The organism is Neorhodopirellula pilleata (assembly GCF_007859915.1).
Classification (GTDB): Bacteria; Planctomycetota; Planctomycetia; order Pirellulales; family Pirellulaceae; genus Rhodopirellula; species Rhodopirellula pilleata.
Genome location: NZ_SJPM01000001.1, coordinates 27728 through 113491 on the forward strand (window position 1 = coordinate 27728; position 85764 = coordinate 113491).

At 55.9% G+C, this 85764-nt stretch carries 58 protein-coding genes and 2 pseudogenes; 28 read left to right on the forward strand and 32 right to left on the reverse strand.

What is annotated here, in order from left to right; all coding sequences use genetic code 11:
- Positions 1–326, forward strand: a 326-nt coding sequence (locus Pla100_RS31405; protein ID WP_231602485.1) for a hypothetical protein, incomplete at its 5' end; no start/stop codon positions are given.
- A gap of 88 nt (positions 327–414) precedes the next feature.
- Here Pla100_RS31405 and Pla100_RS00080 read toward each other — a convergent pair.
- Genes Pla100_RS00080 through Pla100_RS00090 form a run of 3 tightly spaced genes read right to left on the reverse strand, consistent with a single transcriptional unit; the run spans position 415 to position 6365 of the window.
- A complete protein-coding gene (locus Pla100_RS00080; RefSeq protein WP_146575683.1) occupies positions 415–3786 on the reverse strand; it encodes a glycosyl hydrolase in 3372 nt (1123 codons plus the stop codon).
- Complete coding sequence (locus Pla100_RS00085) at positions 3783–5303, reverse strand: L-fucose/L-arabinose isomerase family protein (protein ID WP_146575684.1); 1521 nt, start codon at positions 5301–5303, stop codon at positions 3783–3785. Before Pla100_RS00085 ends, Pla100_RS00080 begins: the two co-directional genes overlap by 4 nt.
- A 12-nt stretch (positions 5304–5315) precedes the next feature.
- Entirely contained in the window at positions 5316–6365 is a 1050-nt protein-coding gene (locus Pla100_RS00090) for an L-rhamnose/proton symporter RhaT (RefSeq protein ID WP_146575685.1), read from the reverse strand.
- A 187-nt stretch (positions 6366–6552) separates the two neighbouring features.
- Here Pla100_RS00090 and Pla100_RS00095 point away from each other — a divergent pair, with 187 nt between their 5' ends.
- The gene (locus tag Pla100_RS00095; RefSeq protein ID WP_146575686.1) at positions 6553–7455 is read left to right on the forward strand and encodes an AraC family transcriptional regulator; all 903 of its coding nucleotides are present in this window, start codon (positions 6553–6555) and stop codon (positions 7453–7455) included.
- 248 nt (positions 7456–7703) lie between these two features.
- Positions 7704–8969, forward strand: coding sequence for a DUF1559 domain-containing protein (locus Pla100_RS00100; RefSeq protein WP_146575687.1), 1266 nt, complete (start codon positions 7704–7706; stop codon positions 8967–8969).
- Positions 8970–9530: 561 nt separating this feature from the next.
- Here the strand turns inward: Pla100_RS00100 and Pla100_RS00105 are convergent.
- The 8 genes and pseudogenes from Pla100_RS00105 to Pla100_RS00140 all read right to left on the reverse strand — a co-directional run bounded on the left by Pla100_RS00105 (position 9531) and on the right by Pla100_RS00140 (position 22157).
- Complete coding sequence (locus Pla100_RS00105; protein WP_146575688.1) at positions 9531–10889, reverse strand: sulfatase-like hydrolase/transferase; 1359 nt, start codon at positions 10887–10889, stop codon at positions 9531–9533.
- A gap of 715 nt (positions 10890–11604) precedes the next feature.
- Positions 11605–12711 carry a lactonase family protein gene (locus tag Pla100_RS00110; RefSeq protein WP_197167600.1) on the reverse strand — a complete coding sequence of 369 codons (1107 nt, stop codon included), beginning with the start codon at positions 12709–12711 and terminating at the stop codon, positions 11605–11607.
- Positions 12712–12942: 231 nt separating this feature from the next.
- Positions 12943–14328 carry a TIGR03000 domain-containing protein gene (locus Pla100_RS00115; protein WP_146576512.1) on the reverse strand — a complete coding sequence of 462 codons (1386 nt, stop codon included), beginning with the start codon at positions 14326–14328 and terminating at the stop codon, positions 12943–12945.
- Positions 14329–14576: 248 nt separating this feature from the next.
- Positions 14577–16019: a protein-L-isoaspartate(D-aspartate) O-methyltransferase gene (locus tag Pla100_RS00120; RefSeq protein ID WP_146575690.1), complete on the reverse strand. Its 1443-nt coding sequence runs from the start codon at positions 16017–16019 to the stop codon at positions 14577–14579.
- Positions 16016–17653, reverse strand: a complete 1638-nt coding sequence (locus Pla100_RS00125) for a Ppx/GppA phosphatase family protein (RefSeq protein WP_146575691.1) — start codon at positions 17651–17653, stop codon at positions 16016–16018. The genes Pla100_RS00120 and Pla100_RS00125 overlap by 4 nt, the downstream gene beginning before the upstream one ends.
- Positions 17650–18348 (reverse strand): HAD family hydrolase, encoded by a 699-nt coding sequence (locus Pla100_RS00130; protein WP_146575692.1) that lies wholly within the window; start codon positions 18346–18348, stop codon positions 17650–17652. The genes Pla100_RS00125 and Pla100_RS00130 overlap by 4 nt, the downstream gene beginning before the upstream one ends.
- An 83-nt stretch (positions 18349–18431) precedes the next feature.
- Complete coding sequence (locus Pla100_RS00135; protein ID WP_146575693.1) at positions 18432–20360, reverse strand: sulfatase-like hydrolase/transferase; 1929 nt, start codon at positions 20358–20360, stop codon at positions 18432–18434.
- 545 nt (positions 20361–20905) lie between these two features.
- Positions 20906–22157: pseudogene (locus tag Pla100_RS00140) on the reverse strand (hypothetical protein).
- Between the two features lie 152 nt (positions 22158–22309).
- Here Pla100_RS00140 and Pla100_RS00145 point away from each other — a divergent pair.
- Both Pla100_RS00145 and Pla100_RS00150 read left to right on the forward strand, forming a co-directional pair.
- Positions 22310–23491 carry an aldose 1-epimerase family protein gene (locus tag Pla100_RS00145; RefSeq protein WP_146575694.1) on the forward strand — a complete coding sequence of 394 codons (1182 nt, stop codon included), beginning with the start codon at positions 22310–22312 and terminating at the stop codon, positions 23489–23491.
- A gap of 3 nt (positions 23492–23494) precedes the next feature.
- Positions 23495–25516, forward strand: coding sequence for a serine/threonine-protein kinase (locus Pla100_RS00150; RefSeq protein ID WP_146575695.1), 2022 nt, complete (start codon positions 23495–23497; stop codon positions 25514–25516).
- Between the two features lie 384 nt (positions 25517–25900).
- Here Pla100_RS00150 and Pla100_RS00155 read toward each other — a convergent pair whose 3' ends face one another.
- Positions 25901–26323: a DUF2780 domain-containing protein gene (locus Pla100_RS00155; RefSeq protein WP_146575696.1), complete on the reverse strand. Its 423-nt coding sequence runs from the start codon at positions 26321–26323 to the stop codon at positions 25901–25903.
- Between the two features lie 267 nt (positions 26324–26590).
- Here Pla100_RS00155 and Pla100_RS00160 point away from each other — a divergent pair, with 267 nt between their 5' ends.
- From Pla100_RS00160 to Pla100_RS00190, 7 genes are all read left to right on the forward strand, one after another.
- On the forward strand, positions 26591–27013 hold the full coding sequence (locus tag Pla100_RS00160) for an RNA recognition motif domain-containing protein (protein ID WP_146575697.1): 423 nt from the start codon (positions 26591–26593) through the stop codon (positions 27011–27013).
- A 271-nt stretch (positions 27014–27284) separates the two neighbouring features.
- Entirely contained in the window at positions 27285–28769 is a 1485-nt protein-coding gene (locus Pla100_RS00165) for a DUF1501 domain-containing protein (RefSeq protein ID WP_146575698.1), read from the forward strand.
- A gap of 109 nt (positions 28770–28878) precedes the next feature.
- Entirely contained in the window at positions 28879–29262 is a 384-nt protein-coding gene (locus Pla100_RS00170) for a TerB family tellurite resistance protein (protein ID WP_146575699.1), read from the forward strand.
- 14 nt (positions 29263–29276) lie between these two features.
- Positions 29277–29915: a phosphopantothenoylcysteine decarboxylase domain-containing protein gene (locus Pla100_RS00175; RefSeq protein WP_146576513.1), complete on the forward strand. Its 639-nt coding sequence runs from the start codon at positions 29277–29279 to the stop codon at positions 29913–29915.
- A 30-nt stretch (positions 29916–29945) separates the two neighbouring features.
- A complete protein-coding gene (locus tag Pla100_RS00180) occupies positions 29946–30866 on the forward strand; it encodes a dihydroorotate dehydrogenase (RefSeq protein ID WP_146575700.1) in 921 nt (306 codons plus the stop codon).
- 89 nt (positions 30867–30955) lie between these two features.
- Complete coding sequence (locus Pla100_RS00185) at positions 30956–33100, forward strand: DUF5722 domain-containing protein (protein WP_146575701.1); 2145 nt, start codon at positions 30956–30958, stop codon at positions 33098–33100.
- Positions 33101–33483: 383 nt separating this feature from the next.
- Positions 33484–34902, forward strand: a complete 1419-nt coding sequence (locus tag Pla100_RS00190; protein WP_146575702.1) for a putative sugar nucleotidyl transferase — start codon at positions 33484–33486, stop codon at positions 34900–34902.
- Between the two features lie 220 nt (positions 34903–35122).
- On the opposite strand, the gene Pla100_RS00200 is transcribed toward Pla100_RS00190, so the two are convergent.
- Complete coding sequence (locus Pla100_RS00200) at positions 35123–35878, reverse strand: pyridoxine 5'-phosphate synthase (RefSeq protein ID WP_146575704.1); 756 nt, start codon at positions 35876–35878, stop codon at positions 35123–35125.
- Between the two features lie 12 nt (positions 35879–35890).
- Positions 35891–37198, reverse strand: coding sequence for a metabolite traffic protein EboE (gene eboE, locus Pla100_RS00205; protein WP_146575705.1), 1308 nt, complete (start codon positions 37196–37198; stop codon positions 35891–35893).
- A 156-nt stretch (positions 37199–37354) separates the two neighbouring features.
- Here eboE and Pla100_RS00210 point away from each other — a divergent pair, with 156 nt between their 5' ends.
- The gene (locus Pla100_RS00210; RefSeq protein ID WP_146575706.1) at positions 37355–38608 is read left to right on the forward strand and encodes a competence/damage-inducible protein A; all 1254 of its coding nucleotides are present in this window, start codon (positions 37355–37357) and stop codon (positions 38606–38608) included.
- A 12-nt stretch (positions 38609–38620) separates the two neighbouring features.
- Here the strand turns inward: Pla100_RS00210 and Pla100_RS00215 are convergent, their stop codons facing one another.
- From Pla100_RS00215 to Pla100_RS00240, 6 genes are all read right to left on the reverse strand, one after another.
- A complete protein-coding gene (locus tag Pla100_RS00215) occupies positions 38621–38818 on the reverse strand; it encodes a hypothetical protein (protein ID WP_146575707.1) in 198 nt (65 codons plus the stop codon).
- A gap of 801 nt (positions 38819–39619) precedes the next feature.
- Positions 39620–40726, reverse strand: coding sequence for a DUF1571 domain-containing protein (locus Pla100_RS00220; RefSeq protein ID WP_146575708.1), 1107 nt, complete (start codon positions 40724–40726; stop codon positions 39620–39622).
- Positions 40727–40862: 136 nt separating this feature from the next.
- Positions 40863–41519: a dTMP kinase gene (gene tmk, locus Pla100_RS00225; protein ID WP_146575709.1), complete on the reverse strand. Its 657-nt coding sequence runs from the start codon at positions 41517–41519 to the stop codon at positions 40863–40865.
- 13 nt (positions 41520–41532) lie between these two features.
- On the reverse strand, positions 41533–42111 hold the full coding sequence (locus Pla100_RS00230; RefSeq protein WP_146575710.1) for a hypothetical protein: 579 nt from the start codon (positions 42109–42111) through the stop codon (positions 41533–41535).
- Positions 42108–43505, reverse strand: a complete 1398-nt coding sequence (locus Pla100_RS00235; RefSeq protein ID WP_146575711.1) for a POT family MFS transporter — start codon at positions 43503–43505, stop codon at positions 42108–42110. Before Pla100_RS00235 ends, Pla100_RS00230 begins: the two co-directional genes overlap by 4 nt.
- Positions 43505–46672, reverse strand: coding sequence for a hypothetical protein (locus tag Pla100_RS00240; RefSeq protein ID WP_146575712.1), 3168 nt, complete (start codon positions 46670–46672; stop codon positions 43505–43507). The genes Pla100_RS00235 and Pla100_RS00240 overlap by 1 nt, the downstream gene beginning before the upstream one ends.
- A 360-nt stretch (positions 46673–47032) precedes the next feature.
- Between Pla100_RS00240 and Pla100_RS00245 the strand changes: the two genes are divergently transcribed.
- On the forward strand, positions 47033–47983 hold the full coding sequence (locus Pla100_RS00245) for a sulfite exporter TauE/SafE family protein (protein WP_146575713.1): 951 nt from the start codon (positions 47033–47035) through the stop codon (positions 47981–47983).
- Complete coding sequence (locus tag Pla100_RS00250) at positions 47980–49002, forward strand: glutamate--tRNA ligase family protein (RefSeq protein WP_146575714.1); 1023 nt, start codon at positions 47980–47982, stop codon at positions 49000–49002. Before Pla100_RS00245 ends, Pla100_RS00250 begins: the two co-directional genes overlap by 4 nt.
- 115 nt (positions 49003–49117) lie before the next feature.
- Here the strand turns inward: Pla100_RS00250 and Pla100_RS00255 are convergent, their stop codons facing one another.
- Complete coding sequence (locus tag Pla100_RS00255; RefSeq protein ID WP_231602489.1) at positions 49118–50194, reverse strand: tRNA dihydrouridine synthase; 1077 nt, start codon at positions 50192–50194, stop codon at positions 49118–49120.
- A 656-nt stretch (positions 50195–50850) separates the two neighbouring features.
- Between Pla100_RS00255 and arfB the strand changes: the two are divergent.
- The 3 genes and pseudogenes from arfB to Pla100_RS00270 form a co-directional block, all read left to right on the forward strand.
- Positions 50851–51231, forward strand: a pseudogene (arfB, locus tag Pla100_RS00260) (alternative ribosome rescue aminoacyl-tRNA hydrolase ArfB); the annotation flags it as partial.
- A gap of 86 nt (positions 51232–51317) precedes the next feature.
- On the forward strand, positions 51318–52052 hold the full coding sequence (locus Pla100_RS00265; protein WP_146575717.1) for a UvrB/UvrC motif-containing protein: 735 nt from the start codon (positions 51318–51320) through the stop codon (positions 52050–52052).
- A 269-nt stretch (positions 52053–52321) separates the two neighbouring features.
- Positions 52322–53770: a sensor histidine kinase gene (locus Pla100_RS00270; RefSeq protein WP_146575718.1), complete on the forward strand. Its 1449-nt coding sequence runs from the start codon at positions 52322–52324 to the stop codon at positions 53768–53770.
- Between the two features lie 32 nt (positions 53771–53802).
- Here Pla100_RS00270 and Pla100_RS00275 read toward each other — a convergent pair whose 3' ends face one another.
- Positions 53803–54498, reverse strand: coding sequence for a sigma-70 family RNA polymerase sigma factor (locus Pla100_RS00275; RefSeq protein ID WP_146575719.1), 696 nt, complete (start codon positions 54496–54498; stop codon positions 53803–53805).
- 97 nt (positions 54499–54595) lie between these two features.
- On the opposite strand from Pla100_RS00275, the gene Pla100_RS00280 reads away from it, so the two are divergent.
- Positions 54596–56965: a serine/threonine-protein kinase gene (locus tag Pla100_RS00280; RefSeq protein ID WP_146575720.1), complete on the forward strand. Its 2370-nt coding sequence runs from the start codon at positions 54596–54598 to the stop codon at positions 56963–56965.
- 73 nt (positions 56966–57038) lie between these two features.
- Here Pla100_RS00280 and Pla100_RS00285 read toward each other — a convergent pair whose 3' ends face one another.
- Both Pla100_RS00285 and Pla100_RS00290 read right to left on the reverse strand, forming a co-directional pair.
- Positions 57039–57557, reverse strand: coding sequence for a hypothetical protein (locus Pla100_RS00285; protein ID WP_146575721.1), 519 nt, complete (start codon positions 57555–57557; stop codon positions 57039–57041).
- Between the two features lie 158 nt (positions 57558–57715).
- On the reverse strand, positions 57716–58729 hold the full coding sequence (locus Pla100_RS00290; protein ID WP_146576514.1) for an SAM-dependent methyltransferase: 1014 nt from the start codon (positions 58727–58729) through the stop codon (positions 57716–57718).
- Between the two features lie 473 nt (positions 58730–59202).
- On the opposite strand from Pla100_RS00290, the gene Pla100_RS00295 reads away from it, so the two are divergent.
- The 4 genes from Pla100_RS00295 to Pla100_RS00310 all read left to right on the forward strand — a co-directional run bounded on the left by Pla100_RS00295 (position 59203) and on the right by Pla100_RS00310 (position 66145).
- Entirely contained in the window at positions 59203–59730 is a 528-nt protein-coding gene (locus tag Pla100_RS00295) for a sigma-70 family RNA polymerase sigma factor (protein ID WP_146575722.1), read from the forward strand.
- Positions 59727–61406: a FecR domain-containing protein gene (locus tag Pla100_RS00300; RefSeq protein ID WP_146575723.1), complete on the forward strand. Its 1680-nt coding sequence runs from the start codon at positions 59727–59729 to the stop codon at positions 61404–61406. Before Pla100_RS00295 ends, Pla100_RS00300 begins: the two co-directional genes overlap by 4 nt.
- Positions 61403–64621, forward strand: a complete 3219-nt coding sequence (locus Pla100_RS00305) for a DUF1553 domain-containing protein (protein ID WP_146575724.1) — start codon at positions 61403–61405, stop codon at positions 64619–64621. Before Pla100_RS00300 ends, Pla100_RS00305 begins: the two co-directional genes overlap by 4 nt.
- Positions 64622–64696: 75 nt before the next feature.
- Entirely contained in the window at positions 64697–66145 is a 1449-nt protein-coding gene (locus Pla100_RS00310) for a DUF1501 domain-containing protein (protein ID WP_146575725.1), read from the forward strand.
- 2 nt (positions 66146–66147) lie between these two features.
- Here the strand turns inward: Pla100_RS00310 and Pla100_RS00315 are convergent, their stop codons facing one another.
- Positions 66148–67623 (reverse strand): Gfo/Idh/MocA family protein, encoded by a 1476-nt coding sequence (locus Pla100_RS00315; protein ID WP_146575726.1) that lies wholly within the window; start codon positions 67621–67623, stop codon positions 66148–66150.
- Between the two features lie 291 nt (positions 67624–67914).
- On the opposite strand from Pla100_RS00315, the gene Pla100_RS00320 reads away from it, so the two are divergent.
- Positions 67915–70308, forward strand: a complete 2394-nt coding sequence (locus Pla100_RS00320) for a heavy metal translocating P-type ATPase (RefSeq protein ID WP_146575727.1) — start codon at positions 67915–67917, stop codon at positions 70306–70308.
- A 217-nt stretch (positions 70309–70525) separates the two neighbouring features.
- Here the strand turns inward: Pla100_RS00320 and Pla100_RS00325 are convergent, their stop codons facing one another.
- On the reverse strand, positions 70526–71965 hold the full coding sequence (locus tag Pla100_RS00325; RefSeq protein WP_197167602.1) for a pectate lyase: 1440 nt from the start codon (positions 71963–71965) through the stop codon (positions 70526–70528).
- Positions 71966–72639: 674 nt separating this feature from the next.
- Here Pla100_RS00325 and Pla100_RS00330 point away from each other — a divergent pair.
- A complete protein-coding gene (locus tag Pla100_RS00330) occupies positions 72640–74034 on the forward strand; it encodes a multiheme c-type cytochrome (RefSeq protein ID WP_146575729.1) in 1395 nt (464 codons plus the stop codon).
- Between the two features lie 24 nt (positions 74035–74058).
- Entirely contained in the window at positions 74059–75153 is a 1095-nt protein-coding gene (locus tag Pla100_RS00335) for an SGNH/GDSL hydrolase family protein (RefSeq protein ID WP_146575730.1), read from the forward strand.
- A 32-nt stretch (positions 75154–75185) separates the two neighbouring features.
- On the opposite strand, the gene Pla100_RS00340 is transcribed toward Pla100_RS00335, so the two are convergent.
- From Pla100_RS00340 to Pla100_RS00355, 4 genes are all read right to left on the reverse strand, one after another.
- Positions 75186–76418: a DUF1559 domain-containing protein gene (locus Pla100_RS00340; protein WP_146575731.1), complete on the reverse strand. Its 1233-nt coding sequence runs from the start codon at positions 76416–76418 to the stop codon at positions 75186–75188.
- Between the two features lie 207 nt (positions 76419–76625).
- Entirely contained in the window at positions 76626–76811 is a 186-nt protein-coding gene (locus Pla100_RS00345; RefSeq protein WP_146575732.1) for a hypothetical protein, read from the reverse strand.
- Positions 76812–76999: 188 nt separating this feature from the next.
- The gene (locus tag Pla100_RS00350; protein ID WP_231602491.1) at positions 77000–78874 is read right to left on the reverse strand and encodes a tetratricopeptide repeat protein; all 1875 of its coding nucleotides are present in this window, start codon (positions 78872–78874) and stop codon (positions 77000–77002) included.
- Positions 78875–79067: 193 nt separating this feature from the next.
- The gene (locus Pla100_RS00355; protein WP_146575733.1) at positions 79068–80090 is read right to left on the reverse strand and encodes an NADP-dependent oxidoreductase; all 1023 of its coding nucleotides are present in this window, start codon (positions 80088–80090) and stop codon (positions 79068–79070) included.
- Positions 80091–80604: 514 nt separating this feature from the next.
- Here Pla100_RS00355 and Pla100_RS00360 point away from each other — a divergent pair.
- Entirely contained in the window at positions 80605–82470 is a 1866-nt protein-coding gene (locus Pla100_RS00360; RefSeq protein WP_146575734.1) for a transketolase, read from the forward strand.
- A 204-nt stretch (positions 82471–82674) separates the two neighbouring features.
- Here Pla100_RS00360 and Pla100_RS00365 read toward each other — a convergent pair whose 3' ends face one another.
- On the reverse strand, positions 82675–83370 hold the full coding sequence (locus Pla100_RS00365) for a hypothetical protein (protein ID WP_231602492.1): 696 nt from the start codon (positions 83368–83370) through the stop codon (positions 82675–82677).
- Between the two features lie 35 nt (positions 83371–83405).
- Positions 83406–84560 carry a prenyltransferase/squalene oxidase repeat-containing protein gene (locus Pla100_RS00370; RefSeq protein WP_146575735.1) on the reverse strand — a complete coding sequence of 385 codons (1155 nt, stop codon included), beginning with the start codon at positions 84558–84560 and terminating at the stop codon, positions 83406–83408.
- A 39-nt stretch (positions 84561–84599) separates the two neighbouring features.
- Here Pla100_RS00370 and Pla100_RS00375 point away from each other — a divergent pair, with 39 nt between their 5' ends.
- Positions 84600–85592, forward strand: coding sequence for a protein-glutamate methylesterase/protein-glutamine glutaminase (locus tag Pla100_RS00375; RefSeq protein WP_315853423.1), 993 nt, complete (start codon positions 84600–84602; stop codon positions 85590–85592).
- Positions 85593–85764 lie beyond the last annotated feature (172 nt).

Below are 85764 nucleotides of genomic sequence, written 5' to 3' on the forward strand. Positions count from 1 at the left end.
CGATTCTGGGGGAGGGGGGCGTTGTGCGCGGTCGGTCAAAATCAGACTCGCAATCCGCTTCGCTGCGTTTCGCAATGGCCAAACCTCAAAACGCAGAACCGATTTCGTCCTTGGTGAATAATGCGGGATTAGTCACCCAATCAATGTGGGTTTTTGGTGGATTGAGCGGAATAGTTTGGCTGTTAGTACTGATATTGCCTTTTTGTTTCAGAAGTAAATCAATTCACCCGAAATTTCATATTCACATAGTCTTGGTTTGCCAATCGCTTTTTTCCGCAATCCAGTCTGGTGTTGGTTTTCTAATGATTTTGGGAAAACAAGTTTGAGTGTTTGATTCAAGAGTGGGCTAACTGGCCGCAAAAGCGGTTGCCCGCTCAACCGGATCAATAACCGCGAGCGCTGTTAGTCTGCTCGTTATTCTGTGCTCGAAGTGGTTATTTGAACCGGACCGAGGAGACCCGAGGGTTCAAGACGCCAATTCTTATGAACGTGGATATTGGTTCTCGTCACTCGCTCGTTCGGCGGCAAGGTGCGATCACCTATCAATCGATTGCGCCAACTGTTGACGACTTCAATTTGAAGTTGGTTTTCTCCTTGCTTGACCGCATCACGGACACGAACCTGGAAGGGTGGTCGCCAGACAATGCCGAGGTCGGTTCCATTTAAGTGGACGCGGGCGATTCCTACATCCTTGACAGAGCCTAGTTCGATCGCCAGATCCTTGTCTGCAAAATGTTCGTTTACAAAGAAGTTGGTTTGGTAAACCGCCTTGCCGCTGTAGTATTTTACACGCGGGTCTTGATGATCGGTCCAGCTTGTTAACTCATCAAATCGGATCGGTTGCGATGGGCCTCCCCAGCGATCTTCAAAGCTAACGAACCAGGGACCCTTAATCGATTGTAATGGCTGCCTGGCAGGAAAATTCGGATGGTCTGTCTTAATACTCGTGGTTTGTCGGTTCTTGAATAATTGACGGAAGACAACAAACAAGCTTCCGAACGGATCAAGTTTCATCGGCACTTCTGTGCCACCCGCCACCGATCGAAACTCGCTTGCTTGTCGAATCGATCCGTCCACCGCATCCCAAAATTCGGGTATCTTTCCTTCACATCGAAATGTCGCTTGCCCCTGTACTTCTTTCCCATTCGGCTCGGAGACAAAATAAATATCCACATCGCCAATCCGGTAATGAATCCAATTGAACTTGTCACTTTTTGTCGTTTCGGTTCCGCAGGAGGGGGCAAACTTCACATCCGAGCTGATTCCGTTCTGATGCAGCCAATCACGAGCCGTGATACCCCAGGCAACCCGTCCGTCACCCACGTTACGTGAACCACTAGACTGGTCGGCTTGATGATGATTTCCCCACAGATCACTGGCGAGTTCCTGGAACCGTGCGCGTCCGACCTCGCCGCCCTCCAGGCTAACCGCCCGCTCGGGGCGAGGCCCGATCACTGTCCCGCCGGCACGTACGAGTTTATCGATCGCGATGAGTGCACCCAACGAGAGTACACGATGATCGGGTAAAACAAGAACGCGATACTGCATACCAGAAGGTAGCGAAAGCATGCCGGATTCGTTGACCGTCAGCGACGATGTAAGCAACTCTTCGCTGAGAGTGTCGTAGTCGAAGTCGGGCAACGCACCAGCCGGGTCGGATTCTTTTAGCGTAGCGATGTTTGGAATGTGATCGCCGTAGTAGTAGACTACGTCGGCGACGAAATCGCCCTGTTGGGCGAGATACTGACAACGGCGAAAGTAGTCGATGATGGCAAACGATTCGTTCCACCAAGTCACTTGAGGATTGAAGTGTGTGCCAGCGAAATATTCTTGGCCTGGCAAGCCCATTTCCCTTGGCGAGCACGTGAAGGTGTGATTGAACAACAGATTCAGGCCTGAGCAGAATTCGTGATCGAAACTTGGTTTCATGGACGACCAAGGCACATCATTCCAATGAGGACCAATCGTAGTGAAGCCTTCAGCACCCACCAATCGTTTGCCGTACGTATGAGCAGCCGACGCCGCTTGCTTGACAAAAAAACGCTCTGTCGCATCAGGGCGGTGTGGTGATGGCGACCAAAATTCGCTCATCATTATTTCGCTACGACCGTAGTTCTTCAAACCGTCTAGTGGTCCTGCATGCGGACCAGAGCACTCGGGGTGAGTGGCCATGCCGCAGCGTTCAGCCAATCGAGACAATTGTCCGTAGTGGTCACCAATGCGATCGCCGATCGTTTTGCGAAAGTCAGCCAGGAACGCATTGGAAGAGACTCGGCTATCAACAACATATCCTGCCAAAACGGCCAACCATGGTTTCGGATCGTAACCGCGACGTTGATAGAACGTTCGATCGAATCCCGGTGACCAGTTCATACCGCCTCCTTCCCAACTATCCGTGTGAACATAGCGCAGCGTCTTGCCCGCCAACGGCCCGATCGCCGCGAGCAGCGGTTCGACTTGACGATCCCAATAAGCGTCAAGGGAAGCCGGGTTCATGTAGTCCAGCACTCGGCCATCCCAGCCCTCACTGTGAGTTGAGACTTGTGCGCCCGTGTTGGTATGTCCGATTCTCAGGACCACCCAATCTCCTTGAGGGGCTTGCCATCGGAGCATTCCGTTGGCTGCCATTTTCGCGGAAAGCTCGACAATCTCCGCAGGCCGAATCACCGACTCCTCTGGAATCACGGGAACGTTTTCCAACAGAAATCGGCAATCCGGTGCAGACTTCCCTAGCTCTTGCGTGGCACTCTTGAGTGCTAGGTCGGAGATTGGACGCTTTAACACATCGTCACCAACCGCTATGTCGGGAAGAGAGACTTCGACAACCTGCACATTGCGAGCGAATCCATTGATCGGTTTGGGATCGTACGCCTCTGTAAAAAGCAGGCGAATAAATCTCGCGTTACGAGGCTTGAAGTTCGCCTCAAGCCGCTGGCCATCCTTCAGCGTTGCCTCGTGTACGGTGACATAAGTTTGATTGTCATCGGACAGTTCGATGAAGCAGCAACGCGGTCCAAAACGTTTTCGACCCTGTAGCGATAACTTAGAAACTTTCGTCTTCTCGGAAAGCTTAAGGAGTAGCGATTGTGGCGACTCAGGTCGGGGTGAGCCATCGGATACCCAGTACGTATTGAAATCTCCGTCCATGGCATACTCCGCGTCAGAATTCTCGCTGGTCGAAGTAGCTTCCAGCTCGCAAAGGATTCGATCCGATGGTGCCCCCTCTTCGTTGGCGAATTGTGGCTTGGGAAAGGCCAACACGGTGACGTCTTGATAGAACTCACGCTTCTTCGGTTGCGGAAGCACCTGTTGAACCTCGCTTGGTCCCCGAACCACGATTTCGGACCAAACCAATGTCTGGGTCGCTTCTTCTGCGGTGACGTCAGGACCGCCGAGGTTCCAACCGCTCTGGATATTAAGGCTCAGTTCAAGGTCCAGCCGATTCGCCTCGCGGCACGCATGGCCAAACAATTCTGTCCAAGGCTGAGATCCGAATGTGGGTCCAGCGGGAACTCTGGAATTCTTTCCTTGGCTGCTGCCATCGGCGTCAAAAATGAGAGCTCCGTTAAACCCTTTCGCCTTCATCTGCTCTAAATCACGAGTGATCGATTCTTTGTTGACGTTTCCATTTAACCACCACCAGAACGCTCGAATTCCAGCGTCGTGTGGGGGACGACGAAATCCGTCGGCTAATTCATCCGCCCGGGCTGGCGGTAGGACGAACCAACACGTGATAAGTACGATCGAACAAAGAACTTCTCGATCCGCACGGAGAGAATGAGTCATGGATCCGATACCACCTTGAGGTCGATGCCCATCAACGTGGCGACTTTTTGCATTTGCGATGTATTGTGACCGACACTCATCGCCGCATGATGCGTCGGCGACAGCGAATACCATCGATTCATCATTTCACTCGGGCCGCGATCAAACTTGACGTGTGTCATTGTGTTCCCGATTTTTAGAATCGGTGCCTGGATCGCTTGACCCTGATTGCTCAGGAATCGAAGGCGTCCGTCGCCGATTTGCGTCAAATTGAGCGTCGTCACCGGACCTTTTCGTACGGTTGCTTCAACACTCACACCGGTGCCCCATTTTCCATGGTACAAACCCATTCCCCGGAGGATCGGCTTTTTATCCGCAATTCCGATGTGGAACGGACCGTCGTGTCCGAGAATGATTGTTCCATAGTGGTAATCACAGGCGACCAGTTCGATATAACTCCCCCCGACGCCGAGAATGTCGCAGATCTTCATCGCGATCGCTGTTTTCATGTCTCCCTCGCCGCTGCAGGGGATCCCCTGGGCGGTCAGCAGTGAGTGGCCCAAAATAAACGCTTCCTGCAATTGTTCGAATGCATTGCCTTCGCTTCCGCGATAATAGTAAGTCAGGGCATCCAGATCGAAGTCGCGGACGAGTTTCTCTTGCGCAACTGCGACTTGACAGGCAACATCGAGTTGCTCTGGACGCGGCTTTCTCGCGAGCGGATCGGTAGGCGAATCTTCGCTAACTTCAAACATCTCATAGACCTGTTCGAGTTTAGCTTTTTTCTCTGATTCCGTCACACTCTTGAGGCGTCTCTCTAGATCGCACATTTCCAACACTTCCACATGCATTCCGGTTTGTGCAGTCAGCATGGTGAAATCGCTGTACATGTCTAACATTCCTGGATAGGTGTGTCCCAGGAACCCCATTCTCCCTTTCGCAATCGTCCGCTTCACATTGGCCGCCCGCACCCACTGATCGATCTCTCGCCATGCTGCAATCGATTCAGGATGCTCCGCAGTATCTTCGTCTGCCACCGAGATGGCGGGCGTCTCACTTTGGCCGAGCAATCCTGAAATCAAATAGAACTCGATCCCACTGCGATTCATTGCATTCGCAATTTCGGGAACACAGCAACCGACACAATGTGCCAACCATTCGCCTGTCATGGTTTCGTCATAGTTCATCGCCGCAGTCGGTTGAAGATTCAGCACCACGACGGGGACACCACATTGCCGTGCAATCTGGATGTGCGAAGCGCTCATCGCATAGGTTGCGGCGTGACAAAAGATCAGATCAACATCTGCGCAACGGAAACGTTGAACCGCCTTTCTTGCACCTGCCTCTTCATCGATCATTCCCACATTGGTGACTTCACCGCTGAGTCCAATGCGATCGGCGAGAAATCGGTTGTATCCCAGTAGTCGATCGAGCAGCCCTTGAAACTGATCCCAATAGTGTGCGTGTCCAATCGAATACAGTCCGATCCGAGGCCGTTGAGATGGTTTGATGGGCGCTAAGTCCAGGGGTGGGGTCATATTCGCTTGGTGCTAAGAAGAAACTGAATTTCCAAAGCCGATGAGAACCGTCGAACCGGTCAGAGCAATGAGTCCAGCCCAAACATACGCTTTGGTGGTCGCGCTGGTCCCTTGCCACTCATGAAAGACGATACCCCAGAGACTGCTGAACAGGATGACGAAAGACATGTGAATCGTCCAGCTCGAGAAGTCGTATTGTTCGCCGAGCTTAGTTGTCCCCATTCCATAGAAAAAAAACTGGAAATACCAAATCAAGCCACCCAGTATGGAAAGCCCGTATTGGGAAAATTGCTTCTTGGACGTGCTCTCTTCGTATTTTCCTAGGTAGTCTCCATACGATCGATTTTTAATGTTGAGATAAATGCACCAGCAAGCGTTGCTCGCCAGTCCGCCCAACAAAATGACCACCAAAACGGCATTATTAGAAAAAATCTCTGCCGTACCTGATGCTTTCGCTTGATCGGCAATCGGTTTTCCGGCCGCTAAACCGAATGCGAAGCAGGCGCTGAGGACACCCGCCATCGAGGCGACAAGAAATCCTTTTTTCATCGCGAATTCCGAGAATGGATTTGCTTGCGCCTCCGCTTCCTTCCTCATCCCCGCGACGCCACAGAGACTAATTCCGACAAGGCAAAGGAAGACGCCACTAAGCACTATCAATCCTGAACGTGTCGAAACAATGGCTCCCATCTGACCGCTTGCGATCGGTGGCATAAGCGTTCCAAATACCATGCAGAACCCAAGTGCGATGCTGTAACCCAACGCCATGCCGAGGTAACGTACTGACAATCCGAACGTGAGGTTGCCCAATCCCCAAAGCATCCCAAAGCCCACACATCCAAGCCAAGCCGAACGCGGGCTGCCTCGCAAAACACCGATTAAGTCAGAAGTGGTGGCCGAGGCAACGAACCATGGAACGATCAACCATGCAGCCGATCCCATCACCAACCAGCTGCTTTCCCAATGCCAAGCTTTGGCTCGTTTCAGAGGCGCGTAGAAGCTGCCCGCAGCTAACCCTCCCATCGCGTGCAGGAGAATTCCCAATGAAGGATTGGTAATCAAGTTTCTGTTTTCCTAGACCATTGCATCGCACAGAGAGCTTTCATTCGTACCGAAAAACTATTGATTTTAGGGATTAACTTATTGACCGGCGGAACATCCAAGGACATTCTTATTGTTGTCGAAAAAAACTTTGCGGGAATGCAAAAAATGATCCAAGTATTGCACTTTCTGACCGGCCTCTGATCTCGTGAAGCATACCTCTGAAGGTTTCGTTCGATACGTTCCACCCTCTCCAGAAGGCGCGCGGTGGGGGCTGCAAGTCACTGATTGTGGATGGACGCACGTCGCGCCAGACGCGAGGTATCCCCCTGGGCAACATCCCGACAGCTATCGCTTGGACCGCAAAGGAGGGCGGATGCTGGAGGAAGGTCAGTTCGTGTTGATTTCAAATGGCAGCGGCAGTTTCTGGAGCGAACCGACGGGGGAATTGGCCATTCGGGCAGGAACGGCATTCGTCGTATTTCCAGGGGTCGCCCATTCCTATCGACCTGCAAAGCGAACGGGCTGGCACGAGCATTGGGTTGGGATCATCGGGCCGATCGCAGATCGCTTTTGGGATGACTTGTTTTCTCCTGCTCAGCCTCTCATTTATGTTGGCGAGGATAGTCGATTGGTATCGGCGTTCCGTAATGTTTGCGAGCTTGTTGAGTACCTACATCAAGGCTCTCAGGGATTGCTGGCGGCCAAGTCGATGGAAATCGCCTCAATGCTATTCCAGAAGACGCTGCCTCAGCGTAGACACGAAGACGAACATGCTATTGGAAAAGCGTGCATGATGATGGTCGAGTCGCTACATCAGCCGATCGACTTCAAGCAATTTGCAGCATCGGTCGCGATGAGTTATTCCGTGTTCAGGCGTCGCTTCAAAGACCACACCGGAATGGCACCTAACCAATACCTACTTCAATTGCGACTCGAAAAAGCCAGTCGGTTGCTAAAAAACACGACGCTTAGTGTAGAGCGAATCTCTGAACTCGTCGGTTTCACTTCGGTAAGTTACTTTTCGCGTTTTTTTAAGGAGCATACCGGAGTATCTCCTCTTCGATTTCGTTCGCTCTCGCATCCTCTTTCTGCGGTTGACGACGAGTAATACGCTTTCGTGAGCCTCCGATTCGATTGCCGAATGAGCCCGGCAACTGGCCAAATAATGAAAAAGAAAGGTCAGTTAAGTCATGGCATTGGGGAAATGCCGGTTCTAAACTCGTCTTATTCAAGTTTGGCTGGCGCTGGAAGCGATTCAGCGGCTAGGTCAATTCTTCTCATTTTCAGCCTCGGTGTTCATTGGTGCCGAGCACCAATGCTGGCGCCTTGTTTCTTCCTCATCCTATAGGGTGCTCTATGAAAACTAGATCTCGAAGCCAGAAAGGCTTCACACTTGTTGAATTATTGGTCGTTATCGCGATTATCGGGGTGCTTGTAGGATTACTGCTGCCGGCTGTACAAGCCGCCCGTGAAGCAGCACGTCGCATGAGTTGCAGCAATAACTTTAAGCAAATCGGGTTAGCACTTCACAACTACCACGCCGCCTACAACAAGTTGCCGATGCAAATGGGTGGCACTTTCGCTCAGCCTAACGGCATGAGTAATCCGGGAACTGCCGGCGCACGTCAGGCCGCCAACAACGTAATGCTCTTGAGTTTTCTTGTTGGCATTACACCCTTCATGGAGCAGCAGGCTCTTTGGGAGCAGATCTCAAATCCGAGCATAAAGCAATACAATGCTGCGGACCTGACTGCAGCGACAGCTTGGCCACCGATGGGCGGACCACCGAACAGTGGAGATTATATTCCTTGGCGAACGGAGATTCCTGGACTGCGATGCCCAAGCGATCCTGGCACCGGCGAACCTGCTTTAGGGCGCACTAACTATGCGGCGTGCTTGGGCGATTCGGTTATTCGCTCCCAGCATGGTCCGGTGAATACTCCAGCAGGCGGAGCCATCTGGGACCTTAGTAATTCGGGGAACCATGAACAGTCTCGTGCGTCCTGTCGCGGAATGTTTGTTCCTCGATATTCTACCAGCTTTCGCGATACATTAGACGGCCTTGCCAACACGGTCATGTGTGGCGAGATTCCGACCGACTTGGGTGATCGAGACAAGCGAACGATATCCTTTCGAGCAGGAACTGCCATTTTCACAAATCCAGCTAGTTGCCGCACTCCTGCTAGGATCGATCCGGCGCGACCTCAGTTCTGGGCACCCGGAGTCGTCCAAGCCACTACGGCCGCGCCCGCTGCGAATCAGATCGAGCGTGCAGCTCAGGCCCGCGGATATCAATGGGCAGATGGCCGTCCGCTGGACACAGGTTTCTTTACAATTCTGCCTCCCAATTCGGAGCTATGTGCTGAAACGACCGAAGGCCAAACTATGACCGCGTCAGCCGGAAGTCGTCACCAAGGTGGTTGCCATGTTTTAATGGGTGATGGTGCCGTAAAGTTCGTGACCGATAGCATCGAAGCAGGAAGGAGTACTGCACCCAATGTCGTCTTTGGCGGTACGGTCGTTGGTCCGCCCTCCAATCGTCCCGGCTCACCGAGTCCTTATGGACTTTGGGGATCGCTGGGCACCCGTGCTTCTAAGGAAGTTATTGACAAAGAGTTTTAACATCTGTCGCAAGACATGGTCATAAGGACCTTAGCCGCCAGTAAACTCTTTTCATGTTTAATTGATGAGCTGGCCTTTGTGTCTGAGTTCCAGTTCTTGGTTTGTTATCCAATGCGTCGGAGAACTCAACGTTCTTCGACCATTTTTGTTTAATATTCAATCACGTTTCCCCGCAATTTCAATGTTATCGGAGAATTTCAATGAAGACAATTCGTTTTGTAGCTCTGTCGATTGTGATCGCTTCTTTCGCCTTCTCCACCGGTTGCTCTCAACCGAGTGAGACAACCGTAATAGAAAGCTCAGCCGAAGACACATACATTGATCCATCTGAGTAAACTGCACATCCCAATGTACGTTTTCTTGTGTCAGTTCCGAAAGAACGGTCGCGAGTCACTTCTGTGTCGACGAACAACCTCACTCTAAACTCGCAAGTTGTTGTAGAGGGGAGTTGCCGGAGCATTCACCGTGAAAATCGACGTCGTTGTTCACCGGTTGAACTCGAAATGTCCAAGTCCGCGCGTACATACAGCTTCGGTCGGAATCACAGCTGACAGATCTAAGCTACTTAGGTTCATCCGAACTAGTCACGGCAAGACCGAGTCTCCATACTTCAATCTTTTGCTTTAATCGGGCCACCGTTTCGGAATTCTGCGAAGCAAGATCAAGGAGTTCAGATGGATCATCAAGGATATTGTAGAGCCGTACGGGTGCGGTGTCCCATAAATGAACGTTTTTGTATTTTGTCGTGTCTCTACCTTGCAATCGCTCGATCAGCTTCCACTGGCGGTCCACGCACCAGAGATATTGGAGCGTATCGTCCGGATTGCCAACCGTCATGTTATGAATCGAATGAGTTACACCATAGACACGTTCGCGCTGTTGCCTTGCATTGTCGTCCATGAGATTGATGCCGGGAAGATTGGCGGGAGCGCTCAGATCGGCTGCCGCCGCAATCGTCGGAAATAGGTCGATCGTATGAGCGAGATCTTCACTGCGAAGTGGCTTAAGTCGTTCGGGCCACGATACCATAATTGGCGTGCGTATGCCGTTTTCGTAGGGCGATCCTTTGGAACGCAGTGCAAAATCGCTCCAACCTTTCTGTTCAGGGTCCGTCGCGTTGGTGCTGCTCGCGGCCCATCCATTGTCGCAAGCGAACATGACCAGCGTTTTCTCGGTCAGCCCCTGTTGGTCAAGATGATCTAGCAATTGTCCGCAGGTTTCATCAAACCACTCACACATGGCGTAATAAGCGGCAACGTCTTTAGCGAGTCCATCGGTCGCGTACTTTTCAAGCAGACGCTTGGGTGGATTGTGTGGAGTGTGGGGTAATAGAGGGGCGTACCACAGGAAGAATGGTTGCTCTTTTTTTACTGCCATATCGATGAACTCAGTCACGGGTTTTATACCATCCCGCCCGATCTTCAGCCCGACATCGCCATGTCGACCGCCACGATCTGGGTCACCGTGCGTCATTCCGTGTGTGAAGCCGCCATCCTCAAAAGAGCCTTCCCACCATTTACCCGACTGATGCGTAAGGTAGCCCCTATCTGTTAGCAGTCGAATAAAGCTTGGGTGCCTGTGGAACTGTTCTCGCAAAGGTTTGTCCAGGGCTGCCCGTTCATTGCCCCCTTCAACATCATTCCCTGTGATGCCGTGTTGTGTCGGATAAAGTCCGGTGATCATCGATGCCAACGAAGGCCGGCAGAGAGGCGATGAAACATATCCTCGGTCAAACACCAGGCTTCGCGCCGCGAGTTTGTCAATGTTCGGTGTTTTGACAACCGCGTGCCCCATAAAGCCGTAGTCGCCCCAAGCTTGATCATCTCCAAGGATGAAAACAATATTAGGTTTCTCGGCTGCAAATACAGCACCGTGAATGAAAATCAACGCCGCGACGGCGGGAGTTAGTAATTGTTTCATGATCATCTTAAGCTAACACAACGAATTTAAGCAGTCTCGAAAGTGTTCTTCCACGAACACTGGTCAGTACCAAAATAATAGCGAATTTCGTTAGTCCCTCCATGGATGAAGCGAACAATTTAGATGCACTCAGGTTTTTGGCGGGGTAAAACATTATGCAACGGTTCATCGTCTGAGTTGGCAGCCGTCGTTTGGTGACGAGGGCAACTCGTGTTGTTTCTGGCCACCGATCTAGCGGTGGTTGCTTGATCGCATCAGGATCAACAACAAGATAGCGATGAAATAAAACTCAAGAATCATTCCGCCGTTTTGTTCGATTTGGCCATCTCCGGATTGTCCCACCGACTCGACGAGATACGCGGAGGCGACCAGCTGTTAGATAAGAATGGTAATCGCAAGCGTGGACAATGGCCACCATCGGCCCAGGATCACGCATAAAACGAACGTCCACACGAAAGCGTTGGAAACGATCACGACCACCGTTGCCGTCGATACTTCCGGCCATCGGCAACCCCAATTCAACACCGCCGCGATGGGGAGCGGCTCACGCCAGGGCCAGACGCCGAAACAAGACCGACACTCAATCATTCATCCCGCAGTCTTCCCGTCTTCTGGGCTGCGTTTTCGCTCGCGGGTGATCCTCGTTAGAAAAGCACATGGGATGCTCAAACGGATCGCCGCTCAGCACGAGGGATCATTGCCCGCCTCGTTCGATCTATTCTTCCACTTCCAGCTTCATGAATCGGACACAGACGGGATTGGCTACGCGAACACTCGTTTGCGTTGGCGTGAGTTGTCCCGTCGATGGGTTGATCCGGAAAACGATGACGTTTCCACCCGATTGATTGGCAACCAACATGAAGTTCCCTGTCGGGTCGATGGCAAAGTTGCGGGGTGTCTGGATTCCCGAACTCTGGTGGCCGACCACTGAAAGTTCATGAGTATCCGAATCGATGGCAAAGATGGCGATCGAGTTGTAGGGATTGCGGTTGGACACGTAAACAAATTTGCCGGACGGATGAACGACCGTTTCGGCGGTACTTCCACCGTTTCGTATGACATCAGCGGGTAGTGTTGACAAGACTTGTTGCTGGGTGAGTTTGCCACTGCTTGCGTCGTAACGACAGCGGATGATGGTCAGGTTCGATTCCCCATTGATGAAAGCCGTGTTGCCACTGGGGTGCCATGCAAAATGACGCGGTCCGGATCCTTTGGGCGCATCGAAGATCTCTTCGGACGCAAGCATTCCTTGCTCAGGATCGAATCGGTACGTGATCACTTGATCCAATCCCAAGTCGCAGCACAGCGCATATCGATTCGCTGCATCAACGTGGATCGAATGGGCATGCGTCCGCTCGCCAACATGCTGCTGAAACGAAGTCGCATCGCCTAACGAGCCATCGGGAGAAATCGGAACACAGAGGCAACTTCCGCCGGTGTAATTGGCGACAAGAACATTCTTGCCGGTGGGATCGACGACTAAATGGCAGGGTGCTCCGCCCTGGGACGGTTGAGAATTGAGCAACGTCAGATTGCCGGTCGAAGGGTCGATTTGAAACGCACTGATCCTGGCGGTTCGTTCATTAACCGCATACAGAAAACGGTTGTTCGGATGAAACGCCAGAAATGACGGGCTGCTTGTTTCGGCAGCGAGTGTCGCCGATGAGAGTGAACCATCAGTGGCATTGAACTCGCACTGGTAAATGCCTTTGCTTTGGTCATCCGTGTAAGTTCCCAAGTAAACACGATATCGGTCATCCGAATGAGCGGACAGGCAACCGGCTAAGCATAGAATTGCGGCGGTACAAAAACGAAGATTCATGGTTGGTTCTCTTGATCGCGAGCGAGGATGGGATGTTGTACAACATGGCATTAGTGCTTCAACCACATTTGACTTTAGGGTATCAGCAGCGTGGCTCGACGGTCCTCCGTCGAGATTTATGGTGGGGGCCACCGTGCCACGTTTTAAATATTGACGAAGCACTAGTGCATAAAAAAAGGCCACACCCGCGATGGCGAGTGTGGCCTACTCATTCTCGTTAGCTCGTTTGGACTAACGCATTGCCAATGTTGTCGAGTCGAAATCGAACTTCAGTTCGACTTCTTGACCGGCGGCGACGTTGATCGTTTGTTGTTGCTGGACACTTTTTCCGTTGACATCAGCGACAACGACGACGGTGTAGTTCTTCCAGCTTTGACCGGCGGCCAGGTGCGTGGTACGGAAGGTGCGTACACGACCGAAGCCGTTCGTTTCATTACCGGCCAAGATCACCTTGGCATCGGCGGGAACGTGCAACTGAACAACGGTTTCAAGCACGTCGGATTGAGTCGGTACGCTGACCTGGGTTTCCTGGTCGACCGAATCGGCCTTCTTTTCAGAATCATCCGCCGCGTCTTCTTCGCTTTGATTGAATACCATTCGCTCCATGTCGCCGGGACGCAACTTGATCGTCTTGGAATCCTTCATCTCACGACCGTTGACGTCATAGGTCACAACGACTTCGTAAGTGTAAAGGTATCCATCTTTCAGACCACGTGACATGAACTGGCGTACCATTCCGTCGCTGGTCGTTTCGTGCCCGTTGACTGTCACGCGAGCGCCTTCAACAGGGACGGCGACGGTCAACAAGGCCGCGTCATCGTCCAGGGTCGGCTTGCTGCTTTCGTAGCTGGCACCGTTGTCGATGATCGAACCGTCGATCACTGATCCGCTCATGGGCACTGATCCGCTCATGGGCACTGATCCGCTCATGGGAGCCGATCCGCCTGAAATGATGCCGCCATGGGACGGAACGCTGCTCTCGATCGGGTAGCTAGGTGCCACGTGGTGCTCGACGGGATAGCTCGAATGAACCATCGGAGCCGAGTAGGTGATCGGTGCGGCGTAGGAGACCGGAGCGACGTATCCGCCGCTGCTGTATCCACCACTGCTGCCGTGTGATACGGCGATCGAAGCGGGACGATAGTAACCACCGCTACTACCGCCGGAACTGGCACCACCACTTGAGTAGGAAGCGGTATAGCCACCGCTGCTGCCGTGCGATGCCGCATGGCGGGCCGCAATTCGTGCTTTCAAACGGCTGAACAATCCGCCGCCCGAAGAACCATGGGAAACGCCGCCGGACGATGCACCACCTGAGGAAGCCCCACCCGAGGAAGCCCCACCGGAGGAAGCCCCACCGGAGGACGCACTGTAGGCCACGTAACCGCCGGATGAACCACCCGAAGATCCTCCCGATGAACCGGCATGGCGTGCGGCAATCCGGGCGCGGAGTCCGGACAGAAGTCCGCCACCGCTGCTGCCGTGGACGATGCCGCCTGAACTACCACCGTAGCTGGCCCCGCCGCTGCTGTAACTTCCGTAGCTCCCGTAGGAGCCGCCGGCCTCCGCTGAAACACTGAGCGTCAGTGCAAGCGAAAGGCCGATCAATAGGTGCATACACCTCATGAACGTTCCTCCATCCTCAAAATTGGTTTGATTAGTGATGCCGCCAGGGACCTGAAGGAGCCCCGGTTCCCGTGATCTGGCTGGTTGAGCAAGCTCGGTTGGCGATCCGATAACACACGCGGGCAAACTCAGACCTCGTACCGCCTAACCTGCCGAACGTTAGAATAGCGAGACAGGGAGTCCAATCAAGCAGTCTGGGTAAAATTTAACGGCAAAAGGCCGTTCTTATGGGGGGAAGCCTATCTACCAATTTTTTCGAGTTGGACATCGTCGAAATCAATCCGACCGGTCGCCCCGAACAAACCGATCCGAATAATCGCCTCGCGTGCGTTGGGCGGAACGCGTAGCAACCGGCTGTCGGTTCGCCAATCCCGAGTCCCGCGATAGGGACCGAGCGAAAACATGCCCAAATCTCGTCGCTGTTCGTCGTAGTAGCTGATCGCGAGCATCGGCCATGCGTCCGCGTCAGGGCCTTTGGCGACATCCTGCGTCCGAATGCGAGCGGACAATCTTACGGAGAATACCTGGCGTCCGTCGATCGCGATGCCTTGGAGCAAATGCGAACCCAAACCGGGGGTCTTGTTCTCAAATCTCGCCATCGCGTTACCCCCTTCGACGAAACGCTTGACCTGCCGCCCGTAATACCAACCGGCGATGAATTCTTCGCTGAAACGCTCAGTTTGATCGTTCGATTTGCCTTCGCCGCCTGGGGAGCCCGCGCCGCCCGGGGAGCCCTCGCCTCCTGAGGAGCCCTCGCCGCCTGATGGGCCTTCGCCGCCTGGGGAACTCAGCGTGGTGGTTTCGAAATCACCATTGGTTATTTCGGGGGCCGAGCCGTCGGGCAGGTGTTGGCGGCTCGCTTCGGCCGTACCGGTCATGGGGACGAACAGGGTTGGCCGGAGCGGTTCTCGCACCAGTTCTCCGTCGCGTTTGGTCATTCGGTAGAGCGTCTGCTGATACCGCTCGCCGACCGGGATGATCATCGAGCCGCCCTCACGCAATTGCTCGACCAACGGCACCGGCACCGATTCGGGACTGCAGGTGACGATGATCTTGTCGAACGGTGCTTTGTCGGGCCATCCCAAAAAGCCGTCGCCGATCTTGGTGAATACGTTGTCGTATCCGAGTCGATCGAGGACGCCACGAGCGGTCACACCGAGCGGTTCGACGATTTCAATCGAATACACTTCGTCGACCAACGGGCTCAGCACGGCGGCTTGGTAACCACTCCCCGTTCCGATCTCCAGCACTCGGTCGGTCGGTTGCGGGTCGAGCGTCTCGGTCATCGACGCGACAATGAAAGGGCTGCTGATTGTTTGAGCCGAGCCGATCGGCAAGGCCATGTCATAGTAAGCCTTGTCGCGGACCGCATGCGGTACGAACTCATGACGGGGTGTGTCTTGGATCGCCGCGAGCACGCGTTCATTGGTGACCCCGGCCGTGCGGATGCGATGATCGACCAACCGCTTGCGGGCGTCGGCGTACTTGTCATTTCCTCGAGCCGAGCCGGAGCGTGAGGAAATGGAATCGGAAGCCTGGGGAAGGATCAAAAGAGAGCGTTGAGGTGTCACGATCGTGGGAACCGGTGGCGAGCGATGGTCAGAGAAATCTTGAGCGATTAGATTCGGTTGAGCCTCCGTCAAAAGGAAGCAACCCATCAATCCAAACGTGAGTCGTCTCATGATTTGTGTACTCCCGCTCGCAACATGACTGGCACTCCAAAGATATCACGAAACAACGACGAGTTGGTTCGTAGGGCGAGTTGTTCCAAGGAAACATCGTCCACGCCGGGTACCGCGATCACCATGCGTTTTTCGTCTCGTTGGCAAGCGACGTCACGAATCCGCCCGGTGCGGGTATCATCCAAAGCGATCGCGATCCGCAACATGGCTGCCATCTTGGTAACGGCCACGCGGTCTTTTCGATCCAACGAGGTGTACCCTTCGTGATTGGTTTGTGGTGACGCCCGGCGATGATACCGCGCCACCAGCGCAACGAGTTGTAACTCGTGACGGCTCAGTCCAAACAGTTCACTGTTTCGGATCAAGTAGTAGGCGTGTTTGTGGTTGCTGTGCAAGTTGACGTACAAGCCTACCTCATGAAGCAGCGCGGCGACGTACAACAAAACTTCATGCCGCGAATCGAGCTGGTGTTCGCCGGCGAGTTGTTCAAACAGAATGCGGGTTAATTCTGCGACCGCTCGCGCGTGCGATTGATCGACGGCGTACTTACGTCCCAACGACACCGCCGATCGAATGATCTGTTGCCGGAATTCGCTCGTCCAGTTTCCGCCCTGTTCCATGTCGGCCAACAAGCCGTCACGCAAGTTCGTGCCGCTGACAAACACATATGGCAACTCAAAATGTTTGGCAAACAACGTGTACGCCAACAAAGCCGGCGCGAGGGTTTCGGCTTCGACAAACGTCGCCCCGAACTTTTTGACGATCGCATCTTCGCCCATCTTGACGACGTCATCGGTTAACTTCTCGAGCCGATCGACGGGGACCTTTACGAGTGATTCTTCGTCCCAGTCTTCGATCAGTCGATGAGCGGCGAACCGAATATCGCCACCCAACAAGACCAGTTGAAGCGGAGCATCGGCTTTCAATTCATCGGCGATTCGTACGACAAACCGCTTGACATGCGTTTCCAATAATTGTCGCCACTGGAGCCCTTGGGCACCGGACGCCTCGAGTGTTTGGACCAACCGCAACGATCCTAAGCGAAACGAATCGGAGTGCAAAACGTTCCCACCGCGGATCATCAGCAACTCGGTACTGCCGCTGCCGACCTCAAGGACCACGGACTTCGATTCCGCCGTCTCGGCCATCCCCAACAGCATCGGCGTGATGCCCATGTACGTGATCCGGTTGACTTCCGCTTCGTCGATCGGCTCGACATCCAATCCGGTTGCGACGAACACTCGGTCAACGAACGCGATCCGATTGATCGCCTCTCGGACGGCACTGGTCGCGACGACGCGAATGTCTTTGGCATCGCGAACACCGTATTCGTCGAGGATCCGGCGGAATCGGCGTAGTACCGCCGACGCCCGCTCGATGCCCTTGCGACTGAGTCGACGTGTTTCAAACGCGTCCCGTCCTAAATCAACGGGCTGCAATAACGATTCGAGCGTGCGGACGTGACCGCCCGAATGAATTTCGGCGATCGCCATCCGGATGCTGATCGCACCGATATCGATGACCGCAACCGTCCGCGGTGACGTCTGGCTCACGCCGGATCCGAGGCTCGAACCGGAGGCCGGATTCGAGCCATGCGTCGAGGGTTCCGCCGAAGCGGTATTGGGCAAGTTCATGAGGACATCCCGAGCGGTTCGGTGATCAAGCGGCACTCCGGCAAGACGCCGTAGCGAACCAAAACCTCTTCCGCCGTCGCGCCGCCCCAGCATACTTCGGCGTTCCAGCCGTACTGGCGGGCTGCCATGACATTCTCTTCACGATCGTCGACAAACAAAATTTCTTCCGGTTTGGCTTGGTTGATATCGCGAGCGCGTGCTTCGGCGACTTCGTAAATCATGCGATCGGGCTTCATCGACCTAGCTTCATAACTGACAACCTCGACATCAAACGGCCCTTGCAAAACACCATACGACTGAGACCGCACCCACGACCAATGGGCTTGGCATGTGTTGCTCAGGATGCCGATCGGCATGCCGGTTTGACGAACCCGCCCGAGCACGTCGGTCATCGTTTCGATCGGTGTGAACATATCGCTGATCGCTCGCAGAATCGCCGCATCATCGATGGGATCCATCGTACCTGGAAACGATTTCCGGATCGCTTCGGCGAACTCGGCTTCGGACACCAGCCCCGTTTCCAACTGATTCTGTAAACCACTGTCATGCATGATTTCATTGACAAACGCCAGTTCCACCTCGGTCGGGTTGGCGTGGAACAGCTCGGCAACATTGCGGGCTGCCACCTCACGATCAAAGGCAACGAGGATATTGCCCAAATCAAAGTAAACGAAACGGATGGGGGTGGAAGTCATGACCGCAATCAGGAGAAGGAGACGAGTTGGCGATGTCAACATCTTAACCGCACCCCCGTCTCGTCCACAAACGGCTTCGGCGTTCATCTCGGCAAACGGCCCAGCCAATCGGCCAAGCTGCCGTCGCCGATCACTTCGTGCGGCTTCCAACGTCTCCCGCCCGGTCCGATCGGCTCGATCAACTCCACCGACCCGTCCATCAGCGAGAACCGGCAACGCATCGCCCACGGTTCGGCAATCCCTGCGGGTTTTCGGTCGTCTACGATCGCGATCTCCTTCCCCACGTAACCGGCGATCGAGAATGTTCGGGGGGCCCAAGGCGTCGTTTGAGTCAGATCACGTCCGTCCAACTGATCCGGCAACGAGGTGGTGATGCCCGCCGCAGATAACATCGTCGGTAGGAGATCGAAATGGGCCGTTGTCTGATCTACTTGCCTCTGCGGAAGTCCCGACCCTGCGATGACCGCGAGCGTTCGGGTTTGATCGACTGACAGTTTCGTCCCGTGCCCGATCGTACCGTCATCGCCGAACGATTCTCCATGATCGCCGGTCACGATCACGATCCGTGGCCGATCTGCATCCTCGGTTCGCTCCGGTTGTCGAATCAAATCGCCGATCGATGCGTCGAGCGTGCGGGCCGCGTTGCGGTACCGGTTCCAAACCCGCCGACGCCATGACTGCGGAAACGGGATCGGATACGAATCGTCCGCCGCCGGGGCGTCGAGCGACTCCGCCTCCTCACACCAAAACGGAGCGTGTGTCCCATACAAATACAGCATCGCCAATCGAGGCGGACGCGTTGGATCCGAATCCAGATACGCTTCCGTCGCCGCGATCGCTCGACGGTCTGACTCCAAGCCTGAAAAACGTTCGCATTGGAACGCGTCGTAGTGCTCGTCCGACAGGAACGCGTCCATTTGAAACGTGGACCAATCGTTCGCGCTGGCAAAGAAGCCCAGCTCATACCCCACCTGCCGGAACAAGCGGTTCATCGTCGGCGCAAAACGCACCCCTGATTTATAAAACCAAACCGCCTCCAGTCCACTGACGATCGAAAACACCCCCAAACTCGATGCGTTTCCTCCGGCATAATGTTGCCTCAACCATAGCCCCCGACGTGTCAGAGCAAACGTGTTCGGCATGACATCCGGCGTCAACAATTCGGGACGCAACGACTCACCCACGACGATCAAAATATCAGCTTGGCGCGTCCCCTGTTCGACCACCACGTTCATTCGCAGTTGTCTGATTCGACGATCGGCGATGCCGGGCAACTCAGCGGCGATCCGTTCGATCTCCCCACTGCGTTTTACCAGTATCTGCGCTGGAGGTTCATTAAGCCAACCCAGCATCGCCATCGGATGACGTGTGGAATGTTCACGAATCAACTCGGCCCGATCGGGAAATCGCGAAAGAACCCATCGCTGTGACAGTCCAAAGACCAGGCAAGCGATCATTCCGGTGATCGCGACAACACGCTCCCATCGACGCGATCTTGAATGCAAAATTGGAACTGATCGACGGACGAACGTTTCGGCACCCCCGACCAAGACGAACACAACTGACCACGCCGTCGCCAGCCCGATCAAGCTGACCGCGACACCGGACGAAGCAAACGTGATGATCGAAATCGGAACGTCTCGCAACAGTTCAACAAAGCGAGCCGAAGCCACGTGGACGCCCGTCAGCGAATAGATCCACAGATCGACGCAAAAGATCGCCGGCCAAGCCGCCAAGATTGCTCGGCCGAACCAAGCGGAAGTTCCCGGTCGCATGCGTCGCCATCCCAACCAGACCGCCAACGCCACGCATTGGAGCGAAACGCACTGCACCGCCGTCAACCATACGGCGAACGGGTCAGCCGAAACGGCCAGTGGGTCAGCCGAAATGGTCGGACCTCCCCACGGATGCGCGCGGGCGATGAAACACCACCCGAGCGACCATGTCATGACCGTCACGAGACCTGGCGTGCCGGACTCATCGTCGGCCGTTTCCCGCCGGAATGGATTCAAGAACGCTCCTATCGGAAAGTATCAGCAATCGCCATGACATCAGTGATCGCCGTGTTCGTTTTTGTTAAACACGATTGATAAAAGCCCGTGAGATACAAGCCCGACGCGCGAGTTTTGAAGTTGCGCTTTTGCCTGTGGCATTGGTTTATCGTAACCCGAAGCGTAAGCGAGGGATGAGTCGATATCAATTATCCCTCGCTTACGCAGCGGGTTACGAAAAAAAAACGCAACTTCAAAACGCGCGAGCGAGGGATCAATAGTCGTCGGATAACGGCGAACTATCCCTCGCTTACGCGTCGGGTTACGATTAAACCAACGAACCGGCGAGCGAGGGCATTCGTTCCAAACTCACATGCCAGCGAATCCGCTCGCTGGCCGGCGTATTGATTTAGTGCACGTTTGGGCGTTTTCGTTTAACGGCAAGCCGCAGGCGTTTGCGTTTTCAAACTCTGTCGCCTGCGGCTTGCCGTTAAACGATTAAACCAACACGCCGTGGCGCGTCGGGCTTGTATGTTTGCGGCTTCGTCGCCTTTAAGGCGATCGTTTTATGATCCCGCTTTGGGAAGATCCGTGTGGGCGTCGGGGCCAAAGTAGCGAAGGCCGACGAGGGGTTCGGTGCCCAAGTTCTCGATCTCGACGCCGTTCGTGGCGGCGAGGTGCGAGATGAAGACCTCGTCAGTCGTGTTCTCGCCGAAACGAATCATCGCGGGGGTTTGCAGATCAAGCGATCCGATCCGGCCGCGGCCTTGGACGGTGATCCAACTGCTCGCCGCACCGTCCTTGAGAACGCATTTGGCACCCGGTTGGATCGTCAGTTCCTTGGCGCTGAAGAGTTGGTCGCCGTCGACGGTGCCGTAAACGATCCACAAATCTTCGTAGCCGTCGCCGCTGCGTTTGTCGTCGCGGATCGGTTCGAGATAGTTGCTGTTTTTGAAATGCGTGTCGACGTTCTTGTCCCAATCCAATTGCCCGACGATGAAGTCGAGGTCTTGGTGGCTTTCTTCAGGCATGTCTTTGACGAGCAACGACCACGGCACGTAACGGCCTTCGACGATCGATTGGTACATCCCGAACACGTCGCTGCCCCATTGCGGTTCATACGTGCACAGCGAACCGGGGGCATGCAACACGCCCGGCGGGATCAACCAACCGGTGCCCCGTTTGAGCCGGTACGCGCGGCTGAGGTCCAAGATGCCGTTGTCGCCCTCGTTCCAGTTTTCCAAACATCGGCGGACGTCTTCGGGTTGGGTTCCTGGTTCCAATCCCATGAATGTGTACGCGAAATTATTGTCGACGTTGTTGAGTTGCGGCGGGAAGTAGTAGCTCTCCGGCTTGCCTTCTTGGCCGACTTTCTTGGCGTCCTCGAACGATTGGTGCATGTGATGGGGAATCGGCCCCATGTTGTCAAAGAACTTCGAGTACACCGGCCAACGATCGTATTTGCTGAAGATCGATTCGCCGACCAAGTCGGCACCGCGTTCGGCGACGGCGTCTTTGAGCAAAAATTTTTGGCCTTCGAATAAACAAAAACTCAAACCATTCGTGCCAGACCCGGCCTTCGTTGGCCGCTTCGGTGGTGCTGCCGAACCAACGTTCGTCAATCCCGCCGCGATCGGCACCGAAACGGTAGTAATCGCCCGGGTGCAATTTAATGCGACGGCCCGGATGCAAGAACGATCGCGGAACCCAGGTCGGAGTCAAACGCAACAGCCCCTCGCCGGCATCCATGGCCGAATCGAGTAATTTGGTAACACTGTCGCCCTTTACAAGACCGTCGTCTAACTTCACGTTGCTCATCGAATCTGCTTTCTAAGGTGGATTTTGGCGGGGGTTTAGGTAGTTAGGAAATGCGTGGAATCGGCTAGAATGGTCGGTGACGTGAGCGTTTCCACTCCGATGGCCCCCGTTTTAAGTCCGAATCGCTTCCCGTACAAGAATAGAGTCCTCTCATGCCGACCGAATCCATCGTTTTGCGGACCACCGAAGACCGTGAAGAGCGGATCGAATGGAACGCATCCAGCCCGCTGCATTTGACTATCACGACCCGAAACGGCGATTTGTCGGTCCGCCATGGCGTCTTCCGAGGAGGGGTCAGCGAAGGAGTCGAGATCGTTCGCTTGGCCAACGAAACGATGCACGTGGATGTTCTGCCAACTCGCGGCATGTCGATTTGGAGGATGCAATCACACTCGGTCCGCTACCAATGGCAATCGCCCGTCGTCGGCCCGGTTCATCCCAACCGCGTTGACGTGACCGAACCGAGCGGGTTGGGTTGGTTGTCCGGTTTTGACGAACTTGTCGTGCGTTGTGGTTTGGAAAGCAACGGGGCTCCTGAACACGACGAGCAGGGCAGATTACTCCGCCCCCTGCATGGGTTGATTGCGAACACTCCGGCCGATTCACTTTCGGTCGAGTTCGATGAAGCGTCCGGGCGGGTCGAGTTGGTGGGGGAAACGATCGAGTCACGGTTGTTCTTTAAACGATTCCGATTGAAGAGTCGAATCCGGATACACGCCGACCGCAACGACGTCGATTTGCTCGACGACGTCACCAACGAACTCTCTTCGCGGCAAGCATGTCAATTGCTCTACCACATCAACGTCGGTGCCCCGGTGCTCGGCGAAGGTGCCAAAGTCCAGATCGCGCTTGAGGATCTCGCCCCGCGTGATGACCATGCGGCCCAAGAGATCGATCGGTGGAACGAGATTGACGGACCGCAATCGGGTTACCGCGAGCGAGTTTACTTCGGCCGACCGGTCGCGGACGAGACCGGCATGTCGCATGCTCTATTGCATAGCAAGGATTCAAGCCGGGGCCTCGACGTCCGCTTTCGAACGTCGACTTTACCGTGTTTTATCCTGTGGAAAAACACGGCCGATCTCGCCGACGGTTACGTAACCGGATTGGAGCCGGCGACGAATTTTCCGAACCCTTACTCATTTGAAAAACAACACGACCGCGTAGTATGGCTCGAGGGCGGCGAAACGGAATCATTCCGCGTCACGCTGAGTCCGCTCAACGACGCCGCAGCGGTCCGGCAAGTTCAAGATCGGATTCGAAAGTTAATCGACGACCAATCCGTTAGCATGGAAGTATCCACCGAACCCCGGAAAGATTGGAGTGCGAGTTAGTTCATGAGTGAATTCGAATACCTCGGTCCTTATCGCATCGGCAACGTCATCGGGCGGGGCGGAATGGGATCGGTGTATGAGGCCACTCATGCGAAGTCGGGCGAAGTCGTCGCCGTGAAGTTGATCGCCCAACACGTCGCCGATGACGAACGATTTCGGCGTCGGTTCAATGGCGAAATTGAAACACTCCGCCGCTTGCGTCACCCGGGTATCGTGCGGCTGATCGGATACGGCGAAGAAGCGGGACGGTTGTTCTATTCGATGGAACTGGTCCACGGCGAATCGTTGCAGCAGCGCATCCGCGAGGTCAAGCGGATGGGATGGTTGCCGACTGTCGATATTGCGATTCAGGTTTGCTCGGCACTCAAACACGCCCACGACATCGGCGCGATCCACCGCGATCTCAAACCCGCCAACCTGATATTGACTCCCGCCAACGAAGTCAAGTTGGTCGATTTCGGCATCACCAAGTTGTTCGGCTATGGCGAGCAAACCATGGCCGGTTCGGTGCTCGGCACGGCCGACTACATGGCCCCCGAGCAAGCCGATGGAGGTCCTGTTACTCCTCGTACTGACTTGTACGCGCTGGGCAGTGTGATGTACGCGATGATGGCGGGGCGTTCGCCGTTTGCGGGCAAGAAACTGACCCAAGTGATCGAGTCGCTCAAGAACGAGCGGGCGGTTCCACTGGAATTGATCAACCCCGATATTCCCCACGAAGTCGTCGAGATCGTCCACCATTTATTGGAAAAGGACCCCAAGCGTCGACCGCCAACGGCTCTTTCGGTGATGAAGCGGCTCAAAGCGACCCGTGCCGGTTTGCAGCGAGGACGCACCGTCGCGTTGGAGAGCGAATTGACCCGTGGAGGCGATCTGCTTGGCCCATCCGAACCGCCCACGCCTGAATCAGACACGCATCACTCCCACTTAACCGACGCGGGCAAGGTCGGTGGTGGCGGCGTTCAGTCGCCGAATTCTGACACGTCGACTGAAAATCGACGCCACGCTGAGAACGGCTCACGTGTTCATTCCAAGAAACCAAGTGGCAATGTCTCGGACGAATCGATCGGTGACGACCCGCTAATCATTCAAGGGGATCCGGATTTCACCAACGAAGCCTTGCCGCCGACACGGTCATCGGAGATGGAAACCAGTGCGGGCGAGACCGACTTTGTCACCGGGCACCCTGAGACGCCCAAGACTCGTTTTCAAAGCATCGATTCGGACGAACAAGCCTCGACATTTTTGGGACGCCTCGACACTCCCCATTCCTCGACACATGTGTGGGTCCAGTGGGCGTCGGTGGCGGCGATGGTCGCGATCCTGGGCGGAGGCGTTTATTTGTTCGCGCGAGCGGTTGCCACCCCGACGGCCGATGAATTGTTCGCATCGATCGAAGCCGCCGAAGCGGATGGCAATCTGACGCTGCACGAAAATCAAATCGAACGATTCTTAATCCATTACGCTCAGGATGATCGCATCGAACAGGTCCGCCGATGGGAATCGCAAGCCGATCTGGAACGAACACTCAAACGCATCGCCGCCGCAGCGCGACGGGCCGGCGGGATTGAACGCTTGGAACCTGCCACCCAGTCGTTTTACAAAGCAATGGCGATGCGAGAATCGTCCATCGATGCCGCTCGAACTCAACTGATCGCATGGCTGAATGTGTTTGCGCCGCGATCCGGTCCAGGTGAACTGGACGACGCAAACAATTTGGTGGAGGAGAACGCCAAGCCGCCCGCCGGATCAACGCCCGTGGATGAACTCCGCCGAAGAATGCGCGATCGAGAGACCGGCCGGCTCGCCGAACTGGCTCGCGAGGAGCTCGAGCGGCTAGTCCAAAGTGATGCGTCGCCATCAAGACTCGACGAGCGATTGATCGCGTTGCGAGAACGCCTTGCGGTCGCGGAGTCATTACCGAAGGACGCGAAAGAGCGAATGATCCTTTCGCTGATTCAACTTTATTTGGACGAACCCTGGGCCGCCCCAGTGATCCAGCAGGCCAAGGGGATGCTGCCCTAACGTCACGTCCGGAAAAAATCACCGAATCACCCGCAACGCGATCGCATGCCCGCGTATCAACTCGTCAACTCGTTCCCAGGTTCCCGCCCTCTTGATAGGCCACATTTTTTTTGACCCCCACGAGCTCGTCTCGTGGGTGAATTAGGTTCGCCAGCTAGAAAACGACGCCCTCCCAACCTTCCGATTTTCACTTGTGCTCGCCGCTTGAAGCGGCGAGCACAAGTGAAAATCGGAAGGTTGGGCGAATTGCGGCTCGTGTCTAGCTTGCCAACCTCGGCTTCCTGCCAGACGAGCTGGCAGGGGAGCAATCCATGAGGACTTGTGGGGTGTAAAGAGGCCGGAGCCTTGGAACCAGGGTGCTTGAAAAAACGAAGAACCTGAGCCCTAACCGAGCAGCGTTTTGAGCATCGGTAGTTTGCTGAGGATCTGGTCGACGACGTCGTCGCCGAGTCGTTCCTTGAGGAAACCGACGATCGTCGTGATGAACGGCCCGAGCTTATCCGCGTCGATGCCCGCCGCACTGAGTGCCGACGCCAATTCCAATCCGCCGCCCGCGTTGCCTCCCAACGCCGCCGACGCCATTCCTGCCAATTTGCCTAACATGCCGCCGCCGGATGCTCCACCACCGGAGTCCTCAGCGCCCGATCGGGCCGCTTCGGTGACTCCCGGAATCGCTCCGGCGATCTGACCGAACAGATCATCGCCGATCTGATCTTTCAAAATTGCCATCGTTTTGCTGATCCCCGTACTGGCGATCGAGGAGTCGATTCCGAGCTGTTTCGTAATAAGTTGGATCAATTCATCCATCGTTTGCTCCCCGTAAAAGTCATGAAAAAGCCTAAGTGAACGGATTGTCACGGGGGATCGCCGCCCCTTCAAGGTGTCGATTGTGTGAATCTACGACTTTCGGGGGCATTTCGGCATTGACTCCGGGTTCACGATGGTTCAGGCTTTCGAACTAGTTGAGCACCACACTCTAGGCGCATCGGCCTGTTTGGAAGCGTTTTCCAGGGTTAACGCCATGAATGCGAGAGGCATTTTGTCTCGTTGGTGACGGTTTGTAAGGTTAGTTTTGTGACGAATATTTATGTAGGGAACCTGTCGTTCTCGGCTACCGAAGACGATCTTCGGGGTGCATTTGAGCAGTACGGCGAAGTGTCGGCTGTCAACATCATCATGGATCGGGAAACCGGTCGCAGTCGTGGCTTTGCGTTCGTCGAAATGGCGGACGGCGACGGAGCCAAGGACGCGATCGAAAACCTTGATGGCCAAGCCATCAGTGGTCGGAACGTAACGGTCAACGAAGCCCGACCACGGGCACCCCGCACCGGCGGTGGTGGCGGCGGTGGTGGTGGTGGACGCGGCGGCTACGGTGGCGGCGGCGGCGGCGGTGGTCGCGGCGGCTACGGTGGTGGCGGCGGCGGTGGTGGCGGCTACGGCGGTGGCGGCGGCCGTGGTGGAGATCGAGGTGGCGACCGCGGTGGCGATCGCTACTAAGCCATTCCGATCGACCGGAACTCTGACGAACGGCGGACGCAAAGCTTTCCACTGACGTCAAATCATCCAAGACAAACGGGACGAAGCCGTCAGGCGACGTCCCGTTTTTTTATGCGCCGGCCGCCCGCAGCAGGCTATTTTGCTCGTGACGGCTTCGTAAATTGGTTATCATGAGTCGCCCGGACGCACGCGAAGGACTCGCTCGAATAGCAACTTTGTCGCAAACATCCGACTCTCCCACCTCTCCCTTCCTCCCGCCTGAGAACCTGCCATGATTTCTTTCAAAGGCCCGCTCGCCAAAGATCTCTGCGATCCCCACTTGGGATCGACCCGCCGTGCTTTCTTGCGAGTCGGCAGTGCATCGCTGTTCGGATTGTCGTTGCCGCAGATGCTCAAGCTTCAATCCGCTAGCGCCGCGACGGCAAATGACGCCTCCCATCACGGCGGTGGCCCGGGTTGGGGGAAAGCCAAATCGATCATCATGGTTTATCTGCAAGGCGGGCCGAGCCAATTGGATCTGTGGGATCCGAAGGAGAACGTGCCCGACAACGTGAAGAGCCAATTCAAACCGATCAGCACCAAGATTCCGGGCATCCAGTTCACCGAGAACTTACCGAGGCTTTCGCAAGTCAACGACAAGTTCACGATGATCCGCTCGATGTCCTACACGCCCAACGGTTTGTTCAATCACACCGCCGCGATTTACCAGATGATGACCGGCTACACGACCGACAAGGTCAGCCCCTCGGGACAACTTGAGCCGCCATCGCCGAAAGACTTCCCCAATTTCGGTAGTAACATCATCAAGATGCGTCCGCTCGATGAACCGATGCTGCCGTTCGTGATGCTGCCGCGGCCCTTGCAAGAGTCCAACGTGATCGGCAAAGGCGGCACGGCCGGATTCCTCGGCAAGGCCTTCGATCCGTACACACTGTATCCGGCCGGCGATGACATGGACATGGAAAAAATGCAACGCATCCGGACCGATGATTTGTCCCTGCGAGATGAAGTTTTCGATGTTCGATTGCAACGTCGCGCCAACTTGCGTCAACTACTCAACGCACAAATGCCGGCGATCAATCAGGCCGTCGAAAAGTTTGAGCTCGATCAGAACTACGAACGCGCTTTGTCATTGATCATCTCCGGTCGTGCCCGAGACGCATTCAAACTCAGCGATGAAGACGATGTGTTGCGTGACGCTTATGGTCGCAACACGTTCGGTCAGAGCTGTTTGTTGGCTAGGCGTTTGGTCGAAGCCGGCACACGGGTCGTCGAAGTCATCTGGCCGAAGGTCGCCAACAGCGATAACCACTCCTGGGATCATCACACGGGACTGAGCAAACGAATGAAAGATCAATCCGCCCCGATGCTCGACGCGGGTCTGACCACGTTGATCGAAGACCTCGACCAACGCGGTCTTCTCGACGAGACTCTCGTCGTCGCTGTCGGCGAGTTTGGACGCAGCCCGCAGCGGGGCGTCAGCACGAGCGGCAACAACAATTCCGACGACGGACGCGACCACTGGCCGTACTGCTACACGGCCGTCTTGGCCGGGGCCGGAATTCAGCGTGGGTTGGTTTACGGCAAGAGCGACAAGACCTCATCGGCACCGATCGAGAATCCGGTTCATCCGGCAGAATTGTTGGCAACGATCTATCACAGCTTCGGCATCGATCCGGAAACGATCGTATACAACCACCTCAACCAACCGCGTGAACTCGTCAAAGCCCAAGCGGTCACGGCGCTGATGACGTAATGCTTGGCCAATGCTCCGCCGGTGCGTCCCGGTCTACTGAAAACAATCCGATTTGTTACCATAGGAGGAATTGAATTCTCTCCACGCCTTATCGAAAGACCGGCTCACGATGAGCGAGCAATCCTACACCCAACGCCAACGACACCTCCGCAACCTCGTCGTGATGGCGCTCGCGGACGGTTCCATCGGCCAACGCGAGGTTGACCTAGTCGCCGAACGTTGCGTCGAATTGGGGTTGGGCCAAGCCGAATTGGAATCCGCGTTGTCGTTCGGATTGGGCGACGACGCGGCGTTGGAATTGCCCGCCGATGCGGAACAACGTGAGTCCCTGATGGGTGACTTAGTTCGCATAATGGCCGCCGACGGGCATCTCGCCGAAGCCGAAAAACGACTGTTCGCCTTGGCGGCCGCGCGGATGAATATCACCGGCGACCGTTTGCACCAACTGCTCGCGTCGATTCTCGGCAGCCCATCTGAAGAACCCTCGGCGTGACTCGAGCCCGCATCCTGATCACGTCCGGACCGACGCGGCAATACCTCGACCCGGTCCGATACCTCACCAACGCCTCGAGCGGACGGATGGGCGCGGCGCTGGCGCAAGCGGCGTTGGACCTCGGTCATGAAGTCGTGATCGTGTCCGGACCGGTCTCCGTCACGTACCCTGCGGCAGCTAGAGTCGTCGACGTCGTCACCACCGACGAGATGTTACGCGTCGCCGGTGAGTGGTTCCTGCAATGCGACGGCGCGATCGGCGCGGCGGCCCCTTGCGACTACATGCCCAAGCAAGTCTCCGATCAAAAGCTATCCAAGAACGGATCGCCCTTGCAACTCGAGTTGATCGAAACTCCCGACGTGATCGCGACGCTCGGGCAATCCAAACGAGACGATCAATGGGTCGTTGGGTTCGCGCTGGAGACCGACGACCGACGCTTTCGCGCGATCGTGAAGCTTGAAAAAAAACACTGCGACCTGATCGTCAGCAACGGACCCGAAGCGATCGATTCGGCGGACAATCATGTTGAACTGCTTGATCAACAAGGCGACGTGATCGAGACGATCTCCGGCGACAAGCCGCACGTCGCCTCAAGACTCATCCATCACATTAACCAACGCCTGATCGCCAATCGCAAGACGCCGCATCAATAGTCTCTTCACTCTTCACTCTTCACTCTTCACTTGACTACCGACTTACAAACTCAACTCGGACGACTCACGCTCCCCAACCCGATCATGGTCGCTTCGGGGACGTTCGGTTACGCACGTGAAATGCAAGGCATCGTCGACCTGCATCGTCTCGGCGGGATTTTGCCCAAGACCATCACCGCTGAACCGCGGATCGGCAACGCGCCTTGGCGAACGGTCGAGACGTCCGCCGGACTGCTCAACGCGATCGGACTGGACAACGACGGCGTTGATCGATTCTTGGACCATCACTTACCGTATTTGGCGACGCTGTCGGCACCGATCATTGTCAGCGTGGCCGGCCGCACGGTGGAAGACTTCACGTATCTTGCCGGCCGGGTTGGCACCTCGGCTGGCGTGGCGGCGATCGAGTTGAACCTGTCGTGTCCCAACGTCAGCGGCGGGATCGATTTCGGAACCAACGCGGAATCTTGCCGTCGGGTCGTGCAATCGGCCCGCGACGCTTGTGACGTCCCGATTCTCGCCAAGCTAACGCCGAATGTCACGAAGATTGCGGAGATCGCTCGCGGTGCCGCCGATGGCGGGGCCGACGCGGTTTGCTTAATCAACACTGTCTTAGGGATGGCCGTCGATTGGCGCAAGCGAAAACCAGTACTCGGCAATGGCATGGGCGGTTTGAGCGGCCCGGCCATCAAGCCGATCGCACTGCGATGCGTCCACCAAGTACGCCAGGCCGTCGATATCGCGATCATCGGCATCGGCGGAATTGGATCGCTCGATGACGTGATGCAGTTCATCGTTACCGGAGCATCCGCTGTTCAAATCGGCACCGCGAACTACTACGATCCCACCTTGTCGATGCGACTGATCGACGAGTTGCCCGCCGCGCTCGGTGAACTGGGCGCCGCGACGATCGCCGAAGCAGTCGGGACGCTACAAACCATTAAGAAGTAGAATCCCGCTACATCCGGTAGTTTTCAACTGCCGCTCGCCATATCGCCGCGTTTGGTGTTGCGTCAATGATCCAACCACGACCCTCTCTCATGACTCCCACCTCTGTCTTCCAATTGATCTGCCGATCCCTCGGCACCGTTGCTTTTTTGAGCTGCTGTGCTTTGTTTTGCGACCGGGCCGTCGCCGACGATCACGAACCGGTTGCCATCTCTTGGCACGCGGCCCGGGTTCATGACGCCGACTTCAAGGTGGTCGATGACACGTATTTAATCACCACGACCGGGAACGATCCGTTCATTCAGTTCGAATTGCCGGTCGCCAAGGCGATCGGCCGCGATTGGTACTTGTCGATGGAAACATTTTGCACCGAAGGTGTCGCGAGTGTAGAGGGCTATGCCGGGCGACATCCGACCCATGACGATCTCGTGAATCTGCCCAACGTGGATTCGTCGGAGGGCTGGACGACCTACCATGTTAATTTGAGCCGTCTGGCTCCCGCCGCGCTTGATCCCGATCGGCCCACTCCCTTTCGAATCGATTGGGGCATGAAGAAAGGTGTTCGTTTAAGTGTTCGAAATGTTCGATTGCGTCCGGCGACCGATCAAGAACGCGAACAACTCGAATCGGAGTCCCGCATCCGTCGCGAGAAGGAATTACTCGACGAGCAAATCGACCAGTACATTCAATCTCCTAAACCGGTTTCGATCGAACGGGTCGAACACCAAGATCAATCGATCCTGATCCAAGGTCACGTCAAGCCCGGCGTTGCGACCGATCAACTGTGGCTGGTACCACGACGTGGGCACGAGATCTCGGCGCTACCGATCACCACGAAACAGCCGTCGGACAAGTATCCGATCGATGTCGTCAATCATCGATTCGAAGTGCAAATCCCGGCGGGGCCGAATGCGCCGCTGCGATACCCGGGCGTTCGTTTCCAAGTCATCCGAAAAATCGCCGATCAAGTCGACTTGGTTTCGGCGGCACGCTATCCCGATCAACTAGATCCCGAACTGGCGCGTTCATTGCCGCCGGTGCCATCACTTCAAGCAGCAAAGGGATTGACTTGTTTGGACGTCCGCTTCACGAGCGAACAAATCCGTGATTTGGGATTACAACACGGCAGCGTTAACGTGGTCATGAACGATTTGATACGCATGACGCCCGCACCCGGATACGAACCGATCACGATACGAGGACGCGAGGTTTACTACGACATCCATCGCACACGCGGCCTCGATCGGAATATCGAAATGCTCCGCCGGGCGGACTTGACCGTCGCGGCCATCTTGTTGATCCCGCTTCGTAGCCGATCGGGTTCGCCGATCGTTCATCCCGATGCCGATCCGGCGGGCGTTTACGCGATGCCCAACTTGACGACCGGCGAGGGCGTCGACGTGTTTACTCTGACGTGTGACTTTCTTGCCGATCGATATTCGCAAGGTGATAACGGGAACGGCACCGAGCCTGGTTTCGTTGATCGTCGCGTCGACCACTGGATCGTCCACAACGAAGTCGATGCGGGATGGAGCTGGACGAACATGGGCGAGCAGCCGATGAACGTGTTCTTGGATCACTATTTTCGATCGATGCGAATCGTCGACGCCGCCGTACGGAATCGAAACCCTCACGCGACGGCCTTCATCTCGTTGACCCACATGTGGAATCAAGGCAACCCGAAACCTTGGCGTTGGTATCCGGCCAAGTCGATCATGGAAGCCTTGATGGCGCACTGCGAAACCGAAGGCGACTTCCCTTGGGGTTTGGCGTTCCATCCCTATCCGGAAAGCTTGTGGGAAGCGGACACGTGGAACGACAACATCGAGAATGATTTTGACGCGGCGACGATTTCGATCAAGAACATCGAGGTCTTGGACCGTTTCATGCATACCGAGCGGGCCCGACGTTCCGACGGAACCGTCCGTCCGGTTTTGCTCAGCGAGCAGGGATTCCACTCGCCGGAAGATCGGCCGGATAGTTTGCAGATCCAAGCGGCGGCGTTGCTTTACACGTTCGAGAAGATTCGGCGTTGTCCCTCCGTTGTCGCATTCGACTATCATCGCCCGGTCGATCATCCTAACGAGGGCGGCTTGCGATTGGGCTTGCGAGGATTACCCACATCGGAACATCCGATCGGACGGGCGAAACCCGGATGGGACGTCTACCGCGCGATCGGCACTCCGGCCGAGGCGGCCTTGCGAGAGCAGTACGAACCCCTTTACGCTGCGCCATGACGGCTTCTTCGAGCAAGCGTTTAAGCGAGCGGTCGATGAAACTCATTAATCGTATAACGATAATCGCCAACACATTCGGCCCCGACACTAGCGGGCGGTTGATTTAATCCTCATCGAAACCCGCTGCGTAAGGGCGTGTCGATTTAATCGTAACCCGAAGCGTGAGCGAGGGATTCATCGCCATTAAGTCCTTTGTATGTATCCCTCGCTCACGCTTCGGGTTTCGATGAAGACTAAATCAACAGCCCGGTAAGCGAGGGATAATTGATATGGATTCATCCCTCGCTGACGCATCGGGTTACGATTAAATCAACAGCCCGCTAGCCGAAAGTCTTGGCGATTTTCGCTACGGTGAGTCACTCCCTTTTTTCAACTCCAATTCCATGCTGATCCTTTGCTTTGAAGATCGTATCGTCGAGAAACTCGCGCCGATCACGCACGCCCGTCCCGCTTACGCGATCACGTGTGCTGGCTATCGCCTGATCGATTGGCTCGACGAACTACGTCGACAAACACCCGCCGCGACGTTGGCCGGCGAAGTCCGCGAGCACCTGCGAGCGATCCAAGAAGCCGATTACGCCCTCGAACCAATCCCGGAGGCGTTGGATATCGAGGGAGGTGGTTCGCCCGCCAACTGCCCTGATGTGCTGTTGGTGAACGCCCGCTTGGTCCCTTCGCTGGCAAATTTTAAAAGGCTCGTCGAACTGGTTCGGGGCGAACGGTTCGCCGTCGTAATGTCGCTCGGCGACGAACAAGAAACCGAACCGGACGATGAACTCGATTCACCCGGTCAAGCCGGCGTCATCGCTGCATGGATGCCGGCGGCGGAGGTCGCCCAAGCGGTCGAAACGGAACGGCGGATGATTGCCGAGAAGGCCAGTTTGCCGGTCCAACGTCCCAAATCTCAACGATCCGAGTCGGCTCCGGTCGGTGCACCCTCGTTACACGCGGTTTTGTGTCGTCACGCGGTATCCGCCGAACGGGTCGCTTCGTCCGCATCTTGGAACGCGTTTCATTGGCCTCACGAAGTCGTCGCCGCTCACATGACGTGCATCAATGAATCGATCGAACACCGGATCGCGACCGGCGACTACTCACAATTGCAAGACGGTGTGTTTGTGGGCAAGAACGTATCGATCGGCAAGTATGAATCGATTCACACATCCGGCGGTGCGATCGTGTTGGACGACGACGTCCAAGTCGGCCCCTTCTGTTTTTTGGAAGGCCCGCTGTACGCCGGACGAAAGACCCGCGTTATCGAGCACTCCTCGATCAAAGACGGCGTTTCACTCGGCCACACAACCAAGATCGGCGGCGAAGTCGAAGCCTCGGTCATCGAACCTTACACCAACAAACAACACCACGGGTTCCTGGGACACAGTTACCTGGGAAGTTGGATTAATCTCGGTGCAGGCACTTGTAACAGTGACTTGAAAAACACCTACGGAAAAATCAACATCGAGTACGGGGACGAACGGATCGCCACGGGAATGCAATTCCTCGGATGCATCATGGGCGACTACTCGAAATCCGCGATCAACACGGGCATCTTCACCGGCAAAGTCATCGGCGTCTGCAGCATGATGTATGGGTTCGTGACCGGGAATGTCCCCAGCTACGTCAACTACGCCCGCTTGTTCGGCCAGACCTCGCTCTTGCCGCCCGAGGTGATGGTCAACACGCAAGCAAGGATGTTCGCCCGCCGGAAAGTCGCTCAGCGTCAGATTGACATCGATCTGATCCACGCAATGTACCACCGCACCGAAGCCGAACGCCGCCTCTCGGATCAGTTGGGCTTTTAGCTGTTAGCTGTTAGCTATTAGCGATTGGCTTTTGGCTTAAACTTAAACTTAAACTTAAACTTAAACTTAAACTTAAACTTAAACTTAAACTTAAACTCCCGTTTGCCCCCCCAGTAGCAACTGCTTGAAACAAACAGATTGTCGCCGACGCGAAACGCCAGAGGCTGTAAGCCAAAAGCCAAAAGCCAACCGCCAAAAGCCAACCGCTATCCACCAACCGCTATCCCCCAACCGCCACACTGCATTGGTCAAGAATGCGTCGCATTTCGGCGACGGCTTCTTTCATGCCGACCATCACGGCGCGGCTGACGATCGAGTGACCGATGTTCAACTCGGCGATCCCTTCGATCACCGCCACGGCGCGAACGTTGTGGTACGTCAAACCGTGTCCGGCGTGTAAGCGTAAACCCGCCGCCGTGATCTGGTGTCCGACTTGCGTCAATCGTTGCAATTCCGTATCGACCCGATGACGATCGGCGACCGCGTAGGGACCGGTGTGCAATTCCACGGCATCGACGCCCATCGCGATCGCCGCGTCGATTTGTTTCGGTTCGGGGTCCAAGAACAAGCTCGTTAGAATACCCGCGTCACGAATCCGCGCGACCGCGTCGCGAATTCGGCCGTTGTCGCCGGCCACGTCAAGGCCGCCTTCGGTGGTGACCTCTTCGCGACTTTCAGGCACCAACAACGCCCAATCGGGCTTGAGTCGACAACAGATCGACAGCACTTCGTCGGCGCAGGCGAGTTCAAAATTCGTTCGAACCCGAACCGTTTGCATGAGTAACTCCACATCGCGGTCTTGGATATGACGGCGGTCTTCACGCAGGTGGAACGTGATGCCGTCGGCACCACCTTGTTCGGCAAGCGCGGCGGCGATGACCGGGTCCGGTTCGGTCGTCCGCCGGGCTTGGCGGACGGTCGCGACGTGGTCGACGTTCACGCCGAGATCAATGTGTCGGGGGCGTTGGGTTTCCATGATTGTCTTCGATCAACGGGTCAGGCAGGATTCAAACCAATCCAGTTCGTGGGCAATGTCGCGAGCCATCGCTTGGTCGCGAGTCATGTCATCGCTGATCGCCAAGTCGCCTTGGCGGAGCGAATCAGGGAATACCGACCAAGCGTAAGTTTCAACTTCCCAGTGACCCGTGAATTCCAGGTTCTTGAGAGTTTTACTCTTCTTATCATTGGCGCGTGTGGTCAAGTCGATGATCGCTTGCAGGGTCGGCTTGATTTGGTTGTGGGTCGTTTCAAGGTGCCCGAAACGTTCCAAGAAAATCGGCACGTGAAAGTGGACAACCCATCGCCGGTCGTCGGTGGGCGGAACTTCTAATAATTCCGGCAAGTCTTCGGCTAACGCGAAACGTCCATCGGCGGTTAGTCGTCCTGTTTGATGCAAGTAACGGTCTTCGGCCAACCGTCGCAATTGGTCCAACGCGACATCGCGGTCCGTCAAAGGTATCTTTTCCCAGTCCGCAACAATCGCGCTGCTGACTTGGACCTTGCCGAGCACGATGCCCGCGTCGGCGTAGCGAGTCAGCACTTCACGTTGGTCTTCCATCATGACCGCCGCGTGGCAGATGTCGTGGCAGACGCCGATGTAACGACGATGCGTCGGGTCGGGCAGTTGTTCGTTGAACCAGTCGACGACCTGTTCAGAACGTTCCAGCAAACAGCCTGGTTCGGGCTCGATCGCGATCACGATTCGTTTGCCGGTGCGGTCTTCGAGCATCCGCATGTCCTCAGCCAAACGGCGAAAATTCGTCCCGATGTGATGCAACTCTTCTTCGTTGAGGTCCCGCCAAACCTTCTGTCCGGTCCCACCGGCGTCATCCTCGGTCGCCTCCACATCGATTTGCTTGGGCCAACCGAGCGGCAAGGTGCTGATCGTGCCGGTGTTGACGTTCGCGGGCAACAACTCGCCTAGGATTTTGGCCAGATCCCTCGTGTAGATCAACCGCTCGTCGGTCCACCAAGCGGGGCGATAGACGTCGTGCTTGACACGGTCTTGATGAAAGTTGTCATAGGGAAATCCATTCACGGTGTAGGGCAACAACTGATGCTTGGCCAAGGTATCGATCAGCGGCTGCATCCCGTGACGCCGCAATTGAACCGCTGCGGTCGACGCGATCCAAAGTCCGACGGGTAGTCGTCGTGGCTTGCCGTTTCGTCGCCGGGCGACCTCGGCCGAAATGGTTTGCAAGTTTTTGCAAATCTCATCCACTTCCACACCCGGATGAATGTTGGTGCAATAGCCCAACGTCCAGGGCGATGATTCAGATCGGTTAGCAGAAGACATCGGCGAATCGGTAATGGGGGTTAGGAACACGCCGAAGTGAACGGGGCGTTTCGGCGCGAAGACGGCGACTGGCCAAAAGGTTAAGCTTCTCAGGCCGATTTGTCGCCCCGGTAAGCTATCATTTCACCCTCCCAGGTCGATCCACGACTCAGAATCATGACGCATTTCAACGCAGAGATCATTTCCATCGGTGACGAGATGATCGGGGGTGCCCGATTGGACACCAACACCCAATGGCTCAGCCGCCGCCTCGCCGAATTAGGCGTCGACGTGCAATACCACACCACCGTCGGCGATACGCTCGCACACAACACCGATGTCTTTCGGATCGCCTTACGACGGGCCGATATCGTCGTCGCCACCGGCGGATTGGGGCCGACCCGAGACGACTTGACGCGCGAAGCGATCGCCGAAGCACTCGGACGACCCTTGAAGCTGGATGAAGCGTCGTTGCGCCACATCGAATCCATGTTCAGCCGCCGGGGGCGTGACATGCCCGAACGAAATCAGGTCCAGGCGATGTTTCCATTGGGTTCCAAGCCGATCGTCAATCCGCAGGGCACCGCCCCGGGGATCGACATGGTTGCGACCCGCGACGACGGAACCGAATCGCGAATCTTCGCGTTGCCGGGGGTCCCGGCGGAAATGAAAACGATGTTTGATCAATCGGTCGCGCCGACGATCATGGCCTCCGGAGGCGGCATCAAAACTATCCGTCATGCCGTTTTAAAATTCTTCGGCACCGGCGAAAGCGACATGGAGCAACGACTCGGCGACATGATCGCCCGTGATCGTCAACCGCGGGTGGGCATTACCGTTAGTTCGGCGACGATCTCGTTGCGGATTAGCGCGATCGCGAATACCGAATCCGAATGCGAAGCGTTGATCGCGGCGACACGCGAGGACATCATGCAACGCGTCGGAGATCTTTACTTCGGTGACGGCGAATCGTTCGAACAACATCATGCCGTCGATCAAATTCTCAAAAGAATGGGCGGTCGCCTAGCCGTGATCGAACTTGGACGTGCCGCGCCGCTTGGCAATTGGTTTGCCACTCTCGGTGACACACCCGCTTTTGCCGGCGGAGTCTCGCTCGCCAAAGTCGATGACCTGGTCCGATTGACCGGGACGACGCCTTCATCCGAAGAGAATCAAACACTCGCGGATTGTTTCGACGTGATCAGCGAACGGTTTCAAGCCGACTGGATCTTGCTGGTCAACGAGTATCCGGATTTGCAAAACATGGTGGATCAAGTGATGCCGGCATCCGAAGTCACGTTCACCGTGCGTGATCCCCAAGGCCAGCAATCCAGTCTGACCGAGCGACTCGGTGGTCACCCCAGTATCGTGCAACCTCGGATCGCTAAAGCGGCACTCATGTTTCTACGACAACGTCTTGCAAAAAAGTAGCGAAACTTGCCGTTAGACCCGAACGTCCAAATGGCCTTTGGCGATTTGTTTTTGAGCAACGACGGTTTGTTCGAGCAATTGATTGATCGAATCGCCGACTTGCTTTTGCACGTCAAGTTGTTTGCCCAGCAACTGCATGTTGATTTTCGATGCCGTCGCCTCTTGCCGAGCGGCTAGGACTTGCTGAACGGGAGCGGGAATCGCAGACATGTGATTTTGGTTGCAAAGGTGAATGACTTTCTTGAATCATTCGTCCATTCGGCTCGGCTGGCAAACTTCGCTTTCCCGATAATCGGTCAATTGATTGGCCGGTCGTCGTTTTGGTTCGATTGTGCGGGTTAGGCAAGCGAGACCACCGCAAGCGGGTGTCGCCCAACAGCACACGCATTGGTTCGGCGCAAAAGTGAACGCGGGCTTGATACTCGATCACCAGGCGTGACCCGCTAGAGATTCGATTGAACTGAAGATCGAGCGTTCGAGACAACGAAGCGTTGTTAGGTCGAATTGGGCGACCATCGAGTTCCATCCGAACCAACTGGTCATACATCAAGCTCGGCGCAAAATGCCGGATCAGTCGCGTTTGATAGGACACATCCATCTCGTCGCACGGTACCGACGTTAGCACGACTTCAAAAGTCAACACGTCGCGTGGCATCGCAATCGTGTGACTGCACGATTCGGTCCATTGCCAGGGTCCATGGCATTGGAACTCGCGACGTCTCGACTCGACCAGACCATCGCTCAGGGTATGAAGGTGGTTGCAAGACTCGACCAAGGTTTCGAGTTGCGGATCCCTCATCGGATGCCAAGACGCTTGAACTGCCACCGAACCGACCTCCCGTGCGGGGATGCTTCTGGTGCGACCGGTCCGCTCCGCCAGCGTTCCGAATCATCGCATCGCAAGCATGAAACGCGATCGATGTTCAGGCAAATCTAGGGTCAGCAGAACACGACGGATTGAGGCGGCTGTGGTCAAGTGTGCCAGTAAAAACGATTGGGCGTGGCCTCGAATTATTTCTCCAGCGGGGCGGCATCGTCTTTGGCTTCGTCTTCGTCTTCTTCATCCTCGGTTCGAAAACGATAGGCTGGATTGGCGCGGTCGAAGTCTAAATCCGTCAGTTCGGCTTCGAGGTTGATTTTGGTGATCACGTATTGTTCTTGCAAAACCGGTTCGCCACCCTCTGCCCCAGGCCACGCATACGATGCAAAGTACACCGGCAATTGCCACTCGTCATCGATGTAGACCTTGGCGATTTGAAAGTCCGACTGTGGCGTTTGCTTGAGTTGCCGGATTTCAATGTGTTGACAACTGCGTCCATCCACTTTGGCGTCGGCGAACAAGCGAATCTGAATGGGGCAATCGGCCGGTTGCGTTTCCATGCGATCGAGAATCTGTTGCAGCATCGGTCGAATTCCGGTCTGCGTGATCGAATAGTTGGTGTCCTTTCGGGCCAACCGACCATCGGGATCCAACTTTAATGTCAGGTTTGGCAAACGGCTCCCACCACGACGGACCAACAAATCCCCGTCGAGTTGGTTTTCGACGTAAAGCACTTCGCGACCGGCAACTTTTTCAGGCTTTAGGAATTTTGCGTAAATAGAAAGCGGTTGGATCAATTGGCCGTTCTGCACCCGCCGATCACGGACCTTCAAACGAAGATATTGAGCCGAGTCCAATTTGCCATCGATGGTTTCCTGTTTGACGATTAAGCAAGTATAGGCGTCAATGGTGGTCTCGAACTTCTCTTTGGCCCGACGCGCCAATTCGATCAGCGGCTCGAGCGATTCGGGAGGCCTGGCCCCCGGTCCGATCATGTCGATCGGCTTGGCGTTCATGGCCTGGGTTTCTTCGGGATCGACCGCGTCGAGCGATTCGGCGACATCGGTAGATTTCTCGCTACCAAGGGCTTTTGCTGGTGTTCGCTCTACATTTGGCTTGTTATCGGACGTCTTGCTTTCCGATGTCTTGGGTCGGGGATTGTTGGTACCGGATTTGACGTCATCTGCGCTCAAGTGAATGGTAGCAAGCAGGCATACCAGGCAAATGAAAACCTGTCCGAGCAGCCGCATTGGGACGGCGAGTTGCGGCTGAGGCGGACTGAGTCGTCGAAAACTCATGAGATCGTTCCGGGCGAGAGTCGAAGGAATAACATCGCGTAGTTTAGCTTACGATAGCCTTGCCGGCGGCGTCGGGTCAAACAGCCCAACACCACAAAATCCGGGGCGCGAGTGGCGGCGACTTTCAGCCGCCGATTCAGGAGCCGGAAAAGAGTCCTGACACCTTTTGTGCGGTGACTGCTGTCCAGATTCGCTCGGCGACTTCGTCGGGGGCGCCTTGGGCGTCGATGACCTCCCCGCGGCCGCCGGTTTGAGGTAGTTCTCGCAAGAACGCTTCGCGGACGTTGGCCATGTATTCTTGTCCACGGGACTCCATCCGGTCGGCGGGGCCGTCGAGCCTTGCCATCGCGATCTCGACCGGCATGTCGAGCACCAAGGTGAGATCCGGCGACAACCCTCCGCAGGCGATCCGGCCCATTTGCCACAACGTCTCCGGTGCAACGGTTGGCTTTCCATTCTCGCGGCCGTTGCCGGTACTTTGGTAGACCACGTTGGCCAATAGAAAGCGATCCGAAATGATCGTTTTGCCCGCCGCCAATGCCGGACGCAGGATCGTCTCGATCATTTCTGTCCTGCTCGCCATGAACAACATCGCTTCGGTCAGTCGATTCATTCGCAAGTCACTGTCCAATAAGATCTCCCGCAACCTCGCACCGATTTCCGTCGAGCCGGGATCGCGGACCGTCATCACGTCGCACCCCGCTTGTGTCAACCGTTCGGCTAGCATGGCGATCTGCGTTGATTTACCGACGCCGTCGATGCCGTCGAGCGAGATGAAACGAGGTAAGTTCATGCGTCAGACAAAGCTATTGAATGGGACCACTGGTGAAGCCATCGGCGTTGCCGACGATCTGGAAATGTCGATACCCGGTCACGACCCAACCGCCGTGATCGGATGAGTCCAACCCGCGTTTTTCGAAAGTCAGATTCAGCCGACGAGGTACCGAAATGTTCTGGATCGAACCTCGTTTGCTGCTGACGGTTACCTTGACGGTCATTTCCACTTCGGCCTGAACCGGGAGGGTGTTTTCAATGACGCGAATACTGCGGATGTTTCCCACGTCCGCTTGGCTGAACTCCCACTGCGGAAGTTCGCCGGCCGCTTGCCGTCGCGTCGATTCGTCCCCGATGACGGACAACGCCCGCGGGTGATCGTTCGCCTCGACGGCGTCGGCGACTTCGTGAATCAGTTGTTCGATTCGTTCGCGATCGGTTACCCAATTTTCAGCAATCACCCAAGCCAACGGAACGCACACCGCGAGCACCAAACCGATGATCGCCAGCGGTTTCTTGCCGGTTTGCAACCACCCGTAAATCAGGGCGGCCGATAGCACCCCCAACGCGATCGAAACGACCAACGGACTTTCGGCGAGCAGTTCACTCATCGGGATGCGGACTGGTCTAAGATCGCTTGTTCATGGTCAATGTCACTGTCGTGGTCGCCCTCGTCTTGGATGTATGTCTTTCCGTGATAGAAGTAGGCGACGGCGATGTAAATGATCGCGGCGGCCAGCATCAATCCGGTGAAGAACCAGTAATACGACGCACCGGGTAGTTTGGACGTTCCATCCGGGTTGCTGATGATCGCGTTGACCCCGGCGGTGATGAAGTTGCCCAACGAAACCGACAACATGTACAAGCTCATGATAATCGACTTGATACTGTTGGGCGCCTGCGTGTAGCTAAACTCCAAACAGGTGATCGACACCATGACTTCGGCAGCGGTCAAGATGACATAAGCGAGCACCTGCCAGCCGATGTTGGGCGTGCCGCCGTCTTGAATGTTTTGCTCGATCAACGCGCTGATTGAAAACGCGGCGACGGTTAAGAACATGCCGATGCCGATCTTGCGAAGCGGCGTGAGTTTGAATACTTGATCGATCGCCGGATAAATCGCGTAGCTGAACAAAGGAACCATAATCAAGATCAGGAACGGGTTGGCCGCTTGGATCTGGCTCGACAACAAGTTCGTGCCCAAGAAGTTGCGATCCATGTTTTCGGCTTGCAAGACCCAAGCGCTCGCGGTTTGATCGAATAGGCTCCAGAACACCGCGACCAACACGTAGATGGGAGCAAGTGCCAAGATCGCCTTGAGCCCCGCGCCCGTGAAGGCGTCTTTGAAAACACCGACGCCACGGGCGGGAATGTGAACAAAACGGTTGCGGCCCATCCAGAATAGAATCGTCGCGACTGCCATCAGCACGCCGGGAACGCCGAAGGCAACTTGTGATCCGTAGCGGTCCAATAACCATGGCGTCAACAACGTCGACAAAAATGCGCCCATGTTGATCGCGACATAAAACCAGCCGAACACTTTCGACAGCAGATGCGAATTGCGTGTTCCGAATTGGTCGCCGACGTGCGCCGAAACACATGGTTTGATGGCCCCGGTTCCCAAGGCGATCAGGCTGAGTCCAACGGCCAGCCCCATTCGCGTTTCATCGACCGCCAAGGCCAAGTGCCCGAAACAGTAGAGCACCGACAAATACAAAATCGTGCGGTACTTGCCGAGCAACCAATCCGCGATCAACGCGCCGGCTAACGGAGTGAAGTACGCGGCCATCACAAAGATGTGAACCCAAAACTTCGCGTCCTCGCCGCTCATCGGATCGACGCCGCCGCTCGACCCGATCAAATACTGGGTCATGAAGACGGTAAGAATCGCCTTCATGCCGTAGAAGCTAAACCGTTCGGCCGCTTCGTTACCAATGATATAAGGAATGCCGCTGGGCAGGCCGTCGATCGGCGCAGGACTCGTTTGGTAAGAACGCGATGACATCAGGATCCTTTATCGCTGGAAGGGGCCCCTTTGGCGGATGCCCGTTGGGACGGGACGTGAGGATCACGACGATACCGGTTTCGCCACAGGTCGAACAGGGTGCGCCGGTCTGGACGCGGTTCGATCTGCTCGGTGTCGGAGGGTTTCGCGGAAACCTCGTTCGGCATCGGTGACGGTGTGCTCTCCCCCGGAGCAACGCGGGCTAGTCGCATGGTTGTTTTCTGCTTCAACAGACTCACCCGGGGGATTTCCTCACTAGGGCCAAATTCGCCGATCCAATTAAACGTTCCGGACCGCTTCTCAGCCGACCCGGCAACGGGCAAACCCGGATCGGCAACCGAACCAGAATCAACGGGCAAGCCAAGTTGTGACAACGCAGGCGACAATGGTTCCATTGCCAAAGCCTCGATCAAATCGTTATGGATCGGTGCGGTCGGCTGGTCCGATATCGTACCTGCCGAAACCGACTCGGGGGTGATCAACTCGTCGGAAACCACCGACGCAACCGGTGTCGGAACAGCGAGCGGTGCCATTGCTTCGGCAGGGATGTCAACCGTTGCTGGGATATCGACCGTTTCGGGTGCATCTGCCATTCCCGCAATTTCGACTGTGTCCGAAGTGTCGATCGTTCGACTCAAACGTTCCCAGTCGGTCGCGACCAACAATCGCTGCGCCGCCTCAAAGCGTCCTTGTTGCAAATCCGCCAACGCGAGCAGTGCCTGTTTCGGAAGCGGCTCGATTTCAGCGACGGGTAAGAAGTCCGAGCAACTGCGTAGATCGGACAACCGAATGCAGCCACCGCCATCCAGTTGCCACTGTAGGTAGACGTCGCTGACCTCGGCGACTTCACCTAAATCCACTTCAGCAACGAAGCGCATGACACGGCCATTGCCCTTCGAGGACACGAGATCGTGATGAACTAAAAACGGCAGCGGCTCATCGTTTTTGGCATCACAAAGCGTCCAGCGAATGTCATCCAGCGCGATTTCGTCGGATAGTTCGATTCGCGTCGCGACGAACAAGCGTCGAGACTCAGGAACCGGAAAAGACCCGGATCTTACGCAACCGCAAGGGGCTTCGGGCCAGTGCCGCGGAACAAACGTTTTGATTTGCAAGCACTCTTGCTTTCTCGCAACAGCGTTCTCCTTGTCCGAAAGCGGGACGGTCGAGATTTCGATTCCATGTCCGTCAAACAAATTCCACTTCGTCGGTCGTCCCGATTCGTCGCGGTCGCTCCAATCCGCATTGGGGATTCGGTTGTCTGACTTCAGTTCCCAACGCGAGGCCGATTCCGCATGGCTCAACAGCCGCTCACAATGACGGGTGATTCGTTCGCGATCGGTGATCCTGCGTTTGCATTGACAGACCAGTTGTGGTTCAACTTGCGATGTTCCTACCGCCAGAACAAACTGCTCAACCTCGTATGCTGAAAGGTGAATCACTTTCGAGTTACCATCGTCTTTACCGGATGGGTCCTTCACGCGAGTCCTTAATACGACGGCCGCATCCCAAGGCGAGAGGTTGGCGACCCGGCCACTTCCCGACTTGGCATCCCAGGATGCGTGAATGCCTTCGCCGAGTTCGGTCAGCTCACTCACTTCGGCTGAACACGAGAGAAGACTGCGATGACGTAACCACTGCGGTTGAGCAAGATGACGCAAGCTTCCATTACTGACAATCGAGCTCGCTTTTCGTTTCACAATCGCCGTGGCAACCGAGTGTTCATGGAACGAACCAGCGATTTGCGGCGGATGAGTTTCGTTGCTCCGCCGGACGAGCAGTTGCTCGCTAGCTACAGGGTCGTCCACAATCCATTGAAATGGCAATGAAATCGGTTCGGATCGCACCGCCCTTAGGCGAAATCCGTTTGATAATCCTACGATGGGGTGCGTCGTCCATGCGATCGACGTCGGGCTCCAGGCACGGTGACGTTCGTCGTCGACGTCCTGCGCGACATCGGATGGTGCGTAGGCGTCCGGTGGCAATACCCAGACACATGGATCGGATGGATGATTCGCAAGTTTGCGAGCCGCGGCGATCGTTTGATCCGACTTCGCGGCGTCATACAAGGCAACCCCCACAAACGCCTTGGACGACGAATGCTCGGTTGTCCATTGCGTAATTTCGTCCATGTTCGCTGAGTTCGGCGCGACTTCAATCGCGGGAACCAACCGCAAGCCAGCATTCGCGAAGCCGTTAAACCAAAGTTCGAATTGATCCGGTGGCACATCGATGATCGCACCGTTTGACGCCTGGAAATCCAACAACTGAACAACGCGGTCCACGAGTTTCATTGAATCCATTTCATCCAGCCGTGCACCGGATCTCCCCAGCAACGTTTCTTGAACTTCGTCAAACCGAAGTAAGACCGTCGGAGTTGGCCGACCCGGTTGCTCACCGCTAGACGCCGAGGCATCATCGATCGAACGATCAGCGGTGAGCCGATTGCCGTTTCGGAACTTCGGCAGTTCGAGCTTCAAGCCGGGGCGATCGATTGGTTCCAGAACACGCACGACAACATCACACGTATCAGAGTGGTTGTTTTTCCACGTCGTGATGGTCCATCGGACATGGCCGGTCCGCGTCCAAAACGGGATTTTCAGTTCGTGTCGGGACGGATCATTCGCCGCGACGATTCCGAGAACATCGACCGCCGAATCAAATAGAACGATCTGTTCGTCGGCTTGTCCGACTTGTTCTAATCGGACTTGGTAGCGATCAACGACTTCGGCGGGTAGTTCGATCTCGGCGATCAGTGGTGTCTCGATCGGCAGGTCGGCGAGATCCCAGTGACGTTCATGCTCTTGATGGTCCTGCAGATAGACCTTCGGCGGCTGGTCACTATCGTTCGCATTGCCACCGGCGAACGGTTGATTGCCTCGGTCGCTTTTGGTTCGTGATTCCGTATTACCCTTGGAGTCCCATTGAGTCAGTGTCGATTCTGTCCGAACGTTCCAGTTGCTAGGTGCGGTCCGGTCGGTTACCAAGCCTTCCTCAATCATTTCAAAATCGCCTGAATCTCCGTAACCATCAGGGAGTGTCATTCCCTCAGCGGCCGGTGATTCTTGAGCGATCGCCGTCAAGGGCGGGACAATCGCGGCAAGACCCCATCCGAACGCGACGGCGAAGACGACTGTCCGGTGCGAGGTCTTAGGTTGGAATTGCATGGCGATGGCTCGGCGACCCGGTAATGACAATCAAACGAGGTACGACCCCTTCAACGCAATCGACCCAATTATTGCAATCGACGGGGCATAACCGTCGCAATGAGCAAGAATCGCACCACCGGTCTGACGAAGCCGTCCGCTCGTCGGAATAGCCCGATCAATCAAATTTGACGGGTTAGTCAAACCCTGCCGATTGCGAATAAGATGTCGTGGTCGTTCCTACTTCGCCGTTATCGTGTTCACCGCTGAAAGCCTATCCGAAAAGGGGCTGACCCTTTGGAGGCGTGTCGATATCGGTTACTTTTTTGCATCGCCGGAGAGGGTCAGCCCCCTTTTCGGATAACCTTGTGATTGTCATTCATGCACCGTTATTCCTGGTATCTCGCCGGATTCGTTTGGCTGTTGTGGGCGGTCGGGGTGACGTTTTTGGTTTCTCCAGCGGAACTGTTGAGTCACTGGGTCATCGCCCCGACGATGCTTGTGGGCAGTTTCATTGCCGGCAGTACGAGTGCCGGAGGCGGCGCGGTGGCCTTTCCCGTCATGACGTTGATCTTTCACGTCGACCCGCCGGTCGCTCGAGATTTCTCGTTGATGATCCAGTCCGTCGGCATGGGCGCGGCGTCGATCGGGATCGTGCTGATGAAAATTCAGATCGATTGGCGTGCCGTTTGGTTATCGAATCTAGGCGGCTTGTTCGGATTAATGATCGGATTTGAAATCAGCGGGCTGATGTCGCCGCCCCTGGTCAAGATGTTTTTTGTCTCGTTGTGGCTATCGCTCGCCTTGGCTTTGTTTCTGGTGAATCGGCGGAACGCGAGTATCGTCACCGAACTGGTGTATCCGAATCGCTTGTTGAGCGTCGCGTTGGTGCTGATGGGCGTCCTCGGTGGAACGATTTCGGGAATCACGGGCAGCGGCCTGGACATGCTCGTTTTTGCCATGCTGACCATCATGTTCCGGCTCAGCGAAAAGGTGGCGACCCCCACGAGCGTCGTGATCATGGCGGTCAACGCGATGGCGGGCACGACGCTGCGATTGATCGGCGGCGGAGTGTGGCCCGAAGCGGTGGCGTTTTGGTGGTGCGCGGTCCCGGTCGTCGTCGTCGGAGCCCCCGTCGGGGCATGGTTCATTCGGAATAAAGATCGACGCTTCATCACGAATTGGTTGTATGTCGCGATCGCAGCTCAATTCATCGGTGCGATGGTTATCGTACCTCAAACATACCAAACACTGTGCCTCGTCGCCGCCACCACGTATCTGGGTAGCTTGTTGTTCCTATCGATGCGACGTTGGGGGCCACGATTCACATGACGCGCTCTCCGGTTTGTCGCCTGGCACCCTCTCCGACCGGTGCCCAACACCTGGGCAATGCGAGAACGTTCCTAATCGCGTACTGGAGTGCCCGGTCTCAGAACGCAAGGTTGCTGCTGCGGATCGAAGACATCGATTCGCCCCGAATCAAGCCGTGGGCGACCGCGCAGGTGTTCGAAGACTTGGCGTGGCTGGGAATCCAATACGACGGCGAGCCGGTGATCCAAACCGAACGATCGGAGGTTTACCAATCCGTGCTCCGAAACCTCATCGAGGATGATCGCGTTTATCCTTGCGTATGCTCGCGAAAGGACATCGACGAAGCCGCGTCGGCGCCCCACGAACACTCGGTATCGGCATCGTCACTCCGTGCGACGAGCGGCTTTCATTCATTGGAGCCTGAGACAACGATCTATCCGGGCACGTGCTCGAGTTGGCACCGTGGTCAGGCGATGCCACCGGACGGCGACTATTGCTTGCGTTTTCGGATCGACCCTCATTCGATGAGACTGGATGATCTGGTCGCCGGAACCGTTCACTGCGATCCGACATCGGCACTGGGGGATTTTCCTGTGACACGAAAAGAAGGCGTCGCCGCCTATCAAATCGCCGTCGTGATCGACGACGTCGACGCCGGAGTCACCGAAGTCGTACGCGGTGATGACTTGTTGGCCAGTGCGTTTCGACAACGACAAATCTATGACTACTTACGACAATCGCCGCCTCAATACGCCCATGTTCCGTTGGTCGTCGGCGCGGACGGACGTCGCTTGGCCAAACGGCACGGCGATACGCGTTTGTCGTGGTATCGCGACCAAGGCGTCCACGCCAAGACCATCGTCGCTTGGGCCGCCAATTCGGTTTTCGGGCATCAAGAGGATTTTCCCCAACCCGATCAAACGCGTGATTGGACGCTCGACCAATGGCATCAAGCGATGATCGACCAATTCGATTGGTCCCGGGTCAGCCAAAGCAAGACGGTCATCACCTCCCCCGACCCCGCCGAACTGCGAGTCTAGTTGGCTTAAAACGTGGCACGGTGGTCCCCACCGTGATTCTCGACGGAGGACCGTCGAGCCACGTTGATGACACCCTAAAGTCAAATGTGGTTGAAACACTCGTGGTGTTCTTTCATCACTCTTCCTGAGATCCATGCAGCTCACGCGGAACGAACCGACCCGGGCCATCGATCGCGTAGTGTTCCGCCAACGCGGACTCAAACTCGTCGCGGGTGCGTAAGCGAGCGAACGCCAATCGAACATTCTCGTAATCCGGGTGGCACTGCGAGTACTTGATGCAAAACTTCCGCATCAACAGCGGTGCCCGATCGACCGTGTAAGTTTGTTCGCACAACGTGAAGTGCTCTCGCATCACGGCGGTTTGCTCGTGCAGCGTCGGCGGTGGTGGCAATTCACCGGTATCCGCTAGCGTTCGGGTTTGCTGAAAGATCCATGGATTGCCGATCGCGCCGCGTGCGACCGTCACGCCGTCAACTCCCGTTTCAGCGATCATCTTGAGTGAATCCTCTGCGGAGAATAAGTCTCCGCTGCCGAGAATCTTTAGCCGGTTGCCGACGTGAGCTTTCACTTCACGCAAGAACGACCACCGACTCGGTCCGACATAACGTTGCACGACCGTTCGGCCGTGGACGGTCGCGGCCGCCAGACCCACACGCATCGCTCCGTCGATGATCTCAAAGAACTGATCTCGGGCTTCGTCGGTGTCGTCGATCCCCCGCCGCATTTTGACGGTCACGGGAATCGCGTCGGGAACGATGTCGCGGGTTCGTTTCAAGATCTCGATCGCGACGGCGGGTTGTGACAAATGAAAGCCACCACGGCATCGACCGAGTACCTTCTTGACCGGACAACCGAAGTTCACGTCAATGATGTCAAAGCCCGCTTCGACAAGTTTCAACGCACCGAGCGAGAATTGTTCCGGTTCGGCCCCCATCAACTGACCGCCGACGGGGTGTTCTTCGTCAGCAATGTCGAGGAAGTGACGTGTTCGCTCGCGTTTGGTCAACGACAACAAGAACTGATCCAGCATCACCTCGCAAACGCTGTAACTCGCACCATGCCGACGGGCGATCACCCGCATCGGCAGATCGCTGTAACCGGACAACGCCGCCTGCACCACCGGAAACCCGATCGCCACGTTGCCGATCGTCAACGGTCGCAAGTCGGCGGCGGGAAGGGCTGAGGAACTCATGAACGACATCAAGGGGTGGTTGGTTTGAAGGGACGCAAAACGCGGATCAAGAAGCCCGGCGAATCAGGGAACTCGATGTGCGGTAAGATGTTAGCATGACGCGAACCGGTTCGTGACCGACCGTGTCTGTCTCGCCACGTAGGCGAGTTTCGCCGAGGCTCGATTAGGCGTCTCTACATCAGTTACCGCCGCATTTGGTGTTTTTTGAATGCATTTGATACAAACCCGACGCGCGACGGGCTGTTGATTTAGTCCTCATCGAAACCCGAAGCGTGAGCGAGGGATACATACAGAGGCCTTAATGGCGCTGAATCCCTCGCTCACGCGTCGGGTTACGATTAAATCAACAAGCCCGCGAGCGAGGGAATTCGTTCCAAACTTTTTGATACCAGCGAATCCACTCGCTTGCCGGTCTGTTGATTGAATCGTTTAACGGCAAGCCGCAGGCGACAGAGTTTGAAAACGCAGGCGCCTGCGGCTTGCCGTTAAACGAAAACGCCCAAACGTGCAATCAATCAACACGCCGGTGCGCGTCGGGCTTGTACGTTTGCGGCGTAGCCGCTTTAAGTGGAAAATTTTTTCTGCCGCTCGACCACATACTGAAATTTATGTCTGATTTATCCGTTACTCACCGATTTGTCATCCCCGAGACCGCCTTGTCGTGGTCGGCTTCCCGCAGCAGCGGGCCGGGCGGACAAAATGTCAACAAGGTCAATTCGCGGGTCACACTGCGTTGGACACCGCAACCGCAAGACGGGTTCGACGAGGCCTGGTGTCATCGTTTTGAAAAGCGGTACGCCAACCGGATCAATCAGGAAGGTGAGTTTATCTTACATAGCGATAAGACTCGCGATCAAATCCGCAACCTAGCCGATGCTCGCGCTCGTCTGGTCACGATGTTGCTCGAGTGCCGCGTGCCACCCAAAACACGGACGCCGACGCGTCCCACTTTAGGCAGTAAAAAGCGACGCATCGAAGGGAAAAAGCGACTGTCCCAGAAAAAACGATTGCGTGGGACGCCGCGCCGCGACGATTGAAGGTTCTCATCGGGCGAGCCGGTGATATACTGGTGGATTGTCCCGACGAGTTGCCTCGCTTTTCTTATCACCCTCTCGCGAATTACATGAAACGCCCCCGGCATTTGGACGACCTTCTCAAACGATGGGCCTTTGATCCGGCGACCCTCAACGTTCGCATGATCAAAGGCAAAGACGACCGGGATGTGTTGCAGATGCGGGTGGACATGGGCATTTTGCAACTCGAAACGACCGGGCGTCCCGATGGCGAAAAAATCAGTGGTTCGGACAGCTATCTCGAACACCTGCAACTGCGTCGGCTCAACGATCCCGATTACGAGTTGACCGAACGCGATTGCAACGAGATCGATCGCGAGTTCATGCAATTCTACCACCGACGGATTTGCTGGTTGCGGTTGCAGTTCTATCATCGCGCGGTCACAGACGCGGATCACACATTGCGCCTGATGGACCTTTGCGAAGAAATGTCCGACGATCCGGAATGGACGTCGACCCACGAACAGTATCGTCCCTTCGTGTTGTTCCACCGGACGCAAGCCGAAGCCCTCGGCGAACTCGAAGAGAACACACCCGAAGAAGCGATTCAAGCGATCAACCGTGGCCTCGATGTTTTGCGTGTGTTCTTCGTCAAGCACGACGCCGAAGAACACTTCGACGAAGACGAATTGATCGTCCGATTGATCGACCTTCGCGAATCGCTGCGCAACGAGTATTCGGTCGGGCAAACGTTACGGGAACGTCTCGACCAAGCCGTTCAACAAGAACAGTACGAATTGGCCGCCAAACTTCGCGACGAACTGACCCGCCGCGAAACGCACTAGCGGGCTGTTGATTTAATCGTAACCCGACGCGTGAGCGAGGGATCGAACGCCATTGAAACCTCTGCAGGTATCCCTCGCTAACGCTTTTTGAAGTTGCGTTTTTTTCGTAACCCGCTGCGTAAGCGAGGGATAATTGATATTGACTCATCCCTCGCTTACGCGTCGGGTTACGATAAACCAATGCCACAGGCAAGAGCGCAACTTCAAAACTAACGCTTCGGGTTACGAAGCAGTCTAAATCACCAGCTCGCTATTGCAAGAATCTGAAAATGCCATTGATCTCGCCCGCTCCGCTGGGGTCGTCTACTTGGCTGTTGCGGTTGCGTTCGTTTGCCACCATCGGGCAACTGATCACGATTATTTTGGCAAGATTCGTTACTCCCACGACGCTGCCGATCTTGCCGTTGTTTTTGATGGTCTTGCTGACGGCGACCACCAACTTTGTGTACGGTTGGTGGCTGGTCCGGATTAAGAAGAACGAAGTGACCGCGTCTCCGCTTAAGTCGCCCTATGGCAAGCCGGCCGTTGAGCGTGAGAACGACTGCATCGGTACACCTTTGCGGGTAGCGTTCGGATTGATGGCGTTGGATTTGGTCACGTTGACGGTAATGTTGTACCTCAGTGGTGGTGCCGATAACCCGTTTTGCTTTTTCTACTTCGTCAACCTCGCCGTCGGTGGCGTGATGTTGCATCGTGGAGCGGCCTGGGCGTTGACGGTCTTGGCCGTTGCCGGGTACGCCACGCTGCTTTGGCAGTCGATGCCAGTTCTGGGGCTCAGTGTGCAGCCGATCGACGGAGCGGTTTGGCGATGGAATACGTTGTCGATGCGAAACGTGGCTTCGTTGATCGCGTTTGTTACCTGCGGATCGGTAATTACCTACTTTGTCACGCGAACCGCCCGGACGCTCCGCGATCGCGAAGAGGATTTATTACGCAGCCAATCTGAACGTGCCGACGCGATCCGATTGGAAGGCTTGACCACGCTCGCTGCCGGGGCGGCTCACGAGTTGGCAACCCCATTGTCGGCGATCGACGTCGCTTGCCGCGAATTATCACGTCATCTCGAGGCGGTCGACAAACCGTCTTCGATCGACGACGACCTGCGATTGATCGATGGTCAATTGCAGATATGTCGTCAAGTCTTAACTCGCATGCGATCAGCCGCCGGAGACGCCGTCGCCGATCAGTGGAACCGCACAACGCTTGGGGAACTCATCGACACGGTTCTCGAAGGCATCCGCGATCCGCATCGTGTCGAGATCCTCGAGCCGGATACGCCGTGGGTTCCCGACCTGTCGCATCATTCGTTGCCATCCCAAGCCGACGACCACGATGGGACCGGCGGTGTCGATGACGACACACCGCCTTGGGAACTGCAGCCGATGTGGTTGCCGCAGGAAGCCGTCGCTCAGGCGATCCGAAACCTGATCCACAACGCCCTCGACGCGAGCAGCGATGCCGACAGTACGGTTACCGTGCAAGCTCAACGTTTGGGAAATGAAATGGCGATCTATGTGATCGATCGCGGTCACGGGATGTCGGAAGACGTGCTCGGCCGAGCGGGCGAACCTTTTTTCACGACGAAAGAACCTGGACGCGGGATCGGATTGGGTTTGTTCTTGACACGCAACGTGATCACGCGGCTCGGCGGACGGCTGAGTTTTGACTCCAACCCCGGTTCGGGCACGCGGGCGACCGTGATCTTGCCGCTGCCGTAGTTTTGCCACTTACTTGCGTCCACGTCGACGGGTCATACGGGGCGACGTCTTGATGTCGATGGTTTCACATCGCTTAGTGCGTCTTCGAGCCACTTCGTGCTGCGAGACAACATCACTCGGACGGCCGCGTCGGATTTCCCAGTTTTCTCGGCGATTTGTTTGCTCGTTTTTCCTTCGAGATATCGCATCGTGACGACGGTACGCTGTTCCTCTGGCATTGAGTCGAGCGTTTGTCGAAGCCTCGAGAGTCTCACGTCACGGCTGAGCACCGCCGACGGCGACGTGATGCTGGCCGCCAACATCGCCTGCAATCCGTCGCGACCGGTATCCTCTCCGCCAGCTTGAAACGACACTTCACGACCGGCGTCGCGGCGTTTGGCTTCGAAATGGTGGCGGTGAGCGTCGACGACCCGGCGTCGGGCGAGTTGTTGCAGCCATTGCCAAACGGTGTATTGATCCAAGGGTGCCGTCGCCAAACCACTGACCGCCGATGTGGCCACTTCTTGCAACAGATCGTCGACTTCCGTCACGGCGAGCAACCGCGGACCACAGAGGCTGCGGATAAAACCGGCCAGCCTTCGCTCGTGATTTTTCAAATAGTCCGCCAGCAGGCAGACCGACCGTTCTTCGGCGATGCGTCGGCCGTCGCCTCCATCATCATCGCATTGGTCGTCTTCGCTAGCGCCGTTATCGAGTGGACCATCGTCGTTCGTGGTGGGAGTCCCCATGGAGGCGTTCCTTGATGGATCGGGTAGGCTGTATGAAAACAGCGATCGAGCATTCTGCGTCCGTTTGACAGTCTAACCTTTTTTCCTGACCGAATTGATGGTGTCGTCTCTATCCAACGAACCGATCGATGACGATTCCCAACGGCTCGAACTTGCCCTGATGGAATTGGCGTCGATTGCACCGGTCGAGAATCTGCGACAGATCCGTGAGTTGATCCAGAATATCGATCCAAATGTGGGAGCCGAAGGGACCCAATCGCAGCCGCTGATTGCCGATTCAAGAGGCGTGCCGGTCGTCCAGAATCTTGCGATCGAGCTGATTGTCGAACTGATTAAAATGGACCTTTCAACCGTTTTCGAAGTCGCTGCCGAAACGTCGCGACCTCCGGTCCGCGAACTTGACGACTACTTGAATCACTTCGCCGACTGGCTACCTCGGAATCGCGTGCCGCTGTCGTTGGTTTTGGAATATCGGCAATGTGAACAGTCGATCGGACGCTTCCGAAGTTGGACGGACGAATCGGTCTGTTTTCCTCATCTGAGCGATCATTTTAAGCGATTCGCAGATGCGGAATCCCCGCGCGAGATAGCATCGAACGATCACGATACCGACGAACAAGTCGCCCGCGACGCGATCATCCACGCGATGCAACCGGGCGAAGTGATGGACGATTTTGAAATCATCCGGCGGTTGGGAAAGGGTTCGTTCGCCAGCGTTTACTTAGCACGCCAACAATCGATGGCACGCTTGGTCGCATTGAAACTCTCTCGTCGTCGAGGTAACGAATCTCGGACGCTGGCGAAATTCGATCATCCGCATATTGTTCGCGTGTTTGATGAGCGACAAGCGGCGTCCTCGCCCGTGTCCTTGTTGTACATGGAGTATTTAGCGGGTGGCACGTTGGGCGACGTCGTCAAACGTGTTCGGGAGACCCGTCCGGAAGATCGCTGCGGCACGATGTTGCTGGCCGCCGTCGATCAAAACTTACTCGATGCCGCACAACAGATCCCGGCACATTCACAAATACGCGACTTCATCGCCACGGCGGATTGGACATCGGTGGTGGCATGGATCGGGGTGCAATTGAGCCAAGGTTTGCAAGCGGCTCATCAAGAAGGCGTGCTGCACCGTGATCTCAAACCGGCCAACGTTTTGTTGTCCGCCGAAGGCCAAGTCAAGTTGGCCGATTTCAATGTCAGCGTGATGACACAGCCCGACACGAGTTCAACAAGCGATCAGGTCGGCGGCTCGATCGCCTACATGGCACCGGAACATATCGAGGCGATGATGCGAGCCCGGGGCACCAATCCTACCGCCACGTCGTCTTACGATGACTGCCAGCCCGATGTCGGCACACCTGCGGATCTGTATTCGGTCGGCGTGTTGTTGTGGGAATTGTGGCGAGGTGAAAGACCGTTTTCATGTGAAGACGACTTTGAAAGCCAAGATGACATGCTGCAGGCGCATTGGAGGTCGCGGCAACTTTGGCAAGCTGACGAATTCGACACACATGATCGAGCCATCAATGGTAGCGATAGCATCCTTCATGACGTGCTGACACGATGTTTGGATGTTGTCCCGAGCCGCCGGCCGGCCGACGGAGCTGAATTGGCGGGGCGATTGCGTTTGGCGTTGTGCCCACGCGCGGCCCGTTTCATTCTTCCTCCCCATGATTCGTGGGACGCGTTCCTGTCGCGTCAATCAGTTTGGTTGGTGGCCATGACTGCGATCCTGGTTCCCAACATCGCCGCCGCAATTTTCAATTTCTACTACAACCACGCGGCCGTTATCGCTTCGCATCCGGGCATGAAAACGGGGTTCTTCCATTTGGCCAGCGTAGTCAATGCGGTCGCATTTCCGATCGGAGCGGCCGCGATGGTCGTGACGGCGTTTCCGGTCGCCCGATCGATGAAACGGTTGCGTCTTCGCGTCGGAGCCAGTCCGAAGGATTTGAATCGTTTGATGGAATTGCCGCCGCGAGCCGCTTGGATCGGGTTGACGTTATGGATGGTCGCCGCACTGATTTACCCGGGAATGTTGAGCGGTTGGTATGGCGAATTCAGTAAACTCGAAGCCCTGCACTTCTTTGGTTCGCTCTTGGTGTGCGGCGGCGTCGCGGCGGTGTACCCGTTTTTTGCGTTAACCGTTCTCTGCACCCGAGTTTACTATCCCGCGATGGTGCGACACGACGTTCGTGACGATTCATTCGATTGGCGTGGTCGGTTGTTGCTGCGGCGGTGCGGACATTACCTGTTTCTGGCCGCTGGCATCCCGTTGCTGGCGATCCTGTTGTTGCTCAGTCGTGAATCGATGGCCCGCCCAGTCGTCGCCATCGCCGTCGTGGCCACCGGATGCGGATTGCTCGCCGCTTGGCTGGCACACGGTTACGTGATGACCGTATGGGATACCCTCGCCGATGTGCTCTCCAACCGCCGCCGATCGATCCCAGGACTGCGGGAAGACTGAAAATAAAACAAAAAAGGGAAGCTCAAGTCATCTTGAGCTTCCCTGGATGCGAGGTCGTCTGGTTTGGGCCGTTTCAGTCCATGAGGAATCCGGTCCGTTCGCTGATCATCAGGATCCACTCCGAGGACGCGATGGGTCGGTCGACTCCGCCGGTCAACATCAGGATACTTGCCAAGTCGTCAGTGCAGTTGAACTCTAGATCCGGCTCGCTCATCTTCAGTCCCAAACCCGACCCGATCACCAACCCGCGGGCGTCGTTGATGTTCAATGGTCGGGATCGCAGGCCGCTGACTTCCAACAAGAAACCGAGTTCCTCACCGACCTTCGCGGTATTGACTCGAATGCCGGAAACTTCCAGCAAGAATCCCAATTCCTCGGGCGTCATCGGTTGATTGCCGATGCCCATCTTGGCGGCAACTTCCATCACGACGACGGCTCGTTCATCGACGGCACGGTTGAGTGCTTTGACGCCCGACACCTCCAGCAAGAAGGAGTCTTTCGGCGGGGTGCGATAGTCGGCTGCGGGGACGCTCGAGGCGGCGACGAACAGGCTGGCGGCGACGGTCAGGGCGGCAACGATTTGAATCTTCATGGTTTCTCTCCGGTCGGGGGTTGTTTGAAAAAATCAGTGACGTCTTCGTCACAATCAACCCAGCGGAGGATTCTCAGATTCGTTACATCGATTTTCAAAAAGTTTTTTTTCTTAGGATCTTGCCGGTCTTCACCTGCCCTGTTTGATCGATTTGTCATTTACCAACTTACCGCGAAACAAACCTCACAACGGTTTCTCGCCAACTGCCGAACTTCGAGCTGTTTTGGTTTCCAACGCATGACCTCGTCGCACCATCGAGGGATTTGGTCCGCCCGGGAGTAATTCCCGAGTTTCATCGTGATCAAACATCCCCGGATGTTGGTTTCCCGGCTGTCAACGATGTTTCGCACCGTGCTCAACGTCGCGTCCGGTTTGACGTTCGAATCGACCAACAACCATTTCGCGTCCCGATAAACCCGGCGAGGCAAGTCTCCGGCGCGGGTGGCGAAGTGCTGGAAACGCGGGTGCTCGGCGATGCGAGGATCCATTTCCGCCGGATCGATGCCGATCACATTGAGCCCCATCTCCAGCAACCGCCCGCAAGCGCCGCCGGGGGCGCTGCCGACCTCGACCGCCAAGTCGCCTGGGCGCAGATCAAAGCCGCTCCAGGTGATCGCTTCGGCGGCTTTGTAGTACGCTCTTGAGATCGGTTCAAACTCCGGTGCAACGGGTTGAATCCCGCCCGGCCATCGGCTCGGCCAATGGGTCGCCGTGTGGATGCCGAAAAACCACTCTGAGGGATCGACCAAGACCACGTCGAGGATCGATTCACTCGGCTGAGCGATCTGATTGGCGGTGGCGCAGCGAAACAGGTTCTCGGGAGCTAACTGCAAGATTCTCGCCGCTACCGCCTTGGCGACTTCGTCGATCTCCGGTTCGAAATCAAAACGACCGATCGGGGCCCGATCCCGCGGCCACACATGCAATTGATCGATCGGCAAACGCACCGATTCGACGGATTGGAAGAGTTGCTCGATCAACGAATCGCCCTGGTCGCCCTTGGCATTTCCGAGTGAGCGGCAGCACGTGCGAATGAAGATCCCGGTCGGCGGCGGGAGCTCTCGATCGTGTTTTGCGGTCACAAAGCCCGGCCGAGAGAACGCCAACCGCCAACCCGCCTCAGCGATCTGTTCTTTGACGAGCCCTTCGGCTCCATGGGCGCAGGTCATCATCGCAAAACTGGGCCCGTCGTTCGGCGGCGGTGTTTCGCTCGGAAGCTCGGGCGACGGCACAGCACGTGACTGCGATTTTGCGATCGCATTGGCCCATGGATTTGGTTTTTCGGTCATCAAACGGTGTCGAGCTAGCAGGATGTAACGTCGATCACCACCTGGGGCGATCCGACGGTCCGTTAACATAACCGCGACGGTCGTTTTGGTTAATCGACCGAGCCGCGTTTTTCGGGTCTGACATCACATTACGGGCAGGTGATGGTGACTTTCAAACGCCAACCTGGTGGGAGAACGCCCCGGTTTGATGTTCAGGCCCGCTGGCTCGGTCCACCGAAACCGGGGAACTTCAGTCTGTCAAAAAAAACGACATTATTTTGGCACTGACCGTCCAAAACGAGTAAACAACCATATCTCCGTTGCCATATCTCCGTTGATTGTCCCCTGATTTCTTTCTCGTTTTTCCTGCCGCGAAAATGTTGCCATCGAAATCTGAGCGGCTGGTTGAACTCCTTTCCCAGCATCACGATTCGCTGTACCGCTATATTTTCTCGCTGGTCGGAAACGCGCACGATGCTCGCGACGTTTTGCAAGAGACCTCGTTCGCACTCTACGAAAAGTGGGACCAGTTTGATTCGTCGCGGCCTTTTTTACCATGGGCGTACAAGTTCGCTTACATCCATGTGCTCAAGTGGCGAGCGGCGCGGGCGAAGCACTGCCCGACGCTCGACGCGGACGTGATTGAATTACTCGCCGTCGAGCGACAACAAGAGGAATCCCAGCTGGCTGCACGGTTGGACGTCCTAGAAAATTGTTTGTCTCAGTTGCCCGACAAGGACCGTGAGTTGGTTCAAGATCGATACTTTCGCGGCATCACTCCCGACGAACTTGTCGATCATCGCCGAACCAGCCGACGAACCTTGTTTCGGGAATTGCAGCGTGTTCGACACCTATTGATGGCCTGCATCGAACGCAAACTACAACAAGATCCGGAGCCGGCATGACGAACGATCCAACCCGTGAACGCCTCGAATCGCTCTTGTCGGCTCGCATCGATGATGGACTATCCGAAGATCAAGCCGAAGAACTGAACTTCTTGCTTCGTGATGACCCCGAGAATCGGCGGTTCTATTTGCAATACATGGATGTGCAGGCTCGTTTGACGAGCCCCCCGGTCGAACCCGGAGAAGAATCGCTTGACTGGCGATCGGCCTGGTCGGTGCTCGCATCATCCGATGACCAAGGTGATGCTTCGCAACGTTCGCATCGGGCGAATGCCACCCGACTAACGAAGTGGACCCCTTGGGTCTTGGCCGCTGCATCGGTGATCGGTTTCCTGGCTTTCGATTTCACATTCCGGAAGACCACGACACAACGAATCACTCCGATTTCTGTGACAGGGCAGCCGGTCCGACTGATCAGTTCGGCGGGTGCGGAATTGTTCAACGAACGATTGCCTCCTCTGGGCGGAACGATCCAGTACGATCGCGAATACACTCTCGTCAATGGTTTGCTGACCCTCGAATTCCCTTGCGGTGCCCAGGCCATTCTTGAATCCCCGAGTATCATCGAGATCGTCGATCCGATGCGGATGATGGTCAAAGCCGGCAGGTGTAGCCTTTACGCACCCGAAGGTGCCGAGGGTTTTCAAATCGACACCCCAACGAATCGAATCGTTGACCGCGGGACGCGTTTCAGCGTCACGGTAAACGACGACGGCGACGCCGAGGTACAAGTCGTCGAAGGGATCGCCGAAGTCGAACCGCTGGGCGATGAATCAAACATGACAAAACCCGTTCGTTTGTCGCAGCGAGATGCGATGCGATTGAACGGTTCGGCAATGAAGGAAATCGAGTTCCGAAACGATGACTATCGTTCGATGTTGCCTGATCGAGTGGTCGGCTATCAGGTCGACGATCCGACTTCAGCGAGAACGGTATTATCCGGCCTATCGATTCAACGTGGCGGCGTTCTGATGCGATACTCCGGTGACGAACTGATCGGCTCACGAGCGATTCACTTTAGTGCACCGAAGGATCGATTCGGAGTTTGTATCACTGCCGATAGCGATGAAAACAATCTCAGCGGGAGCCTGGCTTCGCGATTGCTGCTCAATGCGGGATGGATCAACCCCGGAGGTTCCGAAGTGCCTTTAGACGCAGCACCCGAGATAACGCAACCTGACCGATCAACGGCCGATACGATCAGTCACTCCGGAACAATGGGGCTCGGCGTGAAGTTCGATCGGCCTGTATTGAACGGCCCCGGACCAGATGTGGTTCTTTTCGAGATTCAGTCTTTGATCGAGCATCCTGCGGGCGACGCTTTTCATGTCAGTCCGCTCGTTTGGAGACCCGGTCTTCGATCAAGCACGGTGCGAAACTACGACTTGACGACCAAAACCCCTGGTGTGATACCGGTCGGCCCGATCAAGCTCGTTCGTTTTTCATCGTATCTTCGCCATCAAGGTAAAGAGTCATCAACGTCCGTTGAAACTTATGATCCCGCCCGTACCTTTTATGCGATAGCAACGGGAATCGACCTCAGCGATTTGGGTTATGATATGGGTGACTCCGTTGGTGGTCTTTTTTTTCAAGATGCATCGGATAATGAGACGCATTTCGACCCGACGTTAATCTTGGGTCTTCCTGAAACGATTGATCGGATTCAAAAACAATGAGGCACCTGATTTTGCAATCGATCCAGCGAACCTTGTTGGTGATGGCCGGTTTCCTTTCGGTCGGCTCGGTTCATTCCGCCGATATCCCATCCCAACACGTGACATTTTTTGAGAACAAGGTTCGACCTCTGCTCGCCGAACATTGCTTCGAATGCCATAGCGAAGACGAGGCGTCCGGCGAACTTCGGTTGGATTCGTTCGGCGATATGCTTCTCGGTGGTGAGTCTGGGGCCGCGATCGTGCCCGGCAAGCCGGGCGAAAGCGTTCTGATCGAAGCGATCAATTATGAGTCCTTCGAGATGCCGCCGGACGAAAAATTATCTGATGCGGACATCGAAACTCTCACGCGTTGGGTCGCCATCGGAGCACCTTGGCCGGGAGCCGACCCGAACGCACCGGTTAGGAAACGCGAACACTTCGATGAACAAGATCGCGCCTGGTGGGCGATCCAGCCGATTACCGCGCAGGCGCCACCTCGTGCCGAAGCGAAATGGGCCGATTGGGCACGAAACGAGATCGACCTGTTCACGCTCGCCAAGATGCAATCCGAAGGACTCACGCCCGCACCCGAAGCGTCGCGACGCGATCTCGTTCGTCGTGTTTATTTGCAGACCGTGGGTTTGCCGCCGACGCCAGAGCAAGTCGACGAGTTTTTGAATGACCCGCCTGAAGATGCCTACGACCGCTTGGTCGATCGACTGCTCGAATCAAAAGGCTACGGCGAACACGTCGCTCGCCAATGGCTCGACTTGGCTCGCTATGCCGAGAGCGATGGATACCGAGCCGACGAATACCGACCGCACGCGTGGCGTTATCGCGACTACGTCATCAAGTCATTCAACGACGACAAACCGTATGACCGTTTCGTTCAAGAACAACTCGCCGCCGATGAGATGTTTCCCGACGATCTGGACGCGCAGGTCGGGCTGACGTTCTTACGTCATTGGGTCTATGAATGGAATATCCGCGATGCACCGACGCAGTGGAACACGATCATCGAGGACCTCACCGACACGACCGCCGACGTGTTCTTAGGACTCGGCCTGCAGTGTGCGAAATGCCATAACCACAAGTTCGATCCACTGTTGCAAAAAGACTATTTTCGGCTGCGTGCGTTCTTCGATCCCGTCATGCCCGTGGATCTGCCGTGGGCGACGAACGATCAGATCGAACGGTATCAACAAGCACTTGCCAAATGGGAGGCCAATACGCAAACGATCCGCGATCAGATCGCCGAGATCGAAAATCCATATCGTGAAAAATACCGCAACATCGCGATCGATCGGTTTCCCGAAGACGTCCAAGCGATCGCACGCAAAGCGACCGAAGACCGAACGCCTTACGAAGCTCAAATCGCCTACCTGGTTCAACGCCAAGTCCAGGAAGAATACGACCGACTGAACAGCTACATCAAGGCCGACGATAAGGAGAAACTCGTCGTACTTCGCAAACAACTCAGCGAATACGATGCGAACAAACCCGCCGCATTGCCGGTGATCATGGCGGTCCGTGATCAAAGTAAAACGCCGCCGCCGACGGTGATCCCTAAACGGAAAAACGACCTGATCCTGCCGGGAATCCCCACCATTTTGACGCCCGAGCCGATGCCGATCGAATCGGTGTCCGAGACGTCGACCGGACGTCGGACCGCATTGGCCAAATGGATTACCGACCCCGCGAATCCGTTGACCGCCCGCGTCATCGCCAACCGGGTTTGGCAGCTTCATTTCGGTCGCGGCTTGGCCGCTAACACGAGTGACTTCGGCGTCTTGGGCGGACCGCCGACGCACCCGGAACTGCTCGATTGGTTGGCGACGCAATTGGTTACCGACGGATGGAGCCTGAAGGCACTGCACCGGCGAGTTCTGTTGTCGGCCACATTCCGGCAATCAACGGAGCATCCTCAATTCACCGCCTATTCGACCATCGACCCTGCCAATGATTATTACTGGCGTCGCAACACGACTCGTCTGTCGGCCGAACAGATTCGCGATTCGTTGCTGGCCGTCAGTGGAAAGCTGAAAGATCGCAATGGCGGTGGTGGAGTTCATGGCGATTCGCCTTACCGCAGCGTTTACATGCAAGTGCGCCGGAATTCGCCCGACGAACTGCTTGCCAGTTTTGACCTGCCCTTGTTTTTCAATAGCAACTCGTCACGGAACACGACCACGACGCCGATCCAGTCGTTGTTGATGTTCAATAGCGATCGCATGCTCGGTCACGCCCGCAAGTTTGCCCAGCGAATCTCAAGTCAGTCCGATCAATTGGAAGACCAGATCGCGTCCGCATGGAACCTAGCATTTGCTCGTCCACCGACCAAAGGAGAAACTCAAGCGTCGCTCGCGTTCATCAAAACGCAAACGGATCGCTTGCGAGCGATCGAATCCAAAAAGCAGGAACAGACGACAGCGATCGAAACGTCCAAGCTTCCGTATCGTGACGGGCAAGCGGTCAAGTTCGCCGTCAAAGATCCGACATTGCAATTGATCGTCCACGACGACGAGCGTTTGAACGTCTCGGACTTCACCGTCGAAGCGTTCTTTCAACTCCAATCGGTCGACAACGGCGGTGAGGTTCGCACGCTCGTGGCTAAATGGAATCGTTCCAAAGACAAGACCGGTTGGCGGTTCGGAGTGACCGGCAAAGGGTCACGGAGGAAACCCCAAACGTTGGTTTTGCAAGCGTTCGGAAAACTGCAAAACGGCAAGGTCGGCGAAGCCGCAATCTTCTCGGACCAACACATCGAGATGGACACGCCCTACTACGCGTCGGCAAGTGTCAAGTTAGCGACCGGCGACCAACCCGGTACGGTTACCTTTTTCCTCAAAGACCTATCCAACGATGATGAACCGCTAGGTACCGCAGTCATCGAACACACGCTCGCCGGTGACATCGGGAACGCCTCACCATTGACGATCGGACGCGTCGCCGGAAATCAACCTGCGGTCTTCGATGGGCTGATCGACGACGTGCGGTTGGTCAATCGTGCGATCGGCGAAGAAGAAATCCTTTACACGACCGAAAAGGTGATTCCCGGATTGATCGGTTTTTGGCAATTCGAAGTCGATCCCGGCGTGATGGAAAACACTGTCACCGACGAGCTCCCCATCGTCGCCCGAGGCGATTCGATCATCGTCCTAAGTCCCCAAGAATCCGCGTTAGTTGATTTCTGCCACGCGCTACTGAACTCGAACGAGTTCCTATACATAAACTAACCCCAACTCTTCACTCTTCACTCTTCACTCGCCACTCGCCACTCGCCACTCGCCTCTCGCCTCTCGCCACTAACCATGCACACCTACTACCCCACCACTCGTCGAGAATTCCTTGCCAAGAGCGGAGCCGGATTCGGAGCGGTCGCGCTCGCGGGGATGATGGCCAAATCCCAGGCGGCCACGTCATCGGTACCGGGCCGAGCGAACGCGGACGGGGAGTCGCTCAATCTACTTTCGCCCAAGACGCCGCATCACCAGCCCACCGCCAAACGAGTGATCTTCCTGTTCATGGAAGGCGGACCGAGCCACTTGGACTTGTTCGATCCGAAGCCGTTACTCAATGAACTGGCCGGCCAAACGATTCCGGAAAGCTTCGGCGAAGTCATCACGGCGATGGGTGAGATGAAATCACCGTTGTTGGCTTGCAAACGCAAATGGAAACAACATGGCGAAGGCGGGCTGTGGATCTCCGACTGGCTGCCCAACATTGCCGAGTGCGCCGACGACCTCGCCGTGATCCGCTCCTGCGTCGCCAACGGAATTAACCACTCCGCCGGTGTTTGCCAAATGAATACGTGTTCGATCCTCAGTGGTCGGCCCTCGCTCGGAGGTTGGGTTTCGTACGGTTTAGGCAGCGAGAACGAAAACTTGCCCTCGTTTGTCGTCATGCAAGACAATCAAGCGTCCGTCGTCAACGGACCTCGAAACTGGGGAGCGGGTTTCATGCCGGCCGCTTACCAAGGGGTGCGCTTGAGCGAAGGCACGCAGCCGATCGCTTACCTGAACTCACCGGAAGGTTTCACCAAAGACCGTCAACTGTCCAAGCTTGATTTCCTCAATCAAATCAACCGCAATTACGCCGAGCAGCATCCCGAACAGTCTGAACTGGAGGCCCGCATCGCCAGTTACGAACTCGCGTTTCGCATGCAAGCGGACGCCCCCGACGCGATCGACTTAAGCGACGAATCCGAAGAGACGCTCGAGATGTATGGCATCAACGATAAGGCGACCGCGAGTTATGGACGATTGTGCTTACTCGGGCGGCGTCTCGCCGAACGGGACGTCCGGTTCATCCAACTCTACAGCGGAGCGGGTTCGAAATGGGACTCACACAGTAACATGGAAACGAACCACGGAAACATGTGCCGCAGCATGGACCGACCGGTCGCGGCATTGCTCAAGGATCTAAAACAGCGAGGCATGCTGGACGACACTCTCGTCGTGTGGGGCGGCGAATTCGGCCGAACTCCGATGAGCGAGAAAGGCGACGGACGAGATCACAATCCCTCCGGGTTCACGATGTGGATGGCCGGCGGCGGTGTCCAAGGCGGCCAAGTCATCGGCGAAACCGACGACCTGGGTCTGCACGCCACCGTCGATCGGCAACACGTTCAAGATCTCCACGCGAGCATCCTGCACCTGCTCGGCATCGACAACATGAAACTCACCTACGAACACAAAGGCCGCCCCGAGCGACCGACTATCAACGAGGGGCGGTTTTGTGAACGATTGGTGACGGGATAGGACTACAGTTCACTCACCGTCGGGATCTGGAACTCCGGATTATTGGGGTCCTTCAATAGCACATTCGCTTGGTCGGCATGATCCCCGGTGTGTCGTTCGGTTTCGGGGTCGAAGTTCAACATCGGGCCGACCGTGTATTTCGCCGATTCAGGAACACCGACACCGTCTCGCATGACCTCGTGGAGTTTGTTGAAGTGCGTTTGCGCGTCTTCGTTGTCGCCGAATTGTCCGGCTTCGGCGGAGAAGGGAACTTCGTGACCCAAGCGATAGGAGTTGTTCATCAGGTGACCGAGGACGCAACCGTAGTGTGCGTCCAAGGCGTTCCCGTTGGCCATCTTGGGATCATTCGCACGAACCGCCGCGATGAACGACTTCCAGTTTCCGCCGGGCGTCACTTGCCCCTTTTCGAGCTTCAGGTCTTCGGGTGCTTTCGCGCCCGGGCGGAGGATCTTGTAACGCCCTTCACCGGTGATCACGCTGCCGTCTTCGAGATAGTATTCGTTATATACCTGGTTCTTATAGCCTTTGTAATTCACGTTGCGAACGTTGAAGAACACCATTTGCCCGTTCGGGTATTCGGCCATCGCGAACATCGTATTGGGCGTTTCACCTTGGTCGTCCCACTGAAACCGGCCACCGATCGCCATCGCGCGGACCGGGTGTGTTTGGTCGTCGTCGATCGCCCACCGTGCGACATCGAGTTGATGGGTGCCTTGGTTATTCAGATCGCCGTTGCCGGTTTCCCAGAACCAGTGCCAATTGTAGGGATGATAATTGCCGTGGTATTGATCGATGACGGCCGGCCCCTTCCACATTTCCCAGTTCAGGTTCGGCGGAGGCGTTCCGACTTCTTTGTTGCCGATGCCGCCCCGAGGTTTACAGCAATAGCCGTACGCGATCTTCAATCGCGGCAGTTTTCCTGACTTGAGAGCCTCATGCAAACCGGCGATCCCGGCATCGCTGCGACGTTGGGTTCCATGCTGAACGACGACGCCGTATTTCTTTTGTGCCTCGACGGCGACACGTCCTTCGACCACGTCATGGCTCATCGGTTTTTCAACGTACACGTGCTTGCCGGCTTGTGCGGCGCGAATCGTGATCAGCGAGTGCCAGTGGTTGGGCGTGGCTACGGAGATCGCATCGAGTGAGGGGTCGTCGAGCGCCTCACGGAAATCCGCGACGCCGCGGGTATTGAAACTTCCCGTTGTGCGGCTTTCGATTCCTTTTAGTCCACGAGCGAGCACTTTATCATCCGGATCGATCGCGTACGCGACTTCGGTATTCTCGGACCCCATCCATCCACTCAAATGACTTTGCCCACGACCGTTCAAACCAGCCACCGCAATCCGAACACGGTCGTTGGCCCCTTTGATTCCTCCGGATGCTTTGGTTCCCAAAATTAGGAATGAGCCAGCCGTCGCCGATGTGATTTTCAAAAACCTGCGGCGATCGTTTTGCGGGTTGCGCTGTTGTGTCATCGGATCGGAAACTCCTGTACGGGCGTTTTAGTGTGAAATACGAAGCCAATAGCTTAACCAAATCGAGTTGCGACGTCAGCCGAACGGAATCTTCTCGTTTTCAGAATGCATTCTGGTTACAACTTCCCTACCGCGTGAACATTGAATGCTCCGAGAGCGAAATGAATAAGGTTAGATGTCCGGAATGCCACTTGCTTGCCTAAACATCGCGGGAACACGACGAGGTGGCGACTTTCAGTCGCCAAGTTCTGAAACGGCGACTAAAAGTCGCCGCCACCGACGGGAACAGTTATGATCACTACACAAATCACCGTCACTGATCCGGTCTGCGGGATGGCCGTTGATCCGAGTAGCTCGCGACGTAGCGAACACGAAGGGAGGTCGTACTTCTTTTGCTGCGCCGGATGCCAAACGAAGTTTGAAAGCGATCCGGCGGGGGTGCTGGCGGCGAGGGCGGAAAAGGAAGCCGCCAAGAAGCTTGGCGTCGATGAATCGACGTCGTGCTGCGGTGGAGGTGGTCGGCATGGAGGATCATCGAGCAAAGCGAGTGGTTCGGCGGCCGATCCGGGAGCGATTTATACTTGCCCGATGCACTTGGAGATCGAACAGGTAGGGCCCGGCGATTGCCCGATCTGCGGAATGGATTTGGAGCCCAAGTTCGTCGATATGGCCGATCACGGCGACGACGAACAGTACGCCGACATGAAACGCCGGTTTTGGGTCGGCGTCGTTTTGTCGGTACCACTGTTAATCATTGCCATGGGACCAATGGTGGGCCTTCGCATCGCGGAATCGATGAGCCCCCAAGTGTTCGGGTGGTTGCAATGGGCGCTCGCGACCCCGGTGGTATTTTGGTGCGGATGGCCGCTATTGGTTCGCGGGGTGAAGTCGTTTCGCAGCATGAACCTGAACATGTTCTCGCTGATCGCGGTGGGAACCTTGACGGCGTATCTGTTCAGCTTCGTCGTCGTCGTGTTGCCCGGCGTCGTGCCGGAAGCATTTTATGAAAACGGTGTCGCACCTTTATACTTCGAGGCCGCCGCGGTCATTATCACGCTGGTGCTATTGGGACAAGTCTTGGAACTGCGGGCACGTCAACAAACCGGCGGAGCAATCCGTGAATTGATGCAATTGACACCGCAGACGGCAACACGAATCACCGACGATGGTGATGAGGAAGTGCCACTGGATTCCGTCCAGAAGGGGGATCGTCTCCGCATCAGGCCGGGCGAAAAAGTTCCCGTTGATGGTCGCGTGGTCAGCGGGTCGAGTCGTATCGACGAGTCGATGCTAACGGGTGAGCCGATGCCGGTTGCCAAAGTCGGCGGCGACGAGATTACCGGCGGAACTTTGAACCAAACCGGCGCGTTGGTGATGGAGGCGGTTGGCGTGGGAGGCGATACGGTCTTGAATCGAATCGTGCAGATGGTTGCCGATGCGCAGCGGAGTCGGGCACCGATTCAGAAGCTCGTTGATGTGGTCGCTCGTTACTTTGTGCCGACCGTGATCGGTTGTTCGATCGCCGCGTTCGTCGGTTGGGCCGTGTGGGGACCGGAGCCACAGTTGGCTCACGCCTTGGTCGCTGCGGTCGCGGTCTTGATCATTGCATGTCCCTGTGCGTTGGGGTTGGCGACACCGATGTCGGTGATGGTCGGAGTCGGTCGCGGGGCGAAAGAAGGCGTGTTGATTAAGAATGCCGAAGTCTTGGAAGTGATGGAGAAAGTCGACACCATCGTCGTCGACAAGACAGGGACATTGACGCAAGGCCGCCCCGAAGTCACGGCGATCGAAGCGTTAGGGGATTGGAACGCGAATGATGTCTTGGCGATCGCCGCATCGGTGGAAACTCAGAGCGAGCATCCGCTGGCGCAGGCGGTGGTGCGCCGGGCCAGAGCGGATGGATTGAAACCTATCGAAGCGATCGATTTCAATAGCATCACCGGTCGGGGCGTGCGCGCCCGCGTTGGCAATCAAGAGGTCATGATCGGCAATGCCGACTGGCTGGAGCAACAAGGAATTGCGAATGTGGACGAGGGGCGAGCCAAGGCTGGCTTGTATCAATCCGAAGGAGCAACGGTGGTCATCGTAGCGATCGATCAATCGCTTGCCGCCGTTTTGGCGATCACCGATCCGATTAAAGAAAGCACGCCCAGTGCCTTGAAAACCCTGCATGAACTCGGCCTGAAGGTGATCATGCTCACCGGCGACGCTCAGCCGACCGCTCGAGCGGTCGCGACCAAGTTGGGCATCGACGAATTTCACGCGGGCGTCTCGCCATCGGAGAAACACGACTTCGTCCGCAAGCTAAAGGCCGAAGGCAAGACGGTCGCGATGTGCGGCGACGGGATTAACGATGCCCCGGCTCTCGCCGAAGCGAACGTCGGAATCGCGATGGGGACGGGCACGGGCGTGGCGATCGAATCGGCAGGGGTGACCTTGGTCGGCGGCGACTTACGCGGGGTCGCAGCGGCGTGCCATTTGAGCCGCAAGACGATGAGCAATATTCGCCAAAACCTTTTTTTTGCATTCATCTACAATGCATTGGGGATTCCGATCGCAGCCGGACTCTTGTATCCGTTTTTCGGTCTGCTACTGAGCCCGATGATCGCGGCGGCGGCGATGAGCCTGAGCAGCGTATCGGTGATCGCCAACGCGTTGAGACTCCGGTCGGCGGAACTGAGTTAGGTAATCGTTCCCAGTCTCTCGCCCTTTTTATAGGCCACAAGTCCTCATGGATTGCTCCCCTGCCAGCTCGTCTGGCAGGAAGCAGAGGCTGGCAAGCTAGACTTCACCCACGAGACGAGCTCGTGGGGGTCAAAAAAGATGTGGCCTATCAAGAGGGCGGGAGCCTAGCAACCAGGGCTATCGCTCAACGAGCAGTGCGTGAGATGTTGCTTCAAGTCTAACGCTGGCCTGTCGACTGCGAAGCGGCAATGTACTTGGCCAATGTCGATAGGTTCCTAATGAAGGTGGAGCTGGAGATCACGGAAGTGACCTTCGCATCGGGATACTTTTTCATCGATCCGCGTTCCACCCAGGCACCGCGTTCATCCAAAGCCGCGATAGCTCGCCGAGCATCCAGCGCCAACTCGTCGGTCATTTTGGGTGGTCGGCTTTGTTTGCTGGACCATAGCTTGTCTTTGGGCAACGATTCAACATCCTTCAACTCTCGGGCGATCCGATCCAACCCTGAAGTGGATGAAAAACTGTAGTGAGTCGGAAGGTCGGCATCGGAATAAGTCAACTCGTAGTTCTTGGTGAAGTACAACGGTCGGTTGGTTTGTAGTTCATAGAAGCGGGCTAACATTCCGTTGTCTAATAAGCTAGCTCGATAGTAAGGCAGTGCTGTTCGCACCGGCGTCAAGTAACGCTCATCGGCCGTGCGGCGGTAGAGCAGCAGGAGTGTCCGCATGACGCCTTGCGACTCGTTGCCACTGATCGCGGGCGGTTCGAATTTGCGAGCCCACGCCGGTTGCATCTCATGATTGTATTGCTGCGCCCAACCGGGCTGCGGAGCGGGCATCTGCGCTGAAATCAAGAAATCGCCGCCACGTTTCGCCGACGCCAAATACCGATCATCTCCGTAGGCGTCCCAGGCTACGAACAGAGTCTCGATGAGATCGACCAGAGTGCTGTCGTTGAGCGTGTAGTAATTTGTGTACTTGACGTCTGGGAATACTCGCGACCACTCACTCGGATACGACGCCTGTCGCTTTTCCCGTACCGGGACGTCAAGCTGACCGGGGCCTTCATACTTTTGCGGCCAAGCTCCGTTGGGGTACTGCGCCGCCAAAACGGCATCGAGCGCGTAGAGGGTCGCTTCATGCAGTCGACCATCCCGCTGTTGCAACGCCTCATCAAGTTTCACCAAGAATCGGATGACGGACTGCGATTTATCGTCATCGAAGGTGGTAATGTTGCGTCGGCCGGCGACGGCGTATTTGTCGACGCGATAGGCGTATTTCTCGCGGTCTTTGGGTGCGAATTCGATCTGCTCGAACCAACCGCCCGAAATCATTTGGCCTTGCAGCAGGGCCTCAGCTGTTCGTTCGGCGGCGCTCAGCAAATCGCGTTCTCCAGTCAGCAGATAGGCATCCAAGTAGGCCGCACCCACGGCCGGCGTCGCGGGTGGTTCGATCCAAGCGGTTGTCGGACCGACAGCGGACTCGCCCTCGCGGAACGCTAAATCATCGCTGCATTGAAAGACATAACCACCACTCGTGGCGACTTGCGTACTGAAAAAATGGACCGCCCGTCGCATCGCCGATTTTGCTTCGGTGGGCGAGACTTGTGCCCAGCAAAAACGCCCAGGCAAAAGCATGGGTAATAACGAAGCGACCATGAGCGTCGATAAGAAGCGACAAAGCTGGGGAGATCGAAGACGCTTCATTTTCCGAGTACCAAGATAAAGGGAATCAATTCCTCTGCGGCTGAGTCACTGTCACAGTAGGACCGCAGGACAACATGATTTCGCCGAACAACATCCAGCCTAGCAGAACCGGCGAAGTTTTGTTTTCGCCACAGGCCACCTCTTATTGGTAACCGCCACCCGCTTGATTTGCTACGTGACCTCGCAGATGCTATCGCCGACCCACCCGCCGAGCGGTAGCAACGCTTTCAAATGCCGATCACGCGGCGAGGCAGAGGGGTGCCCTGTTGGCGTCGTGTTGTTCTTGGGGGTTCCCTCGGTGGCTTACTTTTTCAATGCGATGTCCGTCGACGATCGCTGTCGGGAATTACTGGCGGGTTTTTGAAATGAATTCCTACGGTTTTGTAAGCGAACTGTCGGCTCCATTTTTGCTACCTTAAGTACTCCAAAGCTTGTTGCATCTAGTGCTTCGTCAAAATTTAAATTTAGGGTTAGTGAAGTGAGCCGACGGCGCTAGCCGCGGGCATTGCTCGACGCCCGACGCTAGCGCGTTCGGCTCACCCTAAAATTAAATTTTGTCGAAGCACTAGGTTCGTTTGATCCAACCCGGTATTGCAGAAAGACACTCCGCTGCAGGAAACAACACATTGAATCTGAAACGCTGGTTGTCGGTTATCGTGATCGTTTTGGTGGCTGTCTGGATCGGCTACGACACGATGCAAGCGAAACGCGACGACGAATTTGGCCGTGTTCTGATGACAGCGCAGAAGCAGCGAGGAACCGAGATAACAGAACTCTCGGCTGTTCCTGAACCACCCCGTGATATGGTGGTCAGATTGATTCCCGGCGAGAACCTTTGGTTTGTAGGTAAATACGAGGACGGCGGCGGCGTTGAGATCCCGTTTAAACCTGGAACGTCTCCGATGAAAAGCGTTGACGTCATTCCCCAGCACGCCAATCCAGGATTCGTTGGTCCCGAGCAGTGCCAGGAATGCCATCGCGAAAAGTATCAGTCATTTCTCGCGACGGGGCACTATAAGACCAGCCGACCGGTCAATGAAACAACGATCGATGGAAGCTTTGACCCTGGCTCGAATGTACTCAAGACGTCCGATCCAAACGTGGCCTTTGAAATGATTCAGCGAGGCGAATCGTTTGTCCAACGTGTCCATTTTTTTGAATGGAACTTCGAGGTCCCGATGGAAATCATCATTGGATCGTCGAAAATGGCTCAGACGTATTTGTATTGGCACAACGACGGCCTTTATCAACATAATGTGACGCACATTACCGACGGCAACAATTGGATCAATAGCCCCGGCTACATCGACGGGGATGCCGCGTACGCCAGGCCGATTCCGCAACGTTGTTTGGATTGCCACTTGACGTACTTTGATTTTCGCGGCAACACCAATCACTACACACCAGATTCATTGATCTTCGGCGTCACCTGTGAACGCTGCCATGGCCCCGCGAAAGAGCACGTTGACTTTCACCGGGAAAACCGCGACGTTCGCCAAGCCGTCGGCATCACCAATCCAGCCAATCTAGACCGACTCGTGCAAATGGAAATTTGCGGGCAGTGTCACGGAGGCTCAAGAAGCCTGAGAGGAGAGGCATTGAGTTTTAGGCCTGGAGATCGGCTGCAAGATCACTACCTGCCTCCCAACGATGAACTGGGTGCGAAAAACAGTGTCCATACCAGTAACCAATTGAACCGGTTGTCACAAAGCGTCTGCTTTCAGCAATCACAAATGACCTGTAGCGACTGCCATGATCCGCACCATAACGAGCGAGGGAACCGAAAACTATATTCCAGCCGATGCATGGTCTGTCACGAGGACGAAAGTGACTGTGCCCTCTTTCCTCTTGAAGGCATCGACTTTAAAGAGAACTGTATCGATTGTCATATGCCGCGACGCCCCACTGACAATTTACGTTTGCAAAGTGTCGAGGGCGATGTCTTCCCACCACTCCGCGATCATCTTATTCGCGTAGATGACATGTCGACCAAGCAGTTCATTGACGATTTGAACGATTAGAACTTCCATAGGATCAGTTTTCTCATGAACGAATCAGCTTTACCGCCTACCCGAAAGCGAGCTTCGATCAGCACTGGTCGAAAGATTGTCTACTCGATCTTTACCGTCGCCGTAGTTTTCGCTGTGTTCGAAATGATCATACGATTAACGGGTTTTCAATACGGCAACCAATTGGAACAAATGCGATTCACATTCCCGGTTGACGAGTACAACGCGAATTCCGACGAGCCATTGCTGAAGTACGATCGAGATCTTTTTTGGCGACCGATCCCTCATTCGTTGGAGCACAATTCGCGGGGGTTCAGTACACCAGAATTTGATTCGAACAAGCCTGACGGTGTTTATCGAATCGTGTGTTTAGGTGATTCGTGTACACATTTTGGCCCCAACTCGTATCCGGAATTGTTGCAAACGCTTCTCGATCATCAGTTATCCGATCCCTTTGAAGTGATCAATGCCGGCACGATCGGATATACGACGCACCAAGGGCTAACGCTCCTGGAGAACGAGGTGCTCGGTTGGAAACCTGACTTGGTTACCGTTTATTTTGGCTGGAATGACCATTGGCTTTCTCGCGGTGTCGCTGACAAAGACCAGTCAGCCGGGGTTGTTGTGCTGCCCTCGGCGATTGAGAAGGTGCGGATCTTGCAGTTGTTTCGATTCCTGCATCAAGAAACAATTAAACCGACCGACCGTCCTTTACGCGTCGGGATTGAAGACTACCAAGCTAACTTGCAACAAATGATCGAGCTTTGCAGACAGCAGCAAGTGGCGATTTGGTTAATCACGGCTCCGCAAGCTTTAGACATCGCAGTGCCCGCTTATTTGGTCACATCAGGAGAGGTTTCCGACCCCGATTACATCGTCGAATTGCACGAGACCTACAATGACGTCGTACGACGTGTCGCTTCGGAGTCAGGCGTTCCCTTGATCGACTTGGCCGAAACGGTTGCTTCGCTGGACAAGAGAACCATTTTTTTGCCCGATCACATTCACCTTTCGGATTCAGGGAAGATTGTCACCGCTGGATTACTTTATCAAAAGCTCCAATCGGGTCGACCGACGACACAAAAAAAGCCATCCGAACAATCAAGTCCGGATGGCCTTAGCATTGAATAATCGGAGAACAAGATTCCTTCTTAGGTGATCGACTAGAACTCGGATTTGACCACTTCTTTGGAAGCTCTCGTTCCAAGAGAGCCCCACAAGCCGAATGGACTTTGCATCCCGGCGGTAACACCTTCTCCGCCATCGCGTTCGGGAGCTCGGTGGTTCCCGTCACCCGCTTCGATGCTATCAGTGATGAACTTCACCGCGCCGTCGCCCATCAGGATGTGAGCACCACCTTGATGGTAACTGCCCGCGCTAAGAATCGTTTCGTTCGCCTGCGCATCACCCGACAAAATGTTCGGACTGTTAGGCGGAAGAATCGTTTGGAAACTAGTAGACGACTCTCGGCCTTCCGCCCAGCGCGTGCCTCGGGCATAAGAGCCCTCGTAGTATGAAAGCCCAGTAAGCAAGAATTGGGGGCGGGCTGGGTCACGGACGAGGTCCGCCGTTGCCTTCGGATCTGTCTTCATATTAGCGCCACTGCGCCCACGGACAATCGTGCCCTTGACCTGGCGGATTTGACCGCATGTTGCGATTTCACCGCACGCGACGGTGTTGGCGAGACCGTCAAGAATGTCTCGGAACTGCATCTTCGTCTTACGAGCCCAGAAGAAACCACGATTCGCCGCACGCGAACGAGTTGCTACCCAGTCTTCGGTTGCGGGCGTAGCGGTGAGCAGGCCGTTTGTATTACTTTGATGAACACTCATTTCGTTATGACCGCCGGTACCAACACGGTCGACTCCGTCTCCGACGTTAGCGGCGTAGTTGGTTCGCCCCAAAGCTGGCAAACCAGTGAACGGGTCACTGGGGCAACGCAGTCCAGGAATCTCCGTGACCCAAGGGCGATACTCGGTACGATCGAAAACCGGCCCCATCGGGTGCCAACGCCCGCCCGTCCCACCTGGGGTCGCCCCAGGAGTCACGGTCTCCACGCTGGGGTTGGAGATTTGCTCCCACAAAGCCTGTTGTTCCATGAACGGGGTTAAGCCGACCAAAAAGCTCAAACGGCGTCGGTTTGTGTCGTCATCACGGTCGGCGGCACCTTGCGAATGAGTCCCACCCATTTGCGCTGGGTATTGGTCGAATGCGGCATGGTAATTGTGCATCGCCAAACCGATCTGCTTGAAATTATTGCTGCAACTCATGCGGCGAGCCGCCTCGCGAGCAGCTTGTACGGCGGGAAGCAAGAGCCCCACCAACACGCCAATGATGGCAATTACGACCAAAAGTTCAACTAGCGTGAACCCTCGGTTGAAACGAGAACGAACCATTTACTGATCTCCGGGAAACTAGAAAGGAAAAGAGCGGAAGATTATTCCGCCGAAGAGCAAATCACTAACAACGGCCAAAATACGAGGACACACTGGTACACGAATTATGCACTCCCGCACTACGGAAGATATTGGATCAATCGGGCAAGCATGCAAAACCAAGCCAAAGGCCAGAACGGCACAGCGGCTTCGCCTTTTAATCGGATACTACTCCTGGGGGGCCTTCATCTCGCCCATCGCTGCCGCAGCCGCGACACTTGCTTCCGCTTCGGCTTCTTCGGCCATCATCGCCTCAACATCATGCCCTGTCACAACTGCCGGTTCGCTACCTCCGCAGCCCAAAATGGCAACAGAAACGAGAAATGTTGCAAGAAGATAGTGAAAACGATTCATGAAAGATGACCAATGAGATACGAAACAAAAAGACATCGAAATGGAAAGACCCACTCGTGAGTGACCCCTTATGGTATTCAGCTGCATGCACCCAGTCAAGCGCAAGGCCCTCGTCCAATGGTCGGGGTCGCCTGAGCAAGTGTTCTCGAGCAACCGTTAGTCTTTCGGTCAAAGTCAGGGAGCGAGACTCAATTCGGTGGTATTAGTGCGGGAACCTTGGTTGAAGACGTTCCGTTTTCGCCTCGATTCGTTAGGTCTTGCAGTCGAGCAGACGCCGTCTCGCTTTCAGGTCCGGTGGGATCGAGCCGCAAACAATTCTGGTAGTAATCGATCGCAATATCGTATTGCCCTTTCATTTCGTAGACTTGGCCGAGGGACAAAGCCGCCAATGTTAGTTCGGGGGATATCCGTGACGCCTTGCGGTAAGCGGCGATCGCTCGATCCAGGTCACCCGCCAATTGCCATGCTCGCCCGAGGTTCAGATGGGTTTCAGCGAATCCGGGTTGCAGGGCAACCGACCTTTCCAATAACTCGATCGCCATTGCCAATTCGCCACTTTGGCCAGCGGCAACGCCCGCGTTCATCAGTGAGGAAGCGTTCAATCCGTTTTCATCGTGGACGGGCAGGTTGCAAGCGACAAGCAACAATAGACTTATCGCAAGCGGCTTTCGGCATCCGGACAGGGAACGCGAGCGGACGCAATGATAAATCGCAATTGACCCTTTTGCCGCGAACGGAATGAGCAGGGGCACCATCGCAAATCGGTACCGGCCCAGGATAAAAAACAAGACCACCGCCGCAGCCATCACCAAAATCAATGCGTGAAAAATCAAATCATGCTTCCGGCCTTCCCGTTTTGCTTCGTCGAACGTAGTCATCAATCCCCACATTGCCAACGGACACAAAATTCCAAAGTTCCAAACCAGGTTAAGCTGCAGCAACGCTGAACTGGCCCGATAGACCTCCAGGCTCTCGACGTCAGGAACTTCAAAACGATTGATAAGCATGAAGGATTTTTGGATCATCAATTGGACCCAGCGTCCCGGATCGGCACCCATTTCTTTGAACGCTTCGCCCATCCAAAACTGGGAAACCTCTCTGGCCGACAGTTCTTGTCCGAGGGTCGCTTCGGCAATCCGGACCGCGTCGGAACGTTCGTAAATCGGAGTTTCGTGACCGGGTACGATTGGGCGATAAATGCCATCGGATTGCCGATTGTTGCCGATATAAAAATTAGGCCCTGCTTGAAAGGTGGTCGGCGACCATTCTCCGCCCAGTGAAGCATTGCGGGCGGCGACTGGCAACAAAATCATCGACAGACCAAACGCGTAGGCCGACGTCAGCAAGATGCGTTTCTTCGTGTTCGTCTCCGGACCGGGCCATAACATCCAAACCGGATAAAGCGGGATCCATAACAGAGCGTTTTCCCGTGCGAGAACCAAAAAACCCAACACGATTCCGATGCCCGTCGACGACCACACGGTACGTTTTCGCTGCATCCACACCGTTGCGGTCAACAGCAAGCACACCAGGAAGCCGACCAAAGATGCCTTCTGCAAGATTCCGTCGTAAAAAATGGCGGGCGGATAAAACGCCAGCATCACGGCAGCGATCAAACCACTTTTCCGGCCGAACATGCCCCCAGCGGTCAAGCCGATCAGTCCGACGCCCAGCGAACCGAGGAAAGCTTGGATCAATCGAATTCCAGGGACCGAGAGTCCGAGATACTTGATACATACCGCAAGAAAATAGGGGTAAAGCGGTGCCTGATAGAACGTTTCGTCGCCGTACCAGTTGCCTGACGCGATTCGCGTCGCCCAGGCGAAGTATCCCGCTGCGTCCCCGAGCAGAAACCGCACCGTGGGGACATCTGCGGTTTGCCACACATGAATCGCACGAACGATCCAAGCGAGGATGACGATTCCGATCAACGCCGCTAAAAACGGAACGCGTCCCAGGTCCGATAAACGGTCCGTGCCGTGAACCTCTTCGGAAAGCGACCGGTCATTCGCATCGGTTTGATTCGGTGACTTCCTGGGCTGGTCGCGTTGATGAGATTTCATGAGGCGTGAACTGGAGCTTCAGAACCGCGAAGCGATCCTGAGTGACGGCTGAAAAAGCGAGATAACAACCAATCATAACTCACCCGGCGTCCAGTTCACCAACCCGGCTCGTTTCCAATGGAAACAAAGAAAGTGAAATAACGCCGCCTCTTGTGGGCAAGTCTATCGCGGCAGAATCGAGGCGGTCGATCGACTATCCCACACGAACGAGCTGTTTGCCGAGGTTGCTACCCTCGAACAGACCGATGAATGCGGCAGGTGCGTTCTGAAGACCGTCGGTGATGGTTTCTTCCCAAACAATTTGTTCGGATTGAATCAACGGTGCCATCTCGCGGCGAAACTCGTCTTGATCGTCCATGTGATCACGAACGATGAAACCCTGCATGCGAATTCGTTTGCCAATGACCTTGAATAGGTTGCGCGGCGCGGCGGGCGGTTCGGTGGCGTTGTAGGTTGAGATCATGCCGCATTCGATGCAGACGCCGAAGTCGTTGATGACCTCGATCGCGGCCTCGAGGTGATCGCCACCGACGTTGTCGAAATAGACGTCGATCCCTTCTGGTGCAAACTCTTTTAGCTTGCCGACGAGGTCGTCGGTTTCCTTGTAGTTGATGACCGATTTGATGCCAGCTTGCTTATGCAACCACTGAATCTTTTCAGACTTGCCGGCACTGCCGATCACGCGACAACCTTTGGCTTTGGCGAGCTGGCATGCGATCGAGCCGACCGCACCGGAAGCGGCCGAAACGAAAACGGTTTGTCCGGATTGGAGCTTCGCGATCTTGCTCAGACCCACCCACGCGGTCATTCCGGTTAGACCGAGCACACCGAGGTAGGCTTGAACCGGAGCCGATTGCGGATCGATGCGGTTGACTCCCTCTCCCGTCGACTTCCAGTATTCACGCCATCCGAGATTGCCGAGCACGTAGTCGCCCTCGTGAAAGTCGTCATGGCGTGACTCGACCACCTTTCCGACGCAGCCTCCTTCGAGAGGTTCGTCGATCTCGAACGCAGGGACATAACTGTCGCCTTGTTTCATTCGGCCGCGCATGTAGGGATCGACGGACATCCATTCATTCTTGACCAGAAATTCACCGTCCTTAATGGCGGCGACTTCCACCGTGTTTTCCCGGAAGTTCTCCATCGTCGGTTTTCCGTCGGGACGCGATGCGAGTTCGATTTGCTTCGACTTGGTGGCTTGAAATGTGGTGGACATGCGAGATCGTTGTGTGTGATGGAATTTGTTTGGAAGTCACCAGAACTGGTAAGCATCGGGTGAACAATAAGTGGAATAGGCTTCCAGCTTCTTGATACGCCACAAGTCCTCATGGATTGCTCCCCTGCCAGCTCGTCTGGCAGGAAGCCGAGGTTGGCAAGCTAGACACGAGCCGCGATTCGGCCAACCTTCCGATTTTCACTTGTGCTCCCCGCTTGAAGCGGCGAGCACAAGTGATAATCGGAAGGTTGGCCGGGCGTCGTTGTCTAGCTTGCGAACCTTATTCACCCACGAGACGAGCTCGTGGGGGTCAAAAAAGATGTGGCGTATAAAGAGGCTGGAAGCCTATGCCACTTATGAGTCTGGAGGAAGCATTCATCGTGCCAATGATGGGCAAGTGACCAGCATTGGGGACAAGTCAGTTCGGTCGACACCGGAAGAAGCTGGCGCGTCATTTGCGTCGTGATGAGCCGTTTCGATTATCCATCCAGGCTCAAGTGATCGCGGAGAAGCCATGTCGACCTCGACTTCAACCGACCTAGAACAGCTCGCAAGACTCTCTCAACAAATTCGCCGCTGGATCATTCGATGTACCTCGCAGGCCGGTTCGGGGCATCCGACGTCTTCACTGTCGGCGGTGGAACTGATGACCGACTTGATGTTTGGCGGGCACTTCCGCTATCGGATTGAACAGCCTGACGATCCGGCAAATGATCGAGTGATCTTCTCCAAAGGCCACGCTTCGCCACTTCTATATTCACTCTGGACGGCCGCTGGCGTGATCGAGCCGGATGCCTTGATGAGATACCGGGAGTTCGGCAGTCCACTCGAAGGTCATCCGACGTCGCGGTTTCGCATGACCGAGGCGGCGACTGGATCGCTGGGTCAGGGGTTGTCGATCGGTTTCGGGATGGCGTTGGCGGCCCGCTACATCGACCGTTCACCGAGTCGCACGTTTGTGTTGCTTGGCGACAGTGAGATGGCCGAGGGTTCTCAGTGGGAAGCGATCCAATTGGCGGCGCACTACAAGCTGGACAACCTCGTCGGAATTCTCGACGTCAATCGTTTGGGCCAGCGAGGCGAAACCATGTACGGCCATGACTTGAACGCCTATCGAGATCGGATCGAGGCGTTTGGCTGGCGTTGCATCCTTGTTGACGATGGTCATGATCATCAACAGGTCATGCAGGCTTGGGACGAAGTCGAATCGGTCAGTGAGAACAATGGCCAACCTATCATGGTGATCGCGAGAACGATCAAAGGCAAAGGGGTCGCGTCACTCGAAGACGAACCGGGGCATCATGGAAAACCGGTTGATGAAGATGAGTTCGAATCCATCTTGGCGGATCTGGGGGAGCCTGACGAATCCATTCGCGGTCAGTTTTCCGACCCGATCGTTTATCAAGCGAATCCTCGAAAATCAGAAGAGGCCGGACTGACTGATTATGAAATCGGCGACGAAGTGGCGACCCGAGATGCCTACGGAAACGCACTGTGTCGTCTGGCGCGAAAGTATCCCCGTCTGGTCGCGTTGGATGGTGAGGTTTGCAATTCGACGCGATCGAAACGTTTCCGAGATGATTTGCCCGATCGCTTTTTCGAAATGTTCATCGCCGAGCAGAATATGGTCGGCGCGGCCGTGGGGTTGGCGGTACGTGGCGAGTTGCCGTTCGTTTCGACGTTCGCGGCTTTCCTGAGTCGTGCGTTCGATCAGATCCGGATGGCTCCGTATTCCAACGCCAACGTGAAGTTTGTTGGGTCGCACTGCGGCGTCTCCATCGGCCAGGACGGGCCATCGCAAATGGGGCTCGAGGACATTGCCATGTTTCGTACGATTCAGGACGGCGTCGTGATGTATCCGTGCGATGCGGTCTCCACCGAAGCGATCGTTGATTTGATTGCCGATCATCAGGGGATCGCGTATCTCCGCACGACGCGCGGCAAAACGCCCGTGATCTATGCCAACGATGAATCGTTCTCTATCGGAGGCAGTAAGACACTGAAGGAGTCCGAAAGTGACGATGCAACCTTGATTGCAGCGGGCATTACCGTGCATGAAGCGATGGCCGCTGCGAAAGAACTCGATGCGAAAGGCATCTCAATCCGCGTCATCGACTTGTACAGCATCAAGCCGCTCGATCATGCGACCGTTCGCCGAGCCGCTGATCAAACCAAGGTCATCTTCACCGTCGAAGATCATTTTCCCGAAGGCGGCATCGGTGAAGCGGTATTGACCAGTCTGTCGGATCATCCGACACCGGTGAATAGTTTGGCGGTCCGTAAACGCCCGATCAGCGGAAGTCCAGACAAGCTGTTAGACCTAGAAGGTATTTCCGCAGGTTCCATCGTTGCTGCGGTGTCTCGCTGGCTCGAAGCATAGCAATATCTGACTGCTCGATCGTAACCCGACGCATGACGGACTGTTGATTTAATCGTAACCCGCTGCGTAAGCGAGGGATGAGTCAACATCAATCATCCCTCGCTTACGCAGCGGGTTACGAAATAAATACAACTTCCAAACTTACGCGTCGTTTGCCGATTCCCTCCCTCGATGCCAATGCCGAAGTTATCTCCGAACGGTTTCTTATTGATAACGGACCAAGTACCATCCGTCGCCGATCGTGGTTGCCGAACTCATTTTGTATGACTCGGCTAATCCTCCGGTGAATGAACTGGGAACACTCCCTGGTGGATGCCACTGGGCCCAATCACCTCCGTCGGTACCGGTCAACTGCAGTTTGATTGCTCCGTCGGGTGAACGTTCGATGGCACTGACGTAGACGGCCTCGCTTGCAACCTGCGGCGTTTGAAGCAACACAAGCGTCGTCGGACGCCCGAACGGATATGCCATGAAGGGGCCAATCCGCGCTAACTCGCCATCGTGACGAGGCCAGTCCTGCCGCAACGGCGCCGCGATCGCTTCGAGTTGGTCGATGCGGTTCGCGAAACGCATCCGTTTTCCTTGCCAGGCGATCGCATCATGATGGATTGCTAGCGAACACCAAACCGCAGTCATCGTCGTAATCGCTAGCAGTTGACCGATGGAGCGATGGCGGGCTAGGCTGGACTGGCCGCCAAAACATCTCGACAAAAGACCGATTAGGCTAACAACCGCGACGGCGAGAACCAACAAAAACAAAGCTGCGCGAAACCAACTAACATCGGACGAGATGACAGCGAGCGACCGAGAACGGATCATCGATTCGAACATTGGATCCGTCGCCGCCCAAGCGGTAATCGCAATGAACGTCGAGCACTGAATCGCCCAAAGTCGGTTCACGGTTGAGGCTCTTGTCACAGGGAATCTTATTGGCACTACTTGCAGTAACCCAGTGCCATCAATGCGAAACTGGTTGCCAAGTTCTTGTCATTTTCAAACCAACGTTGATTGTCGTTGCTCCATGATCCGTCTTCGTTTTGACGCTCAGCCAGTTCGACCACAAGATCGGATTTCCAATCATGTTCCACGCCCTCGGAATCGGTAAGTGTCTCGGTCCCGGTCGCGTTGAGACCGGCCGCGAACGTGTGGTAGTAGTAATACAAACCTGCCGAGCCCATGCCGGGGTTCTTCTCGACACTGTAGTGATCCTTGATCCACTGCAACGCCGCTTTGACACGCGGGTCCTCTTTGGTCAGCCCGGCGAAAATCATGCTCTTGAGCCCCGTGTAGCCCATCGAACCGTAGCTGCGTAGTCCGCCGTTGGGCGTGTAGCGTTCGTCTGATGTGCTCGGGTCAATCTTGGTGGTCGGAATCTCGTAATAAAAACCGCCGTCGTCGACTTTGTCTGCGAACGGCGTGTCGTTGTATCGGCTGTTTAAGTTCTGACAACGTGATACGAACGCGAGCGCCCGTTGGATCGCCGGATCATCAGGCCCCGCCTCGACCGCCCGGAGGGCTTCGATCAGATAACCGGTGTTGGACAAGTCCGGTCGTCCCGCCCCACCGTAGCCGACGCCGCCGTACCATGGGTCGGACGGATCACGTGGGCCTTCGCCGTACTGCATCCCGGTGACAAACTCTTTGGCGCGTTTCAAGATGTCGTTGTATTGGCCTTTTTTGTTGGCCTCGGCAAAACAAACCATGGCAACACAAGTTTCGTAATTCTTGAGGCGTCCGTTGCCGTAGATTCCGCCGTCGGGTTTCACAAAACTTTCCAAAGCCTTGAGCCCTTGGGCGACCATCGGATCGTCGATGGTTTGACCGTTTCTGAGTGCCGATGTGATCGCCAAGGCTGTCACGCCTGGTCCGACTTGATCAGAAAAAGTTCCGGCATCGGATTGTCCTTCTTTGGCTAGAAATGCGAGTCCCCGGTCGACCACTTCCTGACGCAGTTTCTGTGTTTTTGAAGTCGTTTCCGAATCTTGTGCGATCGCCGCCTCTTGCGAGATCGCCGTCACACAGGTCAGCCACGCTGCGGTTGTGGTGATAAAAAACCGGCGGCTGAGGTGAAATTTCCATCGTTGTTTCATCGGTACGACTCCACGAAGTATGAATTGATCGAGTATTGAGTGGTTGTTGAGTTGCCCACCGATATTGATGCACGCGGCGTACCGTCGGCCAAGTCTTGCGGTTCGGGCATCGGACGCCGTCGGTGTTTCCACCGTATGCTGACAGAGATCCTTTCGTCGGATTCGGAGCTAGAGGTTGTCGGCGCGGCCGCCGACCCGTTCATCGCGAGGGAGAAAATCATTGCGTTGAAACCCGACGTCGTCACACTGGACGTCGAGATGCCACGGATGGACGGGCTGACCTTTCTAGAAAAGCTGATGCGTTCACATCCGCTGCCGGTCTTAATGGTGTCTTCGCTGACCGAGCGAGGATGCGAGACCACGCTTCGTGCTCTCGAACTCGGTGCGATCGATTTTGTTACCAAACCGAAGGTCGACATGGCGTCCGGCACGGTCCAGCTCGCCGAAGAGATGATTCGCAGCACCGATCGTGTCATCTGCATCGGTGCCTCGACCGGTGGCACCGAAGCGATCGCAGAAGTCCTCGATGGCTTTCCCGCCGACGCACCCGGGACGGTCATCGTGCAGCACATGCCCGGCGGGTTCACCAAATCGTTTGCCAAACGGCTCGACGGTCAGTGTCGCATCCGCGTCAAAGAAGCCAACGACGGTGATCGGATCTTGCCCGGACACGCTTTGCTCGCATCGGGTGGGTATCACATGGCCGTGATCCGCAGCGGCGCGAGCTACTGCGTCCGTGTCGGAATGGGCGAACCGGTCAATCGGCACCGGCCATCGGTGGACGTGCTCTTCAAATCCGCCGCCAAATACCTCGGCGGTAACGCCGTCGGAGTTCTTTTGACTGGGATGGGCAACGACGGTGCCCACGGTTTGCTTGCCATGAAACAGGCCGGAGCCAACACGATCGCCCAGGACGAAGCGACCTGCGTCGTCTTCGGCATGCCACGCGAAGCGATCGCCTTGGGAGCCGCCAAAGAAATCACCCCGCTGAACCGAATCGCCCACCAAGCACTCCAGAGCACGCGACGGTAGCGACAATCAATCCAGATCGCCTTGAGCATCGAACGGACAGGAACCGTCACACTCCGTAGCAAGCCGTTGCCGATCATTGCTAAGCGGCGCCTTGGACCGGCGGCCAATTAGCACACTTGGGGGGGGGGGGGGGGGGGGGCCGGTGGGTCGTTTCGCCGTGACGCGGCTTCTC

Excerpts from the sequence above, each read along its gene's own strand:
- Pla100_RS00265 (WP_146575717.1), top strand. The coding sequence starts at position 51,318 with ATGAAACGCCCCCGGCATTTGGACGACCTTCTCAAACGATGGGCCTTT.
- Pla100_RS00125 (WP_146575691.1), bottom strand. The coding sequence starts at position 17,653 with ATGAACTTGCCCAATACCGCTTCGGCGGAACCCTCGACGCATGGCTCG.
- Pla100_RS00080 (WP_146575683.1), bottom strand. The coding sequence starts at position 3,786 with ATGACTCATTCTCTCCGTGCGGATCGAGAAGTTCTTTGTTCGATCGTA.
- Pla100_RS00290 (WP_146576514.1), bottom strand. The coding sequence starts at position 58,729 with ATGATGACCTGCGCCCATGGAGCCGAAGGGCTCGTCAAAGAACAGATC.
- Pla100_RS00305 (WP_146575724.1), top strand. The coding sequence starts at position 61,403 with ATGAGGCACCTGATTTTGCAATCGATCCAGCGAACCTTGTTGGTGATG.
- Pla100_RS00335 (WP_146575730.1), top strand. The coding sequence starts at position 74,059 with ATGAACGAATCAGCTTTACCGCCTACCCGAAAGCGAGCTTCGATCAGC.
- Pla100_RS00350 (WP_231602491.1), bottom strand. The coding sequence starts at position 78,874 with ATGAAATCTCATCAACGCGACCAGCCCAGGAAGTCACCGAATCAAACC.
- Pla100_RS00370 (WP_146575735.1), bottom strand. The coding sequence starts at position 84,560 with ATGAAACAACGATGGAAATTTCACCTCAGCCGCCGGTTTTTTATCACC.
- Pla100_RS00270 (WP_146575718.1), top strand. The coding sequence starts at position 52,322 with ATGCCATTGATCTCGCCCGCTCCGCTGGGGTCGTCTACTTGGCTGTTG.
- Pla100_RS00235 (WP_146575711.1), bottom strand. The coding sequence starts at position 43,505 with ATGTCATCGCGTTCTTACCAAACGAGTCCTGCGCCGATCGACGGCCTG.
- Pla100_RS00185 (WP_146575701.1), top strand. The coding sequence starts at position 30,956 with ATGACTCCCACCTCTGTCTTCCAATTGATCTGCCGATCCCTCGGCACC.
- Pla100_RS00150 (WP_146575695.1), top strand. The coding sequence starts at position 23,495 with ATGAGTGAATTCGAATACCTCGGTCCTTATCGCATCGGCAACGTCATC.
- Pla100_RS00320 (WP_146575727.1), top strand. The coding sequence starts at position 67,915 with ATGATCACTACACAAATCACCGTCACTGATCCGGTCTGCGGGATGGCC.
- Pla100_RS00215 (WP_146575707.1), bottom strand. The coding sequence starts at position 38,818 with ATGTCTGCGATTCCCGCTCCCGTTCAGCAAGTCCTAGCCGCTCGGCAA.
- tmk (WP_146575709.1), bottom strand. The coding sequence starts at position 41,519 with ATGAACTTACCTCGTTTCATCTCGCTCGACGGCATCGACGGCGTCGGT.
- Pla100_RS00210 (WP_146575706.1), top strand. The coding sequence starts at position 37,355 with ATGACGCATTTCAACGCAGAGATCATTTCCATCGGTGACGAGATGATC.
- Pla100_RS00115 (WP_146576512.1), bottom strand. The coding sequence starts at position 14,328 with ATGCACCTATTGATCGGCCTTTCGCTTGCACTGACGCTCAGTGTTTCA.
- Pla100_RS00360 (WP_146575734.1), top strand. The coding sequence starts at position 80,605 with ATGTCGACCTCGACTTCAACCGACCTAGAACAGCTCGCAAGACTCTCT.
- Pla100_RS00355 (WP_146575733.1), bottom strand. The coding sequence starts at position 80,090 with ATGTCCACCACATTTCAAGCCACCAAGTCGAAGCAAATCGAACTCGCA.
- Pla100_RS00220 (WP_146575708.1), bottom strand. The coding sequence starts at position 40,726 with ATGAGTTTTCGACGACTCAGTCCGCCTCAGCCGCAACTCGCCGTCCCA.
- Pla100_RS00325 (WP_197167602.1), bottom strand. The coding sequence starts at position 71,965 with ATGGTCGCTTCGTTATTACCCATGCTTTTGCCTGGGCGTTTTTGCTGG.
- Pla100_RS00250 (WP_146575714.1), top strand. The coding sequence starts at position 47,980 with ATGACGCGCTCTCCGGTTTGTCGCCTGGCACCCTCTCCGACCGGTGCC.
- Pla100_RS00190 (WP_146575702.1), top strand. The coding sequence starts at position 33,484 with ATGCTGATCCTTTGCTTTGAAGATCGTATCGTCGAGAAACTCGCGCCG.
- Pla100_RS00295 (WP_146575722.1), top strand. The coding sequence starts at position 59,203 with ATGTTGCCATCGAAATCTGAGCGGCTGGTTGAACTCCTTTCCCAGCAT.
- Pla100_RS00340 (WP_146575731.1), bottom strand. The coding sequence starts at position 76,418 with ATGGTTCGTTCTCGTTTCAACCGAGGGTTCACGCTAGTTGAACTTTTG.
- Pla100_RS00280 (WP_146575720.1), top strand. The coding sequence starts at position 54,596 with ATGGTGTCGTCTCTATCCAACGAACCGATCGATGACGATTCCCAACGG.
- Pla100_RS00310 (WP_146575725.1), top strand. The coding sequence starts at position 64,697 with ATGCACACCTACTACCCCACCACTCGTCGAGAATTCCTTGCCAAGAGC.
- Pla100_RS00275 (WP_146575719.1), bottom strand. The coding sequence starts at position 54,498 with ATGGGGACTCCCACCACGAACGACGATGGTCCACTCGATAACGGCGCT.
- Pla100_RS00155 (WP_146575696.1), bottom strand. The coding sequence starts at position 26,323 with ATGGATGAATTGATCCAACTTATTACGAAACAGCTCGGAATCGACTCC.
- Pla100_RS00300 (WP_146575723.1), top strand. The coding sequence starts at position 59,727 with ATGACGAACGATCCAACCCGTGAACGCCTCGAATCGCTCTTGTCGGCT.
- Pla100_RS00120 (WP_146575690.1), bottom strand. The coding sequence starts at position 16,019 with ATGAGACGACTCACGTTTGGATTGATGGGTTGCTTCCTTTTGACGGAG.
- Pla100_RS00145 (WP_146575694.1), top strand. The coding sequence starts at position 22,310 with ATGCCGACCGAATCCATCGTTTTGCGGACCACCGAAGACCGTGAAGAG.
- eboE (WP_146575705.1), bottom strand. The coding sequence starts at position 37,198 with ATGTCTTCTGCTAACCGATCTGAATCATCGCCCTGGACGTTGGGCTAT.
- Pla100_RS00315 (WP_146575726.1), bottom strand. The coding sequence starts at position 67,623 with ATGACACAACAGCGCAACCCGCAAAACGATCGCCGCAGGTTTTTGAAA.
- Pla100_RS00105 (WP_146575688.1), bottom strand. The coding sequence starts at position 10,889 with ATGAAACAATTACTAACTCCCGCCGTCGCGGCGTTGATTTTCATTCAC.
- Pla100_RS00230 (WP_146575710.1), bottom strand. The coding sequence starts at position 42,111 with ATGAGTGAACTGCTCGCCGAAAGTCCGTTGGTCGTTTCGATCGCGTTG.
- Pla100_RS00130 (WP_146575692.1), bottom strand. The coding sequence starts at position 18,348 with ATGACTTCCACCCCCATCCGTTTCGTTTACTTTGATTTGGGCAATATC.
- Pla100_RS00165 (WP_146575698.1), top strand. The coding sequence starts at position 27,285 with ATGATTTCTTTCAAAGGCCCGCTCGCCAAAGATCTCTGCGATCCCCAC.
- Pla100_RS00170 (WP_146575699.1), top strand. The coding sequence starts at position 28,879 with ATGAGCGAGCAATCCTACACCCAACGCCAACGACACCTCCGCAACCTC.
- Pla100_RS00285 (WP_146575721.1), bottom strand. The coding sequence starts at position 57,557 with ATGAAGATTCAAATCGTTGCCGCCCTGACCGTCGCCGCCAGCCTGTTC.
- Pla100_RS00345 (WP_146575732.1), bottom strand. The coding sequence starts at position 76,811 with ATGAATCGTTTTCACTATCTTCTTGCAACATTTCTCGTTTCTGTTGCC.
- Pla100_RS00110 (WP_197167600.1), bottom strand. The coding sequence starts at position 12,711 with ATGAATCTTCGTTTTTGTACCGCCGCAATTCTATGCTTAGCCGGTTGC.
- Pla100_RS00245 (WP_146575713.1), top strand. The coding sequence starts at position 47,033 with ATGCACCGTTATTCCTGGTATCTCGCCGGATTCGTTTGGCTGTTGTGG.
- Pla100_RS00085 (WP_146575684.1), bottom strand. The coding sequence starts at position 5,303 with ATGACCCCACCCCTGGACTTAGCGCCCATCAAACCATCTCAACGGCCT.
- Pla100_RS00100 (WP_146575687.1), top strand. The coding sequence starts at position 7,704 with ATGAAAACTAGATCTCGAAGCCAGAAAGGCTTCACACTTGTTGAATTA.
- Pla100_RS00240 (WP_146575712.1), bottom strand. The coding sequence starts at position 46,672 with ATGCAATTCCAACCTAAGACCTCGCACCGGACAGTCGTCTTCGCCGTC.
- Pla100_RS00255 (WP_231602489.1), bottom strand. The coding sequence starts at position 50,194 with ATGAGTTCCTCAGCCCTTCCCGCCGCCGACTTGCGACCGTTGACGATC.
- Pla100_RS00200 (WP_146575704.1), bottom strand. The coding sequence starts at position 35,878 with ATGGAAACCCAACGCCCCCGACACATTGATCTCGGCGTGAACGTCGAC.